95 protein-coding genes, 2 tRNA genes, 12 pseudogenes and 1 riboswitch (2 of these 110 only partly in view) are annotated in these 114,227 nt (G+C 71.0%); of the genes and pseudogenes, 68 read left to right on the forward strand and 41 right to left on the reverse strand.

Features of this window, described 5'->3' with window-relative positions:
- The 3 genes from Pflav_RS39900 to Pflav_RS39910 form a co-directional block, all read left to right on the forward strand.
- A protein-coding gene (locus tag Pflav_RS39900; RefSeq protein ID WP_173041717.1) for a lytic polysaccharide monooxygenase auxiliary activity family 9 protein crosses the window boundary here: on the forward strand, positions 1 to 846 show its 3' portion. The gene continues 264 nt to the left of window position 1, outside the view; the window shows 846 of its 1,110 coding nt (coding positions 265–1,110); the start codon falls outside the window, past its left edge; its stop codon occupies positions 844 to 846.
- A gap of 90 nt (positions 847 to 936) precedes the next feature.
- A complete protein-coding gene (locus Pflav_RS39905; protein WP_173041718.1) occupies positions 937 to 1,923 on the forward strand; it encodes an ATP-binding cassette domain-containing protein in 987 nt (328 codons plus the stop codon).
- Positions 1,920 to 2,723: an ABC transporter permease gene (locus tag Pflav_RS39910; RefSeq protein ID WP_173041719.1), complete on the forward strand. Its 804-nt coding sequence runs from the start codon at positions 1,920 to 1,922 to the stop codon at positions 2,721 to 2,723. The genes Pflav_RS39905 and Pflav_RS39910 overlap by 4 nt, the downstream gene beginning before the upstream one ends.
- On the opposite strand, the gene Pflav_RS39915 is transcribed toward Pflav_RS39910, so the two are convergent.
- The 4 genes from Pflav_RS39915 to Pflav_RS39930 are packed head-to-tail and all read right to left on the reverse strand — an operon-like array spanning position 2,707 to position 7,020.
- Positions 2,707 to 5,892: a BTAD domain-containing putative transcriptional regulator gene (locus tag Pflav_RS39915; protein ID WP_173041720.1), complete on the reverse strand. Its 3,186-nt coding sequence runs from the start codon at positions 5,890 to 5,892 to the stop codon at positions 2,707 to 2,709. The genes Pflav_RS39910 and Pflav_RS39915 overlap by 17 nt on opposite strands.
- A gap of 29 nt (positions 5,893 to 5,921) precedes the next feature.
- Complete coding sequence (locus tag Pflav_RS39920) at positions 5,922 to 6,326, reverse strand: PLD nuclease N-terminal domain-containing protein (protein ID WP_173041721.1); 405 nt, start codon at positions 6,324 to 6,326, stop codon at positions 5,922 to 5,924.
- 32 nt (positions 6,327 to 6,358) lie between these two features.
- Entirely contained in the window at positions 6,359 to 6,637 is a 279-nt protein-coding gene (locus tag Pflav_RS39925) for a DUF202 domain-containing protein (protein WP_173041722.1), read from the reverse strand.
- Positions 6,634 to 7,020, reverse strand: a complete 387-nt coding sequence (locus Pflav_RS39930) for a YidH family protein (RefSeq protein ID WP_173041723.1) — start codon at positions 7,018 to 7,020, stop codon at positions 6,634 to 6,636. The genes Pflav_RS39925 and Pflav_RS39930 overlap by 4 nt, the downstream gene beginning before the upstream one ends.
- A 42-nt stretch (positions 7,021 to 7,062) precedes the next feature.
- Here Pflav_RS39930 and Pflav_RS39935 point away from each other — a divergent pair, with 42 nt between their 5' ends.
- The 10 genes and pseudogenes from Pflav_RS39935 to Pflav_RS39980 all read left to right on the forward strand — a co-directional run bounded on the left by Pflav_RS39935 (position 7,063) and on the right by Pflav_RS39980 (position 19,852).
- A complete protein-coding gene (locus Pflav_RS39935) occupies positions 7,063 to 7,488 on the forward strand; it encodes a hypothetical protein (RefSeq protein WP_173041724.1) in 426 nt (141 codons plus the stop codon).
- Between the two features lie 63 nt (positions 7,489 to 7,551).
- Positions 7,552 to 8,331 carry an electron transfer flavoprotein subunit beta/FixA family protein gene (locus tag Pflav_RS39940; RefSeq protein WP_173041725.1) on the forward strand — a complete coding sequence of 260 codons (780 nt, stop codon included), beginning with the start codon at positions 7,552 to 7,554 and terminating at the stop codon, positions 8,329 to 8,331.
- 12 nt (positions 8,332 to 8,343) lie between these two features.
- Positions 8,344 to 9,300 carry an electron transfer flavoprotein subunit alpha/FixB family protein gene (locus Pflav_RS39945; RefSeq protein WP_173041726.1) on the forward strand — a complete coding sequence of 319 codons (957 nt, stop codon included), beginning with the start codon at positions 8,344 to 8,346 and terminating at the stop codon, positions 9,298 to 9,300.
- A 64-nt stretch (positions 9,301 to 9,364) separates the two neighbouring features.
- The gene (locus Pflav_RS39950; protein WP_173041727.1) at positions 9,365 to 10,528 is read left to right on the forward strand and encodes a cysteine desulfurase family protein; all 1,164 of its coding nucleotides are present in this window, start codon (positions 9,365 to 9,367) and stop codon (positions 10,526 to 10,528) included.
- 303 nt (positions 10,529 to 10,831) lie between these two features.
- The gene (locus Pflav_RS39955; RefSeq protein ID WP_173041728.1) at positions 10,832 to 12,142 is read left to right on the forward strand and encodes a peptidoglycan-binding protein; all 1,311 of its coding nucleotides are present in this window, start codon (positions 10,832 to 10,834) and stop codon (positions 12,140 to 12,142) included.
- Between the two features lie 5 nt (positions 12,143 to 12,147).
- A complete protein-coding gene (locus Pflav_RS39960) occupies positions 12,148 to 13,398 on the forward strand; it encodes an ABC transporter permease (RefSeq protein ID WP_173041729.1) in 1,251 nt (416 codons plus the stop codon).
- A 45-nt stretch (positions 13,399 to 13,443) separates the two neighbouring features.
- Positions 13,444 to 14,523 carry a tRNA 2-thiouridine(34) synthase MnmA gene (gene mnmA, locus Pflav_RS39965; RefSeq protein ID WP_180201302.1) on the forward strand — a complete coding sequence of 360 codons (1,080 nt, stop codon included), beginning with the start codon at positions 13,444 to 13,446 and terminating at the stop codon, positions 14,521 to 14,523.
- A pseudogene (locus Pflav_RS39970) lies at positions 14,516 to 15,486 on the forward strand (uroporphyrinogen decarboxylase/cobalamine-independent methonine synthase family protein). Before mnmA ends, Pflav_RS39970 begins: the two are co-directional and overlap by 8 nt.
- 39 nt (positions 15,487 to 15,525) lie before the next feature.
- On the forward strand, positions 15,526 to 17,652 hold the full coding sequence (ligA, locus tag Pflav_RS39975) for an NAD-dependent DNA ligase LigA (RefSeq protein ID WP_173041730.1): 2,127 nt from the start codon (positions 15,526 to 15,528) through the stop codon (positions 17,650 to 17,652).
- Between the two features lie 125 nt (positions 17,653 to 17,777).
- Positions 17,778 to 19,852 (forward strand): annotated as a pseudogene (locus tag Pflav_RS39980) (putative bifunctional diguanylate cyclase/phosphodiesterase).
- Between the two features lie 92 nt (positions 19,853 to 19,944).
- On the opposite strand, the gene Pflav_RS39985 reads toward Pflav_RS39980, so the two are convergent.
- From Pflav_RS39985 to Pflav_RS40000, 4 genes are all read right to left on the reverse strand, one after another.
- On the reverse strand, positions 19,945 to 20,742 hold the full coding sequence (locus tag Pflav_RS39985; protein WP_232072477.1) for an NlpC/P60 family protein: 798 nt from the start codon (positions 20,740 to 20,742) through the stop codon (positions 19,945 to 19,947).
- Between the two features lie 193 nt (positions 20,743 to 20,935).
- Positions 20,936 to 21,427, reverse strand: coding sequence for a poly-gamma-glutamate biosynthesis protein PgsC/CapC (locus Pflav_RS39990; protein WP_232072478.1), 492 nt, complete (start codon positions 21,425 to 21,427; stop codon positions 20,936 to 20,938).
- Positions 21,424 to 22,602, reverse strand: a complete 1,179-nt coding sequence (gene pgsB / locus Pflav_RS39995) for a poly-gamma-glutamate synthase PgsB (protein ID WP_173041732.1) — start codon at positions 22,600 to 22,602, stop codon at positions 21,424 to 21,426. The genes Pflav_RS39990 and pgsB overlap by 4 nt, the downstream gene beginning before the upstream one ends.
- 1 nt (position 22,603) lies before the next feature.
- Entirely contained in the window at positions 22,604 to 24,748 is a 2,145-nt protein-coding gene (locus Pflav_RS40000) for a HAMP domain-containing protein (RefSeq protein WP_173041733.1), read from the reverse strand.
- Positions 24,749 to 24,925: 177 nt separating this feature from the next.
- Here Pflav_RS40000 and gatC point away from each other — a divergent pair, with 177 nt between their 5' ends.
- From gatC to gatB, 3 genes and pseudogenes are all read left to right on the forward strand, one after another.
- On the forward strand, positions 24,926 to 25,225 hold the full coding sequence (gene gatC, locus Pflav_RS40005) for an Asp-tRNA(Asn)/Glu-tRNA(Gln) amidotransferase subunit GatC (protein ID WP_173041734.1): 300 nt from the start codon (positions 24,926 to 24,928) through the stop codon (positions 25,223 to 25,225).
- A 3-nt stretch (positions 25,226 to 25,228) separates the two neighbouring features.
- Positions 25,229 to 26,705, forward strand: a pseudogene (gatA, locus tag Pflav_RS40010) (Asp-tRNA(Asn)/Glu-tRNA(Gln) amidotransferase subunit GatA).
- Positions 26,702 to 28,192, forward strand: coding sequence for an Asp-tRNA(Asn)/Glu-tRNA(Gln) amidotransferase subunit GatB (gene gatB / locus Pflav_RS40015; protein ID WP_173041735.1), 1,491 nt, complete (start codon positions 26,702 to 26,704; stop codon positions 28,190 to 28,192). The pseudogene gatA and the gene gatB overlap by 4 nt, the downstream one beginning before the upstream one ends.
- A 737-nt stretch (positions 28,193 to 28,929) precedes the next feature.
- On the opposite strand, the gene Pflav_RS40020 is transcribed toward gatB, so the two are convergent.
- The 3 genes from Pflav_RS40020 to Pflav_RS40030 form a co-directional block, all read right to left on the reverse strand.
- The gene (locus Pflav_RS40020; protein ID WP_173042604.1) at positions 28,930 to 30,192 is read right to left on the reverse strand and encodes an IS4 family transposase; all 1,263 of its coding nucleotides are present in this window, start codon (positions 30,190 to 30,192) and stop codon (positions 28,930 to 28,932) included.
- A gap of 141 nt (positions 30,193 to 30,333) precedes the next feature.
- The gene (locus Pflav_RS40025; protein WP_173041736.1) at positions 30,334 to 31,905 is read right to left on the reverse strand and encodes a metallophosphoesterase family protein; all 1,572 of its coding nucleotides are present in this window, start codon (positions 31,903 to 31,905) and stop codon (positions 30,334 to 30,336) included.
- Between the two features lie 202 nt (positions 31,906 to 32,107).
- Complete coding sequence (locus tag Pflav_RS40030; protein ID WP_415624360.1) at positions 32,108 to 33,262, reverse strand: PQQ-dependent sugar dehydrogenase; 1,155 nt, start codon at positions 33,260 to 33,262, stop codon at positions 32,108 to 32,110.
- Between the two features lie 96 nt (positions 33,263 to 33,358).
- Between Pflav_RS40030 and Pflav_RS40035 the strand changes: the two genes are divergently transcribed.
- Positions 33,359 to 34,285 carry a 2-hydroxyacid dehydrogenase gene (locus tag Pflav_RS40035; RefSeq protein ID WP_173041737.1) on the forward strand — a complete coding sequence of 309 codons (927 nt, stop codon included), beginning with the start codon at positions 33,359 to 33,361 and terminating at the stop codon, positions 34,283 to 34,285.
- A gap of 7 nt (positions 34,286 to 34,292) precedes the next feature.
- On the opposite strand, the gene Pflav_RS40040 is transcribed toward Pflav_RS40035, so the two are convergent.
- Complete coding sequence (locus tag Pflav_RS40040; protein ID WP_173041738.1) at positions 34,293 to 34,673, reverse strand: PH domain-containing protein; 381 nt, start codon at positions 34,671 to 34,673, stop codon at positions 34,293 to 34,295.
- A gap of 277 nt (positions 34,674 to 34,950) precedes the next feature.
- Between Pflav_RS40040 and Pflav_RS40045 the strand changes: the two genes are divergently transcribed.
- A complete protein-coding gene (locus Pflav_RS40045; RefSeq protein ID WP_232072479.1) occupies positions 34,951 to 37,608 on the forward strand; it encodes a putative bifunctional diguanylate cyclase/phosphodiesterase in 2,658 nt (885 codons plus the stop codon).
- Positions 37,609 to 37,648: 40 nt separating this feature from the next.
- Positions 37,649 to 38,200 carry a hypothetical protein gene (locus Pflav_RS40050; RefSeq protein ID WP_173041739.1) on the forward strand — a complete coding sequence of 184 codons (552 nt, stop codon included), beginning with the start codon at positions 37,649 to 37,651 and terminating at the stop codon, positions 38,198 to 38,200.
- A gap of 45 nt (positions 38,201 to 38,245) precedes the next feature.
- On the opposite strand, the gene Pflav_RS40055 is transcribed toward Pflav_RS40050, so the two are convergent.
- The gene (locus Pflav_RS40055) at positions 38,246 to 39,511 is read right to left on the reverse strand and encodes a serine hydroxymethyltransferase (RefSeq protein WP_173041740.1); all 1,266 of its coding nucleotides are present in this window, start codon (positions 39,509 to 39,511) and stop codon (positions 38,246 to 38,248) included.
- 25 nt (positions 39,512 to 39,536) lie between these two features.
- A riboswitch (ZMP/ZTP riboswitch) is annotated at positions 39,537 to 39,622 on the reverse strand.
- Positions 39,623 to 39,646: 24 nt separating this feature from the next.
- Positions 39,647 to 40,666, reverse strand: coding sequence for a LacI family DNA-binding transcriptional regulator (locus Pflav_RS40060; protein WP_173041741.1), 1,020 nt, complete (start codon positions 40,664 to 40,666; stop codon positions 39,647 to 39,649).
- Between the two features lie 197 nt (positions 40,667 to 40,863).
- Here Pflav_RS40060 and Pflav_RS40065 point away from each other — a divergent pair, with 197 nt between their 5' ends.
- The 4 genes and pseudogenes from Pflav_RS40065 (at position 40,864) to Pflav_RS40080 (ending at position 46,441) form a co-directional block, all read left to right on the forward strand.
- Positions 40,864 to 42,126, forward strand: a complete 1,263-nt coding sequence (locus Pflav_RS40065; RefSeq protein WP_173041742.1) for an extracellular solute-binding protein — start codon at positions 40,864 to 40,866, stop codon at positions 42,124 to 42,126.
- A 5-nt stretch (positions 42,127 to 42,131) separates the two neighbouring features.
- On the forward strand, positions 42,132 to 43,106 hold the full coding sequence (locus Pflav_RS40070) for a carbohydrate ABC transporter permease (RefSeq protein ID WP_173041743.1): 975 nt from the start codon (positions 42,132 to 42,134) through the stop codon (positions 43,104 to 43,106).
- Positions 43,106 to 43,996 carry a carbohydrate ABC transporter permease gene (locus Pflav_RS40075; protein WP_173041744.1) on the forward strand — a complete coding sequence of 297 codons (891 nt, stop codon included), beginning with the start codon at positions 43,106 to 43,108 and terminating at the stop codon, positions 43,994 to 43,996. The genes Pflav_RS40070 and Pflav_RS40075 overlap by 1 nt, the downstream gene beginning before the upstream one ends.
- 4 nt (positions 43,997 to 44,000) lie before the next feature.
- Positions 44,001 to 46,441 (forward strand): annotated as a pseudogene (locus Pflav_RS40080) (glycoside hydrolase family 2 protein).
- On the opposite strand, the gene ilvD reads toward Pflav_RS40080, so the two are convergent.
- The gene (ilvD, locus tag Pflav_RS40085) at positions 46,423 to 48,267 is read right to left on the reverse strand and encodes a dihydroxy-acid dehydratase (protein ID WP_173041745.1); all 1,845 of its coding nucleotides are present in this window, start codon (positions 48,265 to 48,267) and stop codon (positions 46,423 to 46,425) included. The pseudogene Pflav_RS40080 and the gene ilvD sit on opposite strands and share 19 nt — an antisense overlap.
- A gap of 248 nt (positions 48,268 to 48,515) precedes the next feature.
- Between ilvD and Pflav_RS40090 the strand changes: the two genes are divergently transcribed.
- From Pflav_RS40090 to serA, 6 genes are all read left to right on the forward strand, one after another.
- The gene (locus Pflav_RS40090) at positions 48,516 to 50,765 is read left to right on the forward strand and encodes a putative bifunctional diguanylate cyclase/phosphodiesterase (RefSeq protein WP_173042910.1); all 2,250 of its coding nucleotides are present in this window, start codon (positions 48,516 to 48,518) and stop codon (positions 50,763 to 50,765) included.
- Positions 50,766 to 50,948: 183 nt separating this feature from the next.
- Positions 50,949 to 52,793: an acetolactate synthase large subunit gene (locus tag Pflav_RS40095; protein ID WP_173041746.1), complete on the forward strand. Its 1,845-nt coding sequence runs from the start codon at positions 50,949 to 50,951 to the stop codon at positions 52,791 to 52,793.
- Between the two features lie 13 nt (positions 52,794 to 52,806).
- Positions 52,807 to 53,322 (forward strand): acetolactate synthase small subunit, encoded by a 516-nt coding sequence (gene ilvN / locus Pflav_RS40100; protein WP_173041747.1) that lies wholly within the window; start codon positions 52,807 to 52,809, stop codon positions 53,320 to 53,322.
- Positions 53,323 to 53,334: 12 nt separating this feature from the next.
- The gene (gene ilvC, locus Pflav_RS40105) at positions 53,335 to 54,396 is read left to right on the forward strand and encodes a ketol-acid reductoisomerase (RefSeq protein ID WP_332107840.1); all 1,062 of its coding nucleotides are present in this window, start codon (positions 53,335 to 53,337) and stop codon (positions 54,394 to 54,396) included.
- 188 nt (positions 54,397 to 54,584) lie between these two features.
- Positions 54,585 to 55,814: a mannosyl-3-phosphoglycerate synthase gene (gene mpgS / locus Pflav_RS40110; RefSeq protein WP_173041749.1), complete on the forward strand. Its 1,230-nt coding sequence runs from the start codon at positions 54,585 to 54,587 to the stop codon at positions 55,812 to 55,814.
- 273 nt (positions 55,815 to 56,087) lie between these two features.
- The gene (gene serA / locus Pflav_RS40115; RefSeq protein WP_173041750.1) at positions 56,088 to 57,686 is read left to right on the forward strand and encodes a phosphoglycerate dehydrogenase; all 1,599 of its coding nucleotides are present in this window, start codon (positions 56,088 to 56,090) and stop codon (positions 57,684 to 57,686) included.
- Between the two features lie 47 nt (positions 57,687 to 57,733).
- Here the strand turns inward: serA and Pflav_RS40120 are convergent, their stop codons facing one another.
- Both Pflav_RS40120 and Pflav_RS40125 read right to left on the reverse strand, forming a co-directional pair.
- The gene (locus Pflav_RS40120; RefSeq protein ID WP_173041751.1) at positions 57,734 to 58,087 is read right to left on the reverse strand and encodes a hypothetical protein; all 354 of its coding nucleotides are present in this window, start codon (positions 58,085 to 58,087) and stop codon (positions 57,734 to 57,736) included.
- A 350-nt stretch (positions 58,088 to 58,437) separates the two neighbouring features.
- Complete coding sequence (locus tag Pflav_RS40125; RefSeq protein WP_173042911.1) at positions 58,438 to 59,289, reverse strand: FAD:protein FMN transferase; 852 nt, start codon at positions 59,287 to 59,289, stop codon at positions 58,438 to 58,440.
- Between the two features lie 166 nt (positions 59,290 to 59,455).
- Here Pflav_RS40125 and Pflav_RS40130 point away from each other — a divergent pair, with 166 nt between their 5' ends.
- Together Pflav_RS40130 and Pflav_RS40135 are read left to right on the forward strand one after the other, a co-directional pair.
- On the forward strand, positions 59,456 to 60,487 hold the full coding sequence (locus Pflav_RS40130) for a 3-isopropylmalate dehydrogenase (RefSeq protein WP_173041752.1): 1,032 nt from the start codon (positions 59,456 to 59,458) through the stop codon (positions 60,485 to 60,487).
- Positions 60,488 to 60,571: 84 nt separating this feature from the next.
- Positions 60,572 to 61,669 (forward strand): branched-chain amino acid aminotransferase, encoded by a 1,098-nt coding sequence (locus Pflav_RS40135; protein ID WP_173041753.1) that lies wholly within the window; start codon positions 60,572 to 60,574, stop codon positions 61,667 to 61,669.
- A 485-nt stretch (positions 61,670 to 62,154) separates the two neighbouring features.
- Here the strand turns inward: Pflav_RS40135 and Pflav_RS40140 are convergent, their stop codons facing one another.
- Positions 62,155 to 62,895: a tyrosine-protein phosphatase gene (locus Pflav_RS40140; protein ID WP_173041754.1), complete on the reverse strand. Its 741-nt coding sequence runs from the start codon at positions 62,893 to 62,895 to the stop codon at positions 62,155 to 62,157.
- A gap of 78 nt (positions 62,896 to 62,973) precedes the next feature.
- Positions 62,974 to 63,399 carry a PRC-barrel domain-containing protein gene (locus tag Pflav_RS40145; protein ID WP_377310104.1) on the reverse strand — a complete coding sequence of 142 codons (426 nt, stop codon included), beginning with the start codon at positions 63,397 to 63,399 and terminating at the stop codon, positions 62,974 to 62,976.
- 236 nt (positions 63,400 to 63,635) lie between these two features.
- On the opposite strand from Pflav_RS40145, the gene cimA reads away from it, so the two are divergent.
- Positions 63,636 to 65,228, forward strand: a complete 1,593-nt coding sequence (cimA, locus tag Pflav_RS40150; RefSeq protein ID WP_173041755.1) for a citramalate synthase — start codon at positions 63,636 to 63,638, stop codon at positions 65,226 to 65,228.
- Here the strand turns inward: cimA and Pflav_RS40155 are convergent.
- Positions 65,202 to 66,161 (reverse strand): endonuclease/exonuclease/phosphatase family protein, encoded by a 960-nt coding sequence (locus Pflav_RS40155; protein WP_173041756.1) that lies wholly within the window; start codon positions 66,159 to 66,161, stop codon positions 65,202 to 65,204. The two genes, cimA and Pflav_RS40155, sit on opposite strands and share 27 nt — an antisense overlap.
- Before the next feature lie 171 nt (positions 66,162 to 66,332).
- Here Pflav_RS40155 and Pflav_RS40160 point away from each other — a divergent pair, with 171 nt between their 5' ends.
- Positions 66,333 to 66,737: a TIGR03668 family PPOX class F420-dependent oxidoreductase gene (locus tag Pflav_RS40160; protein WP_173041757.1), complete on the forward strand. Its 405-nt coding sequence runs from the start codon at positions 66,333 to 66,335 to the stop codon at positions 66,735 to 66,737.
- A gap of 13 nt (positions 66,738 to 66,750) precedes the next feature.
- Here Pflav_RS40160 and Pflav_RS40165 read toward each other — a convergent pair whose 3' ends face one another.
- The gene (locus Pflav_RS40165) at positions 66,751 to 67,677 is read right to left on the reverse strand and encodes an NAD-dependent epimerase/dehydratase family protein (protein WP_173041758.1); all 927 of its coding nucleotides are present in this window, start codon (positions 67,675 to 67,677) and stop codon (positions 66,751 to 66,753) included.
- Positions 67,678 to 68,116: 439 nt separating this feature from the next.
- Here Pflav_RS40165 and Pflav_RS40170 point away from each other — a divergent pair, with 439 nt between their 5' ends.
- Entirely contained in the window at positions 68,117 to 69,145 is a 1,029-nt protein-coding gene (locus Pflav_RS40170; RefSeq protein WP_232072482.1) for a glycoside hydrolase family 11 protein, read from the forward strand.
- Between the two features lie 56 nt (positions 69,146 to 69,201).
- Here the strand turns inward: Pflav_RS40170 and Pflav_RS40175 are convergent, their stop codons facing one another.
- Positions 69,202 to 69,828 (reverse strand): MBL fold metallo-hydrolase, encoded by a 627-nt coding sequence (locus Pflav_RS40175; protein ID WP_173041759.1) that lies wholly within the window; start codon positions 69,826 to 69,828, stop codon positions 69,202 to 69,204.
- Positions 69,829 to 70,023: 195 nt separating this feature from the next.
- Here Pflav_RS40175 and Pflav_RS40180 point away from each other — a divergent pair, with 195 nt between their 5' ends.
- From Pflav_RS40180 to Pflav_RS40210, 7 genes are read left to right on the forward strand one after another with little or no spacing between them, the layout of a single operon-like run.
- Positions 70,024 to 70,245 (forward strand): hypothetical protein, encoded by a 222-nt coding sequence (locus Pflav_RS40180; protein WP_173041760.1) that lies wholly within the window; start codon positions 70,024 to 70,026, stop codon positions 70,243 to 70,245.
- Positions 70,242 to 71,264: an AAA family ATPase gene (locus tag Pflav_RS40185; protein WP_173041761.1), complete on the forward strand. Its 1,023-nt coding sequence runs from the start codon at positions 70,242 to 70,244 to the stop codon at positions 71,262 to 71,264. Before Pflav_RS40180 ends, Pflav_RS40185 begins: the two co-directional genes overlap by 4 nt.
- On the forward strand, positions 71,261 to 72,235 hold the full coding sequence (locus tag Pflav_RS40190) for a DUF58 domain-containing protein (RefSeq protein ID WP_415624361.1): 975 nt from the start codon (positions 71,261 to 71,263) through the stop codon (positions 72,233 to 72,235). The genes Pflav_RS40185 and Pflav_RS40190 overlap by 4 nt, the downstream gene beginning before the upstream one ends.
- Positions 72,232 to 73,191: a VWA domain-containing protein gene (locus Pflav_RS40195; RefSeq protein WP_173041763.1), complete on the forward strand. Its 960-nt coding sequence runs from the start codon at positions 72,232 to 72,234 to the stop codon at positions 73,189 to 73,191. Before Pflav_RS40190 ends, Pflav_RS40195 begins: the two co-directional genes overlap by 4 nt.
- Before the next feature lie 43 nt (positions 73,192 to 73,234).
- Entirely contained in the window at positions 73,235 to 74,119 is an 885-nt protein-coding gene (locus Pflav_RS40200) for a S1C family serine protease (RefSeq protein WP_173041764.1), read from the forward strand.
- Between the two features lie 9 nt (positions 74,120 to 74,128).
- Positions 74,129 to 74,809 (forward strand): response regulator transcription factor, encoded by a 681-nt coding sequence (locus Pflav_RS40205; RefSeq protein WP_173041765.1) that lies wholly within the window; start codon positions 74,129 to 74,131, stop codon positions 74,807 to 74,809.
- Positions 74,809 to 76,008: a sensor histidine kinase gene (locus Pflav_RS40210; RefSeq protein ID WP_173042914.1), complete on the forward strand. Its 1,200-nt coding sequence runs from the start codon at positions 74,809 to 74,811 to the stop codon at positions 76,006 to 76,008. The genes Pflav_RS40205 and Pflav_RS40210 overlap by 1 nt, the downstream gene beginning before the upstream one ends.
- Here Pflav_RS40210 and Pflav_RS40215 read toward each other — a convergent pair.
- Both Pflav_RS40215 and Pflav_RS40220 read right to left on the reverse strand, forming a co-directional pair.
- Positions 76,001 to 77,560: a pectate lyase family protein gene (locus tag Pflav_RS40215; protein WP_173041766.1), complete on the reverse strand. Its 1,560-nt coding sequence runs from the start codon at positions 77,558 to 77,560 to the stop codon at positions 76,001 to 76,003. The genes Pflav_RS40210 and Pflav_RS40215 overlap by 8 nt on opposite strands.
- Before the next feature lie 9 nt (positions 77,561 to 77,569).
- Positions 77,570 to 78,589 carry a pectate lyase family protein gene (locus tag Pflav_RS40220; RefSeq protein ID WP_173041767.1) on the reverse strand — a complete coding sequence of 340 codons (1,020 nt, stop codon included), beginning with the start codon at positions 78,587 to 78,589 and terminating at the stop codon, positions 77,570 to 77,572.
- Between the two features lie 203 nt (positions 78,590 to 78,792).
- Here Pflav_RS40220 and Pflav_RS40225 point away from each other — a divergent pair, with 203 nt between their 5' ends.
- Positions 78,793 to 79,377, forward strand: a complete 585-nt coding sequence (locus Pflav_RS40225) for a hypothetical protein (protein WP_232072483.1) — start codon at positions 78,793 to 78,795, stop codon at positions 79,375 to 79,377.
- A 19-nt stretch (positions 79,378 to 79,396) separates the two neighbouring features.
- Positions 79,397 to 79,825 carry an alternative ribosome rescue aminoacyl-tRNA hydrolase ArfB gene (gene arfB, locus Pflav_RS40230; RefSeq protein WP_173041768.1) on the forward strand — a complete coding sequence of 143 codons (429 nt, stop codon included), beginning with the start codon at positions 79,397 to 79,399 and terminating at the stop codon, positions 79,823 to 79,825.
- On the opposite strand, the pseudogene Pflav_RS40235 reads toward arfB, so the two are convergent.
- Positions 79,788 to 80,626: pseudogene (locus Pflav_RS40235) on the reverse strand (3-methyladenine DNA glycosylase). The gene arfB and the pseudogene Pflav_RS40235 sit on opposite strands and share 38 nt — an antisense overlap.
- 23 nt (positions 80,627 to 80,649) lie before the next feature.
- Here Pflav_RS40235 and Pflav_RS40240 point away from each other — a divergent pair.
- The 3 genes from Pflav_RS40240 (at position 80,650) to Pflav_RS40250 (ending at position 81,737) form a co-directional block, all read left to right on the forward strand.
- The gene (locus Pflav_RS40240; protein WP_173041769.1) at positions 80,650 to 81,426 is read left to right on the forward strand and encodes a fumarylacetoacetate hydrolase family protein; all 777 of its coding nucleotides are present in this window, start codon (positions 80,650 to 80,652) and stop codon (positions 81,424 to 81,426) included.
- Positions 81,427 to 81,503: 77 nt separating this feature from the next.
- Positions 81,504 to 81,575, forward strand: a tRNA-Gln gene (locus Pflav_RS40245).
- An 89-nt stretch (positions 81,576 to 81,664) separates the two neighbouring features.
- Positions 81,665 to 81,737, forward strand: a tRNA-Glu gene (locus Pflav_RS40250).
- Between the two features lie 244 nt (positions 81,738 to 81,981).
- On the opposite strand, the gene Pflav_RS40255 is transcribed toward Pflav_RS40250, so the two are convergent.
- Entirely contained in the window at positions 81,982 to 82,668 is a 687-nt protein-coding gene (locus Pflav_RS40255) for an IclR family transcriptional regulator (protein WP_173041770.1), read from the reverse strand.
- Positions 82,669 to 82,717: 49 nt separating this feature from the next.
- Between Pflav_RS40255 and leuC the strand changes: the two genes are divergently transcribed.
- The 3 genes and pseudogenes from leuC to Pflav_RS40270 all read left to right on the forward strand — a co-directional run bounded on the left by leuC (position 82,718) and on the right by Pflav_RS40270 (position 85,471).
- A complete protein-coding gene (gene leuC, locus Pflav_RS40260) occupies positions 82,718 to 84,166 on the forward strand; it encodes a 3-isopropylmalate dehydratase large subunit (protein WP_173041771.1) in 1,449 nt (482 codons plus the stop codon).
- 25 nt (positions 84,167 to 84,191) lie between these two features.
- Positions 84,192 to 84,778, forward strand: a pseudogene (leuD, locus tag Pflav_RS40265) (3-isopropylmalate dehydratase small subunit).
- Positions 84,779 to 84,874: 96 nt separating this feature from the next.
- Positions 84,875 to 85,471, forward strand: a complete 597-nt coding sequence (locus Pflav_RS40270; RefSeq protein ID WP_377310097.1) for an HU family DNA-binding protein — start codon at positions 84,875 to 84,877, stop codon at positions 85,469 to 85,471.
- Positions 85,472 to 85,536: 65 nt separating this feature from the next.
- Here the strand turns inward: Pflav_RS40270 and Pflav_RS40275 are convergent, their stop codons facing one another.
- The 9 genes and pseudogenes from Pflav_RS40275 to cofC all read right to left on the reverse strand — a co-directional run bounded on the left by Pflav_RS40275 (position 85,537) and on the right by cofC (position 95,367).
- On the reverse strand, positions 85,537 to 87,621 hold the full coding sequence (locus tag Pflav_RS40275; protein WP_173041773.1) for an MMPL family transporter: 2,085 nt from the start codon (positions 87,619 to 87,621) through the stop codon (positions 85,537 to 85,539).
- A gap of 114 nt (positions 87,622 to 87,735) precedes the next feature.
- Positions 87,736 to 88,416 carry a response regulator gene (locus tag Pflav_RS40280; RefSeq protein WP_173041774.1) on the reverse strand — a complete coding sequence of 227 codons (681 nt, stop codon included), beginning with the start codon at positions 88,414 to 88,416 and terminating at the stop codon, positions 87,736 to 87,738.
- Positions 88,409 to 89,629: a sensor histidine kinase gene (locus Pflav_RS40285; protein WP_173041775.1), complete on the reverse strand. Its 1,221-nt coding sequence runs from the start codon at positions 89,627 to 89,629 to the stop codon at positions 88,409 to 88,411. Before Pflav_RS40285 ends, Pflav_RS40280 begins: the two co-directional genes overlap by 8 nt.
- Before the next feature lie 90 nt (positions 89,630 to 89,719).
- Positions 89,720 to 90,642: pseudogene (locus Pflav_RS40290) on the reverse strand (NUDIX hydrolase).
- Positions 90,597 to 91,931, reverse strand: coding sequence for a CYTH and CHAD domain-containing protein (locus Pflav_RS40295; RefSeq protein ID WP_232072485.1), 1,335 nt, complete (start codon positions 91,929 to 91,931; stop codon positions 90,597 to 90,599). The pseudogene Pflav_RS40290 and the gene Pflav_RS40295 overlap by 46 nt, the downstream one beginning before the upstream one ends.
- Positions 91,932 to 91,942: 11 nt before the next feature.
- Positions 91,943 to 92,125 (reverse strand): annotated as a pseudogene (locus Pflav_RS46860) (CYTH and CHAD domain-containing protein); the annotation flags it as partial.
- 9 nt (positions 92,126 to 92,134) lie between these two features.
- Positions 92,135 to 94,414 carry an RNA degradosome polyphosphate kinase gene (locus Pflav_RS40300; protein ID WP_377310091.1) on the reverse strand — a complete coding sequence of 760 codons (2,280 nt, stop codon included), beginning with the start codon at positions 94,412 to 94,414 and terminating at the stop codon, positions 92,135 to 92,137.
- Between the two features lie 36 nt (positions 94,415 to 94,450).
- Positions 94,451 to 94,648, reverse strand: coding sequence for a cold-shock protein (locus Pflav_RS46865; protein ID WP_232072486.1), 198 nt, complete (start codon positions 94,646 to 94,648; stop codon positions 94,451 to 94,453).
- A 68-nt stretch (positions 94,649 to 94,716) separates the two neighbouring features.
- Positions 94,717 to 95,367: a 2-phospho-L-lactate guanylyltransferase gene (gene cofC / locus Pflav_RS46870; RefSeq protein WP_232072487.1), complete on the reverse strand. Its 651-nt coding sequence runs from the start codon at positions 95,365 to 95,367 to the stop codon at positions 94,717 to 94,719.
- 86 nt (positions 95,368 to 95,453) lie between these two features.
- Between cofC and Pflav_RS40310 the strand changes: the two genes are divergently transcribed.
- The 3 genes and pseudogenes from Pflav_RS40310 to Pflav_RS40320 all read left to right on the forward strand — a co-directional run bounded on the left by Pflav_RS40310 (position 95,454) and on the right by Pflav_RS40320 (position 98,312).
- Positions 95,454 to 96,212: a lysophospholipid acyltransferase family protein gene (locus tag Pflav_RS40310; protein ID WP_173041776.1), complete on the forward strand. Its 759-nt coding sequence runs from the start codon at positions 95,454 to 95,456 to the stop codon at positions 96,210 to 96,212.
- Positions 96,209 to 97,203 (forward strand): annotated as a pseudogene (locus Pflav_RS40315) (NAD(P)H-dependent glycerol-3-phosphate dehydrogenase). Before Pflav_RS40310 ends, Pflav_RS40315 begins: the two are co-directional and overlap by 4 nt.
- Positions 97,200 to 98,312: a cystathionine gamma-lyase gene (locus Pflav_RS40320; protein WP_232072488.1), complete on the forward strand. Its 1,113-nt coding sequence runs from the start codon at positions 97,200 to 97,202 to the stop codon at positions 98,310 to 98,312. The pseudogene Pflav_RS40315 and the gene Pflav_RS40320 overlap by 4 nt, the downstream one beginning before the upstream one ends.
- A 27-nt stretch (positions 98,313 to 98,339) precedes the next feature.
- Here Pflav_RS40320 and Pflav_RS40325 read toward each other — a convergent pair.
- A pseudogene (locus Pflav_RS40325) lies at positions 98,340 to 98,930 on the reverse strand (Clp protease N-terminal domain-containing protein); the annotation flags it as partial.
- Entirely contained in the window at positions 98,930 to 99,166 is a 237-nt protein-coding gene (locus tag Pflav_RS40330) for a helix-turn-helix domain-containing protein (protein ID WP_173041778.1), read from the reverse strand. The gene Pflav_RS40330 and the pseudogene Pflav_RS40325, both read right to left, overlap by 1 nt.
- 224 nt (positions 99,167 to 99,390) lie before the next feature.
- On the opposite strand from Pflav_RS40330, the gene Pflav_RS40335 reads away from it, so the two are divergent.
- A complete protein-coding gene (locus Pflav_RS40335; protein ID WP_173041779.1) occupies positions 99,391 to 99,651 on the forward strand; it encodes a hypothetical protein in 261 nt (86 codons plus the stop codon).
- On the opposite strand, the gene Pflav_RS40340 is transcribed toward Pflav_RS40335, so the two are convergent.
- On the reverse strand, positions 99,642 to 100,232 hold the full coding sequence (locus tag Pflav_RS40340) for a protein-tyrosine phosphatase family protein (protein ID WP_173041780.1): 591 nt from the start codon (positions 100,230 to 100,232) through the stop codon (positions 99,642 to 99,644). The genes Pflav_RS40335 and Pflav_RS40340 overlap by 10 nt on opposite strands.
- 54 nt (positions 100,233 to 100,286) lie before the next feature.
- Here Pflav_RS40340 and Pflav_RS40345 point away from each other — a divergent pair, with 54 nt between their 5' ends.
- Positions 100,287 to 101,387, forward strand: a complete 1,101-nt coding sequence (locus Pflav_RS40345) for a D-alanine--D-alanine ligase family protein (protein WP_173041781.1) — start codon at positions 100,287 to 100,289, stop codon at positions 101,385 to 101,387.
- Between the two features lie 223 nt (positions 101,388 to 101,610).
- Here the strand turns inward: Pflav_RS40345 and Pflav_RS40350 are convergent, their stop codons facing one another.
- Positions 101,611 to 102,174 carry a DUF3515 domain-containing protein gene (locus Pflav_RS40350; protein ID WP_173041782.1) on the reverse strand — a complete coding sequence of 188 codons (564 nt, stop codon included), beginning with the start codon at positions 102,172 to 102,174 and terminating at the stop codon, positions 101,611 to 101,613.
- Positions 102,175 to 102,407, reverse strand: a pseudogene (locus Pflav_RS40355) (Lrp/AsnC ligand binding domain-containing protein).
- 132 nt (positions 102,408 to 102,539) lie between these two features.
- Here Pflav_RS40355 and Pflav_RS40360 point away from each other — a divergent pair.
- The 8 genes from Pflav_RS40360 to recG all read left to right on the forward strand — a co-directional run bounded on the left by Pflav_RS40360 (position 102,540) and on the right by recG (position 109,361).
- Entirely contained in the window at positions 102,540 to 103,475 is a 936-nt protein-coding gene (locus tag Pflav_RS40360) for a thiamine-phosphate kinase (protein WP_173041783.1), read from the forward strand.
- A gap of 29 nt (positions 103,476 to 103,504) precedes the next feature.
- A complete protein-coding gene (locus tag Pflav_RS40365) occupies positions 103,505 to 103,924 on the forward strand; it encodes an RNA polymerase sigma factor (RefSeq protein WP_173041784.1) in 420 nt (139 codons plus the stop codon).
- Complete coding sequence (locus Pflav_RS40370; protein WP_173041785.1) at positions 103,867 to 104,061, forward strand: RNA polymerase sigma factor; 195 nt, start codon at positions 103,867 to 103,869, stop codon at positions 104,059 to 104,061. The genes Pflav_RS40365 and Pflav_RS40370 overlap by 58 nt, the downstream gene beginning before the upstream one ends.
- Positions 104,058 to 104,606: a hypothetical protein gene (locus tag Pflav_RS40375; RefSeq protein ID WP_173041786.1), complete on the forward strand. Its 549-nt coding sequence runs from the start codon at positions 104,058 to 104,060 to the stop codon at positions 104,604 to 104,606. Before Pflav_RS40370 ends, Pflav_RS40375 begins: the two co-directional genes overlap by 4 nt.
- Positions 104,582 to 105,148: a hypothetical protein gene (locus Pflav_RS40380; protein WP_173041787.1), complete on the forward strand. Its 567-nt coding sequence runs from the start codon at positions 104,582 to 104,584 to the stop codon at positions 105,146 to 105,148. Before Pflav_RS40375 ends, Pflav_RS40380 begins: the two co-directional genes overlap by 25 nt.
- Positions 105,149 to 105,262: 114 nt before the next feature.
- The gene (gene rpmB, locus Pflav_RS40385) at positions 105,263 to 105,454 is read left to right on the forward strand and encodes a 50S ribosomal protein L28 (protein WP_173041788.1); all 192 of its coding nucleotides are present in this window, start codon (positions 105,263 to 105,265) and stop codon (positions 105,452 to 105,454) included.
- A 146-nt stretch (positions 105,455 to 105,600) separates the two neighbouring features.
- Positions 105,601 to 107,175 carry a DAK2 domain-containing protein gene (locus tag Pflav_RS40390; RefSeq protein WP_173041789.1) on the forward strand — a complete coding sequence of 525 codons (1,575 nt, stop codon included), beginning with the start codon at positions 105,601 to 105,603 and terminating at the stop codon, positions 107,173 to 107,175.
- Positions 107,172 to 109,361, forward strand: coding sequence for an ATP-dependent DNA helicase RecG (gene recG / locus Pflav_RS40395; protein WP_173041790.1), 2,190 nt, complete (start codon positions 107,172 to 107,174; stop codon positions 109,359 to 109,361). The genes Pflav_RS40390 and recG overlap by 4 nt, the downstream gene beginning before the upstream one ends.
- Positions 109,362 to 109,452: 91 nt before the next feature.
- Here the strand turns inward: recG and Pflav_RS40400 are convergent, their stop codons facing one another.
- Complete coding sequence (locus tag Pflav_RS40400) at positions 109,453 to 110,391, reverse strand: LPXTG cell wall anchor domain-containing protein (protein ID WP_173041791.1); 939 nt, start codon at positions 110,389 to 110,391, stop codon at positions 109,453 to 109,455.
- A gap of 306 nt (positions 110,392 to 110,697) precedes the next feature.
- Here Pflav_RS40400 and rsmD point away from each other — a divergent pair, with 306 nt between their 5' ends.
- The 6 genes and pseudogenes from rsmD to Pflav_RS40430 all read left to right on the forward strand — a co-directional run.
- Positions 110,698 to 111,261, forward strand: coding sequence for a 16S rRNA (guanine(966)-N(2))-methyltransferase RsmD (gene rsmD / locus Pflav_RS40405; protein ID WP_173041792.1), 564 nt, complete (start codon positions 110,698 to 110,700; stop codon positions 111,259 to 111,261).
- Entirely contained in the window at positions 111,258 to 111,734 is a 477-nt protein-coding gene (gene coaD, locus Pflav_RS40410; protein WP_173041793.1) for a pantetheine-phosphate adenylyltransferase, read from the forward strand. The genes rsmD and coaD overlap by 4 nt, the downstream gene beginning before the upstream one ends.
- 186 nt (positions 111,735 to 111,920) lie before the next feature.
- Positions 111,921 to 112,418, forward strand: coding sequence for a hypothetical protein (locus Pflav_RS40415; RefSeq protein WP_173041794.1), 498 nt, complete (start codon positions 111,921 to 111,923; stop codon positions 112,416 to 112,418).
- A gap of 61 nt (positions 112,419 to 112,479) precedes the next feature.
- Positions 112,480 to 113,055 (forward strand): YceD family protein, encoded by a 576-nt coding sequence (locus Pflav_RS40420; protein WP_173041795.1) that lies wholly within the window; start codon positions 112,480 to 112,482, stop codon positions 113,053 to 113,055.
- A 12-nt stretch (positions 113,056 to 113,067) separates the two neighbouring features.
- Positions 113,068 to 113,241 (forward strand): 50S ribosomal protein L32, encoded by a 174-nt coding sequence (rpmF, locus tag Pflav_RS40425; protein WP_173041796.1) that lies wholly within the window; start codon positions 113,068 to 113,070, stop codon positions 113,239 to 113,241.
- A 96-nt stretch (positions 113,242 to 113,337) separates the two neighbouring features.
- Positions 113,338 to 114,227 (forward strand): annotated as a pseudogene (locus Pflav_RS40430) (phosphate acyltransferase PlsX) (it continues 38 nt past the right edge of the window).

Below are 114,227 nucleotides of genomic sequence, written 5' to 3' on the forward strand. Positions count from 1 at the left end.
AACGTCGGCGGTAACCACCAGGGGCAGGTGCCGGACGGCCAGCTGTGCAGCGGTGGGCAGACCGGCGGCACCCGGTACGCCGCGCTGGACAACCCCGGCAACTGGCGGGCCACCAACGTGGGCACCTCGTTCACGTGGCGGATGCACGACCAGGCCCTGCACGGTGCCGACTACATCCGGATCTATGTCACGCGCCAGGGCTTCAACCCGCTCACCCAGCGCCTGCGCTGGTCCGACCTCGAACTGCGCCACGACACCGGACGCATCCTGCCCGGCGTCGGCAGCCGGGAGACCGACCCGGTGCTCAACGGCGTCACCATCTCCGCCAACGTCACCGCGCCCGGCCGGAGCGGGCGGCACCTCGTGTACGCGATCTGGAAGGCCAGCCACGCCGACCAGAACTACTACTTCTGTAGCGACGTGAACTTCGGCGGCGTGCCGGACCCGACCACACCGCCGCCGACCACCGCGCCGCCCACCACGCCCCCGCCCACCACGCGGCCGCCCACGACCCCGCCGCCGACCACTCCGGGGCCGGGCACGGGGAGCTGCTCGGCGTCGTACTCGGTCGTCGGTCAGTGGAACGGCGGTTTCCAGGCCGACGTACGGGTGACCGCCGGCTCGGCGGCGATCCGCGGCTGGACGGTGCGGTGGACGTACGCGAACGGGCAGACCGTCGCCCAGTCGTGGGGTGCCACCATCGCCTCCAGCGGGTCGAGCGTCACCGCCACGAACGTCGCCTACAACGGCAGCCTCGGCGCCGCGGCGAGCACCACGTTCGGCCTGATCGGCTCGTGGACCGGCAGCAACGCCGTACCCGCGCTCACCTGCACCGCGACCACCTAACCCCCCTCTCGCGGGGGCGCTGTCAGCCATCTGTCAGCGCCCCCGCGCCACCGTCAGCCGGCCGTCAGCGCGGTCGCGCAGGGTGGTGGCATGAACGAACAGACCACACACGCGATCGTCGCCGAAGGGCTGATCAAGCGCTTCGGCGACACCACCGCGCTGGACGGGGTCGACCTCGCCGTGCGCCGTGGCACCGTGCTCGGCCTGCTCGGCCCGAACGGGGCGGGCAAGACCACCGCCGTCCGCATCCTGGCCACGCTGCTGAAGCCGGACGCCGGGCGGGCAAGCGTCGGCGGGTACGACGTCGTCCGTGACGCCCACCAGGTACGCCGGCTGATCGGCCTCACCGGGCAGTACGCCTCGGTCGACGAGACCCTGACCGGCATCGAGAACCTCATCCTCATCGGCCGCCTGCTCGGCCTCTCCCGCGCCGAGGCGCGCGGCCGGGGGCGGGAGCTGCTCGCCGAGTTCAGGCTGGACGACGCGGCGAACAAACCGGCCAAGGCCTACTCCGGTGGTATGCGCCGCCGGCTCGACCTGGCCGCGAGCCTTGTGGGCCGGCCGCAGGTGCTCTACCTGGACGAGCCGACGACCGGCCTCGACCCGCGCAGCCGCAACGAGATGTGGGACATCGTCCGCGACCTGGTCTCGGATGGCGTCACCGTGCTGCTCACCACGCAGTACCTGGAAGAGGCCGACCTGCTGGCCGAGGAGATCGTGGTGATCGACCACGGCCGGGTCATCGCCACCGGCACGCCGGACGAGCTGAAGAGCCGGGTCGGTGCGCAGACCCTCGCGGTACGCCCCAAGCACGCCGTCGACGCCCCGATCGTCCAGTCGATCGTGGCGCAGGTGGCCGGGCGGGCGCCCGAGGCGCAGGGCGGCCTGCTCACCGTCCCGGTGACCGACCCCGCGGTGCTGCCCGCCGTGGTGCGCCGGCTGGACGAGGCCGAGGTGCCGATCGGCGAGCTCGCGCTGCGCGGCTCCAGCCTCGACGAGGTGTTCCTCGCGCTCACCGGCCACCGGGCCGAGGACCGTACCGAAGACCAGAACGAGCCCGAGAGGATCCCCGCATGACCACCGCCGCCGCCACGGTCGCGCTGCCGCGCCGGGTCAACCCGGTCGAGGCGCTGCGGCACACGTTCACGCTCGCGTGGCGCAGCCTCGTGCAGCTCAAGCACAACCCGCTGGAACTGCTCGACCTCAGCATCCAGCCGATCATGTTCGTGGTGCTCTTCACGTACGTCTTCGGCGGGGCGATCTCGGGCAGCACCGGTGACTACCTGATGTTCGCGCTGCCCGGCATCATCGTGCAGAACGCGATCTTCGCCTCGGTCACGACCGGCGTGGGCCTCAACAGCGACCTGACCAAGGGCGTCTTCGACCGGCTGCGGTCGCTGCCGATCGCCCGTTCCGCGCCGCTGGCCGGCCGGATCCTCGCCGACACCGTCAAGCAGGTGTGGTCGATCGCGCTGATCCTCGGCCTCGGTGTGATCCTGGGCTTCCGGATCCACGGCGGCGTGCAGGGCGTACTCGGGGCGTTCGTGCTGCTGCTCGTCTTCAGCCTGGCCGTGTCCTGGATCGCGGTCCTGGTCGGGCTGCTCGCCAGCGAACCGGAGAAGGTGCAGATCTTCGCCTTCGTGGTGGTCTTCCCGCTCACCTTCACCAGCAACGCGTTCGTGCCGACCGATACGATGCCCGGCTGGCTCCAGAAGTGGGTGGACATCAACCCGGTGACGATTCTGGCGGACGCCGTGCGCGGGCTGCTCTCCGGCGGCGCGGCGGCGACCTACGTGGTCCAGTCGCTGCTGTGGGCCGTGGCGATCGCCGCCGTCTTCGCCCCGATCGCGGTACGGGCGTTCAAGCGGCGAGTATGACGCGGACGGCCTCGCGCACCGGGGAGGCCATCGCGGTCGCCCGGCCTCTCTCGAACGCCTCGGTGAAGCGCTCGTCGCCGAGGCGTTCGCGTGCGGTGGTCTCCAGCCGCCGGCCATCCACTGTGGACCTGTCGGGTCCGCCGCGGACCCCGTTCGCCGCGCCGATGAAGACAGCCGCCCGCTCCGACTCTCCACTGTGGAGGGCGAGGTCCGCGTACGACATCAGCACCAGCCCGACCACCGGCATGTCGCGCGAGCTGACGGCAAGCTCGAAGGCCGCGTCGACGCGGGTGCGGGCAGTGACGAGATCGCCCTCGGCGGCGTCGACCTGTCCGATCGCGGCACCGATCAGCGCGACCCACTGGGGTGCCGAGCTGTGCCCCATCGACACCGCCTCGGCCCGCGTCAGCTCCGCGCGGGCCCAAGCGTATTCACCCATCGCGCGGAGGATCTCGCCGTGGTGGTACGCCACGGCGGCCCGGCCCTCCTCGGTGCCGACCCGCTCGGCGGTGCGCCGCGCCTTGTCGAGCGTGGCGAACGCCTTCTCCGTCTCGCCGAGCATCCACAGCTCGTACGAGTACCGCGCCTGCATCTCCGGTATGTCCTCGGCGGCGCCGAGCGGGATCAGCTCCTCCAGCGCCTCCTCGAAGTACGCCGCCGCCCGCGCGTGGTCGCCGTCTGTGGAGGTCATGTGGGCCAGGTCGGCGAGCGTGGTGGCGATGCCCCACCTGTCGCCCAGCCCGCGGAACTCCGACAGCGCCGCCGCGAAGTGCGCTTCCGTGTCGCGGACTTTGTAGCCGAGGTTGGACTCGGAGTGCCCGTACATGACCCTGGCCACGCCGCGCACCCACGGGTCGGGGTGGCCGAAGAGCCCGGCCAGGCCGGCCATCGCCGTCTCGTTGGCCGGGGGGCTGGCGAGGAGGTCTGCCATCGGGCCGACCACGGCGAGGACCGGGTGCCGATCTTCGTAGCCGCGGGCCAAGTCGGCCGCCTCGCGGAGCAGCGACTGACCCCGTTCCAGCTGATAGAGGCCGGCCACGACGTTGAGTGAGGCGATGGCCTTGGCGGCGGCGCGGACCGACCGGGGCACGTTGCCCGGCAGCGCCAGCGCGTCCAGGGCGGCCTCGGCGCCCTCGACTCGGCGGCCGCTCATCCACCAGTACCAGCCGAGCGTGGCCGCGAACGCCACCGCCAGCCGGGCGTCGCCGGCGGCGATCGCCCACCGCGCGGCGGCGTGCAGGTTGTCGTGGTCGGCGTCGAGGCGGGCCAGCCACTCCAGCTGCTCGCGGCCGCGCAGCTCGCGGTCGGCCCGGCGGGCGAGGCGGAGGAAGTACCGCGCGTGCGCCGCGCGGGCGGCGTGGGTTTCGCCGGACTCGGCCAGCCGCTCCAGCCCGTACGCCTTGATCGTCTCCAGCATCCGGTAGCGGCCGTCCGGGTCGGCCACCACGAGGGACTTGTCGACCAGCGCGGCGAGCTGGTCGAGCGGGTCGGCCCCCGCCGCACTCACACCTGACTGCCGGCTTCCGCACACCTCCTCGATCGCCTCCAGCGTCGCGCCGCCGGAAAAGACAGCCAGCCGCCGCCACAGCGTGCGCTCGGCCTCGTCGAGCAGCTCCCAGCTCCAGTCGATGACCGCGCGGAGCGTCTGGTGCCGGGGGAGCGCGGTACGGCTGCCCGCGTTGAGCAGCCGGAAGCGGTCGGTGAGGCGGCCGGCGACCTGATCGGGCGCGAGCGCGCGCAGCCGGGCGGCGGCCAGCTCGATGGCGAGCGGCATGCCGTCGAGGGCGCGGCAGATGCGGACGGCCGCCTCGGTGACCGTGAAACCGGGGCGGACCGCGGCGGCCCGGTCGGCGAAGAGGCGCACGGCCGGGTAGGCGAGCGCGTCGTCAGCGCCCACCCCGTCCGGCGGCAGGGCGAGCGGCTCGACCGGGAAGAGCGCCTCGCCGGTGATGCCCAGCGGCTCGCGGCTTGTGGCGAGTACGCGCAGGTGCGGGCAGCGGACCAGCAGGCTCTCGGCCAGCGAGGCAGCCGCGCCGACAAGGTGCTCGCAGTTGTCCAGGATGAGCAGCGCCCGTCGGCTGCCCAGCGCGCCGTGCAGCCGGGTGAGGGGGTCGACGGTCTCCTGCGGCACTCGCCCGCGCGGCACCAGCGGGTACTCGCGGAGGCCGAGCGTGGCGAGCACCGTCGTGGCCAGCTCGGCGGCGTCGGTCACCGGCGCGAACTCCACCAGCCACACCCCGTCGGGCGCCTGCTCGAGCATCGCCCAGCCGGACTCCATGGCGAGCCGTGTCTTGCCCGCGCCGCCCGGGCCGATGAGCGTGGTGAGGCGGGACTCCGCGACCACCTTGGTGACCCTGGTCACGTCGTCGTCGCGGCCCACGAAGCTGGTCAGCGTGGCCGGCAGGTTGGTGGTGGGCAGCGCTTCGGCCGGCGGCGCGGCGGCGGTGTCCTTGAGCAGCGAGAGGTGCAGCGCGGCCAGCTCGGGCGAGGGGTCGGCGCCGAGCGAGTCGGCAAGCGCGGCCCGCAGCCGGTCGTACGCGGTCAGCGCCTCCGCCGGCCGCCCCGCGCCGCGCAGCACCCGGATCAGCTGCCCGGCCAGGCGCTCGCGCAGCGGGTGGGCGAGGACAAGGGACTCCAGCTCGGGTACGAGACCCGCGCCGTCACCGAGCGCGATCGCGGCGTCCACCCGGTCTTCGATCGCGGCGAGCCGAAGCTCGTTGAGCCGCGCGACGGGTGCCCGTGCGAAGTCGCTGCCGGTGACGTCGGCCAGGGCCGGCCCGCGCCACAGCGCCAGTGCGGCGGCAAGCACCTCGCCCGCGCCGGCCGGGTCGGCGGTCAGCCGGGACCGCCCCGCCGCCACGTCCCGCTCGAACCGGCACATGTCCACGGCCTCCGGCGGCACCGCCAGCCGGTAGCCGGCCGGGGTCGACTCCACCGAGCCCTCCGGCAGGGCCCGGCGCAGCCGGGAGACAAGAGCCTGCAACGCGTTGGCGGCACCTGTCGGCGGCTCGTCGTCCCACAGCGCGTCGATAAGTGCGCTGGTCGTGACCACCCGGCCGGGGTCGAGCGCGAGCCGGATCAGCAGCGTGCGCAGGCGCGCGCCGCCCAGCTCGACCCGCGCGCCGGAGCCGGCGCGCACCTCGAGCGGACCCAGCAGGGCGATCTGCACGACAACGATTCTCCCCGTGGTTCGCGCTGCTACGGGGTAGTCTCCTCGCCGCTCTCCCGGCGACGGATCTCGTCCTCCCGGCGGCGCAGGTCTTCCTCCCACTTTTCGAAGAGCTCCCGGTCCCGCTGCGACTGGTTGGCGTCCAGCGACTTGAGGAACTCCGGGTCGTCATCCGGCGCCGCCGGCCGCGACCGCCGGTGCTCGGGGAGGCTGCCGCCGGCAGTCCAGCCACTGCCAGAGGCCGCGGCCTCCTTCGGCCGGCCGGCCAGGAACCAGGCGATCGAGCCGATCAGCGGAAAGAACAGGATTATCAGCACCCAGGCGAACCGTGGCAGCGCACGGATCTCGTCTTCTTCGGCTGACAGGCAGCTGATCAGGGCGAGCGCGGCGAGGACGATCTGCACCAGGAAGAGGAGCACGTACAGGCGGGCCATTCCGCAATGATGGCCCCTGATGGCCACCCTGGCTAACGGTTCAGCACCAGCAGCGTGCCGAGCACCGCATACCCGACAGTGAACAGCGCGAACAGGGGGAGGGCCGGGCCAGGCTCGGCGCGTCGCGATCGGTACCTGCCAAACGCCACGACGAAGAGGGCGGTCCACCCGGCGAGCGCGGTCGCGACGAACAGCGGAGCGCCTTCGAGCGAGGCCATGCGTGCCGCGAGTATGGCCACGCCGGCCGCGACCAGGAGCGTGCGCCACCACGCGAGCCATGTCCGCTCGCGAGCGAGACCAGGGTCGGTCACTGGAACGCTTGGACGAGGACGGCTACGACAAGCAGTACCGAACCGATACCGACCGCGACCGCGAGTAGGGCGGGGAAGCGGGTGGCGGGCAGGTCGCGGCCGAGGCGCATCGCCCGCTCGGTGCGGGCCCAGCGGTCCACCGCCCGCACGGCCACCGCCCCGCCGAGCAGCAGCAGCGCGACCGCGATCACTTCGCGCAGGTGGGCGATCGGCAGCGGCGGCAGGAACTGCGCGGTGGCCAGACCGCCCGCGACAAGCGCCAGGCCGGTACGGATCCAGGCGAGGAAGGTGCGTTCGTTGGCCAGGGAGAAGCGGTAGTCGGGTGTGTTGCCGACCCGGCGTACCTCCTCGGGATCGAACCACTGCCTGATCGCACCCAGCACGCCTGCCATTATCCAGTCAGCCTCGCCCGTAACCTGTGAGGCGTGAGCGATCTGACTACCGAGGAGAAGGCCACTCTGAAGACCGCCGTGTTCGGCGCGGTCTACCTGGTCTCCGACGCCGACCCCGGCTTCTTTGCGATGCTCAGGGAGAGCTTCGCCGCCTCGGGTGTGCTGGCTGGCGCGACCGGGCTGGTCAAGGAGGTCCTGACCACCGGGCCGTTGCCGAGACTTCCGCGCGGGTCCGCGGCCGAGGTGGAGGCGCTGGTGCTGCCGGCGCTCGCCCAGTCGGTGGCGATCCTGCGCGAGAAGGCGCCGGCCGAGCTGGACAACTACCAGGCCGCGGTGGTGGCCGCGGTCGAGCAGGCGGCGGGCGCCAGCCACGGCGTGAACGCTCGCGAAGCAGACGCTTTGACCAAGGTCAAGACGGCGGTGGGCGTCGTTACAGATCCCACTATTACTAGCGAGTAACGTAGGCTGTGAGTAGCTTACCTTTAACGTGCGTTAAGCCAAGCAGGAGGTCCTGGAAGCGCGATGAACATCGTCGTACTCGTCAAGCAGGTGCCCGACTCCAGCGCGGAGCGTTCACTGCGTGCTGACGACAATACGGTCGACCGTGGGTCGGCGAGCAATGTCATCAATGAGATGGACGAGTACGCCATTGAGGAGGCGTTGCGGATCCAGGAGGCACACGGCGGCGAGGTCACGATCCTGACCATGGGGCCGGCGAGCGCGTCCGAGTCGATCCGCAAGGCGCTGTCGATGGGCCCGGACCGGGCTGTGCACGTTCTGGACGACGCGTTGCACGGCTCGTGCGCGCTGTCCACGTCGAAGGTGTTGGCGGCCGCGCTCGGCACGCTGAGCGCCGACCTGGTGCTCTGCGGTGCGGAGTCGACGGACGGCCGGGTGCAGGTGATGCCGCACATGCTGGCCGAGCGGATGGGTGTGGCCGCGCTGACCGGTGCGCGCAAGCTCACCGTCGAGGGGACCGCGCTGACGATCGAGCGGCAGACCGACGAGGGGTACGAGGTGGTCGCCGCCACGACGCCGGCGATCGTCTCGGTCTGGGACACGATCAACGAGCCGCGGTACCCGTCGTTCAAGGGGATCATGGCGGCGAAGAAGAAGCCGGTGCAGACGCTGTCGCTGGCCGACCTGGGCGTCGCGGCGAGCGAGGTGGGCGCCGAGGGTGCCAGCTCCGCCGTCGTGGAGCAGCACAAGCGGCCGCCGCGGGCCGGCGGGCAGAAGATCAACGACGAGGGCGACGGCGGCGCGAAGCTCGTCGAGTTCCTCGCGTCCGAGAAGTTCGTCTGAGGAGGCGCTCAAATGGCTGAGGTTCTGGTCGTCGTCGAGCACTCCGGCGGCGAGGTCAAGAAGGTCACCCTGGAGATGCTCACGCTCGCCCGCGAGCTGGGCACCCCGGCCGCGGTCGTGCTCGGCGGCCCCGGTGTCGCCGCCCCGCTGCTGGACCGGCTGGGCGAGTACGGCGCCGCGAAGGTGTACGCGGGCGAGAGTGCGGACCTGGATGGGTACCTTGTCGCGCCGAAGGCGGCCGTGCTGGCCGACCTGGTGCGGCAGGGGCAGCCGGCGGCGGTGCTGCTCGGCTCCACCCAGGAGGGCAAGGAGATCGCCGGCCGGCTGGCGGTGAAGCTGGACAACGGGCTGCTCGCCGACGTCTCCGCCCTGGATGGTCAGGGTGTGGCGACGCAGACCGTGTTCGCCGGCTCCACGATCGTGAAGTCCCAGGTGACCCGCGGGCTGCCGCTGGCCACCGTGCGTCCGAACTCGCTGTCTCCCGTACCGGCGCCGGCCACCGCCGAGGTGGTGCCGCTGGAGGTCGCGGTGGACGACACCGCGAAGCTGGCCCGCGTGGTCGAGCGCAAGGTAGAGCCGAAGGGGGCCCGGCCGGAGCTGACCGAGGCGTCGGTGGTCATCTCCGGCGGCCGAGGCGTGGGCAACGCGGACAACTTCAAGCTTGTCGAGGAGCTGGCTGACCTGCTCGGCGGCGCGGTGGGCGCGTCCCGGGCCGCGGTGGACTCCGGCTTCTACCCGCACCAGTTCCAGGTCGGGCAGACCGGCAAGACCGTGTCGCCGCAGCTGTACGTGGCGCTGGGCATCTCCGGCGCGATCCAGCACCGCGCCGGCATGCAGACCTCCAAGACGATCGTCGCGGTCAACAAGGACGCCGAGGCGCCGATCTTCGAGCTGGCGGACTTCGGCGTGGTCGGCGACCTGTTCAAGGTCGTCCCGCAGGCCGCCGAGGAGATCCGCAAGCGTAAATAAGGCGGGGAAGTGTCACATGCCGGGCCGGGGATGACCCCGGCCCGGCGCATTAGGCTGATACGCGATGGCCTACATGGATCACGCCGCGACCACGCCGATGCTCGGCGAGGCGATCGAGGCGTACGTCGCCGCCGCTCGCGAGGTCGGGAATGCCTCGTCGCTGCACGCGCCCGGCCGGCGAGCCCGCCGCACGGTCGAGGAGTCGCGGGAGCGGATCGCCGCCGCGCTCGGCGCCCGCCCGTCCGAGGTGATCTTCACGGGCAGCGGTACCGAGAGCGACAACCTCGCGGTCAAGGGCATCCACTGGGCGCGCCGAGACACGGCCGCCGGCCGTAACCGGGTCATCGCCAGCGCGGTCGAGCACCACGCCGTGCTCGACTCGGTGGGCTGGCTCGAGCAGCACGAGGGCGCCGAGGTCACCTGGCTCGAGGTGGACCCGCTCGGGCGGGTGCCGGTGGAGGCGCTGCGCTCCGCCTTGGCCGAGGCCGCCGACGAGATCACCGTCGTGACCGCGATGTGGGCCAACAACGAGGTGGGCACGCTCCAGCCGGTGGCCGCGCTGGCCGAGCTGGCCGCAGCGGCCGGTGTGCCCTTCCACACGGACGCGGTGCAGGCGGTCGGCCAGGTGCCGGTCGACTTCGCGGCCAGCGGGGCGGCGGCGCTCAGCATCAGCGGCCACAAGCTCGGCGGCCCCACCGGCGTGGGCGCGCTGCTGCTCGGCCGGGACGTCGCCTGCACCCCGCTGCTGCACGGCGGCGGCCAGGAGCGCGACGTACGGTCGGGCACGCTGGACGTACCGGCCATCGCGGCCTTCGCGGTCGCGGTCGAGACCGCGGTGAAGACCCAGCAGGAGACCGCGAGCCGGCTCAGCGCCCTCCGCGACGACCTTGTCTCCCGGGTACGGCACGCGGTGCCCGACGCCATCTACAACGGCGATCCGGCCGACCGGCTGCCCGGTAACGCGCACCTGTCGTTCCCCGGCTGCGAGGGCGACGCGCTGCTGCTCCTGCTCGACGCTCAGGGCATCGCCTGCTCCACGGGCTCGGCCTGCTCGGCGGGGGTTGCGCAGCCGTCGCACGTGCTGCTCGCGATGGGCGCTGACGACGACCGCGCGCGCTCGTCCCTCCGCTTCACGCTCGGCCACACCTCCACGCCGGCCGACGTCGACGCGCTTGTCGCTGCCCTCCCCGGTGCGGTCGAGCGGGCGAGGCGCGCCGCCGCCCGCTGACGCCCGTCGGGCCTCCCCGCGAAGATCGTCCGCGACAGGAATTGCCGAGTCATTACAAACAACTGCGGACACTGCAATGCGCTGCTAGCCTGACACTCGCGTAATCGATGGGAGCGGGTCGCAACTCGCCGTTCAGGTGGCGCAAATTGATATCGCGCGCGCCGACCCGCCAAATGTGAATGCGCAAACGGGAAATCGGGTGCTGTCTCTACGTGTACAGCCGCGCTGACCTGGGCTTCGTGGGTAGGGGAAACTGGATCGCCGCCGCGAAGATCGACGTCGTCTCTAGCAGGAGAACGCAGCATGGTTTTCCGTCGCCGCACCACTGAGGAGCGGGCCGAATCGTCACCATTGGCCCAGCGGAAGCGCAAGTTGATGGTGATTCTGGCGGTCGCGGTCCTGGTGTCGACCGGCGGGCTGATCGCGTCGACTCAAGTGAAGTCGCCGGCACAGCTGGCGGCGGAGACCGACGAGCCTGAGCCGAGCCTGCTGACCGCCGAGGTCGAGCACAAAGTGCTCGCCAGCACGCTCGTCGTGTCGGGCAGCTTCAGCGGGGGACGGCAGCTCAAGTTCACGCCCGCCGCGGTCGCCGCCACGGACAACGCGCCGGGCGCCAGCGCGCTTGTCCTCACCGCCGTACACACCAAGAGCGGCGCCCAGGTGACCGCCGGCAAGGTGCTCGTCGAGGTTTCCGAACGCCCGGTGTTCGCGCTACCGGGGCAGTTCCCCGCGTACCGCGACCTGGCGCCAGGGCTGACCGGCAAGGACGTGGCCCAGCTCCAGAGCGCGCTCGACGACCTCGGCTACGACAGCGGGGATCCGGACGGGCACTTCGGGGTCAGCACCACGAACGCGGTCAAACGGTTCTACCGCGACCTTGGATACCCGGTACCGGTCGCCGGTGAGGACGACGCTGCCGAGCCGATCGTCCCCATGTCGGAGGTGGTGTTCCTCCCGGCGCTCCCGGCGCGGGTGGCCGCCTTCTCCCTGCGGGTGGGTGACACCGTCGACGACCCGCTCATCACCTTCTCCACCGGTGGGCCGACGCTCGACGCACGGCTCGACCCGGCCGACCAAGCACTTGTGAAGGTCGGTATGAAGGCGACCGTCGACTCCGAGACCACCGGATTCACCGGCGCGGGCACCGTCGAGAGCATCGGAGCGAAGACCGACGCGGAGGACGGGGAGACCGCGTACATCCCGCTGCGGATCGCCCCCGCCAAGCCGTGGCCGCGCGACCTCGAGTCCCAGCAGGTACGGGTGACGATCACGACCGCGAGCACGGACGAACCGGTGCTCGCCGTGCCCGAGGCCGCCATCTCGTCGTCCGCGGACGGCCACACCACGGTCACCGTTGTCGAGCCGGACGGTGTCCAGCGGCCTGTCGAGGTCACGCCCGGTCTCTCCGCCGGCGGCATGGTGGAGGTCATGCCGGTCGGGGCCGATCTGAAGCCCGGCAGCGCCGTGGTGACCGGCGAGGAGCAGCCGCCCGCCGAAGCGGAGACAGAGCCCACTGACGAGGCGGAGCCCAGCGAGGAGCCCGACGAGCCCGAGGAGCCCGAGTCCAGCGAGGAGGCCGACGAGCCGGATCCCAGCGAAAGCGCGGGCGGGTGAGTCCGATGGCGTCAGACCGTACCCGTCGGTCCGTCCTGTACCTGCGCGGCCTCGCGGCCGAGGCCCTCGCGGGAATCGTGCGGCGCCCAGGCCGATCCGCGCTCGCCGCCCTCGGCACCGTGCTCGGCGTCGGCGCGTCCGTGGCCGTACTCGGGCTGACCTCGACCGCGAACGGCCAGATCAGCAAGACGTTCGACGAGCTGACGGCCACGACGGTCGTCGTGACCGACGCTGGCGACGGCAGGGCACACAACCAGGACAACCCGGCGCGGGTCAGCTTTCCGGCCGACGCCGACCACAAGATCGCCGGGCTGAACGGGGCCGTGGCGGGCGGCGTCTTCTGGACGGTGCCGCTCGCCCATCCGGTGATCGGCGCCTCGCCAGTGGTCGGTGCCACCTCCGCCGCCAACGCCAGCGACCTGCCGGTGTACGCCGCATCCGCCGGCCTCCTCACCGCGGCGGGCCCGTTGCTGCGAAGCGGCTCCCTCTTCAACGCCTTCCACGACGAGCGCGGCGAGCGGGTGGCGGTGCTCGGTGCGGATGCGGCCACGCGGCTGGGGATCAGCCAGGTCGTCAACCGGCCCGCCGTCTTCATCAACGGCACGGCGTTCACGGTGGTGGGCATCGTCGAGGACACGGCGCGCGTACCCGAACTGCTGCTCGGCGTCATCCTGCCGCGCGGCACGGCCGAGCGCCTGTACCCGGCGCCGGACCCGGCGGTCAGCCCGGCCCAGATGGTGATCGAGACTCAGATGGGCGCGGCCCAGCTCATCGCCCGCCAGACGCCGGTCGCCCTGCGTCCCGACAATCCGCAGTTTCTGCGGGCCGAGCCACCGCCGGATCCGCGCACCATGCGGGACAGCGTGAAGACCGACGGGTCCGCGCTGTTCCTCCTCCTCGCGGCCATCTGCCTCGTGATCGGCGCGGCCGGGATCGCCGGCACCACGCTCGTCGCGACCTGGGAGCGGGTCGGCGAGATCGGACTGCGCCGCGCCCTCGGTGCGCGGCGGCGGCATGTCACCGCCCAGTTCCTCACCGAGGCCGCCGCGCTTGGCGCGCTCGGCGGCGTGATCGGGACCGCGCTCGGCGTCGCCACCGTCGTACTCGTCGCGGTGGTGAACCAATGGACCGCCGTCCTCGACCCGATGACCGTTCTGCCCGCACCGCTCGTCGGCGCCGCCACCGGGCTGCTCGCCGGCTGCTACCCAGCCCTGCGAGCCGCCACCGTCAACCCCGTGGAGGCCCTACGCCGTTAGCGGGCGCCGCCTCCACTTGGTGGACGAGGAGGTTACGGTTGTCGGGTGAGAGTCCTGGCCGCGATGTCCGGCGGGGTCGACTCGGCGGTGGCGGCCGCGCGGGCGGTCGACGCCGGGCACGACGTCACCGGCGTGCACCTGGCGCTGGCGCGCAACCCGCAGACGTACCGTTCCGGCGCCCGCGGGTGCTGCACGCTCGAAGACGCCCGGGACGCCCGGCGGGCCGCCGACGTGATCGGCATCCCCTTCTACGTGTGGGACATGGCCGACCGCTTCCACGAGGACGTGGTCGACGACTTCGTCGCCGAGTACGCGGCGGGCCGTACCCCGAATCCCTGCCTGCGCTGCAACGAAAAGATCAAGTTTGCCGCGGTGCTCGACCGGGCCGTGGCCCTGGGGTTCGACGCGGTCGTGACCGGCCACCACGCGCGGCTCGGTGGCGACGGCCTGCTGCGGCGCAGCGTCGACCTGCCCAAGGACCAGTCGTACGTGCTTGCCGTGCTCCGCCGCGACCAGCTCGACCGCTCGCTCTTCCCCCTCGGCGACTCGACAAAGGCGCAGGTGCGCGCCGAGGCGGCCGAGCGCGGGCTGGCCGTGGCGGACAAGCCGGACTCGCATGACATCTGCTTCATCGCCGACGGTGACACCCGCCGCTTCCTCGCCGAGCGGCTGGGCGAGTCGCCCGGCGACATCGTGGACGCGCGGACCGGTGCGGTGTTGGGCGCGCACAGCGGGGCGTACGCGTACACGGTGGGCCAGCGCCGCGGCCTCGCCCTCCGCGAGCCGGCGCCGGACGGGCGGCCGCGCTATGTGCTGTCGATCACGCCGGTCACCAACACCGTGACCGTCGGCTCGGTCGACATGCTGGACGTCTCCGAGGTGGCCGCAGACCGTCCGGTGTGGACCGGCGGGCCGGCGCCGGACGGGCCGTTCGAGTGCGACGTGCAGCTGCGCGCGCACGGCGAGGTCGTGCCCGCGACGGTGGAGCTGGCCGGCGGGCGGATGCTCGCCTCGCTGCGCCGCCCCGCGCGGGGCGTGGCGGCCGGACAGGCGCTTGTGGCGTACCGGCCGGACCCCGCTGGCGACATCGTGCTCGGGTCCGCGACGATTGGCAGCCGTGACTGACTTTCCCTGGCCGCGCGGTTCGGCGACGGGCATCGGCTCGCTGCCCGGCACCGACATCGCCGAGGCGCAGAAGATCGTGCTCGGGGAGCTGCCCGACCTCCCGCACCTGCCCGAGCTGCCGGCTCGCGGCCCGGGCGCGGACATCATCGGGCGGGGTGCGGCGTTCCTGGTCGAGCTGCCCGTCGAGCTGTACGCGGCCCGCTGGCGGGTGGCCGCCCGCCCCGGCCGCGACCACCGCCGCGCGCTCGACCTGCTCGAACGCGACCTCGACCAGATGACCGAGCAGGCCGGGGAGTTCGGCGGGACGTTCAAGGTGCAGGCGGCTGGCCCGCTCACGCTCGCCGCCAGCATCGACCTGGCGCTCGGCGGCCGCATCCTGCGCGACCACGGGCGGTACGCGACCTGAGCGAGTCGCTCGCCGAGGGGCTGCGCGCGCACGTGGCCGACGTACGCCGCCGGCTGCCCGCCGCCACCGTGCTGCTCCAGCTGGACGAGCCGTCGCTGCCCTCCGCGCTCGCCGGGCGGATCGCGACGGACAGCGGGCTGTACACGTACCGCTCGATCGAGTCGTCCACCGCCAGCTCACTGCTGCGCACGGTCGTGGAAGCGGCCGGGGTGCCGGTCGTGCTGCATTGCTGCGCGCCGGACGTACCCCTCGACGTGGTGCGCGCGAGCGGAGCGGCCGCGGTCGCGCTCGACTTGTCGCTCCTGAAGCAGCTCGACCCACTCGGCGAGGCGATCGACGCCGGGCTGGGCCTCTTCGCCGGCTCCGGGCAGACCACCTCGACGGCCGTCGCCGACCAGGTGCGCGGCGTGTGGCGGCAGCTGGGCTTCCCGGACCAGCGGCTGCCCGACCAGGTGGTGGTGACGCCAGCCTGCGGCCTGGCCGGCTCCTCGCCCGCCGACGCCCGCCGAGTGCTGACCGCGATCCGCGAAGCCTCGCAACGCCTACAAGAGGTCTAGACACCAGTAGCCGTCGTACCCAGCGGTTACGGTGCATAGGTGTCTGAGGAAGTCATCGCGCAGCAGGTCACTCCCGAGCAGGTCGCGGCGGCTGGCAAAGAGCCGCCGGCCGATGTCCGCGAGCGCCACGCCGCGCTCGCCGCCGAGCTGTCCGACCATCAGTACCGGTACTACGTGCTCGACGCGCCCACGATCTCGGACGCGGAGTTCGACCGGCTGCTGCGCGAGCTCGAGGCGCTGGAGGAGGAGTTTCCCGCGCTTCGCACTCCCGACTCGCCGACCCAGCGGGTGGGCGGCACCTTTTCCACGCAGTTCACGGCGGTGGAGCACGCCGAGCGGATGATGTCGCTGGACAACGCGTTCGACGACGAGGAGCTCTCCGCGTGGGCCGAGCGGGTCGAGCGGGACGCCGGCGGTCCGGTGCCCTACCTGTGCGAGCTCAAGGTTGACGGGCTGGCGATCAACCTTACGTACGAGAAGGGTCGTCTCGTGCGCGCCGCCACCCGTGGCGACGGGCGCACCGGCGAAGACGTGACCCCCAACGTGCGCACCATCCGCGACGTGCCCGAGCGGCTCGCTGGCGACGAGGTGCCCGACTTCGTGGAGGTGCGCGGCGAGGTCTACTTTCCGGTTTCCGCGTTCGGCGACCTCAACGCGGGCCTTGTCGAGCAGGGCAAGGCGCCGTTCGCCAACCCGCGCAACGCCGCCGCCGGCAGCCTCCGCCAGAAGGACCCCCGGATCACCGCGTCCCGCGGCCTCCGCATGGTGGTGCACGGCATCGGCGCGCGGCGCGGCTTCCAGCCGCCGGCGCAGAGCGCGGCCTACGAGGTGATGAAGGGCTGGGGGCTGCCGGTCAGCGAGCGGTGGCAGGTCAAGCCCGACATGGATGGGGTCCGGGAGTACATCGGGTATTACCGGGAGCACCGTCACGACGTCGAGCACGAGATCGACGGGGTGGTGGTCAAGGTCGACCCGGTGAGCATCCAGGGCCGGCTCGGCTCGACGAGTAGGGCGCCACGCTGGGCGATCGCGTTCAAGTACCCGCCTGAGGAGGTCAACACCAAGCTGCTCGACATCCGCGTCAACGTGGGGCGCACCGGGCGGGTCACGCCGTTCGCGGTGCTGGAGCCGGTCCGGGTGGCCGGCTCGACGGTCGCGCTGGCCACGCTGCACAATGCCCGCGAGGTCGAGCGCAAGGGCGTGCTGATCGGCGACACCGTGGTGCTCCGCAAGGCCGGCGACGTGATCCCCGAGGTGCTGGGTCCGGTCATGGAGCTGCGGCCCGACGACGCTCGCCGGTTCGAGATGCCGGAGCGGTGCCCCGAGTGCGGTTCGCCGCTCGCGCCGGCCAAAGAGGGCGACATCGACATCCGCTGCCCCAACAACCGCTCGTGCCCCGCGCAGCTGCGGGAGCGGGTGTTCCACCTGGCTGGGCGGGGCGCGCTGGACATCGAGGTGCTGGGCTACAAGGCCGCGGTCGCGCTGCTGGAGTCCGGCATCATCCACGACGAGGGCGACCTGTTCAGGCTGACCGCCGACGACCTGCGCCGGTCAGACTTCTTCGTCAACAAGGACGGCTCGCTCGGCAGCAACGCCGCCAAGCTGCTGGAAAACCTCGACGAGGCGAAGGAGCGGCCGCTGTGGCGGGTGCTCGTCGCGCTCTCCGTCCGGCACGTCGGGCCCACCGCCGCGCAGGCGCTGGCCCGGCACTTCCGCTCGATGGACGCGATCGAGAAGGCGTCGCTGGAGGAGCTCTCCGGGGTCGAGGGCGTGGGGCCGACGATCGCCGAGAGCCTGCACGAGTGGTTCACCGTCGACTGGCATCGCGAGTTGGTGGACAAGTGGCGGCGGGCCGGCGTGCGGATGATGGAGGAGCAGGTCGACGAGGGTCCGCGGCCGCTTGAAGGGATCACGGTCGTGGTGACCGGCACGCTGGCGACGTACTCGCGCGACCAGGCCACTGAAGAGATCGCTACGCGCGGCGGCAAGGTGAGCGGTTCGGTATCAAAGAAGACCGGTTTTGTGGTCGTCGGCGATAATCCAGGTTCAAAATACGACAAGGCGGTATCGCTGAAGGTGCCGGTGCTCGACGAGGCCGGGTTCGACGTGCTGCTTGAGCAGGGGCCGGAGGCCGCGCGGGAGGTAGCACAGAGCGTCGATGAATAACGGCGCGACCCACTCGCGTATCTCAACTTAGTCACGACTGTCGGGGATTAGTCCTTGCTCGGCGTGCTACCCGACCTATCGTGGTGAGCGGTCCATGCGCAGGCGCGATGGCGGGGGAGGATTGTATGGAGGCCGCAGCCTCGCGGAACTCCGTTTCCCCCGAGCGGGCTCGCCCATTCTTCACATTCGTATTGGCGGTCATCACAGCGGCCGTCCTTGTGTCGACTCTCCCGCTGGCCCGGCTGCCAGGGCAGTTGCCCGACCTTCCGGCGGCGTTCTGGGTGATGGCCGGGCTGGCGACGCTTGTCGACGCGCGCCCGTTCACCCCGCCGGGGCGACGGCAGAGCTCGGCGGTCTTCCCGTCCACATGCTTCACATTTGCGATCATGCTGGGCTGGGGCTGGCGCCCGCGGTGGCCGTGCAGGCCGTGGCGGTGGTGGTCTCCTCGTGGCGCATGCGGCACGCCTGGTGGCGGGCCGCGTTCAACATCGCGCAGTACGCGCTCGCCCTCTCCGCCGCGTACGCGGTGAGCCGCCTCGCCGACCTCGACCGGATCGGCTGGTTCGACGTGGGGGTCGTGGCCGCCGCGGCGGCGGCCTGGTTCCTGGTCAAGTACGGCTCGGTCACGGTCGCGGTGCGCCTGCTCTTCGGCGGCCGGTGGTGGGTCATGTTCCGCCAGGGCCTGCCCTTCGAGCTGCTCTCGATCGGCGCGTTGCTGCTGCTCAGCCCGGTGATGCTGGCCGCCGCCCAGACGAGCGCGGCGCTGATCCCCCTGGCGTTGGTGCCGCTCTACGCCGTGTACCGGATGGCCCGCCTCTCCGCCGAGCAGGAGGAGCTCTCCCGCCTCGACCCGCTCACCGGCCTGGCCAACCGCAAGGGGCTGCTCGGCGATGTGGCCGACCAGCTGCCCGCGCACGCCCAGCGGCACGCCAAGGGCGCGGCCGACCGGCACCTGGCGCTGCTGGTGCTCGACCTCGACAGGTTCAAGCACGTCAACGACGCGCTCGGGCACGCGGTCGGCGACCGGCTGCTCGTCGAGGTGGGCGGCCGCCTCACCGGCGCGGTACGCCCCGGCGACGTTGTCGCGCGGCTCGGCGGTGACGAGTTCGCGATCCTGGCACCGCGCCTGACCAGCGTCGACGACGCCCGCGACCTTGCCTTGCGGGTGGTGGCGGCGCTGGCCGAGCCGGTCGCGCTGGACGGGCTGCCGCTCGACGTGTCCGGCTCGATGGGCATCGCCGTCTACCCCGCGCACGGCGAGGACTTCGCCACCCTGCTGCGGCACGCCGACGTGGCGATGTACGACGCCAAGCACCGCGGCGACACCATCACCGTCTACGCGCCCGAGTCCGACCACAACTCGCCAGAGCGGCTCAGCCTGCTCGCCGACCTGCGGCGCGCACTCGACGGTGGCTCGGTCTCGGAGTACCGCCAGATCAACATGTACTACCAGCCGCAGGTCGCGATCGAGACCGGCGAGGTGGTGGGCGTCGAGGCGCTGCTGCGGTGGAAGCACCCGCGGCACGGGATGGTCGACCCCGAGGAGCTGATCAAGGTGGCCGAGCAGAGCGCGGTGATGCGGCTGCTCACCCGGCGGGTCGTCGACGACGTGGTGGAGCAGGTCGCCAAGTGGAATGCGGCCGGCCTCAACCTGCGCGCCGCGCTCAACGTCAGCGTCCGCGACCTGCACGACGGCGAGATCGCCGACCAGATCGCGGACCGCCTCGCCCGGTATGCCCTGCCCGCCGACCGTCTCCAGCTGGAAATCACCGAGGGCGCGCTGATGGCCGACCCCCGCCGGGTGCTCGCCACCATCGCCCGCCTCGACAAGATCGGGGTGGCGATCGCGCTCGACGACTTCGGCACCGGCTACTCGTCCATGCAGCACCTGCGCCGCCTGCCGCTCGCCGAGGTCAAGGTCGACCGCTCGTTCGTCCTGGGCATGGCCACCGACGCCGACGACGCCGCCATCGTCCGCTCGGTGATCGAGCTGGCCGGCGCGCTCGGCCTCCGCGTGGTCGCCGAGGGCGTGGAGGACGAACGCACCTGGCGCCTCCTCCACGCGGCCGGCTGCCACGTGGCGCAGGGCTGGTTCTACGCCCGGCCCATGCCCGCCGACGAGCTTGTCACCTGGCTCTCCCGCTACCGCGCCGTCACTCCGCAACGGCCCGAGATCGGGCGCCACCACAGAGATTCCTGAGCTACCGCGACGTCCGCGGTGGTCCGGACCGCTGCTCCCGCGGCCTCACCCTGCGCGGTTCACAATCCCGGCCGGACGGCCGGGCGGCGGGGTCAGATGCGGCGGGCGGTGCGGAAGCGGACCCCGTAGTGGCCGGAGCCGTCCAGCAGGGAGTCGCCGCCGGTGTCGCCGAGGGTGGGACCGTCGGCCTTGGTGCGGCTGCTGATGAAGCGGTGCCGGCCGTCGCTGTCCACTCCCAGGTACATGCCCATGTGCTCGATGTGGTCGTTCAGGACCGGGCCGCCGTTGAAGAAGACCAGGTCACCGGCGTTGAGGCGTTCGTACTCGCGGGCCTGGGTGCCGCGGTTGGGCATCAGCTCGGCGCCCGGGCCGAACTTGGCGATCGCGTACGCGCGGCGAGGCAGTCCCGTCCCTGGGGTGTTGGTGCCGCGCAGGGGGTAGCCCATGCGGTAGCCGTACACCATGCGGAGGAAGCCGGAGCAGTCGAGGCTGCGTATGTGGTCGGGGTCGGGGCGTTCGTTCTTGCCGTCCGGAAACTCCCAGTCGATACCGAGGTAGTCGTAGAAGTCGGAACGTTCCGCACGGCCGTCCGGATCTGTGTTGGAGAGCGGGCCGAACGAGGCGTCGCGCTTGCCCCCCTCCACGTACTCCATCGCGATCGCCAGGGCGTCCGGGCTGCGGTCGGCCAGCGCCTCCTCCAGCCACGGGCGGACCCAGGTCTGGCCCTCCTCGCCCTTCTTCCAGGGGCGTGGCGCCAGGCGTATCCAGGCGTCTGTGGTGACCGTGGCGGCGGTGTGCGTCTCCTCGGCGAGCGTGCGGCTCGGGCCGGTGAGGCGTACCGTGCGGGCCTTGTCGGTGAAGACCGCCAGGGTCTTGCCCGCGCTGTCCACGACGAGCGTGCGCGGGGGTCGCTCACCCGCTCGAACTCGAGCTCTTCGACCGGGGGCGCGGAGACGAAGTCCTGCGCGGGAGCGGCCGCGGGCGCCGCCGGTCCCTCGCCTCTCTGGCACCCGGCGACACCCCCCGCGAGCAGCGCGATGACGACCACGCCGGTCAAACCCCGATGCATCGACACACTCCCTCCTACGTCACCGGCACGAGGCCGGTAAGGATGCCGCTGATCACCACGCCGTAGGTGGCCGCCGAGACGACCGTTGTCGCGAGGATTGTCGCGCCTTTGGGTTGGCGGATCAGCTGGTACGCGATGAGGCCCGGCGCCACGAAGCCGAGCGTCTGGTGAGCGAAGAGCAGCGGCACGTCGCGCTGGATGATGAGGAACGCGGTCACCTGGAGCAGCACGCTCAGCAGCACGACGGCGGCGAAGAGGCGCTTGCCGTACAGGATGACGATGCGCTGTAGCACCTTCATGAGCAGGAAGGTCACCACCGTCATCACGACCATCACGAAGGCCTGAAGGTGGTCCTCCACCATGGCGAGCGCCATCCAGCCCGGCGTGATCATGCCGCCGGGGGAGAGGTTGGTGGTGAGGTAGCAGATCAGCGCGAAGATCAGCCCCACGCCGAGGCACATTGTCGCGAGCTGCGGGCTCAGCTCGCCGCCGGGGAGGAACGTCACTGCACACCCCTCAGCCTGGCCAGCTCATCGAGCAGCACCTCGCCTTGCCCGTGGATGTTGCCGACCGCGACCACCGAGGCGGTGCCCCGCACCTGGCCCAGCAGGGCGTCGAGCATCGCGCCGGGGCGTTGGCGCCCGCCGAGGTCGAGTACGCGGCCCTGCCACCGTTCCGGGATCTTCGACAGCGCGCTGCGGGTCGGCTCGCCGATCAGCAGTACGCGGTCCGGGTCCAGCCGTGGCACAAGCGCTCCCATCTGCCCGTTGCGCTCGACCCGGTCCGGCCGGCAGTTGATGACCAGGTGCACCGGCCGCCGGATCAGCCCCTGCTGGGCGAGCTGGCGCACGTTGAGCAATGTGGACTCCGGGTCGTTGGCCGCGAAGACGTTGGCGAAGCGCAGCCGCCGCCCGTTCGCCTCGTACGTCTCCACGGTCAGCACACCCGGGTCGGGCGGCGCGTCCCACATGCCGACCAGCGCGGCCTGCCGGTCGATGCCCACGAGCCGGGCGACGGCGAGCGCGATCGCGACGTTCTCCTTGAACGTGATCCAGCCGAAGCCCCGCATCTCCTCGTCCGACACGGTCTCGGGGTCGACCGCGACGAGCCGGCACTTCCGCTTGGCCGCCTCCTCTTCGAGGATGTGGAGCCGGTCCCGCTCGGCCGTCACGCAGATACCGCCCACCGGCATCGAGCGGCTCAGCGAGCGGGCCACGTCGTCGAGCGTCGGCCCCATCTCGGCGAGGTGGTCCTCGCGTACGTTGCACAGCACGCCGATCGTCGACTTGATCAGCTTCTGCTGGTTGATCTCCTGGAGCGCCGGCATCACCGCCATGCACTCCATGACCAGCGCGTCCGGGTGGAACATAGCGGCGCGCCGCACGATGCCGATCTGCTCGACCACGTTCGCGATGCCGAACTTGCGGTAGATCGGCTCCTCGCTCCCATCGGTGAAGATGAAGCGCGCCGCCGTGCCAGTGGTCTTCGCGACGACCGTGAGCCCGCCGCCGCGCAGCGCGCCCGCGCAGAGGCGGGTGATCGAGCTCTTGCCGCGGATGCCGTTGACCAGGATGCGCGTCGGGATCTTGCGCAGGTTGGCGTCGTGGCCGCGCTGCTCGATGATGCCCGCGACCAGCAGCACGAGGCAGCAGGCGGCGAAGACGCCGTACAGGAAGAGCACCTCAGCGCCTCCCCGCGCGGCGGGCACCGGACTTGCGGCCGTCGGGACGGCGGCGGAGGACGACGGTGGGCGGCGCCGTGTTGCCGCGCAGCCGTTCGGCGCCGCCGAGGCGGGCCGGGCCGTCCACCCGTACCTGCCGGCAGATCTCCAGGCAGCTCGCGATCGCGCCGATCTCGTCGGGGCGGTGCGGGGTGATCACCGTCTTGATGTCGCCGTCGGCCATGCGGTCGGCCGCCGCGGCCAGCCGCCGCAGCGGCAGGATCAGTACGAAGTAGTGCCAGCCCAGCGCGACCACGGCGAGGAAGGCCGCCGCGCCGCCGAGGACCAGGCTCGCGCGGCGGAGGCTGTTGACCGGCAACTCAAGATCACCAACGCCCTGCTCGGCCACCACGGACCAGCGCAGCCCCTTGGTGGAGCCGGGCTCGGCGAGCGGGGTACCGGCGACGAGCGCGCGCCCCGCGACCTTCGCCCCGGTGCGCCCCTGGAGTGCGGAGGTCGCCGCCTCCCGCGCCTCGGCGCCGGCCAGCGGCTGGAACGCCCGGAAGCCCTCGGTGTCGAGGATCGTGCGCAGCTCGGTGTCGACCACGCGTACCCGCCCGTCGGCCCGGCGCAGCACGTCGGCGAGCTGGGGTACGTCGAACTCGACCACCACGCTGTGCCCGTCCGGCCGGAGTGCGTGCGCGTAGATGACCGGCAGCCGCCCGCCGGTGTTCGCCAGGCGCACGCCGCTCTCGCGGGGCAGCTTCTCCGGCTGGCGCAACGGGTCCCGCCCAGCGGTGGCCACGACCCGCCCTTCCGGGTCGGTGACGTAGGCGCCGCGGTACCTGTCGTCGCTCTGTACAAGCTGATCGAGCGCCGGCTTGAGCTGCGCCGGAGCCGTCTGCGCGCCCTGCGCGGCGGCGACCGTGACCTGCCGCAGCCCGCCGTCGAGCGCCTCGCCGAGCGCCACCGTCGCGGCGGTCACCTGGTTTTCGCTGTCCAGCACCACCTGCGCGGGTACCGGCACCGGGCCGTTGGCGAAGGCGTACCCGAGCGCCCCGGACCAGGCGAGGACGATCGCCGGGATGCCGAGCAGCAGCACGACCGCCGGAATCCCCCTGGGGCGGGCGCGGTCATCGAGGGCGGCACCGATGCGCCGTACCTCCGATGGGCCTTTGATCTTGGGTCGTGGACCTGGGTCGCCGCAGGCGTCCGCCTTCGCGCGGGCCAGCAGCCGGCGGACCGGGCGGATCAGCGCGCGGCGCGCCACCAGGTACGCGAGCAGCGCGGCCACGACAAGCCCGGCGGCGGGGAGCAGCCCCTTCCACGGCGAGCCGACGTCGAAGACCGGCGCGGAGACGGTCGAGGCCACCGCGATGCCGAGCGACCCGACCGGCGCGGCCACCACCAGCAGCGCGCTCCCGGGCGGCCCGGCGGTCGAGCGCACGGCCCGCCCCTCGCGGGTCTCGGCGAGCGTCCGCTTGATCACGTCGCCGGCCGGACCGCCCGCGGGTGGTGCGCCCTGCACCACAGTGCTCTCGCCGGTGGGCAGGCCCACGAGCACGGACTGGCCGGAGTTGGGGGCGAGCTTCAGCGGGCGTACGCGCAGCGAGGTCATGCCGGCGAGCAGCCGCCCGTCGGGCAGCGGCGCGACGATCAGCGCGCGCGGCTCTTTGCCCTGGATCAAGGGGGTGACGGTCGTGCGGGGTACGTCCTGCGGCACGTTCGCGACCGGGACCGGCTCGCCGCGCGCGGCGACCGGCCGCCGGCTGCCCGCGTCGAGCACCGCCGCGCCGGCCCAGGCGGTGGCGCCGGCCGCGGCCGTGGTGAGCACCGCGGCCGGGTCGCCGCCGGGCGGCACCTGCTTGGCCGCCGCCTCCATCTCCGCGACGCCGCTGCTCACGGTCGCGTTGAGGCCGCGGGCGAGGCTGGTCACCAGCCGGTCCTGCGAGTCGACCACCGCCTGCGGGATCACCCGTCCGTGGAACATGCCCAGGTAGACGGCGCTCACCACGGCGAGGACGAGCAGCGCGCACAGCAACGCCACGGAGGGTGCGCGCACGCCACTCGGAAACTTCGGTGCCGGCAGTTGCTTGTCCAGTGCGATCCGACGCCACGCGACGAGAGGATCGGCGGCAGGCAGGATCACCTCACGCCGTATGGCCATACCGACTTATACGGGCCGCAACGCCGAGGAGTTCGGTCTATGCGGTCGTTTCCCTGCCGGGGCCCGCTCTCCGCGCGGCGGAGGGTGGCTAACTAAACTCTCTGGGGTCATAAACTCGCTCGGTCACCGGGCGCGTGCCACGCTCGGTTAGCAGACAGACGTTTCGAAGGGGCACTCATGGCCGCCATCTCCCGCGAGGAGGTCGCGCACCTCGCGCGCCTGTCGCGGCTCGCCGTACCCGAGGAGGAGCTCGACCTCTTCGCCGGCCAGCTCGACGTGATCCTCCAGGCGGTCGCCCGGGTTGGCGAGGTCGTGGCCGAGGACATCCCGCCGACCTCACACTCCGTGCCGCTCACCAACGTGCTGCGCGACGACGTGGTGGTGCCCTGCCTCACCCCGGACGAAGCGCTGGCCGCCGCGCCCGACGTGGAAGAGGGCCGGTTCCGCGTACCCCGCATCCTGGAAGAGGAGGCCTGAGCCGTGAGCGACTTGACCAGGATGAGCGCGGCGCAGCTCGGGGCCGCGATCGCGAGCGGCGAGGCCTCCGCGACGGACGTCACCGAGGCCCACTTGGAGCGCATCGCGGCGGTCGACGACCGGGTGCACGCGTTCCTGCACGTCGACGCGGAGGGGCCAGGGCCGCCGCGCTCGACATCGACGAGCGCCGGTCGGCCGGCGAGCCGCTGGGGCCGCTGGCCGGCGTGCCGATCGGCGTCAAGGACATCGTGGTGACCCGTGGGGTGCCCACCACCGCCGGTTCCAAGATCCTCGAAGGTTGGCGCCCGCCGTACGACGCGACGGTCGTCGAGCGCATGCGCGCGGCCGGGCTCGTGATCCTCGGCAAGACAAACCTGGACGAGTTCGCGATGGGTTCGTCCACCGAGTACTCCGCGTACGGCCCCACCTACAACCCGTGGGACCTCACCCGCATCCCGGGCGGCTCAGGCGGCGGCAGCGCGGCGGCACTCGCCGCCTACGAGGCGCCGCTCACCGTGGGCACCGACACCGGCGGCTCCATCCGCCAGCCGGGAGCCGTCACGGGTACCGTCGGCGCGAAGCCCACCTACGGCGGCACGTCCCGCTACGGGCTCGTCGCGTTCTCCTCCTCCTTGGACACCCCGGGCCCTGCGCCCGTACCGTCGAGGACGCGGCCCTGCTCCACGCGGTGCTGGCCGGTCACGACCCGCGCGACGCCACCTCGATCCCGCAGCCGGTGCCCGACGTGGTCGGCGCCGCCCGGCAGGGAGCGACCGGCGATCTGACCGGCGTGCGGCTGGGGCTCGTGCGCGAGTTCGGCGGCGAGGGTGCCGAGCCGGGTGTCGCGGCCGCCTTCCGCGACGGGCTCGACGCGCTGACCAAGCTCGGCGCCGAGGTGGTCGAGGTCTCCTGCCCCCACTTCCAGTACGCGCTGCCCGCCTACTACCTGATCGCGCCCAGCGAGTGCTCCTCCAACCTGGCCCGCTACGACGGCGTGCGCTACGGCCTGCGGGTCGGCGACGACGGCTCGAAGGCGCTCGAGGAGGTCATGTCGCTCACCCGCGAGGCCGGCTTCGGGCCGGAGGTCAAGCGGCGGGTCATCATCGGTACGTACGCGCTCTCCAGCGGCTACTACGACGCCTACTACGGGCAGGCGCAGAAGGTACGCACGCTCATCACGCAGGACTTCACGTCCGCGTTCGAGCAGGTCGACGTGCTGGTGTCGCCGACGACGCCGTTCGTGGCTTTCCCGCTCGGCTCGCGCACGTCCGACCCGTACCAGATGTACCTGGCCGACCTCTACACGATCCCGGTCAACCTGTACGGCGGCCCGGCCATCTCCGTCCCCTGCGGACTGTCGGAGGGGCTGCCGGTCGGCTTCCAGATCATGGCCCCGACGCTCGCCGACGACCGGATGTACCGGGTGGCGGCGGCCCTGGAATCCGCCGTCGGCACGCTTACCCCGAGGGAGCTGTCATGACCGTCACCCTTCCGGCGTACGACGACGTCGTCGCCCGCTACGAGCCGGTGGTCGGGCTGGAGACGCACGTCGAGCTGGGCACGAATACGAAGATGTGGTGCGGCTGCCCGATCGAGTTCGGCGGCCAGCCCAACACCCGGATCTGCCCGGTGTGCCTCGGCCTGCCCGGGTCGCTGCCGGTGGCAAACAAGGCCGCGATCGAGGCCACGATCCGGATCGGCCTCGCGCTCAACTGCACGATCGCCACCTGGTCGCGCTTCGCCCGGAAAAACTACTTCTACCCGGACATGCCGAAGAACTACCAGATCAGCCAGTACGACGAGCCGCTGTGCGTCGACGGCTGGCTGGACGTCGAGGTCGAGGGCGAGATCGTGCGCATCGGCATCGAGCGCGTCCACCTGGAGGAAGACACCGGCAAGACGCAGCACGTCGGTGGCGCGACCGGCCGCATCCAGGGCGCGACCGAGTCGCTTGTCGACTACAACCGCGCCGGCATCCCGCTGGTCGAGATCGTCACCAAGCCTGTTCCCGGTACAGGCGCGCTGGCCCCGATCGTCGCCCGGGCGTACGTGACCGAGCTGCGCGACGTGATCCGCTCGCTGGGCGTCTCGGACGTGCGGATGGAGCAGGGCTCGCTGCGCTGCGACGTCAACACCTCCCTGAGCCTGCCGGGCGCGCCGTGGGGTACCCGCACCGAGACGAAGAACGTCAACTCGCTCCGCTCGGTCGAGCGGGCCGTGCGCTCCGAGATGCTCCGCCAGGCCGCCGTCCTCGACGGCGGCGGGAAGATCAAGCAGGAGACCCGCCACTTCCACGAGGACACCGGCGACACCACGTCCGGCCGGTCCAAGGAGACGGCGACCGACTACCGGTACTTCCCGGAGCCCGACCTCGTGCCGCTCGCGCCGGACCCCGCCTGGGTGGCCTCCCTGAAGGAGGCGCTGCCCGAGCTGCCGCGCGTGCACCGCAAGCGGCTCCAGACCGAGTGGGGCCTGTCCGACCAGGACATGCAGTCGGTGGTCAACGCCGGCGCGGTCGAGCTGATCGAGGAGACCGTGGCGGCGGGCGCATCGCCCGACGGTGCCCGCAAGTGGTGGCTGGGCGAGCTGGCCCGCCGCGCCAACGAGGCCGCCATCGAGCTGGTCGAGGTGGGTGCCACGCCCGCGCAGGTGGCCGAGCTTCAGCGCCTCGTCGACGAGGGCAAGCTCAACGACAAGCTGGCCCGCACGGTGCTGGAGGGCGTGATCGCGGGAGAGGGCTCGCCCACCGAGATCATGACCGCGCGCGGCCTGGAGGTCGTGTCCGACACGGGCGCCCTGACCGCCGCGGTCGACGAGGCCATCGCCGCCAACCCGGACGTGGCCGACAAGATCCGCGAAGGCAAGGTGGCGGCGGCCGGCGTGTTGGTCGGCGCGGTCATGAAGGCCACGCGCGGCCAGGCCGACGCCAAGACCGTCCGCGAGCTGATCATCTCCCGCCTGAGCTGAGGGCACTCGCACGTCGTTGTGGGGCAATGTTCCGACATTGCCCCACGCGGCCGTTCACCCTGGCGCGAATCATGCGGTTCCGAGATAGAGATTGGGCTACCGCGACGTCCGCGGTGGTCCGGACCGCTGCTCCCGCGGCCTCACCGATCATCGCTTTGATCTGCGCGATGAGATCCGAGCGCCCAGCGATCGTGGTACGCACCTGCCCCCAGAGAGCCTGTCGCAAAATTGCCCGACTACAGCGTGTGTCGAGAAAAACACGGCTGTGTCCGCCGCTGGCCGCCGAACGGCGGCCGGCGAGGGTCAACGAGACCCTCATTTCAAGCGAATCTGGCGATTCTGCGACAGGCTCCAGAGGGGCCGCTGGGTACCATGATCTGCCGAATGCGTCCGGTCGCAGCGCCAGATCAAGGAACAGGCGTTCGCGATTCGCCGGCTTCGTGCGTGCGGGACGGGCGGGCCGTGGCCGCGCCGCGCTGGTCAGGGGCTGGGGTTGTGAATCGCGGAGGGTGAGGCCGCGGGAGCAGCGGTCCGGACCCAATGCCACTCACCTTAGTTTGATCTTGGTGGTGGGTGGGTTGGTGTGGCGGGTGCCGGTGTCGTGGGGTTGTTTGACTCGGTAGCTGTTGTGGCGCATGCGTTTGACGACGCGGGGGTAGCTGCGGTGGCGGTGTTGGTTGAGGTGTCGGTGGTGGGTGATGTCGGCGCCGATGGCGGCGATGAGGTGGTGGCGGTGGTCAGGGGGAAAATGCCGTCGGGTCTTGGACCCGACGGCGCAGGATACGCACGGTGCGGTGGAATTTGACCTGGTCGGGATCGATGTCGGCTTCGGTGGCGGCCTGGCAGATCAGGGCGCTGATCGCGTAGTGGGTCAGCAGGTAGCCGTAGATTTCTTGGGTCACCATGGCCGGGCTTTTCGAGCGTAGGACCCGTCCGGGGCCGCGCAGGTGGGTTTTGAGTTGGCCGTTGCTGGTTTCGTGGTCCCACCGTTGGTGGTATGCCTCGGCCAGCACGGCGGCCGGGGCGTCGGCCGGGTCCAGGATGCTGGTGAGCAGGCTGATCGGTTCGTCGTTGTCCGCGCGGTCGGTGACCTGATAGGACACGACCCGGGCGATGCGGGCGCGGTGCGGGTCGATGTCGGCCCGGGTGGCCGGGTCACGGGCCAGCGCGAGGATCCGGTCACGTTCGCTTGGACGCGTCCGGGAGGCATACACCACGGTCAGATACGAGCCGTCGGGCAGATCTTGCACGACGGGTAGGGCGATCGCGCCGCCAGCGCCACCGGCCCGCCACAACACGTCCGCGCCGGTATCGGTAGCCGCACACCAGTCGCGCCAGCCGTAGAAGTTACGATCGGCCAACAGCAGCATGCCCGGCTCCAGCAACGGATACAACCCACGGGCCAGGCTCTGCTCCCCCTGCCCTTTACCCACGACCGGCCCGATCACCGCACCGATCGGCGCCCGCGAACCGGTCTCGACCAACGTGACCAACCTGGCCTTGGGAAACGCCGAACGTCTCGTAGCCCCGCCGGCATAGCCGAAGAACTCCGCGTTGGCCGGACTATCCGGCACATCAAGCTCACTTCCATCGACCGACACCAACCGCCGCCCAGCCAGCCACGCACCCCGGGTCAACACCCCACACACCGGCCGAGCCACCCGCTCGAACACCTCCCGCACCGGCTCGGCCCCCAACCGCTGCCGGGCCTGCGTAATCCCCGCCGAACCCGGCATCGACCAACTCGCATCCCAACACCCCCACGCCATCAACGGCTCAGCCAGCCGCGCGAGCACCCCCTCATAGTCATCCTCAGCGAACAACGCCAACGCCATCGCGAAGTACACCATCACATGCGCCGGCAACTTCCCATCCGACCGCTTCGACTCCCGGCCATACACCGCCACCGCCGCATCGACCACATCCCGCGGCACCGACCCGGCCAACACCCCCACCGAGACCCAGTCCGTCAACCGCCCACCAGCCCCAAACACAACCAGCGATCATCACCCACACCAACACCACCAACCCACACCGACACACCCACCCACCAAGATCAAACTAAGGTGAGTGGCATTGGGTCCGGACCACGACGGACATCGCGGTAGCTCAGGTCATGAACGAAGCTCTCAGGGTGACCGTCAGCGGGTCGGGGTCGGAGTTGGGGTGGGGCGTTGGCCCTCGGCGGGCCTCGCAAGTCCGTCCGTGACCACCTTGCGTTCCAGGGTGACCTGCGACTGGCCGGTGCCGCCCACCTTGATGTCGTCGTACGCCTGGAGCGCCCGCGTCTTGCTGTCGAAGTAGAGCACCGACATTGCCAGCGGAAGCGGCTCCTCGTGCTCCAGCCCGCGCAGGCCGGCGCCGCCCGTGGAGCCCTCGACCATCAGTCGCGTCTGCATCTTGCCGGGTACCTGGTCGAGCATGCGGACCTCGCGCTGGTGGGTGTGGCCGGCCAGGACGAGCGGGCAGGTACCGGAGAGCGCGCCGGCCGAGGCGGGGTCGTGTACCAGGGCGATGTCGACCGGGACGTTGGACCCGCGGACCGTCGAGGCCAGCCGCTCGCCGGCGCCGATCACCTGCTCGACGGTCTGCTTGGACGCGCCGGAGCCGGGCGGGGAGGTCTCCTTGTCCGGGGTGAACCGCGGGTCGCCGATGCCGGCCACGGTCAGGCCGGCCACGCTGGTGATCGAGTTGTCGAGCACGATCGCGTTGGACTGCTGGGCCACGGCGGCACCGGTGGCGGCCGAGTCGTGGTTACCGCGGATGAAGACGTACGGGACCTTGAGCAGGCGGATCGAGGCCACGTACGACGCCTCCGGCTCGCTGCCCCAGTCGGTGATGTCGCCCGTGTCGATCACCGCGTTGATGCCGAACTGCTCCACGATCGTGCGCATGATCGACCACGCCGTGGGGTTCAGGTGCAGGTCGGAGACGTGCAGGACGCGGGTCGTGCCCGCCTCCGGCTGGTACACCGGCAGCGTGGAGACCGTGGTGTAGATGCGGCTGACGTTCGCGACGAGCTGCTGGAGCTGCTCGGCGTACTTGCCGTAGTCGTCCGCGATCCGCCGCGCGTCGCCGACCACCGCGGGCGCGTTGACCAGCAGGCCCTCGTAGCGCGGCTCCTCGATCGAGTCAGGGTGCACCGTGGCGATCGCGCTGCCGAGGCTGGCACCCACGATGGCCAGCGCCAACCCACCCGACCAGGCGACCCGGCGCACGTTGCGGAAGACGAGCGCGGCCAGCACCATCGCGAAGAGGACGGAGACCGCGACGGTACGCATCCCGAGCTTGATCAGCCCCATCTTGACGTCGTCGACGGCCGTCTGGCTGGCCCGCGTGATGCCCGCCGGGTCGTTGATCAGCGCCTCGGTGCGGGTCTGATCGAGCGAGCCGAGGCTCACGTTGAGGTGGACGGGGCCGTCGTGGCTGTTCAGGTGCAGGGAGCCGAGCGGCGGGATGGCCACCTCGGTGTCCCCGATGAACGACGGGGCGATCGACATCTCGGCCTGGAACGGTCCCACGTCGGTCTCGGTGCGCGCGCCCACCAGGACGCCGACCACCACGCCAACCAGCGCGACGACGAAGACCAGCAGGCCGAGGCCGATCCGCCGGGAGGCGCGGGATCGAAGGAGGGACGGTACCTGCCGAAATATGCTGACAAAACGCCGCACCGCCGAAGCGATGCGCCGATCATTTTCTGCCTGTTTATCCATCACTGTGCTCTGTCGTGCCCGTGACCAGATCGGCCGAAACCGACACTAGGGTCTATCTGACGGATCTTTGTGGGGCTGCGGCGGACCCAGACGACGACCAGACGAAAGGCCACATACAACACCGGTATGCGACCTTCCGCCCGGCACCCCTGGACCGCCGTCTGGGCCTCGCCTCGCACCCACAAGATCCATCAGATAGACCCTAACTCTTCCCAGCTCCGCCACCGGAGAAGACGAGCCGGATGATCCGGTCGTCCTCCGGCTTCGGCTCGCCGCGACCATCGTGGTTCGACGTCGTCACCCAGAGTGCACCATCGGGCGCGGTGACCGCCGTACGCAGGCGGCCGAACTGCTCCGCGAGCAGGGCGCGGGGCCGCCCGAAGATGGTGCCGGTCTGCGTGAGCTCGACCGACCACAGCCGCTCGCCGCGCAGGCAGGCGGCGATCAGCAACCGCTCCACCGAGGCCAGCCCCGAGCAGGACGCCTCGCCCGGGGTCCACACGACCATCGGGTTGACGAACCGGGGGTCGTTGCCGCGCCCTTCCACCGTGGGCCAGCCGTAGTTCTTGCCCGGCTGAATCTGGTTGATCTCGTCCCAGGTGCTCTGGCCGAACTCCGCCGCGTACATCCGCTTGCTCTGATCCCAGGCGATGCCCTGCACGTTGCGGTGCCCATACGACCAGACCAGCGAGTTGGGGAACGGGTTGCCGGGCGCCGGCTTTCCGTCCGGCAGCATGCGCAGGATCTTGCCGCCGAGGCTGCGGGTGTCCTGGGCCAGGCCGCGCTGCGACGCGTCACCGGTCGTGGCGTAGAGGAAGCCGTCCGGCCCGAACGCCAACCGCCCGCCGTTGTGGATCCCGGAGAGCGGGATGCCGGTCACGATCGGCACCGGCTTCTGCCCCAGGACCAGCTTCGCGATGCGGTTGTCGGTGGCGGTCGAGTAGTACACGAAGACGGTCTTGTCGGTGTCGTACTTGGGCGAGACCGCGATGCCCATCAGCCCGCCCTCGCCCTCGGCGTTTACCTCGGCGAGCGTCTGGATCGCGGTGACCTTGAGCCCGTCGGTGCCGGACTCCGGTCCGACCTTGAGGATCTTGGCGGTATCCCGCTCGGTCACGAGCGCGCCCCGGTCCGGCAGGAACGCGACGCCCCACGGCACCCGCAGCTTCGTGGCCAGCACCGTCGCGACGACCTCCTGGTCGTTGCCATCGGGAGGGGTGGCGGTCACCGACGGAGTCGGAAAGGTGGGCGGCTCACCGGCCTCGTCGGGGTCGGGCGGGCCGAAGGTGCACCCGCCGACCGCCAGGGTCATGGCCAGGGCGGCGAGGGTCGCACGGTACGGGGGGCGGGCGTCCACCCGGCCAGGGTAGCCGCGCCCGCTGTGAGGCGAGGCGACCACGGGCCTTTGATCACTGAACAGCGGTGTGCAGTAGGTGGACTAGGGTCGTGATCCATGAAGGTGTGGATCCCGCATGACCAGGGCTTGCAGCTACTTGGTGACGTGCCGTCAGGCGTGACTGTCGAGCTGGCGGCCCGACCGGACGGGCTCCCGTCCGACCCGGCCGGTGTGCGCTTCTGGGTGCCGCCCTTCCTTGCCCAGGCCGAGTCGGCCAGCCTCGCGGCCAAGATGCCCGACCTTGAGGTCGTGCAGCTGCTTTCCGCCGGCGCGGACGCGTGGGTGGGCAAGCTGCCCGAGGGCATGCTGCTCTGTGACGCGCGTGGGGTACACGACTCGCCGACCGCCGAGTGGGTGATCACCGCCATCCTGGCGTATGTGCGGGCGTTTCCGGCGTTCGTGCGGGCGCAGGCGCGCGGCGAGTGGGCGTACGCGGACCACACCCCGACCGACGAGCTGGCCGGCAAGCGGGTGCTGATCGTTGGCGCCGGCTCGATCGGGGCGGCGCTGGCGGCCCGGCTCGCGCCGTTCGAGGTGTCGGTGACGAACGTGGCCCGCACCGCGCGGCCGGACCAGGGTGTGTACGGCGTCAACGAGCTGCCCACGCTGCTCCCGCACCACGACGTGGTCGTGCTCATCGTGCCGCTCACCGACCAGACGCGGGGCCTCGTCGACGCGCGCTTCCTCGCCGCGATGCCGGACGGCGCGCTCCTCGTGAACGGCGCCCGTGGCCCCGTAGTCGACACCGACGCGCTCGTCGCCGAGCTCGCCACCGGGCGGCTCGCGGCGGCCGCGGACGTCACCGAGCCCGAGCCGCTGCCCGCCGGTCATCCACTGTGGAGCATGCCCAACTTCCTGCTCACCCCGCACGTGGGCGGATCGGTGCGGGGGCTGCTGGCGCGCGGGTACAAGCTCGTGGGCGAGCAGCTGCGCCGCTTCACAGCCGGCGAGCCGCTGATCAACCAGGTGAAGGACGGCTACTGACCGGGAGTCAGTGGGTGTTACCGAGCTTGGCGAGGCGGGGCAGGTCGCGGTCGCGGACCGCAGTGAGCGGCACGACCTGGCCGTTGGTCAGCCGGGCCAGCACCCGCCCCCGCCGGTCGGCGCCCAGCTCGCTGACCTCCGACCATCCGATGCGGCGCGCACCGAGCAGGGCCCGCACGCGCAGGCCCTCCGGCCCCGCCTCGGTGCCGGCGCGCAGCGCCCACACCACGATCGCGAGCGGCACGAGCAGGATGGGCAGGTAGTACCACCCCGCGGTGGCCAGCGGGATCGCTCCGATCAAGGCGATGAGGGCCGCGATCGCGATCGCGCCGTGCGGCCGGAAGCGGATCCGGTTCGGCTGGTCGGTACTCGCCCGATCGGTACTCACCCGAACGATACTGTCACGAGCCGGGTTCGGCCGGCCCACGGGCTGCGCGAGGCACGTCGCGGGAGTCCCGGACGTCCCGGCAGCCCGACGAGCCGTAGTATCCCTCCGTGCCGTAGGTGAGGTGCGATTCCGCCCTTCGGCCGCCAAAGGCTGATCATCTCGACAAGTTCTGACCCGTAACCCGTGTGGCCGGCGTTTCGTTACCGGTCATAGGTGCGGTGTCGCCACAAGCGAAACCGCGCCGTCCCCTCACTCCCCTCGTGAAGAGGACCCGGCAGTGACAGTGCCGTACAACCCCGGCGCCCGCACCCGGTTAGGCGCCATCCCCACCGCCGACATCGCCGTGGCCGCTGCGGCCTTGGTGTGTTTCGCCGGCTCGCTCGCCGGCCTCACCCCTCCCGCGTTCGGCTACCTGGCCGGCGTGGGCGGGATCGCCGCGCTCGTGACGTACCGGCTGTGGCGCCTCGCCCTGCACATCCACGCCAAGCAGCACGGCTTCGGCCCGTGCCGCGGCGCCGGCTTCCTGGGCGTGGGCTCGCTGGCCGGCGGGCTCACCGCGCTCGCGGTCATCCAGGTCGACGCCTCGCACCAGGCCGCCGCGAGCGCGGTCGGGCTGGGCGCGGCCGTCACGACGTATGTCCTGGGCGTCCTGCTCCTGCCGGGCGCGGCCACCACCCTCGGCGCGCGCCTGCGCCGCGTCAGCGACGGGGTGAGCATCGGGGTCAGCCTCGCGTTCGCCGGCTGGCTGCTGCCGCCGCCCGGTGGCATGCCACCCGCCGCGCTGGCCGGGATGCTCTTCGCGGTCGGCGGCCTCTCGATCGTCACCGTGACGGCGCTGCGCGCCGCCCGCTACCGTCGCGCCGCCATGCTCTGCGGTGCCGGCGCCGGGGCCGCTGTGCTCGGCCTGGCGATCCAGACCATGATGATCGCGTACGGCGTGAGCGACGGCACCCTCCTCTACCCGGCCGCCCTGGTGCTGCTCGGTCCCGTGCTGGTGCTGCTCGGCGCCTACCGGGCGGACGCCGACGGCGACCTTGTGCCGCCCGCCGAGCCGGAGACGCGGCTCTCGGGGTACCCGCTGCTGACCGTGCCGGCACTGCTCGCCATGCTCGCCGCGCTGTACCACCTGATCACGGTGGGCGAGTTCGACCACACGGCGATCCTGATCGGCCTCATGGTGATCCCGACCGTCGTGGTCCGCGAGATCATGGCCGCCGCCGACGTACGCCGCTACGCCCGCCGCCTCGTCGAGCAGGAGGCCCACTTCCGCTCGCTGGTCGCCGGCGCCAACGACCTCATCATGATCGTGGGCGACGACCTCGTGGTGCGGTGGCAGTCGCCCGCCGCGGCCCGGCTCTTCGGCCTCTCCGACGCCGAGGTGGTTGGCCGGCCGTTCCCCGCGCTGATGCACCCCGACGACGCGCCCGAGGTGACCGCACTGCTCACGGCCGTGCTGTCCGAGCGCGAGGCGCCGGGGCGCCCGCCGCTTGTCGAGGCCCGCCTCCGCGACGGGTACGGCGCGTGGCGCGACACCGAGTCCACTGTGGGCGACCAGCGCGCCGTGCCGGCGGTGGCCGCGCTCGTCGTGCACGTACGCGACGTTGGCGAGCGCCGCCACCTGGAACGCACGCTCCACCAGCTCGCCTTCACGGACCAGCTGACCGGCCTCGCCAACCGTCGCGAGCTGATGCGCACGATCGTCAGCCAGCGCGAGGTGGTCGGGCACACCGGCGCGCTGCTGGTCATCGACCTGCACGGCATGGCCGACGTCAACGAGGTACGCGGCCGCGAGATCGGCGACGTCGTGCTCATGGAGGTCGGCCGCCGCCTGCGTACCGCCGTGGGCTCGGACGACCTACCGGCCCGGCTGGCCGGCGACGAGTTCGCGGTGGTGACCGTCGAGGGCCCGGTGCTCGCGTACGCGCTGGGCACCCGCCTGCTCACCGTGCTCACCGAGCCGTACCAGCTGCCCGGCGCCATCGTGCACCTCAAGGTCAGCATCGGTCTGGCCGAGCTGTCCGGCGGGGACAATGTGGACGATGTCCTCCGCCGCGCCGACCTGGCCCGCCGCCGCGCGCGCCAGCTGGGCCGCGACCGCATCGAGTGGTACGACGCCTATCTCGAAGAGCAGCTGGTCCGCCGCATGGATCTGGAGCGCGAGCTGCCCGGCGCCGCCGCTCGGGGCGAGTTCGACCTCGTGTACCAGCCGGTCCTGTCCCTCGCGGACCGCCAGCCGGTCGGCGTCGAGGCGCTGCTGCGCTGGCGCAACCCCACGCTGGGCACGGTCCTGCCCAGCGAGCTGCTGCCCGTGGCCGAAGACCTCGCGCTGCTGGACGAGATCGGCCAGTGGGTGCTGGCCACCGCCGTCAAGCAGTTGGCCGCCTGGACGGTACCGGGCCGCGAGCTGTGGATGTCCGTCAACGTCTCCCCACGCGAGCTGGCCGCCGCCGACTACGTCACGCGGGTGAAGAGCTTGCTGGCCGAGCGCGAGATATCACCCGAGCTGATCGTGGTCGAGGTCGCCGAATCCCGCCTCTCCGCCGACGTGGCCGCGGTCGTGCCCCAGCTCGCGGCCTTGCGGTCGCTCGGCGTCCGTACGGCCCTGGACGACTTCGGGGCTGGGCAGGCATCGCTGCAACAACTCCGCCGCCTGCCGGTCGACCTCCTGAAGATCGACGGCAGCATCATCTCCGCACCTTCCGACCAGCTCCCGGCCGACCTCAAGGGCCACAGCCGCCCACTCATCGACGTGGTCGCGGACCTCGGGCGCCGGCTCGGCGTGGAAATCATCGCCGAGGGCCTGGAGTCGGTGGCCCAGGTGCGGCAGGCCAAGGAGGCGGGGTGCCGGCTGGGGCAGGGGTTCGCGCTGGCCAGGCCCGCACCGGCCGAGCGCATCGAGGCGTTCCTGGAGGAACACCGCGCCCCGTCAGGCTGACGCCACCCGCCTCGTGCGTCGGACCGCTACAGTCACGCGCGTGTCCGAGCCCCTCACCACCGACGCTGCCATCCTCGCGCGGATCCGCAGCACGCCGACGATCGCGAAGCTGCTGACCGACTTCGACTTCGACATCGACCGGGTCGCCAATGGCCCGGTCGAGCCGGTCCATCTCGCCAGCGGCGAACCCCTTGAAATGATCGCCGGCGACGCGTCCGGCGGCGCCTTCATGCTCGTCGGGTCCGGCGACGAGCGCCCCGTCGTCTACGCGGGTTCCGAAGGCGAGGGCGGCCTCATCGCGACAAGCCTGCGCAACGCCCTCGCGCTCGTCGGGAGCGTCTCCAGCATCCACGACGCGACAGCCCGTCCCTTGGGCGACGACGGCGGCGCCGACCTGCATGCCTGGCTGGCCGAGGCCGACGACGAGATCAGGGAGGACTGGCCGGACCTCGACGCGGACCGTCAGCGGCTGCGCGAGGCCTTGGACCTGCCGGCCGCGGACGGGCTCCTCGAAGCGCTCCACCGCTTGGCGGCCGACGAGGCTTACCGCCCGATCAGCGAGGCTGGCGACCGGTACGACTCGATGCTGTGAAAAAGGGATGCCGCAGCCCCGAAAGGCTGCGGCATCCCGCAAAGATCAGGCCTTGTAGCCGGGCATCGGGTACGAGGCGAGCAGATCGTGGACCTCGCCCGCGATCCGGTCGAGCGTCCCGTCGTCTTCCTTGACCGCGGCCGTCACCGCTTCGTCCATCCACACGGCCACCTGCGGCATCTGCGCCTCGGTCAGACCCCGCGTGGTCAGCGCCGGCGTGCCCAGCCGGATGCCGGACGGGTCGAACGGCTTGCGCGTGTCGTACGGCACGGTGTTGTAGTTGAGCTCGATGCCCGCGCGGTCCAGGGCCTTGGCCGCGGGCTTGCCGCCGATGCCCTTGCTGGTCAGGTCGGCGAGGATCAGGTGGTTGTCGGTGCCGCCCGAGATGAGGTCGAAGCCCCGCTCGACGAGGGCCGCCGCGAGCGCCTTCGCGTTCGCGACCACCTGGGCGGCGTAGTCGCGGAAGTCAGGCTGCGCTGCCTCGCGGAGCGCGACCGCGATGCCAGCCGTCGTGTGGTTGTGCGGGCCGCCCTGGAGGCCGGGGAAGACCGCACGGTCGATGGCCTTGGCGTGCTCCTCGGTCGACAGGATCATGGCGCCGCGCGGGCCGCGCAGGGTCTTGTGGGTCGTGGTGGTGATGACGTCCGCGTGGCCGACCGGGGTCGGGTGGGCGCCGCCGGCGATGAGGCCGGCGATGTGTGCGATGTCGGCGGCCAGCACCGCGCCGACCTCGTGGGCGATCTCGGCGAACGCGGCGAAGTCGATCGTGCGCGGGATGGCCGTACCGCCGGCGAAGATGACCTTCGGGCGCTCGCGGCGGGCCAGGTCGCGGACCTCGTCGAAGTCGATCAGGCCGGTCTCGCGGGAGACCCCGTACGAGACGGAGTTGAACCACTTGCCGGTCGCGGAGACGGACCAGCCGTGGGTCAGGTGGCCGCCCATCGGCAGGGACATGCCCAGCACCGTGTCACCCGGGTTGAGGAACGCCAGGTAGACGGCGAGGTTGGCCGGGGAGCCGGAGTACGGCTGGACGTTGGCGTGGTCGACGCCGAAGAGCGACTTGGCCCGCTCGATCGCGAGCGTCTCGATCTGGTCGACGAACTGCTGGCCCTCGTAGTAACGCTTGGCCGCGTAACCCTCGGAGTACTTGTTCGTCAGGACCGTGCCACTCGCTTCGAGCACGGCTTCGGAGACGTAGTTTTCCGAGGCGATCATGCGCAGCTTGTCGTGCTGGCGCTGGGCCTCACCCTCGACGAGGCGGGCCAGCTCCGGATCGGCAGCGGTCAGGTGTGGAATCGGCGGTACGTGCACAGCGACCTCCTGGCATGTCAACGCTGATCGGCACCCAGGCGCGCGGTGCCGCGATCGTGGTCGCTCCCCGGTGGTCTCTTCCACCTCAATGCGCCAGTCGCGAGTACCCGACGAGCTTACCGAACACCCTTCCGATCAGACGGGACGGGGAGCGGCGGTGCTGCCCCTCGGGGTGAGGTGAGCGGTCTCGTCCTGGTACGCGCCGATCGGCTTGCCCTCGATCGCGGCGAGCAGCTGGCGGGCGGCGTGCGCGCCGTACGCCGGGATGTCCCGGCCCAGCGCGGTCAGCGGCGGGTGGGTCAGCTGGCACAGCGCCGAGTCGTCCCACGCGACGATCGACAGGTCTCCCGGTACCGCCAGCCCCATCTCCTGGGCCACCGCCAGGCCCGCGATCGCCATCACGTCGTTGTCGTAGATGATCGCGGTTGGGCGGCCGGACGAGCTGAGGAAGCGGCGGGTGGCGCGGGCGCCCTCCTCGCCGGTGTAGTCGGACGGCACGGTCACCGACTGCTCCAGCCCCAGCCGCTGGCCCGCGTCGACGAACGCCTGCCTGCGGATCTCCGTGTGCAGCAGTCCGGGCAGCCCGCCGACCCGCGCGATGCGGCGGTGGCCGAGCGCGAACAGGTACTCCATCGTCTCCACCAGCGCCGCCGCGTCGTCCGCCCACACGCTGGCGAGGCTGCCGGTGTGGCCGGGGCCGCCGATGACGACCGCGGGGAGCTGTAGCTCCTCCAGCACGGGCACGCGCCGGTCGTCGACCCGCAGGTCGCAGACGAAGACGCCGTCCACCCGCCGCTCGCCCCACCAGCGCCGGTACACCGCGATCTCGGCCTCCTGGTCGGCCACGACCTGGAGGGTCAGCGCGTACGAGCGGGCCGACAGCTCCGCCTCGACGCCGCTGATCAGCTCCATGAAGAACGGCTCGATGCCGAGGATGCGGGCCGGGCGGCAGAGGGCGAGCCCGACCGCGTTGGCGGTGGCGCCGGAGAGCGCGCGGGCGGCGCTGTTCGGGTTGAACCCGATCTCCTGAGCGATCGCGATGATGCGCTGCCGGGTCGCCTCGGAGACGCCGGGCTGCCCGTTGAGGGCATACGACACGGCGCCTTTGGAGACTCCGGCACGCCGCGCGATGTCCGCGATGGTGGGTCGCTTCACGAGGGCGCTCCTTCGTAACAAGCGGTCTTACGCTACCCCGCGCCCGCCCGAAGCGTGCCGCCAGCCGAATGCTTGTCCGGTTAAGTCCTGCGTCCGGGCCTCATTGACACCCCTGGATGCTGGCCGTACGGTGTGCCTACTCAACCGGTTCAGTCGAAATCTATCGATGATGTGGCGCTAGTCATAGGGAGGCACACATGCGCACGCGATTGGCGGTAGCCGCGGCCGCGATAACCGCTCTCGTGGCCGGCTGTACCACCTCCGGCGGAGGCGACGAGCCGGCCCAAGAGGCCGAGGGACCGGCGAGCCTCACGTTCTGGAACACCGGATCTGACGAGCACGCCGCGGCGCTCCAGGTCGTGGCGGACATCTACAAGCAGTCCCACCCCGACGTGACGATCAAGGTGCAGGCGCTGAGCTGGGACGACGGCCACGCCAAGGTGCTCACCGCCGCCACCTCCAGGACCGGGCCGGACATCATCTCCGGCGGTATGTCGTGGGGCATCGAGTTCGGCGAGCTGGGCGGCATGATCGACCTCAACGCGCAGGACATCGGCAGCATCAAGTCGCAGACCCGGCCCGAGGTGCTCAAGGCGATCACGTCGCCGAGCGGCGCGGTGTACGGCGTCTCCTTCGACAACGCCTTCTACCTGCTCTTCTACCGGCCCGACCTGCTACAGAAGGCCGGCCTGAGCGGCCCGCCGAAGACCTGGGAGGAGCTCACCGCCGCGATCACCAAGCTCAAGGCGGCCGGGGTGAAGACTCCGCTGGTCGAAAACTGGAACACCTTCGAGTGGCTGCCCTGGTTCAACTGGCTCAAGCAGGCCGGCGGCTCCCTGTACGCCGACGACTGCTCGAAGGCCACGATCGACAGTGACCCAGCCGTGCTGGCCACGGCCACCTGGGCCAAGCAGTTCCGTGAGCACGGCGTGCCGAAGGCGGCCACCGACTCCGCCGCGGGCCTGGCCAACGGTGAGGTCGCGATGGCCATCGACGGCTCGTGGGTGGCCAACGCGATCGACACCACCCACCCGCAGCTCAAGGGGAAGTGGCAGGTTGCCGCGCTGCCGACCGGCCCGGCCGGCCCCGGCACCTTCGTGGGCGGCCGGATCGTCGGCGTGATGGCGTACACGAAGTACCCGAAGGCGGCCACCGAGTTCATCAAGTGGCTCTACACCGACGAGGCCATCCAGCTCCTCCAGAAGGAGGTCTACAACAAGTCGGGTGAGCTGTGGCTCTCGCCGCGGGCGGACCAGATCGACACGCTCACCACGACCGACAACGTCAAGCAGACGCTGAAGACCACGATGGAGACCGTGAGCGGCCCGCCCAACTGCAAGGGCTGGGAGGTCAGCCAGGCCGAGGTCACCAAGAAGCTCCAGTCGGTCGTCAACGACAACGTCGATCCGAAGCAGGCGCTCGGCGAGGCCGCGACCATCATGAACAACAACCTCAAATAGAACCCATGGCGTCGACCACGACCTCGCCGCCCGCGGGGGTCCAGGTTTCCCATCCGGTACGCCGGGCGAAGCGCGCGCCCGCACTGCGGCGCATGCGGCTGCGGCGGGCGCTTCCCGGGTACCTGATGCTGCTCCCCTTCGCCGCGCTGTTCGCCGGGTTCCTCGTGTGGCCCCTGCTCAACTCGCTGTACTTCGCCTTCACCAACTACAACGGCGTAAAGCCGCCGACGCTCGTGGGCTTCGACAACTTCCAGCGGCTGTGGTTCGAGGACGAGCGGTTCCGTACGGCGCTCGTCAACTCGTTCGCCTACGTTGCCGCCACGGTCACGCTCACGACCGTCCTCGCACTCGCCCTCGCGGTCGCCTTCCACGGCACGAGCTGGCGCGACCGCATCATGCGTACCCTCTTCTTCCTACCCGCGGTCACCTCCACGATCGCGGTCGCGCTGATCTGGCGGTGGATCTTCACGGTCGAGGACTTCGGGCTCGCCAACACGGTCATCGGGTGGGTCGGCGTAGAGCCCGTGCAGTGGCTCGCCACGCCGAGCCTCACGATCCCGATCCTCGTGGTGATGGCGGTCTGGGGCGGCTGCGGGTACGGCATGGTGATCTTCGTGGCCGGGCTCAACGCGATCCCGGAGGAGCACTACGAGTCGGCGCGGCTGGACGGCGCGAACGCCTGGCAGCAGTTCTGGTACATCACGCTGCCCCAGCTCAAGCCGGTCACCACCTACGTGGTGATCACCAGCCTCATCTCCGCGTTCCAGGTCTTCGAGGCGGTCTACATCGTCTTCCGGGGCGTCAGCAGCGTGGGCGGCGTACAGGACAGCGGCCTGATGCTCGTGCCGTACCTCTACGACATGGGCTTCACGAAGTTCCAGCTCGGCTACGCCTCGGCGATCGCCTGGTCGCTCTTCATCGTCATCTTCGTCGTGAGCATGATCCAGCTCCGGGTCACCCGCGCGCTGAGGGAGCTGTGATGCGACCCAACCTGTGGCCCACGCTCGGCCGCATCCCGCTGTACCTCTTCGGCCTCACCATGCTGGTGCCCTTCTATTGGATGCTCACCGCGGCCTTCAAGCCGGTGCCGGAGCTGACGAAGAACCCGCCGAGCTTCGTGCCGCACGACCCGACGCTGGACGCCTTCTACGACCCCACCTACACCCCGGAGCAGCGCGGCGAGCAAGTGGTGGCCGGGCTCTTCCAGCGCTTCAGCGACGTGCCGGGCGGCTTCGGGCGGTTCATGTTCAACAGCCTTCTCGTCGCCACCACGATCACCGTGCTGTCGCTGCTGCTCGCCTCGCTCGCCGCGTACGCACTGACCAAGATGGACCTGCCCGGAAAACGGCCCATCTTCGTGGTCATCGTGGCCTCGATGATGGTGCCGTGGCAGGTCAGCCTCGTCCCCAACTACCTCATCGTGCGCAACCTCGGCTGGCTCGACAGCTACCAGGGGTACATCGTCCCGGCGCTCGCGAAGGCGTTCGTCGTCTTCTTCCTGGTGCAGTACATGCGCTCGATCCCGGACGACCTCGTGCACGCCGCGCGGGTCGACGGCGCGAGCGAGTGGCGGATCTGGTGGCGGGTCGTGATGCCGCTGATGCGGCCGGCGCTCGCCGCGATGGCCATCTTCGTGGTGCTCGCCGAGTGGAACAATTTCCTTTGGCCGCTCATCATCGTGCAGAGCGACAGCATGGCCAACCTGCCGGTCGCGCTGTCCCGGCTGAACGCGTCGAATGCGTACAACCCGCAGCACTTCGCGGTCATCATGGCCGCCTCCCTGCTCACCTCCCTACCCACCGTCGTCGTTTTCTTGGTCTTCCAAAAGCACTTCACCAGGGGCATCGCGCTGTCCGGCATTAAGGGGTAGAGACATGGGTTCGTACCGACTGCTGCACGACGGTTGGACCGTGGCATCGGCTGACTCGTCGGTCGGTCCGGTGCCGGCGGCCGTTCCCGGCTGCGTCCACACCGATCTGCTGGCCGCCGGCCGCATAACCGACCCGCATCTGGACGACAACGAGACAGCGCTGCGCTGGATCGGGCACACCGACTGGGTGTACGAGGCGGTGTTCCACTGGGACGGCCCGAGCGACCCGCGGGTGGACCTCGCCTGCGCCGGCCTCGACACCGTCGCCACCGTCAGCCTCAACGGCGTCGAGCTTGGCAGCACCGCCAACATGCACAGGTCCTACCGCTTCGACGTCCGCCCGCACCTGCGGCCCGGCGACAACCGCCTAAGAGTCCACTTCGGATCGGCGTACCGCTACGCGGAGGAAATGCGGGAGCGGCTGGGCGCGCGGCCTAACGCGTACCCCGAGCCGTTCAACTTCGTCCGCAAGATGGCCTGCAACTTCGGCTGGGACTGGGGACCCACGGTGGTCACCGCGGGCATCTGGCAGGAGATCGGGCTGCACAGCTGGGGTACCGCCCGTCTGGCCACGGTCCGTCCACTCACGACGGTCGAGGGTGGGGTCGGGCGGGTCGAGGTACACGTCGAGGTCGAGCGGGCCAGCGACGGGCCGCTCGCGGTCAGCGCGGCGGTGGCCGGCGTCCGGGCCGAAACCACCATCGGGCCGGGGGAGCGCACGGCCGTGGTGACGCTCGAGGTCCGTGACCCCGAGCTGTGGTGGCCGAGGGGGTACGGGGAGCAGGCTCGCCACCTCCTCGACGTCGCCCTTCGCGCGGCGGACGGGGAAGTTGTCGACACGTGGCAGCGGCGGATCGGCTTCCGCTCGGTACGCCTCGACACGACACCGGACGCGCACGGTACCCCGTTCACTCTGGTGGTCAACGGTGTCCCGGTCTTCGCCAAGGGCGTCAACTGGATCCCCGACGACACGTTCGTCACCCGCATGACCCGTGAGCGGTACGCGGAGCGCCTCGCCCAGGCCTGCGACGCCAACGTCAACCTCCTGCGCGTCTGGGGCGGCGGCCGCTACGAGTCCGAGGAGTTCTACGACCTGGCCGACGAGCTCGGCTTCCTCGTCGTCCAGGACTTCCTCTTCGCCTGCGCGGCGTACCCCGAGGAGGAGCCGATCGCGAGCGAGGTGGTGGCCGAGGCCCGCGAACAGGTAACCCGCCTCGCCAGCCACCCCAGCCTTGTCGCCTGGTTCGGCAACAACGAGAACATCTGGGGCTTTCACGACTGGGGCTGGCCGGAGCGGCTGGACGGGCGCAGCTGGGGCGAGGGCTACTACCTCCAGGTGCTGCCGGCCATCGTCGCCGAGCTCGACCCCACCCGCCCGTACTGGCCGAGTAGCCCGTACTCCGGCCCCTCCCGGCACCCCAACGAGCCGGCGCACGGCAGCATGCACATCTGGGACGTGTGGAACCAGAAGGACTACACCCACTACCGCGACTACCGTCCGCGGTTCGTCGCCGAGTTCGGCTACCAGGGCCCGCCCGCGTACGCCACGCTGCGCCGCTCGATCGTCGACGAGCCGCTGGCGCACGACTCGCCCGGCATGCTCCACCACCAGAAGGCGACCGACGGCGACGCCAAGCTCCAACGTGGACTCGACGCGCACCTGCCGGCGCCCCGCGACTTCGACGACTGGCACTACCTCACGCAGGTAAACCAGGCGCGGGCGGTCGCGCTCGGCATCGAGCACTTCCGGTCGCTCCGTCCACTGTGCATGGGCACCGTCATGTGGCAGCTCAACGACTGCTGGCCGGTCACCTCGTGGGCGGCGGTCGACGGCGACGGCCGGCGCAAGCCGCTCTGGTATGCGTTGCGCCGCGCGTACGCCGACCGCCTGCTCACCCTCCAGCCGCGCGACGGCGACCTGGTGCTCGTGGCGGTCAACGACGGCGCCGAGCCGTGGCAGGCCCCGGCCAGCCTCACCCGCCTGGCCATCTCCGGCGAGCCGCGGGCCAAGACCGCCGTCGAGCTGAACGTACCCCCGCGCTCGGCCGTGACGCTGCCGCTGCCCGGCGACCTGACCGGCAGCGAGGACCCGCGCCGCGAGCTCCTGCTGGCCGAGAGCGACGGTCAGCGGGCGTGGTGGTTCTTCGCGGAGGACAAGGACATCGCCTACCCCGCGCCGGAGTACGAAGCCACCGCCGAGCCGGTGCCGGACGGCTGGCGGGTCACCGTGCACGCCGGCACGATCCTGCGCGACCTGGCCCTCTTTCCGGACCGCCTGGACCCGTCCGCCTCGGTGGACGAGCTGTTGGTCACGCTGCTACCGGGGAGTCCGCCACGTTCGCCGTCACCGGAGCGTCCACTCTGGACGGGCCGGCCCTCACGAGCCGCCCCGTCCTCCGCTGCGTCAACGACGTGAGCGCACCCGGTCAGGGCACCAGCCGGTAGGCTCCGTCGCTCGCCGAGGTGGCCATGGAGGCGTACGCGCGCAGTGCGGCGGACACCGGGCGGTCGCGGTCGACCGGGGTGTACGGCTTGTCGCGCTTTTCCTGGGCCACCCGGCGGCCGTCGAGCACGTCGGCCGGCACGTTCAGCTCCAGCGACCGTCCCGGGATGTCGATGACGATCTCGTCGCCGTCCTCGACCAGGGCGATCAGGCCACCGCCGGCCGCCTCCGGGGAGACGTGGCCGATGGAGAGGCCCGAGGTGCCGCCGGAGAAGCGGCCGTCGGTGATCAGCGCGCAGGCGCGGCCCAGGCCCCGGCCCTTGAGGAACGAGGTCGGGTAAAGCATCTCCTGCATGCCCGGCCCGCCCTTCGGGCCCTCGTACCGGATGACGACCACGTCGCCGGCCTTGACGTCCTTGTTGAGGATGCCGCTGACCGCGTCCTCCTGCGACTCGAACACCCGGGCCGGGCCGCTGAACCGCCAGACCTCCTCGGGCACGCCCGCGGTCTTGACCACGCAGCCGTCCGGCGCGAGGTTGCCGTGCAGGATCGCGAGGCCGCCATCCGCCGTGTACGCGTGGGCCTTGTCGCGGATGCAGCCCTCGGCCGCGTCGACGTCGAGGCGGTCCCAGCGGTTTTCCGTCGAGAACGGCTCGGTCGTGCGCACCCCGCCCGGCGCCGCGTGGAAGAGCTCGATCGCCTCCGGCGTCGCCGAACCGCCCCGGACATCCCAGTCCGCGAGCCAGGACGACAGGTCGGAGGCGTGCACCGACCGCACGTCGCGGCTGAGCAGGCCGGCCCGGTCGAGCTCGCCGAGGATGGCCGGGATGCCGCCGGCGCGGTGCACGTCCTCCATGTGGTACTTCGGCGAGTTCGGCGCGACCTTGGACAGGCAGGGCACGCGGCGGGAGATGGCGTCGATGTCCGCGACGCCGAAGTCGAGCTCCGCCTCGCGGGCCGCGGCCAGCAGGTGCAGCACCGTGTTTGTCGAGCCGCCCATCGCCACGTCCAGGGCGACCGCGTTTTCGAACGCGCTCCGCGACGCGATCGAACGGGGCAGGACCGAGGCGTCGTCGTTCTCGTACCACTGCTTGGCGATGTCGACGACGAGCCGGCCGGCCCGCTCGAAGAGCGCGCGGCGCGCGGCGTGGGTGGCCAGGGTCGAGCCGTTGCCCGGGAGGGCGAGGCCGATCGCCTCGGTGAGGCAGTTCATCGAGTTGGCCGTGAACATGCCGGAGCAGGAGCCGCAGGTCGGGCAGGCGGAGCGCTCGATGCCGTCGAGCTGCTCGTCGGTGACCGCGTCGTTGGACGAGGCGATCATCGCGTCGATGAGGTCGATCTTGTCGTGGACGATGCCCTCGATCGCGATGGTCTTGCCGGCCTCCATGGGACCGCCGGAGACGAAGACCGTGGGGATGTTGAGCCGCAGCGCGGCGATCAGCATGCCCGGCGTGATCTTGTCGCAGTTGGAGATGCAGACGAGCGCGTCGGCGCAGTGCGCGTTCACCATGTACTCGACGGCGTCGGCGATCAGCTCGCGGCTCGGCAGCGAGTAGAGCATGCCGCCGTGGCCCATCGCGATGCCGTCGTCGACCGCGATCGTGTTGAACTCGCGCCCGACGCCGCCGGCCTCGGCCACCGCGTCGGCGACAAGGCCGCCGAGGTCCTTGAGATGCACATGCCCGGGTACGAACTGGGTGAAGCTGTTGGCAATGGCGACGATCGGCTTGCCGAAATCGTCGTCAGTCATGCCGGTGGCGCGCCACAGGGCGCGGGCGCCGGCCATGGTGCGACCATGCGTGGAGGTCCTCGACCGCAGCTCAGGCATGAAACCAGTCTGTCACGTTTCAATATTCGGGATCCGATAAGGGTCCTAGCCCGCCGTGGCCACGTAAAGATCCACCAGGTGGGCCCTTCGTACCGTCCGTTTAGGCGCTCCGTGCCAATAAGTTGCGAGTCGCACATGCCGTCCCCCACGGCCCCGCCGATATCCGGCAGCATGGTTTCGTGCCCCTCCCCTCGGTGGTGGCCGCCGTCGCGACGGCCGGTGTGGTGTTCGCGGTGGTCTGTGTCGTGATGCTGACCGCGTCGGCTCGAGCTCACGCCGGTGCGTGCCGCCGTGCCTATTGGCTGCTCGCCGCCGGGGCTGCCGTGGCCGCCCTGACGTGCGTCGGCGGCATCGCGGCCAGCATCGCCATGCAAGAGCATGTGGTGCACAGCCAGCCCGACCGGACGTTGCTGGGCAGCCTTCTCGCGCTCGGCATCGCGGTGAGCAGTGGCCTGCTGCTGGCCGGCCTGCTCATGCTCCCCGGCGCGGCGCCCACGCCGCCCGGCATGCTCCGCCACCTGCTCGACGCCCTGGTGATCGCGGCGGCGGTGTGGTTCGTCTGCTGGGTGGCTGTCTCCGAGCCGACGCACCTGCTCGGCGACCGTACGCCGTCTGGGTGCCGCCCCCTGCTCATCCCGGCCGCGATCGCCGCGCTCGCGCTCGGCGTTAGCGTGATCACGGCGATGCGCGCGCCGCAGCCGCGCGGGCCGGTCGTGCGGGTGGGCGCCGGTGTGACGCTCGCGGCGGTCGCCGGCATCGGCCTGGCCAGCGGGGTGTGCCAGGGCAGGACCCTGCTTGTCGACGTCAGCGCGGTGCTCCTGCCGGCCGCGCTCGGCATCGTCGCGTTCGCCGCCCGCCACGCCGACCGGATGCCCGTCCCGCCAACGGACCCGGGTGAGGGCTTGGCGATCGAGGGCGAGCTGAGCCGCCGCGGCAGTGCGTATGCGTTCTTGCCGATGGCCGCGATGGCCACTTCGGCGCTCTACCACCTGCTGCGTGGCGGCGAGTTCGACCTGATCGGCATCGTGACCGGCAGCCTGGAGGGTTTCGCGCTTGTCGCCCGGCAGTTCCTGGCCCTGCGCGACGTCCGGGCGTATGCGGAGCGCCTGCGTGACCGCGAGGCGTATTTCCGCGAGCTTGCCCACACCGACCCGCTCACCGGCCTGGCCAACCGGCGCGGCCTGCTCAGCGCGCTGGAGGACGAGCGGGTGGCCGGCGCGGAGGCGGCGCTGCTCTCGCTCGACCTCGACGGCTTCAAGAATGTCAACGACATGCGCGGCCACGACGTGGGCGACGCGGTGCTCGTCGAGGTCGGGCAGCGCCTCCGCATGGCCCTGCGCCCGGGTGACGTGGCCGCGCGGCTCGGCGGCGACGAGTTCGCGGTGCTGATGTGGGCCCGTCCAGGCGAGGCCAAGCGGGCCGCGTCCCGGCTGCTCGGCGTGCTCGGCGGGCCGTACGAGCAGGAGGCCGGCACCGTGTTCCTCTCGGTCAGCATCGGGCTGGCCGGCTGCGCGACCGTCCCCGACGTGGCCACCCTCCTGCGCAACGCCGACATCGCGCTGCGCTGGGCCAAGTCACACGGGAAGAACAGGGTCGAGCTGTACGACATCGAGTACGACGTGAAGCTGCGCCGCCTCACCGAGCTGGAGCACGAGCTGCGCGGCGCGATCGACCGGGACGAGCTGCACCTCCAGTACCAGCCGGTCGTGATGCTGCCCGACGTGCGGCCGGTCGGCGCTGAGGCGCTGCTGCGGTGGCAGCATCCGCGGCTGGGCAAGGTCGGCCCGGACGAGTTCATCCCGGTCGCCGAGGAGTGCGGGATGATCAACCGGCTCGGTGCCTGGGTGCTCCACCAGGCCTGCCACCAGCTGTCCCGCTGGCTCGCCGAGGGGCACGACGTGTGGGTGTCGGTCAACGTCTCGCCGCGGGAGCTGCACGCGCCCGGATACGTCGACCAGGTGAAGGACGCGCTACGGGCGCACCGAGTGCCACCACAGCGGCTGGTGCTTGAGGTGACCGAGCACGCCGTCTCCAGCGACGTCGAGGAGCTGATCCGGCGGCTGCGCGACCTGCGCGAGACCGGGGTTCGGATCGCACTGGACGACTTCGGCGCCGGCTACTCGTCGCTCGGCCAGCTCCGCCGGCTCCCGGTCGACATCCTGAAGATCGACCACTCGCTGGTGGTCAAGGAGATGGTCCGGGTGGTGGTCGAGCTCGGTCACCAGTTCGGGCTGGAGGTCATCGCCGAGGGCATCGGCGAGCAGCGACAGATGACGATGGTGGTCGAGGCGGGGTGCAAGCTCGGCCAGGGTTACCTGTCCGGGTGGCCGGTCCCGGCCGAGCACTTCGAGGCTCGCTTGGAGTCCGCTACGTCACCCGCTCGCGTCGTGCCGGTGCCGGAGCAAAAGCGCGACAGAGACCAAAATGCAGGGCCAACGTCCCGTCGTGCTCAGAATGTGAGATCAGTTGACTCATCGCATGAGATGCGTCAGGCTTAGCCGCATGCCGACTTGGTCGTCTCGAGTACTTACCTGAGCGCACTCTCCCCTCGGAGAGTGCGCTGGCCCCGTGCGTTCGCACGCGGGCCTTTTTCATGTCTGGAGGCACGATTGTGCCGAGCAGACGTAGACCCAGCCATGTGATCCCGAGACCACCGACCACGAGCCAGAAGGCTGAACGCCATGACGAGACCAACACCAGAGACACTCGCCCACCGCGCACCGTCGCCGGCGATGCTCGCCGCTGCGGCCAACGCCGCCACTCCGGCGGCTCCGCCCGCCCCCGCCAAGGTCTCCGGCGCGGTAAGCCTCGTCAAGTCGCTCGAGGCGCTCGGCGTCGACGTCATGTTCGGCATCCCCGGCGGCACGATCCTGCCGGCGTACGACCCGATCTACGACTCCAGCGTCCGGCACATCCTGGTCCGCCACGAGCAGGGCGCGGGACACGCCGCCACCGGGTACGCGCAGGCGACCGGGAAGGTCGGCGTCTGCATCGCCACCTCGGGGCCGGGCGCGACAAACCTGGTCACCGCGATCGCGGACGCGTATATGGACTCCGTCCCGATCGTCGCGATCACCGGCCAGGTGTCTCGGCCCGCGATCGGCACGGACGCCTTCCAGGAGGCGGACATCCAGGGCATCACCCTGCCGATCACCAAGCACAACTACCTGGTCACCACGGCGGACGAGATCCCGCGGGTGCTGGCCGAGGCGTTCCACCTCGCCTCGACCGGGCGCCCTGGGCCGGTGCTCGTCGACATCCCGAAGGACGTGCAGCAGGAGCTGACCACGTTCAACTGGCCGCCCACCATGGAGCTGCCCGGCTACCGGCCCACGCTGCACCCGCACGGCAAGCAGATCCGTGAGGCCGCGCGGCTGATGACCTCGGCCCGCCGCCCCGTGCTGTACGTCGGCGGCGGCGTCCTCAAGGCCCATGCCACCGACAGCCTGCGCAAGCTGGCCGAGCTGACCGGCATCCCGGTCGTGACCACGCTGATGGCGCGCGGGGCGTTCCCCGACTCGCACCCCCAGCACGTGGGCATGCCCGGCATGCACGGCACCGTCGCGGCGGTGTACGCGCTACAGAAGGCCGACCTGCTTGTCGCTCTCGGCGCCCGCTTCGACGACCGGGTGACCGGCAAGCTCGACTCGTTCGCGCCGGACGCGGCGATCGTGCACGCCGACATCGACCCGGCCGAGATCGGCAAGAACCGCACCGCCGACGTGCCGATCGTGGGCGACGCCCGGCACGTCATCGACGAGCTGATCCAGGCCGTCTCGGCCGAGCGCGCGGCCGGCCGCACCGGCGACCGTACGGACTGGTGGGCTCAGCTGGACGACCTGCGCGAGCGGTACCCGCTGGGCTGGGACGACCCGACCGACGGCACGCTCGCCCCGCAGTACGTCATCAAGCGGCTGGGCGAGATCGCCGGGCCGGACGCGATCTACGTCGCCGGCGTCGGGCAGCACCAGATGTGGGCCTCCCAGTTCATCTCGTACGAGAAGCCGCACACCTGGCTCAACTCCGGTGGCGCCGGCACGATGGGGTACGCGGTCCCGGCCGCGATGGGCGCCAAGGTCGGCAAGCCCGACACCACCGTGTGGGCGGTCGACGGCGACGGCTGCTTCCAGATGACCAACCAGGAGCTGGCCACCTGCGCGCTGGAGGGCATCCCGATCAAGGTCGCCATCATCAACAACGGCAACCTCGGCATGGTGCGGCAGTGGCAGACGCTGTTCTACGGCGAGCGCTACTCCAACACTGATCTGGGCACCCACAAGCACCGCATCCCGGACTTCGTCAAGCTGGCCGAGGCGCTCGGCTGCGTCGGCCTGCGCTGCGAGAGCGCGGACGACGTCGACAAGACCATCAAGGCGGCCATGGAGATCAACGACGCGCCCGTCGTGATCGACTTCGTCGTCGGCAAGGACGCGATGGTCTGGCCGATGGTGGCCGCCGGCACCAGCAACGACGAGATCATGTTCGCCCGCGGCATGCGCCCGAGCTTCGACGAAGACGACCTGTGAGGTTGAGCGATAGATGACCAAGCACACGCTCTCCGTTCTCGTGGAGAACAAGCCGGGCATACTGGCCCGGGTCGCCGGGCTGTTCGCCCGCCGCGGGTTCAACATCGACTCGCTCGCCGTCGGGGAGACCGAGCACCCCGAGGTCTCCCGGATGACCATCGTGGTCAACGCCGAGGAGTCCCCGCTCGAGCAGGTCACCAAGCAGCTCAACAAGCTGGTGCACGTTCTCAAGATCGTCGAGCTGGACCCGACCGTGGCCGTCCAGCGGGAGCTGCTCCTCGTGAAGGTCCGGGCCGACCGCCCGGTCCGCTCGCAGGTACTCGAGACGGTCAACCTCTTCCGCGCGCGCGTCGTCGACGTCGCGCCGGACACGCTCACGATCGAGGCCACCGGCACGGCCGACAAGCTGGACGCGTTGCTGCGCGACCTCGAGCCGTACGGAATCAAGGAAATGGTCCAATCCGGCATGGTGGCGATCGGCCGCGGGTCGCGCTCGATCACAACAGGGCCGGCGCTGCGCGCCGCCTGACACTGGCCGGCGGTGCGCGGGAGACCGCGACCGCCGGGAACGAACCAAGGAAGGAAAGAAATGGCCGCTGAGGTCTTCTACGACGACGACGCGGACCTTGGGATCATCCAAGGCAAGAAGGTCGCCGTCATCGGGTACGGCAGCCAGGGCCACGCCCACGCACTCTCCCTCCGGGACTCCGGCGTCGAGGTGCGGATCGGCCTGCCCGAAGGCTCGAAGAGCCGGCCGAAGGCGCAGGAGCAGGGCCTGACGGTCGGCACGCCGGCCGAGGTGAGCGAGTGGGCCGACGTCATCATGCTGCTCGCGCCCGACACCGCGCAGCGGAAGATCTACGCGGAGTCCATCGCGCCCAACCTCGCCGCGGGCAAGGCGCTCTTCTTCGGGCACGGGCTCAACATCCGGTACGGGCTGATCGAGCCCCCGGCCGACATCGACGTGGCGATGGTCGCGCCGAAGGGACCGGGTCACCTCGTCCGCCGGCAGTACGTGGACGGCAAGGGCGTACCGTGCCTGGTCGCCGTCGAGCAGGACGCCAGCGGCGACGCTCTCGCGCTGGCCCTCTCGTACGCGAAGGGGATCGGCGGCTCCCGGGCGGGCGTCATCAAGACGACGTTCAAGGAGGAGACCGAGACCGACCTCTTCGGCGAGCAGGCGGTGCTCTGCGGCGGCGCGTCCGCGCTGGTGCAGACCGGGTTCGAGGTGCTCACCGAGGCCGGGTACGCGCCCGAGGTGGCCTACTTCGAGTGCCTGCACGAGCTCAAGCTGATCGTCGACCTCATGTACGAGGGCGGCATCGCCCGCATGCGGTACAGCGTCTCGGACACCGCCGAGTACGGCGACTACACCCGTGGTCCGCGCGTCATCGACGAGCGGGCCAAGGAGGAGATGCGCCGGATCCTGGGCGAGATCCAGGACGGCAGCTTCGCCCGCGAGCTCATCGCCGAGGACGACGCCGGACGCCCCAACTTCAACAAGTACCGCGAGCAGGGCGCCGCCCACCCGATCGAGGAGACCGGCAAGAAGCTCCGGGCGATGATGAGCTGGGTGGACCGCCCGATTACCGAAACCGCTTGAGTTCCTTCACCTGAGCACCACCGTCAAGGCGCCCTCCGACGACCGGGGGGCGCCTTGATCACGGTACGGGCGAGACTGCGTTACCAGCAGATTGCGCGCGTGGAACTATTACGAACGAGACCCCCACCTTCCCCCCAATCTGTCTTCGCTTACGCGCACTTAATCGAACCCTCAGGTACCGTCGATTCATGCGTCTGGAGCAACCGCACCGAACAGAGCGCTTCGGCGCCGTACGGATCCATGAGCTTCAGCGCGTCATCGAGCTGGACTCGGGCGCGCAACGCGGCGCTGACCAGGCCGGATCCCATAGTCAGCTGGTGCCGCCCGACGCGATGCGAGCGGTCGAGGAGGAATTGGTCGTCGTTATTCCGTGCATGAATGAGACACGCAGAGTAATTGAGGGTGTGCTCTCTGGAATTCCGCACGACTGTCTCATCATTCTCGTGAGTAACAGTGCTCGCCAGCCCGTCGATCGGTACGAGATTGAGGTGCAGAGCCTGGAGCAGTTCTGCCGCTCGGCGGAGCGGCCTGCTTTGGCGATTCACCAGCGCGACCCCGGCTTGGCCGCCGCGATGAAGGCGGCCGGCATGCCGGAGCTGATTGACGACGAGGGACTGGTCCGCACCGGCAAGGGCGAGGCAATGCTGATCGGCATGGCGCTGGCCGCCGTGACCGGCCGCCGCTACCTGGGCTACGTCGACGCCGACAACTACGTGCCCGGCGCGGTCAACGAGTACTGCAAGGCGTATGCGGCCGGCCTGCACCTGGCCTCGGCCGACAGCCCGTACTCGATGGTCCGCATCTCCTGGCACTCCAAGCCGAAGCTGCGCGACGGCCGCCTCTTCTTCAGCCGCCGCGGCCGCAGCTCGGAAGTCACCAACATGTTCCTCAACCGGCTCGTCGCCGAGTACTCCGGCTTCGGCACGGAGGTGATCGCGACCGGCAACGCCGGCGAGCATGCGCTCAGCCTCGAGCTCGGCCTGCGGATGCGGCTGGCCGGCGGGTTCGCGGTGGAGCCGTTCGAGTACGTCGAGCTGTTCGAGCAGTTCGGCGGCGTACTCCCGGTCGTCTCCTCGCAGGTGCTGCCGCACTCCGTGCCAGTGCTTCAGATCGAAACGCGCAACCCGCACTTCCACGACAACAAGGGCGAGGACCACGTCAAGGGGATGCGGACGCAGGCCCTCAACGTGCTGTACCACTCGCCCGTCGCGCTGCCGGCCGTGCGCGAGGCGATCCTGGAGTTCATGGTCTCGGAGGGCGCGCTGGCACCGGGGGAGGAGCCGCCGCGGGAGCGGATCTACCCGCCGGTCGGTGCGCTGGCCTTCGACACCTTCCTGGACGCGCTCAGCTCGGAGGCGACGTCGTTCCGGCAGGTGGGCCGCGAGCTGGCTCGTGTCGATCGTCACTCGGTGGCCTGACCGCCGGTTACGTCGCATTTGTAAAGGGTTGTGAGGGCGCTCACGCCAAGGCGGGAGCGACTGAGCGTCCTCGTGCGCCTACGATCGCGGAATAGGGCACGCACGCTCTCCCCGCGCCAATCGTCGCGCCCAGACGGGCGGCGTGACGGAGGGCGAAGACCGCGAGAGCCGTCCGCTCGCGGGGAGGCGCAGGGCGCAGAGCGGCGCGCTGTACGGCCACACACTCAAGGTCGACGCGCTGCCGATAACCCGCCCACAACCCCACGAGGACAGATGACTTCCGTCGTACTGATCGCTGAAGAGCTCGCTCCCGCCGCTATCGACGTGCTCGCGCATGACTTCGACGTCCGTCATGTCGATGGCACCGACCGGCCGGCTCTACTCGCCGCGCTGGCGGAGGCCGACGCCGTGATCGTCCGTTCCGCCACCCAGGTCGACGCCGAGGCGATCGCCGCCGCCCCGCGCCTCAAGGTCGTCGCCCGGGCCGGGGTCGGTCTCGACAACGTCGAGGTGCCCGCCGCCACCGCCCGCGGCGTGATGGTCGTCAACGCGCCCACCTCCAACATCGTCTCCGCCGCCGAGCAGGCCCTCGCGCTGCTGCTCGCGGTCGCGCGCAACACCGCCAGTGCCAGCGCCGCGCTCAAGGCCGGCGAGTGGAAGCGTTCCAAGTACACCGGCGTGGAGATCCAGGGCAAGACCGTCGGCGTGGTCGGTCTGGGGCGTATCGGCGTGCTCTTCGCCCAGCGGATCGCCGCCTTCGGCACCCGCCTGATCGCGTACGACCCCTATGTGCAGCCGGCCCGTGCGGCCCAGCTCGGCGTCCGCCTTGTCGGGCTCGACGAGCTGCTGCGGGAGAGCGACTTCATCTCGATCCACCTGCCCAAGACGCCGGAGACTGTGGGGCTCATCGGCGAAAAGGAGCTGGCGATCGTCAAGCCGGGCGTGCGGATCGTCAACGCCGCTCGTGGCGGGCTGATCGACGAGCAGGCGCTCGCCGACGCGATCGCCGAGGGCCGGGTGGGCGGCGCCGGCATCGACGTGTACGCGAAGGAGCCTTGCACCGCGTCGCCGCTGTTCGCGTTCGACAACGTGGTGGCCACCCCGCACCTCGGCGCGTCCACCGCCGAGGCGCAGGACAAGGCGGGCCTCGCGGTCGCCAAGAGCGTCAAGCTTGCGCTACAGGGCGAGTTCGTGCCGGACGCGGTCAACGTGCAGGCCGGTGGCGTGGTCGCGGAGGACGTGCGGCCGCTGCTCCCGCTCGCCGAGAAGCTCGGCAGGGTCTTCACCGCGGTGGCCGGTGGGGTGGCCGCCAGCGTGACCGTCGAGGTGCGCGGCGAGGCGGTCGCCAACGAGGTGGCGGTGCTCAAGCTCGCTACCACCAAGGGCCTTTTCGCCGCGGTGGTCGACGAGCAGGTCACGTACGTCAACGCGCCGCTCTTCGCGGCCGACCGGGGTGTCGAGGTCGACCTGGCCACGTTCGCCGACTCGGCCGACGAGCCGACGCTCGTCACCGTGCGAGGCGCGCTGCCCGACGGCCGTACGGTCAGCGTCTCCGGCACGGTGGTCGTCAGTGGCACCAAGGAGACGATCAAGCTCACCGAGGTCGACGGCTTCGACATCGAGCTGACCGCCGACGGCATCCTGCTCTTCTTCCGGTACGCGGACCGGCCCGGCGTCGTCGGCGCGATCGGCTCGATCCTCGGCGAGTCGGGCGTCAACATCGCGGCGATGCAGGTGGCCCGGCGCGAGGCCGGCGGCGAGGCGCTGATGACGCTCACCGTCGACTCCTCGGTCGGCGCCGAGCTGCTCACCCAGGCCGCCGACGTGATCGGCGCGACCGCGGCGAGCGCGGCCGACCTGCGCGAGGAGTAGGCCAAACTACGCGAAAAGGGCTCCTCGCCGCCGCGGGGAGCCCTTTCTCATCTGACCCGGGTCGGCGGTGGATAGACCGTGCCGTCCTGGAGGTCGAGCAGCATGAGGTCGTTTTCGCCGGCGAAGTACTCGATCGCCTCCAGCACGGCGTCGGCGCACGACTCGCTGAGGCACATCAGGACGTGGTCGGTCGCGACATGCAGTGGCGCGGCGGCCCACGGGCTGTCGGCGACCGGCAGCCGATCCGGCCACCGGGCGGTCAGCTCGGCGTAGAACCTGCCGATGCGGCGGTCGACTGCGCCTGCCGCGTGCTCACCTTCGCGGCACAGCTCGTACGCCGCCCGTACGTCCGCTGGCGTGGCGCCAGCGTCGAGGGCCCACACGACGAGGTCAAAACTCACGGGCACAGATATTGCCACCCAGTGAACGCCCAAAGGCGCCCACCCCACGCGACACGCGGCGGGCGTGCCTGTCTTGCGCCGGGTCGGGGCCAATCGATAGCGTATTTACACGGTTACGCACCGCGTGGGCGGGTCTTCGGGTGACTCGGCGGCGAGGTGTGTCGCCGCACCTCCCGTGTGCGCGAGCCACGCGTGCCCGAACTTGACGATCAGCCTCCGCGGTCACTTGCCGAGACCGCGGAGGCTGATCTTCCTTACCCCCTGGAGCTGGACCCTTCAATCTGGACCCGTACGGCCCGTGCGCCCCCACGGCGACCGCACCTGGGAGATTGGCAGGTCCATTGAATGCCTCAGGACGGACGGCAGTCGGCGAAGAGCATCCGATAACCGTCCACTGTGGGAAACCAGCCCAGCCCGGCCGGCCCGGCGGCGAACAGGGCAGTGGCGTAGGCGTCGGCGATGGCCAGGTCGGGACCGGTCACGACGGCCGCGCCCACGTGGCGGACCATCTCGCCGGTGTGCGGGTCGACCACGTGACCCCGGTGGCCGGTGACGCCGGAGGTGCCGACCGCGCCCTCGCTCATCTCCAGCATCATCGCCACCCGGCGTGGCTCGCGCGGGTCGTGGATCGCGACCCGCCACGGCCCACCGTGCGGCGCGTTGCCCCGCACCGCCAGGTCGGCCTCGCTGACCACCGCGTAGTCGCTGATGCCGGCGGCGCGCAGCCGGGCCGCGGCCCGCTCCACCGCCCACCCCTTGAGCAGGCCGCCCGGGTCGAAGCCGCCGGGCACCGCCCAGGCGTCGAACCACCCGTCGGTGGCCGCGCGCATCGCGTCGCAGCGGGCGACGATGTCGGCGAGCGGCGGATACGCCTCGGGGGTGACCTCACCGCGGCGCAGCAGCGACACAAGGCTGCCGCGGCGTAGCGGGCTGTAGGTCACGTCGATCGCGCGGAGCTCGGCGACCGCGTCGGCGATGGCCAGGCTGACCGTGCGGCGGGTCATCCACTCCGGTGCGACGAGCATCAGCGAGAAGTCGGCGGCCGAGGTGTGCACCGCGTGGCGGGCGACAAGGCGGCCCGTGACGGCGGCGGTGGCGGCACCGAACGGCCTGTTGGCCGGGCCCTGGTAGCCGAGCCAGAGGTCGGCGCGCCCCCGCCCCTCTCTCGGCCGCCCCGCCCGCGCGACGCTTCTGCTCGGCATCGGGGCCTGCTGGATCGCCATGATGGAGAAGGTAGGCCCTCAAGTTGACCGGATCATGGGGATTACCTGAGAAAGACCTGTGTACCGGATGGTGGGACTCGGCGCCCGAGAATCGGGACGGGGGATTAACGTTTCTTCAGCAGTGGTCTGACGAAGGGGTTTTGCTGTGGCTCGCATCGCGGTGGTCGCCGGTGACGGTATCGGGACCGAGGTGGTCGCGCAGGCCCGCAAGGTCATCGACGCCGTGCTCCCCGGTGTGACCGCGACGGAGTACGACTTGGGCGCCGCGCGCTACCACCGCACCGGCGAGGTGCTGCCCGACTCCGTGCTCGCCGAGCTGGCCCAGCACGACGCGATCCTGCTCGGTGCCGTCGGTGACCCGAGCGTGCCGCCGGGCGTGCTGGAGCGCGGCCTGCTGCTCAAGCTCCGCTTCGCCTTCGACCAGTACGTCAACCTTCGTCCCGCCCGCCTCTGGCCGGGCACCACCGGCCCGCTCGCCACGGTCAAGCCGGGCGAGATCGACTTCGTCGTGGTGCGCGAGGGCACCGAGGGGCTGTACGCGGGGGCTGGTGGCACGCTGCACCGCGACACGCCCGCCGAGGTCGCGACCGAGGAGAGCCTCAACACGCGGCACGGCGTCGAGCGGGTCATCCGCGACGCGTTCGAGCGGGCCCAGCGCCGCGAGCGGCGCAAGGTGACGCTGGTCCACAAGACAAACGTCCTCACCCACGCGGGTTCGCTGTGGTCGCGCGCCTTCGCCGCGGTCAAGGCCGACTTCCCGGACGTGGAGACGGAGTACCAGCACGTCGACGCGGCCGCCATGTACCTGGTGACCCAGCCGCAGCGCTACGACGTGGTGGTCACCGACAACCTCTTCGGTGACATCCTCACCGACATCGCCGCCGCCGTTACGGGCGGTATCGGGCTCGCCGCGAGCGGCTGCATCAACCCGTCGCGCGAGTTTCCATCGATGTTCGAGCCGGTCCACGGGTCGGCCCCGGACATCGCCGGCAAGGGCCTGGCCGACCCGGTCGCGGCCGTACTGTCGGCGTCCCTCCTGCTCGAACACCTCGGCCACGCGGACGCGTCTCGTCGAGTATTCGAGGCGGTCGCGGCCGAGCTGGCGTCCCGTACCCCGGGCACCCCGCTGCGCACCGCCGAGGTCGGCGACCGGCTCGCCACCGCTGCCGCGGCGTAGCCGTCCCTCTTCCCCTTTCACCCCGCGCCATTTAACGAGCGTTCGGGGTATCCTGCATTCCCATACCTATGGAGGTCCAGCGCGATGAGCGGTGGTGACAAGCTCGACTTCGAGATCCGTCCGAATCCTCAGCCGGTATCGGCGGCCGAGCGCGCCGCGCTGCTGGCCAACCCGGGTTTCGGTCGCATCTCCACCGACCACATGGTCACGATCAGGTATGCCGAAGGCAAAGGGTGGTACGACGCCCGTGTCGAGGCACGCGGCCCGATCTCGATGGATCCCGCCGCGGCGGTGCTGCACTACGCGCAGGAGATCTTCGAAGGGCTGAAGGCGTACCACGCGGCCGACGGCGGTGTGACGATGTTCCGCCCGGACGCCAACGCACAGCGGTTCAACATCTCGGCTGAGCGCATGTCCATGCCACACCTGCCCGAGCAGGTCTTCCTCGACTCGCTGCACCACATCATCGAGATCGACCGCGAGTGGATCCCGGCGAGCGAGGACGGGAGCCTCTACCTGCGCCCGTTCATGTACGCGAGCGAGGTCTTCCTGGGCGTGCGACCCGCGCTCGAGTACCTGTACGTGGTGATCGCCTCCCCCGTGGGTGCGTACTTCTCGGGTGGCGTCAAGCCGCTCGCGGTCTGGGTCTCCCAGGAGTACACGCGGGCGGCGCCCGGCGGCACCGGCGCGGCCAAGTGCGGGGGCAACTACGCCGCCTCGCTGGCCGCCCAGGCCGAGGCCATCGAGCACGGCTGCGACCAGGTGGTGTTCCTGGACGCGGTCGAGCGTAAGTACGTGGACGAGCTCGGCGGCATGAATGTCTTCTTCGTGTACGACGACGGCAGCATGGCAACTCCGCCGCTGACCGGCACGATCCTGCCCGGTATCACCCGCGACTCGCTGCTGGCGCTGGCCGCCCGCGAGGGTCGCCGGGTCGATGAGCGCCCGGTCAGCTTCGACGACTGGCGCGCCGACGCGGCCAGCGGCCGCATCCGCGAGGCCTTCGCCTGTGGCACGGCCGCGGTGATCACCCCGATCGGGGTCGTCCGCACGCCCGACGGCGAGTTCAAGATGGGCGACGGCGGCCCGGGCGAGGTGACGATGGCACTGCGCGAGCAGCTGGTCGCCATCCAGCGCGGCCGCGCCGACGACCCGTACGGCTGGGTCCACCGCGTCCTCTAGAGATCCATTTCAAACTGAGCTACCGCGATGTCCGCGGTGGTCCGGACCGTCGCTCCCGCGGCCTCACCCTGCGCGCTTCACAACCCGCCGCCGGCCGCAAGGCCGGCGGCGCGGGCAGACCCGGACGAACTCTGGATCTAGGGCCTGTTTTGTGTACGCGAGAGATCGTGGTATCGATCCGCCCCTCCACGGGCAACTACGTACCACGATCTGCCAGACCGCGGACCCGGCAGCGAAGGTCGTGGTCGGCCGACCACGACCCCCGGCGTGAGCTTGCCAACCGCGAAGGGTGAGGCCGCGGGAGCGACGGTCCGGACCACGACGGGCATCGCGGTAGCTCGACTTCCTTGATTTTGGATCTTTATCCGCGACAAGACACCGAGGCCACCCCAACTCCAAAGGTCTCTGTCGGGATCGTCCTCCCAGCGCGGCGCCCACCCGATGGCGAACGCCTCGCGGAGCCACCCCCGGCGCGGCGCCGTCAATCAGCGAGCGGTCGGGTCGGCCAGCAGGTGGACGCGGAGGGAGTCGAGCTGGGCGGGCGTGATGCCGGCGGCCAGCAGGTAGCCCTCGGCGGAGCCGTGGCGCTCGCGGAGCTCCTTCAGGAAGATGAGCATCGCCTCGGCGGGGGAGGAGAAGTACGGGCGCGGTACGTCCGCCACCACGATCTTTCGGGTGGCCAGGAACGCGCTGAAGCGGGCGGACGCCGCCGTGCTCAGGGCGTAGTCCGTGGCGATGTCCTCGTCGCTCACGCCGAGCACGGAGAGCGTCAGCGCGCAGACCACGCCGGTGCGGTCCTTGCCGGCCACGCAGTGCACCACCACCGGGGAGGCCGCCTCGTCCGCGATCACGCCGACCGCGGCGGAGATCCCGGCCACACCCTGCTCGGCCAGGTCGTGGTACCGGTTGGCGAGGTACCGGGCGACGCCCAGCTTCTCCTCGTACGGGATCTCGTCCCAGTCCTGGTGCTCGGGGTGGATGTGGCGGTACCCGAGTCCCACGTACTCCGGGACGCGGCCGTCGCGGGTGACCTCGCGGGGGCGGCGCAGGTCGATCACCGTGCGGACGCCCAGCGCGGCGAACGCATCGGTGTCCCCGCTTTCCAGGCGGTGCAGGGAGTCCGAGCGGAAGAGGCGGCGCCAGACGACCGTGCGGCCCTCGTGGCCGGTGTAACCGCCGACGTCGCGGAAGTTGAAGGTGGTCGTGAAGGGAAGCGTGCGATCCACTCGATCACGTTAACGCAGACAACAACCGGGGCGCCCCCGTGAGGGAGCGCCCCGGTCCTTTAGAGGGAGGGAATCCGGTCAGAACTTTCCGCCGTAGTACGAGCCGAGCTTGTCCCGGTACAGGGGGTCGGTGTACGTGTCCTCGTTGAACTCGGGGGCCGACTTGATCTCGTCCTTCGAGCGGTCCACGTACACCTTGCGCTCCTCGTGGTCCGCGCTGTTCACGACGCCTGCCGGCAGCATGACCTTCTTACCGAAGATCCACGGCCCGGTGTCGACCACCAGGTAGCTGGCGCTGACCTCGTAGCTGCACCGGTCGATCTTGCCGATGCTGCCGTCGGTCGCCTCCACCTTGTAGCCGACCAGGTCCGTGCCGGTCACGCCGGAGTCGTCGCGATACGTCCACGCGTCGAACGCCCGTCCCGGCACGGCACCCGGCATCGTGCCACCGACCACGTTCGGGTTCGGCGGCTGGTACGGGGTTTGGGGATCGTGCCTGTTCACGGCTATCACTCCTTCCGAGCACCGAGGTACCCACATCGAGAGGTACCTAACCCAGCGATCTGGTCCCGGGATGTGGACCTTGCTTCCCATACGTGCCCGCGCGGTGGCAGAGTGTCTTGGCGTGACCCACCGTGCCCTCATTATTGGCACCTAGCGCGCCGGCACCCCTCACGCCGAGCGCGCAGACCTCCCGCGACCGCGGGGGGTCTTTTTGTTGGACCAGGAAAGGAAGAGCCATGACGTTCCAGGTGTACGACACCACGCTCCGTGACGGTGCTCAGCGTGAGGGGATCAGCTACTCCGTCGTGGACAAGCTGGCCGTGGCGCGGCTCCTAGACGAGTTCGGCGTCGGCTTCATCGAGGGCGGCTGGCCGGGAGCAATGCCCAAGGACACCGAGTTCTTCGCTAGAGCCCGCAGCGAGCTACCCCTCAAACATGCCGTGCTTGTCGCGTTCGGCGCGACTCGCAAGGCCGGCATCGCGGTCGCCGACGACCGCCAGGTGCGCGCCCTGCTCGACGCCGAGACGCCCGCCGTCTGTCTCGTCGCCAAGTCGGACATCCGCCACGTGGAGCGAGCGCTGCGCACCAGCGGCGCGGAAAACCTCGCGATGGTCCACGACACCGTGGCCCACTTCGTCGCCGAGGGGCGGCGGGTGTTCCTCGACTGCGAGCACTTCTTCGACGGCTACCGCCACGACCCCGCGTACACCGCCTCGGTCGTCTCCACCGCCATCGAGGCCGGCGCCGAGGTCGTCGTGATGTGCGACACCAACGGTGGCATGCTGCCGTCGCGGGTTACCGCCGCGATCGGTGAGCTCGTCGAGCGCGTCGGCGTCGGGCCGGAGCGGCTCGGCATCCACTGCCAGAACGACACCTCCTGCGCCGTCGCCAACACCGTCGCCGCCGTCGAGGCGGGGGTGAAGCACTTCCAGTGCACCGCCAACGGGTACGGCGAGCGCCCCGGCAACGCCGACCTCTTCGCCGTCGTCGCCAACCTCCAGCTCAAGCTCGGGCTGCCCGTCCTACCGGACGGCTGCCTGGAACAGATGGTGCGCGTCTCGCACGCCATCGCCGAGATCGCCAACATCGCCCCCGACACCCACCAGGCTTACGTCGGGGCCGCGGCATTCGCCCACAAGGCGGGGCTGCACGCGAGCGCGATCAAAGTGGACCCGGTGCTGTACAACCACATTGAACCGTCCATTGTGGGCAACGACATGCGGATCCTGGTTACCGAGATGGCCGGCCGGGCCAGCATCGAGCTCAAGAGCCGCGAGCTCGGGCTCGACCTGGCCGGCCATCCGGAGGCCCTGTCCGAGGTCACGCGCCGGGTGAAGGACATGGAGGCGCACGGGTGGTCGTTCGAGGCCGCGGACGCCTCCTTCGAGCTGCTCGTCCGCTCCGAGCTGCCCGGCGAGAGCACCGCGAGGCCGTTCGCGCTGGAGTCCTACCGGGTCCAGGTCGAGCACCGCGAGGACGGCGCGGTCGTCTCCGAGGCCACCGTCAAGGTCCGGGTACGGGGTGAGCGCGTCATCGCCACCGCCGAGGGGAACGGCCCGGTCAACGCCCTCGACGAGGCACTGCGGGTGGCGCTCCGCCGGCACTACCCGGCGCTGGCCCACTTCGAGCTCGCCGACTACAAGGTGCGGATCCTCGAAGGGAGCCACGGCAGCGGCGCCATCACGCGGGTGCTCGTGGAGACGGTCGACGGCAGCGGCCGTGACTGGACAACGGTGGGCGTACACGAGAACGTGGTGGAGGCGAGCTGGCACGCGCTCGTCGACGCGCTCACGTACGGGCTGTCACCCGCCCAGATCGCCGCGCGGTAGCGCCAGCTCCGCGTAGACCGGGCGGTGGTCACTGCCCGGCAGGTGCAGCACAGAGACGTCGCGTACGCCGACGCGGCGGTCCACCAGCACGTGATCGATGGTGACCGGCGGGATCCGGTCGCCGTCGTACGGCCCCCACGTCCCGGTGAGCCCCGCGCCGGCCGCGTCGGCGGCGTCGCGGTAGCCGGAGGCGATCAGCCGGCGCAGCGGCGCGTGGTCCAGCGTGGCGTTGAAGTCGCCGGCCAGGATGCGCACCGGTCCGGTAGGCGTGGCGCGCTGCTGTCCGTCGAGGTCGCGCTCCCAGTCCCGGAGCTTCCCCATCGCGTGCGGCGACATCGGGTGCACGGACTCCACAATGGTCGGTGTGGCACCGGGCGCGCTGACAGTCCCGTACGCCTGCGTGAAGCCGCCCTGGTTCTGCCGTACACCCGTGTCGGTGAGCGGAAAGCGAGAGTACAGCCCGGACCCCTCGGTGCCGACGATCGGGTTGAGCCGCCGGTGCGGCATCAGCTCGGCCAGCCCGTACGCGTCGAGGCGCGCGGCCGCCTCGGGTGTGAACTCCTGCACCGCGAGCACGTCAACCTCCCGCTCGCGCACCAGCCGCACGAGCGTCTCCGCATCGCCCACGCCGGCGAGCAGGTTCGCGGTCAGTACGCGGAGCCTGGGACCCTCGCCGCCTGCGGTGCCGCCGATCGCGCGCGGCGCCACGACGGCGATCAGCACCACCGCGGCCGCTACCGCGACGGCCGCCGGCCACCAGCGCCGCAGGCCGAGCGAGAGCGCGACGGGGACGAGGCTCCAGCAGGCCACGTACGGCGTGAAGGCGAGCAGCTGCACGAGCGGTCCGCGCTCCACGCCCAGCAGCCGCACGGTCGCCCACAGCAGTCCTGGCACGGCCACCGCCCAGCAGAGCACCGTCAGCCATCTCACCATGCCTCGACGGTAGCCACGGTGATCGACAGCGAGGTGGCGAAGCTGGGTAATTGGGTTGTAGAGCCTGTGTGGGTTTTGTGCACGACCTCACCACCCCCGCGTGAGGGGTAGCGTCGGGGCTGTGGACATCGCGATAGGGCTGCCGAACACGCTGCGCATCGATGGTCCGCTGTGACGCCGCACCGTGTCCGTTTCGCGACCGCCCGCGTCGCCACACTGGCTACAGTGGACGGTTCGGGTGCGCCGCACGCGGTGCCGGTGGCGTTCGCGGTCGACGGCGACACGGTGTGGTCCGCCGTCGACGCCAAGCCCAAGCGCCGTACCGCGTTGCGGCGGCTGGACAACATCCGGGCCGAGCCGCGGGTGAGCCTGCTGGCGCAGCACTGGGACGAGGACTGGTCGGCGCTGTGGTGGGTACGCGTGGACGGCCTCGCCGTGGTGACCGACGAACCGTCCGCAGTGGACCGTGCGGTCGCCCTGCTGAAGGCGAAGTACGAGCAGTACCGCACCGTCGACGTGCACGGCCCGGTCATCCAGGTGGCCGTGCACGCCTGGCGCGGGTGGAGCGCCGCCTAGGAGCGGCAGCGTCTCAGCCGCCGACCCAGGCCCGGAAGCCTTCCCGCCAGCTCGCGTACCGAGGCTCCCAGCCGAGTTCCTTCCTCGCCTTCTCGTTCGAGATACCGCGCGCCTCGGTCATCTGGGTCACGACGAACTCCCCGGCGAGCAGCCGCCCGAGCCAGGCCGGCATGTGCAGCGGTGGCTTCGCGCCCGCGACCTCGGCCAGGTACGGCAGCCACTCGGCGACCGGTGCCGGATCGCTGTCCCCGACGTTGTAGACGCCCGGCGCCCCGCGTTCGACGGCGGCGGCCGTGGCGGCCGCGGCGTCGGTGATCTCGACGAACGACCACACCCCGGTCCCGCCCCCGATCACCGGCATCTGCCGCTTGCGCACCATCTCCAGCATGGGCTCCGAGGCACCCGGCCCGTAGAAGGTGCCGTAGCGCAGCACGACTCCTTCCGGCGCCGAGCGCGGCACGGTCTCGTCCACGTACCTGATCGCCGCCATCGACCGCGCCGCGGACGGGACGGGGCGCGGGTCGCGCGGATCGTCCTCGGTCTTGACCGGGCCGCCGGAGCGCTCGTACACGAAGTTGTGGCCCTGGGCGACGAACCGGCGGGTACGGGCCCGCGTCGCGGCGGCCAGCAGGTTGTCGGTGCCCCGGGTCCGCAGCACGTTGGTGGTGGCGAACACCTTGTCGACGTTCCGCAGGCTCCGCATGTCCGACAGCGCGGTCATCTCGTGCACGATTACGTCTGGCGCGGCGGCTTCCACCGCTACCAGCACCGCCTTGCTGTCCAGCCCATCGACGACCACCGGTTCCGCGCCCATCTCGCGCACCGCGGCGATCTTGCCGGGGCTTCTCGTAGTGGCGGTGACCTCGTGACCGGCCGCGACAAGCCTCGGAACGAGGTGCCGTCCCAGTGCCCCGGTCGCTCCCGTGACGAAGACTCGCATGATCTCTCCCTTCCGCGTGGCCCTCTCCTGGGGGCTCCACGTGCTCTTTCCCCTTCTTGACGAGTCACCATCCGAAGGTGTGACGACCGATAGCCGATGTCCGGAAAGAGGCTGGAAGTTTCGGTGGTCCTGACTCGGAGACGATCTTTAGTGATGGGGCCTCGCCGATCAGGATCTGGCCAGCAACGAGGAAACCAGGCCGACGCAGGTTTCGCAATCGTTTCGGGAACTGTTGACAACGTGTGTCGGCCGACACAATACTGTGCCATCGACAGGCATCAAGTGCTGTCGATCCAGGTCACCCACGTGACCTGGTCCTCTGCTCGTCGACCGGCCATCCGCCGCGTCGTACGGCGCCGTCACGCGGCCGGCACCGGCCACCGGCGCGTATCACGCTGCCTGGCCGTCCTGCCAGCGCTCACGAGGAGGAAGCACGAACATGAACGACGCCCCCGTCCAAACTGGCAGCCGCAGGCGCGGCCGCACCAGGATGCTCATCGGCGCCGCCTGCGCCGCGGTGCTGGCCGTCGCCGGCACAGCCGTGGCCACCACCAGCGCGTATGCCGAGGCCGACCGGCAAGTCTGCTCGAACACCACCGGCTCGCACAACGGGTTCTACTTCTCGTTCTGGAAAGACAGCGGCGACGCCTGCATGGTGCTGCGCGAGAACGGCCGGTACTCCAGCTCTTGGAGCAGAAGCACCAACAACTGGGTCGGCGGCAAGGGTTGGGCAACCGGTAGCCGACGGACGGTCAGCTACTCGGGCACCTACAACCCGGGCAACAACAACACCTACCTCGCCCTGTACGGGTGGACGCGGAACCCGCTCATCGAGTACTACGTCGTGGAGAACTTCGGCAGCTACAACCCGAGCAGCGGCGCCCAGCGGCTGGGCACCGTCACCACCGACGGTGGCACCTACGACATCCTCCGCAGCCAGCGGGTGAACCAGCCGTCGATCGACGGTACCGCCACGTTCTACCAGTACTGGAGCGTCCGCCAGTCGAAGCGGAGCAGTGGCACCATCACCACCGCCAACCACTTCGACGCGTGGGCCCGCGCCGGCTTGAACCTCGGCAGTAGCTGGGCCTACCAGGTCATGGCCACAGAGGGCTACCAGAGCCAGGGAAGCTCTGACATCACGGTCCGGGAGGGCGGCGGCAGCAACCCGACGACCAACCCGACCACGGGCAACCCGGGTGGCGGCAGCTGCTCGGTCAGCGTCAGCCGTGGCCAGGAGTGGACCGACAGGTTCAACGTGAACCTCTCGGCCAGCGGCGCCAGCAACTGGGTCGTCACCATCCGGACGAACGGCGGCCAGAGCCTCCAGAACAGCTGGAACGCGTCGGTCAGCGGCACCAGCGGCACGCTCACCGCGCGGCCGAACGGCAACGGCAACAACTTCGGCATCACGCTCTACAAGAACGGCAACAACACCACGCCCACCGCGAGCTGCGCGACAGGCTGAGTGTCGTACACCTGACGTGGCGCGGCGGCCGACCCGGCCGCCGCGCCCGTGTGGCTTCAGAGGTCGACGGACTCGCCGACGGGGATCCGCGAGTACGCGGTGTTGCCCTTCCAGTCCAGCCAGTTGTCGATGATTTGCTCGCCGTTGTGGCTGAGCATGGCGTCGTGGATGGAGTGCGCCCGCGCCGGCGCCACCGCCCGCATGAAGTCGAGCCCCTCGGAGAGCTTGAGCCACGGCGCGCTGGTCGGCACCAGAAGGGTCGTCACCGGTACGTCCGGCACGAAGAGCGAGTCGCCGGGGTGGTAGACGCCCTCCACCACGAACCCGATGTTGGCGCAGTCGGGCAGCCCCTCGTAGGTCAGCGCGTGCACGCCACCAACGACCCGTACCGCGAAGCCACCCGCCTCGAACTCGTCGCCACTCGCCACCGTGACCACCGCGTCGCCGAGCTTTTCCAGCTTGGGGACCACGGCGGCGTGGGCGTACACCTTGAGGGCGGCGTTGGCGAGCTGGGCGGCGGCGAGCTTGTCGACGTCGACGTGGTCGCCGTGCTCGTGGGTGATGAGCACGTGCGAGACGCCTTCCAGTGCGGCGCCCTCACTCCAGATGCCAGGGTCGATGACCAGCTGGCGGTCACCGTCCTGGAGGCGCACGCACGCGTGCGTGTACTTGGTTAAACGCATGATCAGACCCTAGTGGCGCATGGGACCTGTTGGGTTCCTGAGGAGATCTTCCGCCGTCTTCGGCTGTTTTTCGGCCCCTCCTGGTGGCATAAGCCTATGCGGGCGCCCGTGGTGCTGCCCCCCAGCTGACGGAACGCGGGCGCCCGTCCTGGTAGCGCCGACATGATGGCGGGTTCGACGGAGGGAACGGGATCAATGCGGATCAAGACAATCGTGGGCCTGAGCTTTGCCGGTGCGGCCGCCGCGGTCGCGGTGGCCGGTGGTGTCGCGTACGCCGCCGACGACAGTGGGAGCGCGGGCACGACGGTCAAGATCGTGGAAGACGGCGGTGGGGTCGGCGGCTCGGCCGTGGACGAGAACTGCCCGGAGAAGAACGGCGGCGGCGACGGTAGCGCGCCGGCCCAGGAGAACCTATGAGCGAGAACACGCTCACCCTCGCCGACCTCGAGGCGTCACCGCCACATGTGCAGCTCGAACAGGCATTGTTCGAGGTCAAGCGGGTGATCGTCGGACAGGATCGGCTGGTCGAGCGGCTGCTCACCGCGCTGCTGGCGGACGGCCACTGCCTGCTCGAGGGCGTGCCCGGCGTGGCGAAGACGCTCGCCGCGCAGACGCTGGCCATCGCGGTGGGCGGGAGCTTCAGCCGGATCCAGTTCACGCCGGACCTGGTGCCTTCGGACATCGTCGGGACCAGGATCTACCGGTCGTCGAAGGAGACCTTCGACGTGGAGCTGGGCCCGGTGATGGCCAACCTGGTACTCGCCGACGAGATCAACCGAGCGCCCGCCAAGGTGCAGTCCGCGCTGCTGGAGGCCATGGCCGAGCGCCAGGTCTCCATCGGCGGGAAGAGCTACCCGGTACCCGATCCGTTCCTGGTCCTCGCGACCCAGAACCCGATCGAGTCCGAGGGCGTGTACCAGCTGCCGGAGGCGCAGCGGGACAGGTTCCTCATGAAGGTCGTGGTGGACTACCCGACCGACGAGGAGGAGCTCGGCATCCTCTACCGGATGGGCACGAGGCGGCCGGAACCGCGCACAGTGCTCGACCCGGCGCGACTCCGGGCGCTACAGGAGATGGCGCGGGGCGTGTTCGTGCATCACGCGCTCGCCGAGTACATCGTCCGGCTCGTCGTCTCCACGCGGCAGCCGGAGCGGTTCGGCGCCGGGGACGTGAAGTCGCGGCTGGCCTACGGCGCGAGCCCGCGGGCCACGCTGGGCCTGGTGTCCGCCGCGCGGGCACTGGCGGTGCTGCGCGGTCGCGACTACGTGCTCCCGGCCGACATCACCGACCTGGCGGTCGACGTGCTGTCGCACCGGCTCGTGCTGTCGTTCGACGCGGTCGCCGACGGCGTGGGCGCGGACGCCGTCGTGCGCCGGCTTGTCGAGGCGGTGCCACCACCGCGCATCGCACCCCATCAGGCCGAAAGAGCCGCATGATGCACGAGGGGTACGCGTCCATCCACGAGCTGGCACCGGAACGGCGGCTGCGGCGGCTGGAGCTCACGATCACCCGGCGGCTCGACGGGCTGCTGCACGGCCAGTACCTCGGCCTGCTCCCCGGAGCGGGCAGTGAGCTGGCCGGCAGCCGGGAGTACCGGCCGGGTGAGGACGAGGTGCGCCGCATGGACTGGGCGGTCACCGCGCGTACCGCCGTGCCCCACGTCCGCGAGGTCGAGGCGGACCGCGAGCTGACCACCTGGCTGCTCGCGGACGCCACGCCGAGCATGGACTTCGGCACGGCGGAGATCGAGAAGCGGGAGCTGGCCGTGGCGGCGACCGCCGCGGTCGGTTTCCTGACCGCGGGATCGGGCAATCGCCTCGGTGCACACGTGCTCGGCGTGGAGTCGATAAGGCGCTTCCCGGCCCGTACCGGCCGGACGCACCTGCTCGGCCTGCTGCGGATGCTGCTCGCCGTACCCCGTGCGGGTTCGGGAGCCCAGCCACCCGGGCTGACCGAGGCGATCGCGGGCGTGCGGCGGTCGGCGCTGCGGCGAGGCCTGGTGGTCGTGGTCTCGGACTTCCTCGACGGCCTGCCGGAGTCGGACGACCCCGAGGCGCGGCCGGAGTGGGAGGAGGAACTGCGGCGCGTGGCGGTACGGCACCAGGTGCTGGCCGTCGAGGTGGCCGACCCGCGCGAGCTGGAGCTGCCCGACGTGGGACTGATCACGCTTGTCGACCCGGAGAGCGGGCGGCGGCGTGAGGTGTCCACGGGCGACCGGCGACTGCGGGAGCGGTACGCCGCGGCCGCCGCCGCCCAACGGGACACGGTGCGGCAGGCGCTGCGCCGGGCCGGGGCGGCGCACCTTCCACTTCGGACAGACCGGGACTGGGTGGCCGACATCGTGCGGCACGTGTACGCCCAGCGCCGCCTCGCGATGGCGGCGAAACCGACACAGGGGAAAGCATGAGCTTCGAAAGCCCGTTGCGGCTCTGGCTGCTCGTCGGCGTAGTAGCCATAGCCGTTCTGTACCTGGTGCTGCAGCGTCGCCGCAGCAGGTACGCGGTGCGCTTCACCAACCTGCGCCTGCTCGACCGGGTGGCGCCAAAGCGCCCGGCGTGGCGGCGGCACCTGCCGGCGAGCCTGTTCCTGGTGATGATGGCGCTGCTGGTGCTCGGCTTCGCCCGGCCCAGCGACGACGTACGGGTGCAGCGCGAGCGGGCCACGGTGATAGTGGCGGTGGACGTGTCACTGTCCATGTTGGCCACTGACGTGCCGCCGGACCGGTTGACGGCGGCCAAGTCTGCGGCGCGCGACTTCGTCGAAGGGCTGCCCAAGGAGTTCAACGTCGGGCTGGTCGGCTTCGCCGGCAACGCGTCGGTGTTCGTGGCGCCGGATACCAACCGGGAGGCCATGTACGGCGGCATCGACCGGCTGGCCGAGGGGAGCGCGGGCGAGCAGGGTACGGCGATCGGCGAGGCGATCTACGCGGCGCTGGGCTCGATCCAGTCGCTCGACGCGGAAGCTGCCTCGGAGCCGCCACCGGCCCGGGTGGTCGTGCTCTCCGACGGCGCCAATACGGCCGGGCGTGACCCTGACGAGGCGTCGGCGGAGGCGACCTCGGCCGGGATACCGGTGGACACGATCGCGTTCGGTACGGCGTCAGGTGCGATCGAGGGTGCGGGCCGCCGGATGAGCGTGCCGGTCGACGGCGACACGCTCGAGGCGGTGGCGCGGCAGACCGGCGGCACGTACCACGAGGCGGGCTCCTCCGACGAGCTGCGTGCGGTGTACGAGGACATCGGCAGCTCGGTCGGGTACATCACCGAGCGGCAGGACGTCTCGGCACGGTTCATCGGCATCGGGCTGTTGTTCGCGCTGGCGGCGGCGGCCGGGTCGATGCTCTGGTTCGCCCGCATCCCTTAGCCGCTCTGTCCTTAACGGCTCTGTCCATAGTGGAGGCTACAAGATGACGGACCTTCGAGGGCTCGGGGAGCCGCGCGGTCCGGGGTTCGTCTCACCCGAGCTGGACCCGTGGGGCGCGCCGCGGCCCGCCGTACCCGGTGCCGAGGTCGCGAAGCGCGACCCGTCGCGGTGGCCGCGCCTGCTGCTCACCGGCCTCGCGGTCGTGGCCATCTCCGCGACGTCGGGTGCGATCGCCGGCGGCGTCGTGGCGGACGGCGACGCGGCGCCGGCCACGGCGAGGCCGACCACTCCAGCGCCGGTCACCCCACCGCCGCCGCCCGCCGGTGGTAACTCGACCGACATGGTTCGCGCGGCGGCGATCGCGCTGCCGGGGGTCGTGCAGGTGCGGGTGGGAAGATCGGGCGGCTCGGGGTTCGCGGTGGACAACGAGGGCCACATCATCACCAACAACCACGTGGTGTCGAGCGGCGGCTCGGTGACCGTGGTCGGCCAGGACGGGCGGCGGCTGCCGGCCGAGGTGGTCGGCCGCGACCCGGGCAGCGACATCGCGGTGCTGCGGGTGGATCCGACGTCCGGGCTGCGCCCTCTCGCGCTGGCGCAGCCCGGCACCACCCGGGTCGGCGAGCCGGTGCTTGCCGTCGGCTCGCCGCTCGGGCTCTCCGGCACGGTTACCGCGGGGATCGTGAGCGCGCTCGATCGCCAGGTGCGGCTCGGCAGCTCGGGCGTACGGCGCAGCGCGATCCAGACCGACGCATCGATCAACCCGGGCAACTCCGGAGGGCCGCTGGTGAACGCCCGCGGCGAGGTGGTCGGCGTGAACACCGCGATCGCCACGCTGGAGGGCAGCGGCAACATCGGTATCGGCTTCGCGATCCCGATCGACCAGGCTCAGCAAGCGGCTGAGCGAATTATCAGCGGCGGCGGATAGCGTTCAGCCATGCGCCTGCTCGTTGTGGAAGACGAAGAAGACCTGGCCGAGGCCGTGCGCCTCGGCTTGGTCCGCGCCGGCTACGCGGTGGACGTGGCCGGCGACGCGGCTCAGGCGTATGACCGGTTGGCGGTCAACGCGTACGACCTGATGCTGCTCGACATCAACCTGCCCGACGGCGACGGATTCGACGTGTGTCACGCCATCCGGCGCGGCGAGGTGCCCGTGGAGGGTGGGAGCGACCTGCGGGTGCTGATGCTGACCGCGCGGGGCGCGCTGCACGATCGGGTGCGCGGGCTGGACGAGGGGGCCGACGACTACCTGGTGAAGCCGTTCGCCCTCGCCGAGCTGCTGGCCCGGGTGCGGGCGCTGCTGCGCCGCGACACCGGGGGCGGCACGGTCGTGCTGACGGTGGGCGACGTCCGGCTCGACGTGGCCCGGCACGAGGCGAGCGTGAGCGGGGACGCGCTGCACCTGACGCCGAAGGAGTTCGGCGTGCTGGAGTACCTGATGACGCGCCCTGGGCACGTCGTCTCGGCGGAGGAGCTGCTCGAACATGTGTGGGATGAGAACGCCGACCCGTTCACCCAGACGGTGCGGGTAACGGTGGGCACGCTGCGGCGCAAGCTCGGCGGCGACTCGATCGAGACCGTGGTGGGGCGCGGGTATCGGCTCAGGGAGGAGGCGTGATGCGCTTCGTCCGCACCATCCGGTTCCGCCTCACGGTGCTCTACTCGACGCTGCTCTTCGCGCTCGCCGGGGCCGGGCTTTTCGTCACATACCTCGCTGTGGAGCGCACCACCGATCCCAAGCCGATCACGAAGTCGTACGAGGCGGGCGTCTACAAGTACGGCGTGCGCACCGGCACGATGACCGTGGCCGAAGTGGACGAGATCGAGTCGGCGGTCAACTTCAGCACGCTCCAGACGATGCGCAACTACTCGCTGATCGCGCTCGGCGGACTCTTCGTCGCCAGCCTCGGCATCGGGTGGGTGCTCTCCGGGCGGGCGCTGCGGCCGGTGGGCGCGATCGCCCGTACCGCGCGGGAGATCCAGGCCACCGACCTGTCCCGGCGGATCCGGCTGAATGGGCCACGGGACGAGCTGCGCGACCTCGGCGAAACGATCGACTCGATGCTCGACCGGCTGGACGAGGCGTTCCGCGCCCAGCGGCAGCTGATCGACGACGCCTCGCACGAGCTGCGCAGTCCGCTCGCGGTGATCCGGGCCAACCTCGACGCCTCTCTCATGGACGCGCCGGACGCCACCGAGCCGGAGCGGGAGCGGGCGATCGTGGTCATCGACCGCGCCACCACGCGCATGTCGCGGCTCGTCGAGGACCTGCTGGCCACCGCGCGGCGCAACGCGGTCGCGCTCGCCGACACCGATGTGGACCTCGCCACCGTCGCGCGTGAGGCGGGTGAGGAGTTCGCGGCCATCGCCGCGGACCGCAACGTCCAGCTTCGGTACGAGGTGCGGGGCGACCTGATGCTCATCGGCGACCACGACGCGCTGCGCCGGGCCGCGGGCAACCTGCTGTCGAACGCGGTACGCCTGTCGCCCGAGGGCGGCGCCGTGGCCGTGGCGACCGGGCAGGAGGGCGGGTGGCTGTGGCTCGCGATCGCCGACGAGGGGCCGGGCATCTCCGACGACGACCAGCCCCGCGTCTTCGACCGCTTCTGGCGCGGCGCCCACCCGTCCCGTGACCGCCGTACGGGTCTCGGTCTCGCCATCGTGCGGCAGATCACCGAGTCGCACGGCGGTCACGTGTCGGTCTTCTCGACGCTGGGGGCCGGCAGCACGTTCGTGCTGTGGCTGCCGGCCCGGGACCGCACCGACGACGCGCCCGCGCCGTCGTTGTCCCCCTGCGGTCAACCCCAGATCAGCTGATCTTCCCGTAACCCGCGCCGGCCCGGACCGTCGACGGCACGCTCGCCGCACTGTCCAACGTGTACCCGTAGTAGGTGCGCGGCTCCACAACGGATCCGGCCGCCTCGCACGTGCCCGAGTTGACGAACGTGTTGCCCCGGTGCACGAGCCGGCCCGGACCGCTGTCCGCGTACCCGCTGGCGGAGAAGCACGGGAACGGGACGTTCTCGAAGTAGTTGTTCTCCACGACGGCGCCGGCCTGCTGCACCGAGGCGACACCGTAGAGCTCGTTGTTCAGGAAGTAGTTGTTGAACACGTGTACCGGCTCGCCGAAGCGGATCCGCGGGTGGCGCTGCCGGCTGTTGTCGAAGAAGTTGTGGTGGATGGTCACCTTCAGGTGCCCGATGTCGGTGGAGGCCGCCCCGTCCGAGTGGCTGATCAGCATGCTCTTGTCGGAGTGGTCGAAGTGGTTCCACGACACGGTCACGTAGTCGGCGCCGCGCACGATGTCGATCGAGCCGTCGACCGCGCCGGAGAAGGAGTTGTGGTCGATCCAGATGTGGTGCGACTCCTGGCCGACGTTGACCGCGTCGTCCTCCGCGTTGGTAAAGCGGAGGTTCCGCACGATCACGTTGTACGAGCGGTAGAAGTCCAGCCCACCGCCGTTGATGTGGCCCGAGGTGCCCACGCCGATGATCGTCTTGTTCGGCCGTACACCTTGCTTGCTGGTGATGTTGATCTGGCCGGCCACCCGGATGATCAGCGTCTCGGTGCTGTCGATGTAGTCCAGGAACTCGGTCGCGTTCGTCGCGGTGACCGTACGCCCGCCGGCCCCGCCGGTCACCCCGTTCTGCCCGAGGGCGTTGAGCGAGGCGAAGCCGATCGGACCATCCGTCGGGACCGGTGGGTTGGTGGTCGGTGGCGGCGTCGTCGGTACCGCCGTGGTCGGCGGCGGGGTTGTCGGCGCGGTTGCCGTTTCCACCGAGACGTCGTCGAAGCTCGCCGCCGTGTAGAAGGTGGCGACCCCCACCCCGCCCGCGGTGAACGCGGTGTCCGTGGCGGTCAGCGCCGCGCCACCGTTCACTGTGGAGCGCAGTGTCGAGCCGGCCACTTGGAGGCTTACCGTGTACGTGGTGCCGGCCGACACCGCCAGCGAGGTCGAGGCGAGCGTGGTGGCCGCGCCGTTGACGAGCCGTTTGAGCTCGACGGTGTTGTTGGAGCGCAGCGCCACGTAGTAGTAACTGGTTGCCGACTGGGCGCGGGCGAGCACGGCGGCGAAGCGGTTGCTGCCGCTGAACGCGGTGGGCTTCACCTTCGCCGTGACCGTGTAGTCGGTCCACGACGCCGAGCCGGCCCGCGCGCGGGCGTCGCTGCTCGTACCCGACTGGCGCAGCACCTGTGAGCCGTCGGCGGCGACCGCCCAGGTGCCGCCGCTCGTGGTCCAGCCGGCGCTGTTGCCGTCTTCGAAGTTGTCACTGAAGAGCGTGGCCGCCTGCGCGTTGCCGGAGAACGCCACCACAGTGGCGACGAGGGTGGCGGCCGAGGTGGCTACCGCAAGCAAACGGAGCTTCATGGCCGCACCTCAGATCTTTCCGACGCCGGCGCCGGCCGGGACGACAGTCGGGACGCTGGAGGCGGGACCAGCGGTGTACGAGTAGTAGGTGCGCGGGTCGGGGACGCTGCCGCGTACCTCGATGGCGTGGTTGCAGGCGACGAGGATGTTGTCCCGCTGCACCATGCGGCCGAGGTCACCGCTGAAGTCCACGCGGCCGGGGTTGTTGACGCTGTAGAAGTAGTTGCCCTCGGCCCAGACGCCGGAGTCCATTGTCGACGCGATGCCGTAGCTGTTGTCGTCGTAGTAGTTGTTGTAGACGTGCACCAGCGGGGAGAAGCGCACCCGCGGGTTGCGCTGGTCCGAGCCGTCGAAGAAGTTGTGGTGGTACGTCACCCGCAGCCGGCCCGTGTCCTGCGCGGCGTTGTCGTCGTCATGGCCGAGCAGCAGCGTCTTGTCGTGGTCGTAGAAGTGGTTCCAGGAGACCGTGACGTAGTCCGAGCCGCGCTTGATGTCGACCGCGCCGTCGTCCCCGTTCGAGAAGTCGTTGTGGTCGATCCACACGTGGTGGGTGAACATCTGCACGTTGATCAGGTCGTCGGTCGCACCGGTGATGTGCAGGTTGCGGATGATGACGTTGTGGACCGCGTTCGCCGGCGGGCTGGTCATGTCGTCGTCGACCGGTACGCCGATGTTGAGGCCGCCGCCGACGAGCCGGGCGTTCGCGCCGATGCCGATGATGGTCTTGTCCGAGGCCACGTTGTGCATGCCGTCGCTGTTGCCGGTCGGCAGCGTGATCGTGCCGGAGACCTGGACGACGTACGGGCCGGGGCGGGAGATGTAGTCGAGGAACTGGGCCGTCGTGGTGGCCGTGACGGTGGGGCCGCCGGCGCCGCCGGTGGTGCCGTTCTGGCCGAGGGCGTTGACGGCCGCGAAGCCGATCGGGGCGGTGTCCGCGGCCTGGGCGGGCGCCGCGGGAGTCACGGCGGTGAGGCCGGCTGCGACGAGCGCGGCGGCGAGGGCGGGCCGGAGCACGGTGGCTCTGGGCATGGGGGTCTGCCTTTCGTGGAGGAGACGAGGTGGCAGACCCTCGACGTGGAAAGCGCTTTCCAAGCACGATATGAAGCCGTAACAGCGTTGTCAATCGGTCATCGCGTACACAATGGACGCGTGAGTGATCAGCCCCTGCCTGGAAGCGCCCCCACGAGGGTGAACACCGCTGGCCGGTCGCGGCCGCGATCACCTTCGCGATCGTGCTCCAGTTCCTCACGCCGCAGGATCTGGCCTTCCATCCGCGCTGGGTCCTGCCCGGTGTCGAGGCCACGATCCTGTTGGGGCTGATCATCGTGAACCCGTTCCGGATCGACCGCGAGTCCACCGTGCTGCGGACGCTGAACATGCTGCTTGTCGCGGTGGCGACGCTCGCAGTGGTCTGGTCGACCGGCCGGCTGGTGGTCGTCCTGGTGCGTGGCGGTGGGCCGGGCGACGCGGCCGACGTGCTGCTCAGCGGCGGCATCATCTGGGCCACCAACACAATCGTCTTCGCCGTCTGGTACTGGCTACTCGACCGCGGTGGCCCCGCCGCCCGGGCCAACGCCCGCCGCGTCCTTCCGGACTTCCTCTTTCCGCAGATGTCGACCCCGGAGCTCACCCACAACGAGTGGCGGCCACTGTTCGTCGACTACCTGTACCTGGCGTTCACCAACTCCACCGCCTTCAGCCCGACGGACACGATGCCGCTGGCCCGCTGGGCGAAGATGGCGATGCTTGTGCAGTCAGCCGTGTCTTTCCTCATCGTGATCCTGGTCGTCGCCCGGGCCGTCAACGCGCTCAGCTAGCAGGCGCTTTACTTATGTAATGGACGATCTCCGCGTGACCGACCGCCTGGTGATTCCGGGCGGCGAGCTCCGCGAGCGCTTCTCCCGCTCCTCAGGCCCGGGTGGGCAGGGTGTCAACACGGCGGACAGTCGGGTGGAGCTCTCGTTCGACGTGGCCGGCTCGCCGACCATCCCGCCCGACCTGCGCGCCCGCGCCGTGACCTGGCTGGCCGGGCGGCTCATCGACGGGGTGCTCACGATCGCGGCGAGCGAGCACCGCGCTCAGCTCGCCAACCGGGAGGCCGCGCGGGAGCGCCTTGTCGCGCTGCTACGCGCGGCAGTCGCGCCGCCACCGCCGCCGCGCCGGCCCACCAAGCCGAGCCGCGCGGCAAAGCAGCGGCGTCTCGACGAGAAGCGCCGCCGCTCCGACCTCAAGAAGAGCCGTCGAGGCGACCGAGGGCAGCAATGAGGCCGGCGCGCAGCGGCGCGGCCCGTTCCGCGAAGGCGCGCTGGGCCGCCGCGTACTGCTTCCTGCCCTCGGGTGTCTCGACTCTGACCGGCTCGTAGCCGAGGTCGGCCAGGTCGTATGGGCTGGCCCGCATGTCGAGCGTCCGGATGTCGCGGGCCAGCGCGAAGGCGTCCGCGACAAGCTCGCTCGCCACGAGCGGCGACAGCTTGTACGCCCACTTGTAGAGGTCCATGTTCGCGTGCAGGCAGCCCGGCTGCTCGTTGTCGTGCTGGGCCTCGCGGGTGGGCTGGAGGAGGTTGAGTGGGCGAGCGGCCGGGGTGAAGAAGCGGAACGCGTCGAAGTGGCTGCACCGCACCCTGTTCTCGTCCACCACGCGCGCGGTTTCGGCGGCGGAGAGGCGGAGTGGCACCTGCTCGTGCCGTACGCCCTCGGCCCGGTAGACCATCGCCCACTCGTGCATGCCGAAGCACCCGAAGTGCGCCGGTCTGGCCGCGGTGCTTTCGAGCAGTCCTCTGATCCACTCCGTGGACTTGCGTTTCTCGGTCGAGGGATCGAGCATCACGCCACCCGCGGTCTCGACGTAGTCCCTGTCCGGCTCGCCGCCCGCGAGGACCACGCCCGCGCCCGGATGCCAGCGGCGCAGCTGGGCGGGCGGTACGAGTAGTACGTGAAGAGGAAGTCCTCCACCGGATGCTTCTCGCCGGCCTGGCGGCGGGCCAGGTGCGGGGCCAGCCACGCGTCCACGCGCGCCTCGTGGGCCACACGGCGCGCGTGCCACTCGGCGGCGGGAAGAACCGGCATTGGTCCAGGGTAGGTTGGCGGTTGTGCGTATCGCTCGTTTCGTTCATGCCGGTGGGATGTCGTTCGGTGTCGTGGAGGGCGACCCGGACGGGCTGACGGTCGCCGAGATCGAGGGCCACCCGTTCGGGCAGATTTCCTTCACCACCCAGCGCTGGGCGCTCGCCGACGTGCGGCTGCTCTCGCCGATCCTGCCCAGCAAGATTGTGTGTGTCGGGCGTAACTACGCCGAACACGCCGCCGAGCTGGGCAACGAGGTGCCGAAGGAGCCACTGCTCTTCCTCAAGCCCTCCACCTCGGTCATCGGGCCGCGTGACGCGATCCGGCTGCCACCCCAGTCCAAGCAGGTGGAGCACGAGGCCGAGCTCGCGGTGGTCATCGGACCGCCGGGTGCGCGGCGGGCGGACCGAGCTGCCGCGGAGCGCGCCATCTTCGGGTACACCTGCGCCAACGACGTCACCGCCCGCGACCTGCAGAGGGCGGACGTGCAGTTCACGCGCGCGAAGAGCTTCGACTCGTTCTGCCCGATCGGCCCCTGGATCGCGACCGGCCTGGACGTGAGCGACCTCGAGATCCGCTGCGAGGTCAACGAGGAGGTCCGCCAGCTCGGCCGCACCAAGGACCTTGTCTTCGACGTGCCCACCCTGGTCTCGTACGTGTCGCACGTCATGACGCTCCTGCCCGGCGACGTGATCCTGACCGGCACCCCGGCCGGCGTGAGCCCAATCACGGCCGGCGATACCGTGATGGTGCGGGTGGAGGGCATCGGTGACCTGGCCAACCCCGTCGTGGCACTCGACTGACGCACCGGGTCGATTTGGGTGCCGCCCGCCGGTCGGGTAGAGTTGCCTCTCGGTGCGGTCCTATGGGCACGTGCCAATGGGGTATGGGGTAATTGGCAGCCCAACTGATTCTGGTTCAGTTAGTCTAGGTTCGAGTCCTGGTACCCCAGCAGCCGATGTCCGCAAGGGCGCCGGTGCTGGACCTCTGGTAGAGTTCAGCACCGTTGTCCGGAAGGGCAGCGGAAGCAAGGAAAGTCCTGGCCCCGTCGTCTAGCGGCCTAGGACGCCGCCCTCTCAAGGCGGTAGCGCCGGTTCGAATCCGGTCGGGGCTACATCTGGCAAGGTCCGCACCTCGGTGCGGGCCTTGTTTGTTTTGAACGGCTCCTCGCGGTCGCAGTGAAGCAAGGGCGTGTGGCGTGACCGCAGGACGGATCTGAGGCGGTGCAGGGCATCCAGCCGCGGATGCGGGTCGCATGTGCGGCTGTGGGCGGGATCGGGCTATGCGGCGGTCGTCGACCGCTTGCGTGGCAGCCTTTCGCGGGGCGCCGGCGAGCGCGACTGCTGTAACGGAAAGCCCTAGAGGCCGCTCAGGCGCTGCCCGGCGCGGACCACCGCCATCGCGTGGCGGTCGCCGGGGCGGCGGCCGAGGCGCTCTATCGGGCCGGAGATGCTGATAGCGGCGATGACCCGGCCGGTGCGGTCGCGGATCGGCGCGGAAACGCTTGCCACACCGGCCTCGCGCTCGGCCACGCTCTGCGACCACCCGCGCCGGCGCACCTCGGCCAGCGTGCGGCCGGTGAACTTGCACCGTGGCAACAAAGGCATCACAGCCTCGGGCGGCTCCCAAGCCAGCAGCACCTGCGCGGCAGAGCCGGCGGTCATCGGGAGCACAGCGCCCACCGGGACGGTGTCGCGGAGGCCGCTGGCGCGCTCGGCCGCGCCCACGCAGATCCGCTCGTCGGCGCGGCGCAGGTACAGCTGTGCGCTCTCGCCGGTGGCGTCGCGCAGTGCGGCGAGAAGGGGCTCGGCGGCGGTCAGCAGGACGTCAGGCGCGGCGTTGGCGAGCTCGCCCAGGCGCGGCCCCGGGCGCCAACGACCCTGGGTGTCGCGCACCAGCATCCGGTGGATTTCCAGGGCCTGTGCCAGCCGGTGCGCGGTGGCCCGGGGCAGCTTGGTGCGCTCGACGAGCTCGGCCAAGCTGGCGCCGTCTACGCAGGCCGCGAGGATGACGACCGCCTTGTCGAGAACGCCGACACCGCTCATACTGTGTCCCACAAGCCGAAACATACCTCCCAGAATTTAGGATGTCCAGATGGTGGGAGACACGCAGAAACCAAGGACCCTCGCCGAGAAGGTGTGGGACGCCCACGTGGTGCGATCCGCCGAGGGTGAGCCGGATCTGCTGTTCATCGACCTTCATTTGCTCCACGAAGTGACCAGCCCACAGGCGTTCGACGGCCTGCGGACGGCCGGGCGGCGAGTCCGGCGCACGGATCTCACCCTCGCGACGGAGGACCACAACACCCCGACCGGGTACGAGGATCCGTCCTTCAACAGCCGCCGCGGCGACCTGCTCACCATCGCCGACCCCACGTCGCGCACGCAGATCGAGACGCTGCGCCGCAACTGCACCGAGTTCGGCGTGAAGCTGCACCCGCTGGGCGACGCGCAGCAGGGCATCGTGCACGTGATCGGCCCGCAGCTCGGTCTCACCCAGCCCGGTCTCACGATCGTCTGCGGCGACTCGCATACCGCGACGCACGGCGCCTTCGGCGCGCTCGCGTTCGGCATCGGTACGAGCGAGGTCGAGCACGTGCTCGCCACACAGACGCTGCCGCAGTCGCGGCCGAAGACGATGGCGGTGACCATCGAGGGCGCGCTGCGGCCCGGTGTCACGGCCAAGGATCTGGTGCTGGCGCTCATCGCCAAGGTGGGCACCGGTGGCGGGCGCGGTCACGTGGTGGAGTACCGCGGTGAGGCCATCCGCGCGCTCTCCATGGAAGGGCGCATGACGATTTGCAACATGTCGATCGAGTGGGGCGCCAAGGCCGGGATGATCGCGCCTGACGAGACCACCTTCGCGTACCTGAAGGGGCGGCCGAGCGCGCCGCAGGGCGAGGAGTGGGACGCGGCCGTCGAGCACTGGCACAGCCTCACGACCGACGAGGGCGCCACGTTCGACACGGAGGTGGTGCTGGACGCCTCGCAGATCAGCCCGTTCGTCACGTGGGGCACCAATCCTGGGCAGGGGACCCCGCTCGACGGCGCGGTGCCGGACCCGGAGGAGTTCCTCGAGGAGGTCGAGCGCTCGGCTGCCCGTCGCGCGTTGGAGTACATGGCGTTGGCGCCCGGCACGCCGCTGCGCGACATCTCGGTAGACGTGGTCTTCGTCGGCTCGTGCACCAACGGCCGGCTGGAGGACCTGCGTGCCGCCGCCGACGTGCTGCGCGGCCACAAGGTCGCCGACGGCGTACGGATGCTGGTGGTGCCCGGTTCCGCCGCTGTGCGCGAGGCGGCCGAGCACGAGGGGCTGGACAAGGTGTTCCGGGACGCGGGTGCGGAGTGGCGCTTCGCCGGCTGCTCCATGTGCCTCGGCATGAACCCGGACACGCTCAAGCCCGGCGAGCGCTCGGCGTCCACCTCCAACCGAAACTTCGAGGGCCGGCAGGGCCGCGGCGGGCGTACCCACCTCGTCTCGCCCCAGGTCGCTGCCGCAACCGCTGTCGTGGGCCGCCTCGCCGCGCCCGCCGATCTGAACTAGGCGTCAGGCCGAGGAGAGGTACCTCATGGACAAGTTCACCGTGCACACCGGCACCGCCATCCCGCTGCGCCGGTCCAACGTGGATACCGACCAGATCATCCCCGCGGTGTACCTGAAGCGGGTGACCCGTACCGGCTTCGCGGACGGGCTGTTCAGCGCGTGGCGCGAGGATCCGGGCTTCGTGCTCAACAACCCCGTCTACGCGGGCGCCTCGATCCTCGTGGCCGGACCCGAGTTCGGCACTGGGTCGTCGCGGGAGCACGCGGTGTGGGCGTTGCGGGACTTCGGTTTCCGGGCGGTCATCTCGCCGCGCTTCGGGGACATCTTCCGGGGCAACGCCTTGAAGGAAGGATTGTTGCCGGTGGAGCTCGAACTCAAGGCTGTGGAAGCCCTGTGGGATCTGGTGGAGAGCGACCCGAGCGCGCCGGTGACGGTAGACCTGACGGCGCGGGAAGTACGGGCCGAGGACAGCACCTGGTCCTTTCCCCTCGACGATTTCAGCCGCTGGCGGCTGATGGAGGGTTGGACGACATTGGACTGACGCTGCGCCACGAGGACACCATCACGGCCTACGAAGAGCGTCGACTGCCCTTCCTGCCAGTGGTTTCCTAGCCTCGCGGCGCACTGTGCCTGGCCGTTTTCGCCCCTGTCGGATCATCCGACAGGGGCGAATCCGTTACGACACAACGACTTTTTTCGGCCGGATGTTTGCCCAGACTGGGCAAAGGGCATACGGTGCGCGCAGAATGGGCTCGAGTTGAGTCCGTAGTTAAGTTCGGGAGGGAAAACGTGAACAAGGCCGAGCTCATCGAGGCGCTCGCCGCCCGCTTGGGGGACAAGAAGGCGGCGACGGCGGCGCTCGACGCGGTGCTGACGGAGGTCCAGCAGGCCGTCACCAAGGGCGACAAGGTCGCGATCACCGGTTTCGGTGTCTTCGAAAAGCGGGTCCGCGGCGCGCGAACAGCGCGCAATCCGCGTACCGGCGAGGCGGTGAAGGTGAAGAAGACCTCGGTACCGGCTTTCCGCGCCGGTGCCGGCTTCAAGGAGATGGTCGCGAGCGGTCGGGTGCCGAAGGTGGCCGCCGCCAAGAAGACCACCGCCACGAAGACGACCACCACCGCCAAGGCCGCCCCGGCCACCAAGAAGGCCGCTGCCGCTGCCCCCGCCAAGGCTACGGCGACCAAGAAGGCCGCTGCCGCCCCCGCCAAGAAGGCCGCGACCAAGACCACCGCCCGCGCCACCGCGGCGGCCAAGAAGGCCCCCGCCAAGAAGGCCCCGGCTCGCAAGGCCGCGCCGAAGCGCTGAGCAAACGCCGAAGGAGGGCACCCGAAGAATGGGGTGCCCTCCTTCTCTGTGTCCGGATGTCCGGGTCAGACGAGCGCGGGCTCCTTCCGCGGCGGCGCCTCTTCCGTCACCTCGATCCGCTTGTGCAGCCGGCGGAGCGGGCCGGGCGCCCAGAAGTTGTACCGGCCGAGGATCGTCATCGTGGCCGGCACCAACAACATCCGTACCACTGTCGCGTCGAGCGCGACGGCGAGCACGAGGCCGAGCCCGATTCCCTTGATGGGCACGAAGCCGCCGACCAGGAAACCGGCGAACACCACCACGAGCAGCAATGCGGCCGAGGTGATGATCCGCCCGGTGCGCTGGATCCCCTCCGCCACCGCGCGATCCGCGGGTACGCCGGACAGCCACCGCTCGCGGATCCGGGAAAGCAGGAATACCTCGTAGTCCACCGACAGCCCGAACGCGATCGCGGCGACGAGTACAGGCACTGTCAGGTTGAGGTATCCCAGCCCGGTGGTACCGAAGATGCCGGCCAGGTTGCCGTTCTGGAACACCCATACCACCGCGCCGAGCGCGGCGCCGATGCTGAGCACGTTGGTGAGTACGGCCTTGATCGGCAGCAGCACCGAACCGGTGAAGGCGAACAGCAACAGGAGCGTGCCGAGCACCACCACGCCGATCGCCCAAGGTGCCCGGTCCACCAACATCGACTGGTAGTCCACGAGGTGCGCGGCATCGCCGGTCACCAACACCTCGAATGGTGCGGGCAGGTCCCGGATCGTGCTCACCGCGTCCTTCGTACGGTCCGAGGCCGTGATGTCCACCGGGTACGCGTTAAGCACGGTCAGGTCGGGGGCGACGGGTACTGCCTCGACCCGCGCGATGCCGTCCACACCAGCGATCCGCTCGCGTAGCGGGGCGATGCCGGGATCGGTGGAGGGAACGGTGGCGACGGCCTCGATCGGATCAGGTGCGTTTCCCTCGGGATAGTGCGTCGCCAGCGCGTCGTAGAGCTGGCGCGTGCCCGCGTCGGCGGGCAGCATACGCGGGTCGCCGAGGCCGAGCCGGAGGTCGAGTGCGGGCAGCGCGACGAAGAGCAGCGCGGCCGTGGTCACGAGCATCGTCCCGAGCGGGCGCCGCTGCACGCCGCGCGCGACGCGGGCGAAGAAGCCCCCGGCCGCCTGCGGTTTCGCCGGCTTGATGCGGCGCCCCAGCAGCACCAGCAGTGCGGGCAGGAGCGTGAGTGCGGCGAGCATGTCGACAAGCACGACGGCCATGCCGGCGAAGCCCATCGAGCGCAGGAACGGGTCGGAGAAGACCACCAGTCCGGCGAGCGCGAGCGCGACGGTGAGACCGGCGAAGAACACGGTACGGCCGGCGCTCGCGGCGGTGCGGGTGGCCGCGGCACGCACGTCCGGGTCGATCGCGCGTTCCTCGCGGAAGCGGTTCACCATCAGCAGCGCGTAGTCCACGCCCAGGCCGACCGCCAGCATCGTGGTGACCTGGATGGCGTACACGGAGACGTCGGTTACCTCTGAGAAGGCGTAGAGGATGCCGAACGTGCCGCCCACGCCGGCGATCGCGATGAGCAGCGGCAGACCGGCCGCGATCAGCCCGCCGAAGATGAGCAGCAGCAGGACGAGCACGACCGGCGTGGTCAGCATCTCCGCACGTTGCACGTCCTCTTGGGCTTGTGTGCCGAACTCCGCCTCGGTGAGCGGACCGCCGGACACGGCGACCTCCGCCGCGGAGATCTCGTGCAGCCGCTCGGCCACAGCGTCCGCGGCCTCGGTCTCGTCTTCGGATCTCAGCGAGACGCTCACGATCAGCGCCTCGCCGGTGCGCGCCGAAGGCTGCGGTGGGCTCACCTCGACCACGCCGGGGATCGCGCGCACGTCCGTGAGCGCCGCGTCGACCTCTGATAGCACGGCCGGGTCGTCGGCCGGCTTTCCGTGCACCACCGCGGTGATGGCCGGCTGCTCGGGACCGGTGCTCTCGATGCGGTCCTGCCCGCGCGCCGACTCCGTGCCGGAACCAGAGCTGATTTCGCCGGTGAGACGCCCGAAGACGCCGATGCCGATGCCGAAGCCGGCGACCAATGCGAGAATCCAGGCCACCACGACGATGCGCGGCCGCCGGATCGCGAATCCTGTGACTGACGTAAGCATGGTGCTGATGCTCGTCCGGGACCCGTGCTCGGCGGATCGCCGCCAAGAGTGGAGTCGCGGCTCAGTCCTGGGACGGATCTCCGCCAGCTGTGTCGCTCAGGCCTCGCTGCCCGCTCAACCCGAAGCCGCGCCGGGCACGACAAGCCCCGACTCATACGCGAGGACGACCGCCTGCACGCGGTCGCGCAGCCCGAGCTTGGTGAGCAGGTTGCTGACGTGAGTCTTGACGGTGTGCTCGGTCACGAACATCTCAGCCGCGATCTCCGCGTTGGACAGGCCGCGGGCCACCAGGCGCAGCGTGTCGGTCTCCCGCGCGGTCAGCGCTGCCAAGCGCCCCTCTGGCCGCCACCCAACGGGCGCGGAACGGCCGCGGTCCACCATCTCGGCGATCAGGCGCCGGGTGACGGTCGGCGCGAGGAGCGCCTCGCCACCCGCGATCGTGCGCACCGCCGCGACGAGCTCGTCACGGCGCATGTCCTTGAGCAGGAAGCCGCTTGCGCCGGCATGCAGCGCGTCGTACACGTACTCGTCGACGTCGAACGTGGTCAGCACCAGCACCCGCGCGTCGGTCTCGGCGCAGATGCGCGCGGTCGCGCCGATCCCGTCGAGCCGGGGCATGCGGACGTCCATCAGGACCACGTCCGGCCGCAGCTCCAGCGCCGCGCTCACGGCCTCTTCGCCGTCGCCGGCCTCCCCAACCACTGTGATGTCCGGCTGGGCCTCCAGGATCACGCTGAAGCCGTCGCGCACCAGGGCCTGGTCGTCGACGACGAGGACCCGGAGCTGGTCAGCCATTGCTCGGTGCCTCCTGGCTCGCACGCTCGCGCGGCGCTGAAGGGGCGTCGGGGCGGCTCAGCCCAGACGCCGTCGGGCCGACTCGCTCGCTCACCGGCAGGGTGGCCGTGACCTGGAAGCCGGTGCCGCCCGGGCCGGGCCCGGTGCGCAGCGCGCCACCCACCGCGCCAACCCGCTCGCGCATGCCCATGATGCCGTGGCCACCCCCGTCGCCATTGCCGCCGGACGGCCCTCGCCCGTCGTCCCGCACCTCTACCCCCAGCTGGTCGGGAGTCCAGTCGAGCCGGATCCACACGCGCTTGGCGCCGGCGTGCCGCACCACGTTGGTCAGGGACTCCTGGACCACACGGTATGCGGCCAGCCCAAGCTCGGGCGGCAGCGGTCGCCGGTCGCCACGCTCCTCGAGCGCCACCGCGAGGCCGGCCTCGCGGGCCCGCTCGGCGAGCGCGGCGAGGCCGTCGAGGTCAGGCTGTGGCGCCCGGCTGCCCGCCTCTCCACGCAGCATCCCGAGGGTGCGACGCAGCTGGGTCAGCGTCTCCCGGGCGGTCTCCCCGATCGTGTCGAAGACCCGCTCGGCACGCGCCGGGTCGGACCGCACGAGCACCGGCCCGGCCTCGGCCTGCACGGCGATGAGACTGATCGAGTGGGCCAGGATGTCGTGCATGTCGCGGGCGATCCGCTCGCGCTCCCGGGCCGCGGCCGCCTCCCGCTCCTCGGCATGGCGCCGGGTGCGCTCCTCGAGCAGGGCGATGCGGTCGTGGCGGGCGCGGGCGCCGGTGCCCAGCGCATACGCCCCGATGAAGAGCAGCCCGACGATCGGCAGCTGCACGAGCTTGTCCTGGTGGTCGACGAACGCGAGGGTGATACCGACGGCCGTGCCGGCGGAGCCGATCAGCCGGGACAGCGGGCCACTCCGCGCGGCCAGCGTGTAGGTCGCGACGAGCTGGCTGTATGGCGGGTCGTCCAGCCCGTAGAGCATGGTGAGCAGGACCGTGGAGACACCGCACACCGCGGTCACCGGCAACGGCCAGCGGCGCCGCCAGATGAGCGGCAGCGTCGCCGCGGCGGCCAGCAGCAGCGCCAGCGGGTGGGCCTCGCTGTGGCCGGTGGCCGAGATCGCCAGCAGCACGTAGCAGAGCAGCGCGATCGCGACGTCGACCACGTGCGGGGGCACCGCCGCGGTGCGCTCGCGTAGCGTCGTCAGCCAGGTCACGCTCGCAGTATCACCCGCTCGGGCGATACTCCGCCTCCCTCGTGGGAGCGAGGTACCCGTACCACCGGAACGATCGATCGAGGGACAAGGTCAGTCGGTGAGGCGGTCCGCGCCGGCGAGATGCCGGCCGGCGAAGGCGAGCAGCCAACCCGTGCCCTTCGGGTGACCCAGGCCTTCGCCGAGCCCAGGCCGGAGAGGCGGGCGAGGGCCGGCGGGATCACCTTGCCCTGGCTGGACACGACCACCGCCTCGCACTCGATGGCCAGCTCGGCCAGGCGGGTCGCCGCGCTGATGGCGACGTCGGCCGGATCCTGGCCCGGCTTCGGCTCGTCGAACGCGGAGTCGATCTCGATCGGCAGGTCGAGGCGCGCGGCCAGCGGCTCGACGGTCTGGGTGCACCGGCGGGCGCTGGCGGACCGGATCAGCTCCGGCCGCACCTGGGCCAGGACCGGGGCGAGCGACCGTGCCTGGGCGCGACCGGCCTGGTCGAGCGGGCGGGCGTCGTCCGGCCCGGTCCACGTGCCGCGCTTTCCGGCCAGCGCGTGCCGCACCACGGCGATCACCGCGGTGACGTGGGGGAGGCCCGTGAAATGGCGTAGTACCCGGGCGTCGTGCGGGTACGTCACCACGCGTGCGGCCGTCTCCGGCGAGACCCACCGGATCCGGTCCACCTCCGAGTTGGCGGTGAAGCGCACTGTCGACAGGGCGCGCATCGACCAGAAGTCGACAACCTTCGGCTGACCCTCCCGCCGGTACCGGACCGAGGGCAGGCGAAGCTGCGGCCGCGCGTGTACCCCCGTCTCCTCCTGGACCTCCCGCACCGCGGCGGCCAGCGGATGCTCGCGGGCGTCGAGCTTGCCCTTGGGCAGTGACCAGTCGTCGTAGCGCGGACGGTGCACCAGGCACACCTCGACACCGCCGCGTGCGCCGGGCCGCCAGACGACACCGCCCGCGGCCCGGATGGGGCCTACGGGAGCCAATCTGTCATCCGGGGCTTCGCCGCTCTGCGCCAGGCTTCCGGGAACTCGGCGCGGACCGTGCGGATAGAGGTGCGCTCGCGCTCGAAGAGCCGGCCCGCGGTCACCGCGAGGGCGTGGTCGTCGGGGTCGGACATCGCGATGTCGAGCCACGTCTCGGCGGCGGTCGCGGCATCCTGGTGCTCGCCCAGCAGGTCCTGCACCCCGGCGAGGGCCTTGGCCAGCTCCGGGGCCGCGCCGCCGAGCACGCCAGCGACCGCCTCCACCGCGTACCGGGCGCGCTTGCCGTTGATGCGTACCGCGTGCCACTGCTCGTCCGGCGCGTAGGGGTCGAGGTCGGCAGCGCCGTCGACCCCCTTGGCGCCGAGCGCGAACGTCCGCCACGGCCGGGACACCAGCTTCGGCAGCACGTCGACCGCCCGCTCGTGGGCCAGCGGGGTGAGGTGCGGCTCGCGGGCCGCCGCGACGAGGTTTTCGACGAGCTTGGCGTACCGGTCCGAGCGGAGCCCTACGTCGAGCGCGACGAGGGCCTCTTCGTGCCGGGCCGCGAGGTCCGCGTCGATCCGCGCGACGGACGCCTCCTCGGGCGGGCTGAGCGGGTCGACGGAGGCGGTACGGCGCAGCCGGGCCCGTAGCACCTCGGCATCGCGGGCGCCACCGAGCAGCCCGGCCAACCAGCCCAGCTCGTCGCGGAGCGGCTTGGCCCAACCGCTGTCGACAAGCGGGCCGAACGTCTTGAGGTCGCTGCGCAGCCGCCGGCAGCCGACTCGCATCTGGTGTACGGCGGTGTCGTTGTCGCCGACCGGGGCCCGCAGCCGCACCAGCGGGTCGTGGGTGAGGACCCGCTCGATGCCCTTGCGGATGGCCGCGGTGACCACCTCGCCGGCCCGTGGCTTGCGCGGCAGCTCGCCGGCCCGTACCAGGTCGGGCGGACCGGTGGCGGCGTCGCCGAGCGCGCGTACAAGCTTGGGGGTGAACCCACCGGCCACCGCACCCGCCTCGTGCAACGCCTCCTCGACCCGGTCGAGCAGCTTGCGGCCGCCGCCCTTGCGCTCCACCTCGATCTCGCGGAACTTCGACTGGACCTTGCGATCCTCGAGCACCGAGACCGCGTCGTCGGCGATCTCGACGAGCAGCCGGTCGTCGGCGTCGCGCAGCTCATACGCCCGGCGGACCGTGCGCACCACGGCGGCCGGCTCCAGCTCGGCACCCCGCGAGAACGCGGTGACGAGCGCGAGCAGGTCGGCCGGTGGCGTGCCGGGACCGCCGCCCGGGAGATCTCGTGGCGGACGCCCGGGCTGTCGGACGGCAGCTTGACCGTCCACGGCTCGGCATCGCCCTTGCGGTACCGCAGGGACACCCCGGCCCGCGCCATGCGCAGGTCCGGGGCGTCGTAGTAGGTGGCGGTGAGGGTGACCGACGGCCGCTCCTCGACCCGGCCGCCGGAGGGCAGGCACGGGGTCAGATCGGGCAGCGTGAAGCGCGGCTCCACCTCGTACTTGCGTTCCTCCTCCAGCATCTGATCAGCCTACTCAGTGCGAGTCTTCGATGTCCCCTGCACGCGGCGCAGGAGAGCCTCCTGGAGATGGATCTCGCCCTGCCGGCGGATCCAGGTGCCGTCCGGCCGCAGCTCGAACGCCTCGCACTCGTCGCTCATCGAGAGCTGGATGACGTGGTCGAGCTCGGCGCGGGCGATCGGGTCGGTGACCTGCACCAGCGCCTCGACCCGGCGGTCGAGGTTGCGGTGCATGAGGTCGGCCGAGCCGATCCAGAACTCGGTGGAACCGTTGTTGCCGAACCGGAAGATCCGCGAGTGCTCGAGGAAGCGGCCGAGGATCGAGCGGACCCGGATGTTTTCCGACAGGCCGGGTACGCCGGGGCGCAGCATGCACATGCCGCGGACGATCAGATCCACCTGTACGCCGGCCCGCGAGGCCCGGTACAGCGCGTCCACGACCTCCTCGTCGACCAGCGAGTTCACCTTGATCTGGACGAGGCCGTGGCCGCCGAGGCGGGCGTGCTCGATCTCCCGCTCGATGCGGCCGATGATGCCGGCGCGCACCCCGTGCGGCGCGACAAGCAGCCGCCGGTACGCGGTCTGGCGGCTGTAGCCGGTCAGCACGTTGAACAGGTCGGTGACGTCCGCGCCCACCTCCGGGTCGGCGGTGAGCATGCCGAAGTCCTCGTACAGCCGGGCCGTCTTCGGGTGGTAGTTGCCCGTGCCGATGTGGCAGTACCGGCGGATCTGGTTGCCCTCCTGCCGTACGACGAGCGAGGTCTTGCAGTGCGTCTTGAGCCCCACCAGCCCGTACACCACGTGGCAGCCGGCCCGCTCCAGCGTGCGCGCCCAGCCGATGTTGGCCTGCTCGTCGAAGCGCGCCTTGATCTCGACAAGCACCACCACCTGCTTGCCCGCGGCGGCCGCCTCGACAAGCGCGTCGACGATCGGGGAGTCGCCGCTGGTGCGGTACAGCGTCTGCTTGATGGCCAGCACGTTGGGGTCGGCCGCGGCCTGCTCGATGAAGCGCTGCACGCTCGTCGAGAAGGAGTGGTACGGGTGGTGCACCAGCACGTCGCCGTCGCGCAGCGTGGCGAAGACGCTCCGCGGCACCTCGCCCTCGGCGAAGCGCGGGTGCGTCGCCGGCACGAACGGGCGATCCTTGAGCGAGGGCCGGTCGACCGCGTCGTACATCTGCCAGAGCGAGGAGAGGTCGAGCAGCCCCGGCACCTTGATCACGTCGTGGCTGTCCATGTCCAGCTCGTGCACGAGCGTGTCGAGCATCTGCTCGGACATCGTCGAGGCGACCTCCAGTCGCACCGGCGGGCCGAAGCGGCGCTGCGCGAGCTCCCGTTCCAGCGCTTGGAGCAGATCTTCGTCGCGGTCCTCGTCGACCTCCAGGTCGGCGTTGCGGGTGACCCGGAAGAGGTGGCACTCGACCACCTGCATGCCGGAGAAGAGGTGGCCGAGCTGGGTGGAGATGAGCTCCTCCAGCGGGAGGAAGCGGGCGGCGCGGCCAGTGTTCTCCACCACCACGAAGCGCGGCACGTTGTTGGGCACCTTGACCCGGGCGAACAGCTCGGGCCCGCCGTCCGGGTCGCGCACGGTGACGGCCAGGTTGAGCGAGCGGCTGGAGATGTACGGGAAGGGGTGCGCCACGTCGACCGCGAGTGGGGTCAGGACCGGAAAGACCACCTCCCGGAAGTACGTGCGGAGCCGGTCCCGCTCCTCGCCGTCGAGCTCGGACCAGCCGACCAGCTGGATGCCCTCGGCGGCGAGCTTGGGCTGCACCTCCTCGGCGAAGCAGCGCGCGTGCCGGGCGATCAGCTCGCTTGTCTTCTCCGCGATGAGCTCCAGCTGGGTGCGGAGCGGGATCTGGTCGCCGCCGCGCACCGGCAGGCCCGCCTGGAGGCGGCGCTTCAGGCCGGCGACCCGCACCATGTAGAACTCGTCCAGGTTGCTCGCGAAGATCGCCAGGAACTTGGCCCGCTCCAGCAGCCGCGTGTCCGGGTCCTCGGCAAGGGCGAGCACCCGTGCGTTGAAGTCCAACCAGGAGAGCTCCCGGTTGAGGAACCGGTCTTCGGGCAGCGGGTCGGGCAGTGCCACGGGCTCGTCGCCGGGAGGCGGCCGGTCGGCGCCGTCGGTGCGCGCTTCTGGCGGCTCCGGGGGATTGGTCACCTCCGGTGACGCCTTCGCGAACCGGCCGTCGGAGCCGCGCAGCGGGATGGTCGCGAGCACGGCGCCGGGGGCTCGGCGCTGCTGTGGGGGCTTGGCGGAAGGCGTGTCACTCACGGAAACATCATCACCCAAAACGGTTAACCTGAGGTGAATTTGCCCGGTGTTTGATCATTGGAAAGTCGGCAACGTAAGCCGTGTCACCTGGCCGGACTCGTCACGGTCGATACGTACGCGCTGGCCAAGGCGGAGCAGCCGCAGACCCGACGCGGCGAACGCCTCCGAGGGGTAGACGATCTCCGTGCCGTCATCCAGCAAGAGGGTGCCGGAGCGGGTCTCCGGGTCGTACGTAGCGACGGTGCCTTGCATGAGATCAGCCTATCCGGGGCTGGGGCCTATCTGGTGATCTTGCGTCGCCCCAGCCCGCCAGATAGGTCCTAGGAGGGAGAGCAGCTCGTCGAACCGACGTGGCGGCTCGGGGCCTGCGCCACCTCGGCCGAGTGCGGTCCGAGCCCCAGCCGGATCGCCGCGTCGAGGTCGGCGGCCGTGTCCACGTCGCGGCGCAGGCTCGGCCAGTCGCCGTCCAGCGGAACCGCGCCCGAGCGGCGGTGGGCGGCCGCCGAGCCGGGCCCGAAGCGCGGGTCGAGCCGCACGCCGGCCGGCGCGGTGAGCAGGACCGTACCGGTGCCGGGGGCGTCCGCGACGAAGTGCCGGTCGGGGCCGGACGCCTTGCGCAGCGCCTCGGAGAGGTCGGCCGGGCACAGGGCCGGGAGGTCGGCGGCGAGGGCGGCGACCGGGCGGTGGGCGATCAGCCCCGCGCCGTACTCGAACGCCGCGTTCAGCCCGCTGCCAGGCGCGTCCGGCACCACCCGAGCGCCGAGGGCGGCCAGCGCCCGACCCACCACCGGGTCGTCGGTCACGGCCAGCACCTCGGCGACCTCGGCGCTCGCCAGCACCGCGGCGGTGGTGTCCTGGGCCAGCGCCAGCGCCAGGCGCTCGTGCGGCACGCCGGTGAGCGCTCCCCGCAACCGGCTCTTGGCCGCGGTGAGGCGCTTGACCGGCAGCACCACCCCCCATGTCGTCTCCACGCGACAATCCTGCCAGCGCCCACCCCGGATCGCCGGGACTGGGTGTGGCGGGCCCGTCCCGCTGGCCGTACCCAGCTTCAGCAGGCATGATTTCGCTGCGGGTGTCCGCTGGGGGCGCCGCGAGTGAACCCGGAGGTACTGTGAAACGGCTGGGGCCATTGCGTCGGTTCGTGGTGATCCTGGTCAAGTCGGTCCTCGTACCGATGACCAAGCGGACATGGACCGGGCAGGAGTACATCCCGCGCACCGGCGGGGTGATCCTGGCGCCCAACCACCTCTCCCACGCCGACCCGCTGGTGATGGCGCACTTCGTCTACGACGCCCACCGGTGGCCGCGCTTCCTGGGCAAGGCCAGCGTCTTCAAGGTGCCGGTGATCGGCAAGCTGATCCTGCGGGTGCAGCAGATCCCGGTCGAGCGGGGCACCGTCGACGCGGCGAAGTCGTTGGACGCGCTCACCGCCGCGATCAAGGACGGCGGCGCCGTGATCATCTACGCGGAGGGTACGACCACCCGCGAGCCGGACCTGTGGCCGATGCGGGGCAAGACCGGCGCGGCCCGGCTCGCGCTCACCACCGGCGCCCCGGTGATCCCGATCGCGCAGTGGGGTGCCCAGCAGTTCTACGACACCCGTACCAAGAAGGTCCGGGTCCGCCCGCGCACGCCGATCACGATCGCCGCGGGGCCGCCGGTCGACCTCTCCCGCTGGGCCGGCTCGGAGCCCACCCGCGCCACGCTCGACGAGATGACCGACGAGATCATGCTCCGCGTCCGCGACCTGCTCGCCGACATCCGCGGCGAGACGCCGCCGCCGCTGTGGGCGCCGGCAAAGGGGGAGAAGGCATGACGGCCGCCGCCGTGCTGGGCGCGGGTTCATGGGGTACGGCGTTCGCGAAGGTCCTCGCCGACGCCGGCAACGACGTCACGATCTGGGCCCGCCGGGAGGCCGTGGCAGCCGCCATCAGGGAGTACGGCGCCAACCCCGACTACCTGCCCGCCGTGCGGCTGCCCGAGCGGGTCACCGCCACCTCCGACGCGGGCAAGGCGATCGGCGGTGCCGACCTCGTGGTGCTCGCCGTGCCGTCGCAGACGCTGCGCGGCAACCTGGCCGAGTGGGCGGCGTTCGTAGAGCCCGGTGCGACGCTGATCTCGCTGATGAAGGGCATCGAGCTCGGCACCACCAAGCGGATGAGCGAGGTGATCGTGGAGACCGCCGGCGTCCCCGCCGACCGGGTCGCCGTGATCTCCGGGCCCAACCTGGCCGCCGAGATCGCCGCCGAGCAGCCCGCCGCCACCGTGGTCGCCTGTACCGACCCGGGCCGGGCGGCGCTGGTGCAGCGCGCGGTGACGACGCCGTACTTCCGGCCGTACACGAACGAGGACGTGGTCGGCTGCGAGCTCGGCGGCGCGGTCAAGAACGTGATCGCTCTGGCGTACGGCATCGCCACCGCCATGCGCCTCGGCGACAACACCAAGGCCACGCTCATCACCCGAGGCTGGCCGAGACCGCACGCCTGGGCGTGGCGCTGGGGGCCGACCCGCTGACGTTCGCCGGGCTGGCCGGGCTCGGCGACCTTGTCGCCACCTGCTCGTCGCCGCTGTCCCGCAACCGCACCTTCGGCGAGCACCTGGGCCGGGGCGAGACGCTGGAGCAGGCGCAGGCCGCGACCCGCCAGACCGCCGAGGGCGTGAAGAGCTGCCTGGCGATCCGCGACCTCGCCCATACGCATAATGTGGACATGCCCATCACCGAGCAGGTCGAGCTCGTCTGCCACGAGGGCGTCAACCCGCGCAGCGCGCTCATCGCGCTGATGAGCCGGGAGACGAAGCCCGAATGACCTCCGAAATGAGCTACGGGGACGGCACCCGGTCCGTCCACGCTGGACTGCCGGAGCCAGAGCCGGGGCAGCCGTTCCTGCCCGGCCCGGTCTTCGCCGCGCCGTACCATGTGGACCCCGACACCGGCCCCACAAAGGACGGCTACGGTCGCCCGGACAACCCCACCCGCCGCCGGTTGGAGGACGCGATCGGCGAGCTGGAAGGCGGCCAGGCACGGGTCTTCGCGAGCGGGCAGGCGGCCATCACGGCGGTACTGATGACCGTGCTGCGCCCCGGCGACACGGTGCTGTTGCCCTCCGACGGGTACTACACGGTGCGCTCGTTCGCCGCCGCCACGCTGGAGAGCCTTGGCGTGCGCGTGTCCTATGTGCCCACCGCCGGCCCGTACCCGTCCCTCGACGGCGTACGGCTGGTGCTGCTGGAGACCCCGTCCAACCCGGGACTCGACATCTGCGACGTGGCCGAGGTCTCGGCGGCGGCGAAGGCGGCGGGCGCACTCGTGGCCGTGGACAACACGGCCGCCACCCCGCTCGGCCAGCGCCCGCTGGACCTGGGCGCCGACATCTCGGTCGCCTCCGGCACCAAGGCGCTGACCGGCCACTCGGACCTGCTGCTCGGGTACACCGCCACCCGCGACGCCGGCCTGGTGGAGCGGATCACCACCTGGCGTTCGCAGACCGGCGCGATCCCGGGCGCGTTCGACGCGTGGCTGGCGCACCGCTCGCTGGCCACATTGGACCTCCGCCTGGCCCGCCAGTCGGCAAACGCGGCGGCGGTCGCGACCGCGCTCGCCGCCCGGTCCGATGTGGAGCGCGTACGCTGGCCCGGCCTGCCGGACGACCCGTCCTATGTGGTCGCCGAGCGCCAGATGCGCCGCATCCCCGGGCTCGTCTCCGTCGACCTCGGCTCCGCCGAGCGGGTGGCCGCCTTCCTCAAGGCCGCGCAGCTGGTCTTCGCCGCCACGTCCTTCGGCGGCCTGCACACGAGCGCCGACCGCCGCGCCCAGTGGGGTGACGACACGACGCCGGGCTTCCTGCGCATCTCGTGCGGCATCGAGGACACAGTGGACCTGGTGGCCGATATCACCGCCGCCCTCGACGCCACCTGACCACCAGATCAGTCAGGCGGCGCGGTCCATCGCGTCCAGCACGTGCCGGCGCAGGTCTTCAAGGCGCAGTCCGGCGTTGGTGAGCACCATCGCGGCCAGCCCGTCGCCCTCGCGGATCAGGCCGAGCAGGATGTGCTCGGTGCCGATGTGCTTGTGCTTGAGGTGCAAGGCCTCGCGCAGCGACAGCTCCAGGACCTTCTTCGCCCGCGGGCTGAAGGGGATGTGCCCGGGGCTCGGCGTCACTGGCGGCCGCACGCGGCGGAACAGTCCGCGCCGCAGCGGCGGAAAGGCCGGTGGCGGCTCCAGCGCGCCCTCGCCGAACGTTTTCTCGACCTCTTCCCGCACCGCGTCGAGGTCGATGCCGATCGACCGCAGCGCCTCCGCGTCGGCCGCGCCGAGCGGGTCGCGCCGGCTGCCGATGGCGGCCCGCACGTCGGCGCCGACCTGCTCGGGGAGGACGCCGGCGTCGCGCAGGACGGTCGCGGCCAGGCCGCCGCTCTCGCCGAGCAGCGCCAGCAGGATGTGCTCCGTCCCGATGTACCGATGGTGCAGCTCGCGTGCCTCGACCTGGGCGCCCTTGACCACGTCCCGGGCCCGATCGGTGAACCGCTCGAACATCACGCCTCCCGCCGTGCGCCCACCGGCGGCCGGCCGGCGTGCTTCTTGTGGACTGCCTGCTTGGTCACGTCGAGCGCGTCCGCGATCTCCTGCCAGGACCAGCCCTGCCGCCGCGCGTTGTCGACCTGTAGGACCTCGAGGGTCTCCAGCAGCCGGCGGAGGGCCAATACCGCGCGGAGGCCGACCCGCGGGTCGGTGCTGCCCGCCGCCGCGGCGAGCTCGGTAGCCTCGCTCACGGCCGTCCTCGCTTCGCTGCGGGCGGCCGCGAGGCTCGAAACACGCGGCGCCTTCCGATTCGCTCGCTTCGCTCACTCATGGCGTCAACCTACGTTGACAACTCCGCGTCTGTCAACCTTGGTTGACGCAAGGTTGGCTGGTCCGCAGCAAACTCACAGCTCACCCACAGGTCGGCCTAGCGCGGACTCCCTACCCTTGGCACATGAGGCGCCACCTGAAAGGCATGTTCTTTTCTATGCTCGCGGCCAAGCTCGGCCGCATCCTCCACCGCCGCGGCCACTCCACCGCTGCCCGCTACCTGGAGCAGGAGCTGCACCGCCGGGGCGGCCACGGCCATGGCCAGGGGCACGGCTACGGGCACGGCTACGGCGCGGGATCCGGCCACTACGGCTATCACGGGCATTATCGCCCAAAGGGTGGACACGGGCACTACGGATACCACGGTCACTACCGCCCGAAGCGGAAGGGACGCCGCTACTGGTGACCCGCCCGGCTGACGGTGGCGCTTTCGATGCCGGGCATCCTCGGGCGAGGCGCCACCAGCCGGCCAGGCCAGGCGTGCTCCCGGTAGCACGCGTGCGCCGCCGCGAAGTCGAACAGCCACTCCCGCTGGGCGGCGGTGTCGGGCACCTGTACACCGCGAGCGTTCGCGATCAGATAGAGGGCGTGGGCCGGCCGGGCGCCCAGCGTGACGAGCGTCGCAGCGGCGAGTAGCGTCGCCCGCCCGATTCCAGCGAAGCAGTGGGTAACCACGAAGCGCCCGGCGCGCACGTGCGCCGCCAGCCGGATGGCGAGGTCGATAGCCGCGGGACCGGGCTCGGGCACGCCCCGGTCGGGGATCGGGAAGGGGATGAAGATGATGCCAGCGGCCTTGGCCGCCTCCCGCTCCTGGGTGAGGGCGAGACGGTCGGACTCTTCCGAGGTCAGTGCGGAGACCAGCACGTCGACGTCGGCGTGCACCAGAGCGGACATTTCGTCCTCCAGCCAGTCGCCACCGCGGGGGTGCGACATCGTCGCCAGCCGCCCTGGTCCGTGCCATTCGATTACGTGGAGTGTCGGTCTCATGGACTCCTCGCTCCTTGAGCGCGAAAGCCGCCCACTCAGAGTAGGGTCACCCGCGTGAGCAGCCCAGGTAAGACCCGCGTAGCCCTTATCTTCGGCGGACGCAGCACTGAGCACGCCATCTCGTGCGTGAGCGCGGGCAGCATTATGGCCGCCCTGGACCCCGGCGAGTTCGAGGTCATCCCTGTTGGGATCACCCGAGCCGGTCAGTGGGTGCTCACTGCCGGTGACCCCGCACAGCTGGCCATCGCCGACCGCCGGCTCCCGGAGATCACGCCGGAGACCGGACGAGCGGTCGTGCTACCCGCCGATCCTACGGCCAATGGTCTCATGGTGCTCGATGCGACTGCCGGCCCCCAGGCACTTGCTGGCGTCGATGTCGTGTTTCCGGTACTACACGGGGCGTATGGGGAGGACGGCACGATCCAGGGCATGCTGGAGATGGCCGGCATTCCGTACGTCGGGGCGAACGTCTTCGCCTCCGCCGCCGCCATGGACAAGGAGTTCACCAAGAAGCTCGCGGCCGCCGAGGGCATCCCGGTCGGGCCGTACGTGGTGCTCCGCGCCGGCGACTCGCTCTCCGAGGCGGACAAGGAGCGGCTGGGGCTCCCGGTCTTCGTCAAGCCCTCCCGCGCCGGCTCGTCGTACGGCATCTCCAAGGTCAACAGCTGGTCAGAGCTGGAGGCGGCCGTGACCGAGGCTCGCCAGATCGACCCCAAGGTGCTTGTCGAGGCGGCGATCGTGGGCCGCGAGATCGAGTGCGGCGTGCTCGAGGCGGAGACCGGCGGCGCGCCCGAGGCATCGCTCCTCGCCGAGGTACGGGTCGTCTCGGGCCACGAGTTCTACGACTTCGAGGCGAAGTACCTCGACGACTCCTGCGAGTACGACATCCCGGCCGGCCTGCCCCCGGAGGTGACGCGCCAGGTCCAGGACTACGCGTGCCGCACCTTCACCGCGCTCGACTGCGCCGGCCTGGGGCGGGTCGACTTCTTTGTCACGCCCGAGTTCGACATCTACCTCAACGAGATCAACACGATGCCGGGCTTCACGCCGACCTCGATGTTCCCGCGCATGTGGGCCGAGACCGGCCTGGAGTACCCGAAGCTTGTGAGCCGCCTCATCCGCACCGCCCTCAACCGCGGCACCGGCCTCCACTAGAGAGCTGGGGTGGCCTCGGCGTCTTGGTCGCGGATAAATATCCAAAATCAAGGAAGTCGAGCTGCCGCGATGTCCGCGGTGGTCCAGACCGTCGCTCCCGCGGCCTCACCCTTCGCGGTCCACAGGCCAAACCCCGGCGAGCGCGAAGACAGGGGCGGTAGTGCTTTGGGGAAATCTGTTGCTGCCATAGCGACCACAAGTCTCCCCAAAGGGTGCCCAGCGGTCAGGGGCCGCAGCCGGTTGGGATTTGCTTGAGTGACGGGACCGCGGCGATCACCGGGTCGGAGAAGGCGATCGTCCACTGGCCGGGCTGGTCGTACTGCTTGGGCACCGTGACCCGCACCGGCACCTCGCGGTCCACTGTGGTCCACTCCGTGGCGCCCTGTCGGTCGGCGGAGTGCCAGCAGACGCGGCTGAGCGGGTACACGAGGTCGGTGGGCGGGATGGCCGGCATCGTCACCCCGCAGGAGACGGTGATCGCCGGGTCGCCGTAGGCGGCGTTCTGCTCAGGGCCCTCGGTGACCGGCCGCTGGTGCAGGTCGCGGATCGAGGCGGGCAGCCGGGACAGCAGCGCGCGGCAGACCGTCGCCGCCCGTGTGGAAAGCTCCGGCGCGGGCATCGCGACCGGCGTGGTGGACTGCGGTCGGGGCGCGGTGGGGCTCGGCTCGGCGGCAGGGGCGCTGTCGCCGGGTCGGATGGTGAGGAGGACGAGCAGCGCGACGATTAGCGTCAGCGGCACCGCGACAACCGTCGCCCACAGCGCCGCCTGGCGGGTGGTGCGGTCCATTTATAAGCGCACCACCGAGCAGGTGAGCGTGCGTGTGATGCCGGGCACCATCTGCACCTTGCTGACGATCATCTTGCCGAGCTCGTCGACGGTGTGGGCTTCGGTGAGCACCACCACGTCGTACGGACCCGTGACGGCGTCGACCCGCACAACCCGGAGACATCCTTGATCGCCGCGGCCACGTCACGCGCCCTTCCGACCTCGGTCTGGATGAGGATGTACGCCTGGACCACGATCTGCCCCCTCTCCGCCGCAGCCAGCGGCTCGACCGTGAAGCCGCAGCCAGCGGCCCGACCGTGAAACTACCGTACGGAGCGGAAGTGGGATCGTCCGATGGTGTACAGGCGAGCGAACTAGGGGGCACGGTGAGTGTGGCGAAAGCCGGTGAGTTCGGACTGATCGCCCGGATCACCGCGCGCCTACCGGCTGGCCAGAGCACCCTGCTCGGCCCCGGCGACGACGCGGCGGTGGTCAGGGCGGCCGACGGGCGGGTCGTCGCATCCACCGACGTGCTGGTGGAGGGGCGGCACTTCCGGCGCGACTGGTGTACGGCGCAGGACGTGGGGCACCGCGCCGCCGCCGCCAACCTCGCCGACATCGCCGCGATGGGCGCCACCCCGACCGCGCTGCTGGTCGGGCTCTGCGTCCCGACCAACCTCGACGCCCGCTGGGCCGAGGAGCTGTCCGACGGGCTCGGCGCGGAGGCCGCGCTCGTGGGGGCCGCGGTCGTGGGCGGCGACATGTCCGGCAGCCCCACGCTCACCATCGCGGTGACCGCGCTCGGCGACCTCGGAGGGCTGGCGCCCGTCGTGCGTACGGGGGCACGGCCGGGAGACGTGGTCGCCATGTGCGGGCGGCTCGGGTACGCGGCAGCGGGCTACACCGTGCTGTCCCGCGGCTTCCGCACGCCCAAGGTGCTCGTGGACGCGTACCGGCGTCCGGAGGTGCCCTACTCCGCCGGCCCGGAGGCGGCCGGGCTCGGCGCCACCGCCATGATCGACGTGTCGGACGGACTGCTGGCCGACATCGGACACGTGGCCAAGGGCAGCGGTGTCGCGGTCGACCTGCGGCGGGACGCGTTCGAGGTGCCGCGGCAGATGCGTGATGCGGCACACGCGCTGGGCGTCGACCCCTACACGTGGGTGCTGGCCGGTGGTGAGGATCACGCGCTGGTGGCCACGTTTCCGCCAGGGTTGGCGCTGCCGCCGCGCTGGCGGGTGGTGGGCGTGGTGCGCGAGGGGTCAGGTGTGACCGTGGACGGCAGGCCGTTCCGGGGCCCGACCGGCTGGCAACATTTTTAGGCGCCTTTGGGGAACACGGGGTGCGCGGCGTGGCAAGTACGGGCATGACGACGCCGACGTCCCCCGTGGCGATCGATCCAGCTGATCTCGCGGGGGTGTTCGACCGGTACGCCAGGGACCTGCTGCGCTACTGCACACGACGAGTGGGTGAACAGGTCGCCGAGGACGTGGTGGCCGAGACCTTCCTCGTCGCGTACGAGCAGCGCGACCGCTACGACGCCAGCCGGGGCGAGGTGTTGCCGTGGCTGTACGGCATCGCCACCAACCTGCTGCGTCGCCACCGCCGTACCGAGATCCGCGCGCTCCGGGCACTCGCCCACGTCGACGGGGATCGCGGGTGGCGGAGGGACCAGCACAGCGCGCCACCGAGCGGGTGGACGCCGAGCGGGCGGTGGAACGGCTCTCCGCCGTACTCGCGAAACTGCCAAGGCGGCAGCGCGATGTGCTGATGCTCTACGCGGTGGCCGAGTTGGAGTACGCCGAGATCGCCGCGGCCCTGCAGATACCCCTCGGATCGGTCCAGTCGGCACTGCACCGCGCCCGCACCAAGGTACGGGCCGCCCTCGCCGAAGGAGACGCGCGATGAACCGCGACGATTCAGACATCCTCGCCGTGCGGGACCTCCCGCCCGGCCTACCCGAGCCGACCGACGAGTCGGTCAGTCGCACCTGGTACCGGATCACCGCCGCGGGCCGCCCGGCGCGGACCCGTACCCCCTCCCGGATCCTCGTCCCAGCGATGGCGGCGACCCTTGTCGCGGGCCTGGTGGTGGGCGGCGCCCTGCTGTTCCGTCCCGGAGCCGGGCCGATGGGCTTCGGGGCGCCGTCCGGAGAAACGCCGTCCGAGGAGAAGACCTCGGAGCCCAACCTGACGCCCGCGTCGCCCGAGACGGTCGCCGTCCTGCAGAAGCTGGCCGAGGCCGCCGCGAGCAGTCCGGCCGCCGCCAAGGTGCGGCCCGGGCAGTACATCTTCGTGCGGCACGACGGGTGGGCCGCGTCCTTCCGGGCGAACGCCGGCGGTGGTGCCAAGTCCGACGGCAGCGGCACCGAGGCGACGCCCCAGGAGGCGACCTTGGGGAGGGCACGCTCGAGCCGCAGATACGGGAGATGTGGTTCGACCCGCAGGGCATGATCGCCGAGTCCATCACCGACGGGAGCGACGAGATGGGCGTCGATCCGGACCGCACGCGGGCGATGTTCGAGCAGGACGGCCCCAGCTTCAGGCAGCCGACACCGGAGTGGGTCGCCGGGTTGCCCACCGATCCCGAGCAGCTCCTCGCCGAGCTGCGCGACTTCGTCGGCGAGGGTGGCGCCTGGTCCACCGACCACGCGGTGTGGAGCACGATGCAGGAGTTCTACCTGAACACGGACCTGCTGCTGGGGCCCGAGCTGCGGGCGGCGCTGCTCCGGTCGTTCGCCGGCCTGCGGGGCATCACGTTCAGCGATGTCAGCATCGACGGCCGGCAGCTGGTGGCCGTACGGCACACCGAGCGGGGCAACGGCGACGAGATCCTATTCGACCTCGCGACGGGGGTCGCGGTGGGCCGCCGTTCGGTGGCGGCGGGCTCCGGCGTGACGATCTCCGCACCGCCGGAGGCCCCGAAGCTGGACCCGGGCGTGGGTTACCAGGCCACGTGGACCCAGAAGGTGGTCGACGCGGTCGGCGACCGCTGAGCCGGACCCCGCAGGGCCCGATTGGCTCGTCACGCGGGGGATCGGCTACCCTGGTCAGGTTGCCCGGATAGCATCCGCTGGCGACATCGTGATCGACAATCCCAGGAGTGTTCCGTGGCTAGCGTGTGCGACGTCTGCGGCAAGGGGCCGGGCTTCGGCCACAACGTGCCGTGGTCCAAGAAGAAGACCAAGCGGCGCTGGGACCCCAACATCCAGACCGTGCGCACGCCGGCAGGCGGCGGCACCACCCGCAAGATGCAGGTCTGCACCTCCTGCATCAAGGCGGGCAAGGTCGTCCGCGCCTGAGGCGCGGCCCTTACCAAGGCTCTTCCGTAGCCGCCGGATCGATCCGATCCGGCGGCTACGTCTGTGCCCGCCGCAGCCCGCAAAGACCCACCAGATAGGCCCGAGAGTTCGCGGCGGGTGTCGGTCGGCGACAGTAGGCTCATCGCGTGCTGGAGACGTTCGACGCGGAGGCGGTACGCCGGTGGTGCGCCGCTGGGCTCGAGTCGTTGCGCCGGCACCAGCACGAGATCGACCAGCTCAACGTCTACCCGGTGCCCGACGGCGACACAGGCACCAACCTTGTGCTCACCTTCGCGTCGGCGCAGCAGGCCATCGCCAATGACGCGGCGGGCGGCGGTGAGGTCAGCGCCGCTGTGCTGCGGCTCATGTCGCGCGGTGCGCTGCTCGGCGCGCGGGGCAACTCGGGTGTGATCGTCTCGCAGCTGTTGCGCGGGATGGCCGACGCGCTCGACGGCGAGACCAAGATTCGCGGGCGGGCCCTCGCCGGGGCGCTTGTCGAGGCCGCTCTGACGGCACGGGCGGCGGTGGCCAAGCCGGTCGAGGGGACGATCCTGACCGTGGCCTCGGCCGCCGCGGAGGGGGCCACGGCGACCGGGTCCGACGATCTCGACGCGGTGGCACGTTCGGCGGCCGGAGCTGCCGCTCGCGCGCTGGACCGCACCCCCGAGCAGCTGCCCGCGCTGGCCCGCGCCGGCGTCGTCGACGCCGGTGGGCGGGGCCTCTGCGTGCTGCTCGACGCGCTGCTCGCGGTGGTCACCGGCGAGGAGGTGACGTCCGCGCCGGTCGCCGTCCGCCGCCCGGTCACCGCCGCGCGCGAGACAGGATCTTCTGAGTACGGGTATGAGGTGCAGTACCTCCTCGACGCCGACTCGGCCGCCGTGGATCGGTTGCGGGCGAGCCTGGCCGGCCTGGGCGACTCGCTCGTCGTGGTCGGCGAGGAGCCAATGTGGAATGTCCACGTCCACGTCAACGACGTCGGCGCCGCCATCGAGGCCGGGGTGGAGGCGGGGCGGCCGTACCGGATCACGGTGACCCGGTTCGAGGACCAGACCGGGCCACCCATCGACCCCGACGGGCGGGGTGCGGTCGTGGTCGCGGCCGGGCCGGGGCTTGTCGAGCTCTTCGGCGGTGAGGGGGCGCGGGTCGTCGGGGCCAACCCCTCGACGGCCGAGATCCTCGACGCCGTGTTCGCCACCCGGGCCGGGCGCGTGGTGGTGCTGCCGGATGACCCCGACACCCAGGCGGTGGCCGGTGCGGCCGCGCGGGAGGCGCAGGCGCGGGGCGTGCGGGTGAGCGTGGTGCCCACCCGCTCGCCGGTACAGGCGCTGGCCGCCCTCGCCGTCCGAAACGCCGGCCGGGGCTTCGAAGACGACGTGATCGCGATGGCCGAGGCGGCGGGCGCCTGCCGGTACGCGGAGGTCTGCTACGCCAGCCGCGAGGCGCTCACCGTGGCCGGCCGCTGCCGCCCCGGCGACGTGCTCGCGCTTGTCGAGGACGAGGTGCACATCATCGGTACCGACCTCGCCCAGACCTGCCGTGACCTGCTCGACCGCATGCTGGGCGGGGGCGGCGAGCTGGCCACGCTGCTGCTCGGCGCCGACGCGCCAGCCGGCCTCGGCGACGATCTGAGCGACCACCTCGGGCGGCAGTGGCCGTTCGTGGAGGTGCAGGTCTACGACGGCGGCCAGCCCACCTACCCGCTCCTTGTAGGAATTGAATGACCGACCTCGACACGCCACTGACCAAGGTGCTCGGTGCGAATACGGCCAAGGCCCTCGCCGCCCACCTCGACCTGCACACGGCGGGCGACCTGCTCTACCACTTCCCCCGGCGGTACGACGAGCGCGGCGACCACACCGACATCCGCTCGCTGGAGGTCGGCGAGGACGTCACCGTGATGGCCCAGGTACGGGTCACGAACCGCCGCCGCATCCGGGGTGGCGCCGACGAGATGCTCGAGGTGACGGTCGGCGACGGGGCGGGCGGCCAGCTGATGCTGACGTACTTCGGGCGCCGCCAGGTGTGGCGGGAGAAGGAGCTGCGCCCGGGGCGGTGGGGACTGTTCGCCGGGAAGGTGACCGAGTTTCGGGGCAAGCGACAGCTCAACAGCGCGCAGTACGTGCTCCTGTCCGACGAGGGTGAGGCGTCCGAGGAGATCGAGGAGTTCGCCGGCGCGCTGATCCCGGTGTACCCCGCGGCCGCCAAGGTTCCAACGTGGACGATCGCGCAGTCCGTGGGCGTCCTGCTGGAGGTCGTGACCCCGCCGGAGGATCCACTGCCCGGCGGCGTGCGCGCGCAGGGAAACCTCGTCGGCATCGCCACGGCGCTCCGGGAGATCCACCGGCCGTCGTCCAGGGAGGAGCTCTACAAGGCGCGGCGGCGGCTCAAGTGGGACGAGGCATTCGCCGTGCAGCTCACACTCGTACAGCGCAAGCACCGGGCCGCCTCCTGGCCGGCGCGGCCCAGACCGCGGCAGGAGGATGGGCTGCTCGCCGCGTTCGACGCCGAGCTGCCGTACGAGCTGACCGACGGGCAGCACACCGTCGGCGAGGAGATCGCCCGCGACCTCTCCACCGCCCATCCGATGCACCGGCTGCTACAGGGCGAGGTGGGGTCGGGCAAGACGCTCGTCGCCCTGCGCGCGATGCTCCAGGTTGTCGACGCCGGCGGCCAGGCCGCGATGCTGGCGCCCACCGAGGTGCTCGCCGCCCAGCACTACCGCGGCATCGCGGAGCTGCTCGGCCCGCTCGGCCGGTCCGGCGAGCTCGACTCGGCCGAGCGCGCCACCCGGGTCACGCTCGTCACCGGCTCGCAGGGCGCGGCGGTACGGCGGCGGGCGCTGGAGGAGATCGCGAGCGGCCAGGCGGGGATCGTGGTGGGTACGCACGCGCTGCTGTACGAGGGCGTCGACTTCGCCGACCTCGGCCTGGCCGTGGTCGACGAGCAGCACCGGTTCGGCGTGGAGCAGCGCGACGCCTTGCGCACCAAGGGCGAGCAGCCGCCGCACGTGCTGGTGATGACCGCGACGCCGATCCCGCGCACGGTGGCCATGACGGTGTACGGAGATCTGGAAGTGTCCACACTGTCCCAGCTGCCGCGGGGCCGCTCGCCGATCGCGTCGCACGTGGTGCCGGCCGCGGAGAAGCCGGCGTTTCTGGAGCGCGCCTGGAAGCGGATCCGCGAGGAGGTGGCGGCCGGCCACCAGGCGTACGTGGTGTGCCCGCGCATCGGCGACGCCTCGTCCGGCTCGTCCGATGAGGACGCTCCAGTAGAGACGGACGATGACGGGCGGCGGCCACCTGTCGCGGTGCTCGACGTGGCGCCGCTGCTGTCCGAGGGCCCGCTGCACGGGCTGCGGATCGGTGTGCTGCACGGCAAGCTGCCCGCTGACGAGAAGGACATTGTGATGCGGGCGTTCGCCGGCGGCCAGATCGACGTGCTGGTGGCGACGACGGTGGTCGAGGTCGGCGTCAACGTACCCAACGCGACGGTCATGGTGGTCCTCGACGCCGAGCGGTTCGGCGTCTCCCAGCTGCACCAGCTCCGCGGCCGGGTCGGCCGTGGCTCCGCGCCCGGCCTGTGCCTGCTCGTGACCGAGGCACCCGAGGGCACCCCCGCCCGCGAGCGCCTTGACGCCGTCGCCTCCACCACCGACGGCTTCCGGCTCGCGGAGATCGACCTGGAGCAGCGGCGCGAGGGCGACGTGCTGGGCGCGACCCAGTCCGGCCGCCGCTCACACCTGCGGCTGCTGTCGCTGCTGCACGACACCAAGCTCATCAACGAAGCCCGGATCGAGGCGATCTCCCTCGTGGGGGACGACCCGGAGCTGGAGCGCCACCCCGCACTGGCCGCCTCGGTGGCGGCGCTGGTGGACGAGGAGCGCGCGGAGTACCTGGAAAAGGGCTGATCCCCGGAGCGACCGCCCCCGCAAACGGGGCGGCCCGCGACGACCGGGGGTGTCGTCGCGGGCCGCGGAGGGGTGGAACGCGGTACTGAGATCAGGCGCTGAAGGTCATCCGTCGCCGGCGAGCGATGTAGAAGAGGGCCACGCCAGCGGCCAGCAGCACCAGGGCGCCACCGGCGATGCCGCCGACCGCGACGCCCGTCTTGGGCAGCGAACCGCCGCCGCCACCGGGCGCGCACTCCTCGGGCTGCTCCCAGGCGACCGGGTCGAACTCCTCGCCCTCAGCGGACGGGGTGACGGTCAGGCCCTCGGAGGCCGGGAACTTCGCCGACTTGGTCTCGCCTGGCTCCACGACGAGCGTCTGCGGCTCGCCCGTGCTCGGCGTGAACGTGATGGTCACCGTCTCGCCGTTCTCCGGATTGATGACCGTGAAGATGAACTCGTCGCAGGTCGCGACGATCTCGCCCTCTGGCTCACCCGGGACCGAGGCCGACGGCGTCGGGGTGGGCGTCGTAGCGGGGGGCGTCGTTGCCGGCGGCTCGGTCGTCGGGGGCTGAGTCGCGGGCGGCTCGGTGACCGGCGGAGCGGTCGTGGGCGGCACAGACGGGCCGCACTCGCCCTCGAGCTCCACGGTCTTCGTGGTGGGCTTCCACTGCTTGTACCCGTTGTTCCACGCGGCGCGGACGGTGAGCGAGGCCGAGGTGGCGTCCGCGGGCAGCTTCTGCTCGCCGACCACCACGTCGCCCACCGCGTACGGGTACGCCGGGTCGGCGTCCTCGGCGGTCACCGCGATGCCCTCGACCGCGGCCGGGGTGGCGTCGGCCTGGATCAGCTTGAAGTGCGTCGCCTTCGGCGGCGTGTCCTCGCTGCGCACCTTCCAGGTGACGATCCACTCGCCGCTGGGGCAGGCGAACTCCGCCTCGATCGCCGTGTGGTGGGCGCTGGCGGGAGAAGACAGGGCGATGCTCGCGGCGAGGCCGGCAACGGCCGCTCCGATCACGGCGATCGGTCGCCGCAGCTTGCTACGGTTCACGCGTACTCCTGAACGATGGGGGCTTCTCAGGGCGCGGCCCGGGACTAAAGGCATGGCACAGCCGGCCGCGGCGAGAATCCAGCCGCGGCCCTTCCGACGCCTCCCCAGGTCGTCGTGCCGGCATAGACGCTGCCGGCACAGCGCCCGACCTTAGCGGTTCCTGAAGTGGCGCAGAGGAATTGATGCCGAACTAAGCATCCCGTTGTGAACTTGTGATCTTCGATTGCCGCAGTGAGACAGGATAGTGCCTGTGTGTAGTGGAGTGACTGGTGTGACTCGGGTGCCGGGTAGCGTAGCGTCACTCCCATGACCCGCATCGTGGCCGGCGCGCTCGGCGGCCGCCGGATCGTGGCGCCGGCCGGTGACCGCACCCGACCCACGTCCGACCGGGTCCGGGAGGCGCTCTTCAGTGCGCTGGAGTCGATGGTCGAGCTGGACGGGACGCGGTTCGCGGATCTGTATGCGGGCTCGGGCGCGGTCGGCCTCGAGGCGCTCTCCCGGGGCGCCTCGCACGTGCTGCTGGTGGAGTCCGACCCCCGGGTCGCCCGCGTCGTCCGGCAGAACATCGCGGCGCTCGGCGTCGGCGGCGCCGCCCAGCTCGCCACCGCGAAGGTGAGCGGTGTGCTGGCCGCCGGGCCGCAGGACGGCGGTTACGACGTGATCTTCGCCGACCCGCCGTATGCGGTACCCGAGGAGGAGGTCACCGCCGTGCAGGTCGCGCTCGTCGACGGCGGCTGGCTGGCCGCGGACGCCGTGGTCGTTATCGAGCGCGCCACCCGCTCCGGGACGTTGACCTGGGTGAAAGGAATCACCGGCGAGCACAGCCGACGATATGGGGAGACGACGCTTTGGTACGGTCGCCGATCGTGAGACGTGCGGTGTGTCCCGGCTCCTTCGACCCGGTCACCAATGGGCACCTGGACATCGTCGGCCGGGCCAGCCGGCTCTTCGACGAGGTCATCATCGGCGTGTTGATCAATCAGGCGAAGACCGGCCTCTTCACCGAGGACGAGCGCATCGAGATGCTGCGCGAGGTCACCAAGGGGTACGACAACGTGCGGGTCCTGGCGTTCCGGGGGCTGCTTGTCGACTTCTGCCGAGCGAACGACGCCGCCGTGGTGGTCAAGGGCCTGCGCGCGGTGAGCGACTTCGACTACGAGCTCCAGATGGCGCAGATGAACATCGGGCTCGCCGGCGTGGAGACACTCTTCATGCCGACCAACCCGCTCTACTCGTTCCTCTCGTCGAGCCTCGTCAAGGAGGTCGCGAAGTGGGGTGGCGACGTGTCGGCCCACGTGCCGGACATGGTGGCGGCCCGCCTGGCCGAGCGCCTGGCGACCTGACCGCGGGCGCTGCCGTTAGCGCCCGCCGTCCTCGTCGCCGCGCTCCTCTTCTCGGCGGTCACCGCCATGGGGGCGACGCGCCCGGCGGACAAGCAGTGGGCGTACCTTTCGTCCCAGGGCCGCATCATGGGGTGTACACCCTCATCATGTGGGGGTCGTCTGTGGAACGACAGGAGTGAGGCGCCAGTGGACCCGCTCGACCGCATCGACGAGATCATCGCCATCGTAGAAGCCGCCCGATCGGTCCCCATGTCGCGCACCAACTGCATGGTCGACCGCGGCGAGATGATCAACGCCCTCGACCAGCTCCGCGCCGAGCTCCCCAGCGAGCTGCGGCGGGCCACAGCACTGCTGGACGAGCGCGACAAGATCATTGACGCCGGCCGCCGCGAGGCTGACCGGATCATCAGCGAGGGTGAGGCCGAGCACGCCCGTCTCGTCTCGGTGAACGAGATCACCGTCTCCTCCGAGCACGAGGGCGCCCGGATCGTCGGCGAGGCCCGCGCCGAGGCCCAGCGGCTGCGCGAGGAGGTCGACGACTATGTCGACACCGCGCTGGCCAACTTCGAGCAGTTCCTCACCCGCGCGCTCGCCTCGATCGAGCGGGGCCGGGACAAGATGCACGCCCTCCGCGAGATCGGCACCTTCACCGGCGAGGAAACCGAGCGACCACTGCCCTTTTGATACTGGGAGCGGTCGTCGGGTACCGTAGACCGTCGGCCTCCTACCAGGCCGGAGTCTCATGATGCCCAATCACTCGCCGACCCACCTCGATCCCAGGTCGCCGCTGGTCCTCGACACGAGGGAGCTGCCGCGCCGGCCTGGTGCGATGCGTACGGTCAGTCGGGTCGTGCCGGCACCGGCGGACCTCGGACTGGAGCTGATCGGGGTGCCCGAAGGCGCCGATCTCACCCTCGACCTGAGGATGGAGTCGGTCTCCGAGGGCGTGCTGGTCTCCGGCACCGCGTCCGCCTCAGTGGCGGGCGAGTGCAGCCGGTGCCTGCGCCCGGTCAGTGACTCGGTGGTCGTCACGATCCAGGAGCTGTATGCCTATGAGCACAGCGCCACGGTCGAGACGACCGACGAAGACGAGGTCGGCCGGCTTCAGGGTGACCTGGTCGACCTGGAGCCGGCGCTGCGGGACGCGGTGGTGCTCGCACTGCCCGCCAACCCGCTGTGCCGAGAAGACTGTCCAGGGCTGTGCCCCGAGTGCGGGGTGCCCTGGGACGAGCTGCCCGCTGGCCACAGCCACGAGCAGGTCGACCCGCGGTGGGCAGCCCTGTCGCAATTGAAGCCGAGTAACAAATTGAATGGCAAGTAGGGAGTAGGAACCGTGGCCGTTCCCAAGCGGAAGATGTCGCGCAGCAACACCCGGTCGCGCCGGGCGCAGTGGAAGGCCACGGTGGTGGCGACGGTGGCGTGCCCCCAGTGCCGCTCGCCGAAGCTCCCGCACGCGGCGTGCTCTGTCTGCGGCACGTACAACGGCCGCCAGGTCATCGAGGTCTGACCCGAGCCGCGCGTGGAACACCCGACCTCGGGTCGGGAAGCTCCGGTTCCAGCCGCCGGCCGGCATCGCCCGGCCGGCGTTGGCGTAAAACCGGGCATCGCGCGGATCGCCGTTGACCTCCTCGGCGGGGACGGGGCACCCGCCGTCGTGGTTGACGGCGCTCTGCGGGCATGCAGCGCCGATCCCGACCTCCACCTGTTGCTCGTCGGCCCACCTGAAGTGGCCGACGAGGTGCTTGGTGCGCTCCCACCTGAGGACCGCACCCGCGTCGCGGTGCGCCCGGTGCGGGCCGTCGTCGGCATGGCCGACGCGCCCACCAGCGCCAAGCGCCCCGACACCACCGTGCGCGCGGCGGTCGCGGCCGTCGCGGAGGGCGGTGCCGACGCGCTTGTCTCGGCCGGGGCCAGCGGCGCGACAGTCACCGCCGCCGTGCTCGGGCTGGGCCGCTGGACGGGGGTACGCCGCCCCGCGCTCGTCGTCACCCTCCCGGCCGAGGCCGGTCCCGTGGTGCTGCTCGACGTGGGTGCCTCGGTCGAGGCGCGCCCGGGCACGCTGGCCCGCCACGCCGCGCTGGGCGCCGCGTACGCGGCCACCGTCAACAACGTGGAGCATCCCCGGGTCGGCCTGCTGTCGATCGGCACCGAGCCGGGCAAGGGGACCGGGCGCGGCGTGCCGCCGACCCGGTGATCGCGGCGCAACCCCTCCCGTCCGAGGCCCGCTACGTCGGGCTCGTCGAGGGCTATGAAGTGTCGCTGGGTGAGCGCGCCGACGTGATCGTCGCCGACGGGTTCACCGGAAACGTGCTGCTCAAGGGCATCGAAGGCACGTACATCCGATGCCGCCGGGACCAGGTCGAGACGCCGCCGCGGGCAGCGGCGCTCGTCGGGGTCGGGGCGTCGTCATCGTCTGCCATGGCGCCGCGACCGGGGCGGACGTCGCCTCGGGCATCGCTCTCGCCGCACATCTGCATCGCCGCGCCGCGGCCA

The organism is Phytohabitans flavus (assembly GCF_011764545.1).
In the GTDB taxonomy this organism is placed as follows: Bacteria; Actinomycetota; Actinomycetes; order Mycobacteriales; family Micromonosporaceae; genus Phytohabitans; species Phytohabitans flavus.

What these genes read in the sequence shown, in the direction of transcription:
- Pflav_RS39905 (WP_173041718.1), top strand. Translation starts at nt 937, where the DNA reads ATGAACGAACAGACCACACACGCGATCGTCGCCGAAGGGCTGATCAAG.
- Pflav_RS39910 (WP_173041719.1), top strand. Translation starts at nt 1,920, where the DNA reads ATGACCACCGCCGCCGCCACGGTCGCGCTGCCGCGCCGGGTCAACCCG.
- Pflav_RS39920 (WP_173041721.1), bottom strand. Translation starts at nt 6,326, where the DNA reads ATGGCCCGCCTGTACGTGCTCCTCTTCCTGGTGCAGATCGTCCTCGCC.
- Pflav_RS39940 (WP_173041725.1), top strand. Translation starts at nt 7,552, where the DNA reads ATGAACATCGTCGTACTCGTCAAGCAGGTGCCCGACTCCAGCGCGGAG.
- Pflav_RS39945 (WP_173041726.1), top strand. Translation starts at nt 8,344, where the DNA reads ATGGCTGAGGTTCTGGTCGTCGTCGAGCACTCCGGCGGCGAGGTCAAG.
- Pflav_RS39950 (WP_173041727.1), top strand. Translation starts at nt 9,365, where the DNA reads ATGGCCTACATGGATCACGCCGCGACCACGCCGATGCTCGGCGAGGCG.
- Pflav_RS39955 (WP_173041728.1), top strand. Translation starts at nt 10,832, where the DNA reads ATGGTTTTCCGTCGCCGCACCACTGAGGAGCGGGCCGAATCGTCACCA.
- Pflav_RS39960 (WP_173041729.1), top strand. Translation starts at nt 12,148, where the DNA reads ATGGCGTCAGACCGTACCCGTCGGTCCGTCCTGTACCTGCGCGGCCTC.
- Pflav_RS40000 (WP_173041733.1), bottom strand. Translation starts at nt 24,748, where the DNA reads ATGGCCATACGGCGTGAGGTGATCCTGCCTGCCGCCGATCCTCTCGTC.
- gatC (WP_173041734.1), top strand. Translation starts at nt 24,926, where the DNA reads ATGGCCGCCATCTCCCGCGAGGAGGTCGCGCACCTCGCGCGCCTGTCG.
- gatB (WP_173041735.1), top strand. Translation starts at nt 26,702, where the DNA reads ATGACCGTCACCCTTCCGGCGTACGACGACGTCGTCGCCCGCTACGAG.
- Pflav_RS40025 (WP_173041736.1), bottom strand. Translation starts at nt 31,905, where the DNA reads ATGGATAAACAGGCAGAAAATGATCGGCGCATCGCTTCGGCGGTGCGG.
- Pflav_RS40035 (WP_173041737.1), top strand. Translation starts at nt 33,359, where the DNA reads ATGAAGGTGTGGATCCCGCATGACCAGGGCTTGCAGCTACTTGGTGAC.
- Pflav_RS40065 (WP_173041742.1), top strand. Translation starts at nt 40,864, where the DNA reads ATGCGCACGCGATTGGCGGTAGCCGCGGCCGCGATAACCGCTCTCGTG.
- Pflav_RS40070 (WP_173041743.1), top strand. Translation starts at nt 42,132, where the DNA reads ATGGCGTCGACCACGACCTCGCCGCCCGCGGGGGTCCAGGTTTCCCAT.
- Pflav_RS40075 (WP_173041744.1), top strand. Translation starts at nt 43,106, where the DNA reads ATGCGACCCAACCTGTGGCCCACGCTCGGCCGCATCCCGCTGTACCTC.
- ilvD (WP_173041745.1), bottom strand. Translation starts at nt 48,267, where the DNA reads ATGCCTGAGCTGCGGTCGAGGACCTCCACGCATGGTCGCACCATGGCC.
- Pflav_RS40090 (WP_173042910.1), top strand. Translation starts at nt 48,516, where the DNA reads ATGCTGACCGCGTCGGCTCGAGCTCACGCCGGTGCGTGCCGCCGTGCC.
- Pflav_RS40095 (WP_173041746.1), top strand. Translation starts at nt 50,949, where the DNA reads ATGACGAGACCAACACCAGAGACACTCGCCCACCGCGCACCGTCGCCG.
- ilvN (WP_173041747.1), top strand. Translation starts at nt 52,807, where the DNA reads ATGACCAAGCACACGCTCTCCGTTCTCGTGGAGAACAAGCCGGGCATA.
- mpgS (WP_173041749.1), top strand. Translation starts at nt 54,585, where the DNA reads ATGCGTCTGGAGCAACCGCACCGAACAGAGCGCTTCGGCGCCGTACGG.
- serA (WP_173041750.1), top strand. Translation starts at nt 56,088, where the DNA reads ATGACTTCCGTCGTACTGATCGCTGAAGAGCTCGCTCCCGCCGCTATC.
- Pflav_RS40125 (WP_173042911.1), bottom strand. Translation starts at nt 59,289, where the DNA reads ATGCCGAGCAGAAGCGTCGCGCGGGCGGGGCGGCCGAGAGAGGGGCGG.
- Pflav_RS40135 (WP_173041753.1), top strand. Translation starts at nt 60,572, where the DNA reads ATGAGCGGTGGTGACAAGCTCGACTTCGAGATCCGTCCGAATCCTCAG.
- cimA (WP_173041755.1), top strand. Translation starts at nt 63,636, where the DNA reads ATGACGTTCCAGGTGTACGACACCACGCTCCGTGACGGTGCTCAGCGT.
- Pflav_RS40155 (WP_173041756.1), bottom strand. Translation starts at nt 66,161, where the DNA reads ATGGTGAGATGGCTGACGGTGCTCTGCTGGGCGGTGGCCGTGCCAGGA.
- Pflav_RS40165 (WP_173041758.1), bottom strand. Translation starts at nt 67,677, where the DNA reads ATGCGAGTCTTCGTCACGGGAGCGACCGGGGCACTGGGACGGCACCTC.
- Pflav_RS40170 (WP_232072482.1), top strand. Translation starts at nt 68,117, where the DNA reads ATGAACGACGCCCCCGTCCAAACTGGCAGCCGCAGGCGCGGCCGCACC.
- Pflav_RS40175 (WP_173041759.1), bottom strand. Translation starts at nt 69,828, where the DNA reads ATGCGTTTAACCAAGTACACGCACGCGTGCGTGCGCCTCCAGGACGGT.
- Pflav_RS40180 (WP_173041760.1), top strand. Translation starts at nt 70,024, where the DNA reads ATGCGGATCAAGACAATCGTGGGCCTGAGCTTTGCCGGTGCGGCCGCC.
- Pflav_RS40185 (WP_173041761.1), top strand. Translation starts at nt 70,242, where the DNA reads ATGAGCGAGAACACGCTCACCCTCGCCGACCTCGAGGCGTCACCGCCA.
- Pflav_RS40190 (WP_415624361.1), top strand. Translation starts at nt 71,261, where the DNA reads ATGATGCACGAGGGGTACGCGTCCATCCACGAGCTGGCACCGGAACGG.
- Pflav_RS40195 (WP_173041763.1), top strand. Translation starts at nt 72,232, where the DNA reads ATGAGCTTCGAAAGCCCGTTGCGGCTCTGGCTGCTCGTCGGCGTAGTA.
- Pflav_RS40200 (WP_173041764.1), top strand. Translation starts at nt 73,235, where the DNA reads ATGACGGACCTTCGAGGGCTCGGGGAGCCGCGCGGTCCGGGGTTCGTC.
- Pflav_RS40205 (WP_173041765.1), top strand. Translation starts at nt 74,129, where the DNA reads ATGCGCCTGCTCGTTGTGGAAGACGAAGAAGACCTGGCCGAGGCCGTG.
- Pflav_RS40210 (WP_173042914.1), top strand. Translation starts at nt 74,809, where the DNA reads ATGCGCTTCGTCCGCACCATCCGGTTCCGCCTCACGGTGCTCTACTCG.
- Pflav_RS40215 (WP_173041766.1), bottom strand. Translation starts at nt 77,560, where the DNA reads ATGAAGCTCCGTTTGCTTGCGGTAGCCACCTCGGCCGCCACCCTCGTC.
- Pflav_RS40220 (WP_173041767.1), bottom strand. Translation starts at nt 78,589, where the DNA reads ATGCCCAGAGCCACCGTGCTCCGGCCCGCCCTCGCCGCCGCGCTCGTC.
- arfB (WP_173041768.1), top strand. Translation starts at nt 79,397, where the DNA reads ATGGACGATCTCCGCGTGACCGACCGCCTGGTGATTCCGGGCGGCGAG.
- Pflav_RS40255 (WP_173041770.1), bottom strand. Translation starts at nt 82,668, where the DNA reads ATGAGCGGTGTCGGCGTTCTCGACAAGGCGGTCGTCATCCTCGCGGCC.
- leuC (WP_173041771.1), top strand. Translation starts at nt 82,718, where the DNA reads ATGGTGGGAGACACGCAGAAACCAAGGACCCTCGCCGAGAAGGTGTGG.
- Pflav_RS40275 (WP_173041773.1), bottom strand. Translation starts at nt 87,621, where the DNA reads ATGCTTACGTCAGTCACAGGATTCGCGATCCGGCGGCCGCGCATCGTC.
- Pflav_RS40280 (WP_173041774.1), bottom strand. Translation starts at nt 88,416, where the DNA reads ATGGCTGACCAGCTCCGGGTCCTCGTCGTCGACGACCAGGCCCTGGTG.
- Pflav_RS46865 (WP_232072486.1), bottom strand. Translation starts at nt 94,648, where the DNA reads ATGCAAGGCACCGTCGCTACGTACGACCCGGAGACCCGCTCCGGCACC.
- Pflav_RS40310 (WP_173041776.1), top strand. Translation starts at nt 95,454, where the DNA reads ATGATTTCGCTGCGGGTGTCCGCTGGGGGCGCCGCGAGTGAACCCGGA.
- Pflav_RS40320 (WP_232072488.1), top strand. Translation starts at nt 97,200, where the DNA reads ATGACCTCCGAAATGAGCTACGGGGACGGCACCCGGTCCGTCCACGCT.
- Pflav_RS40335 (WP_173041779.1), top strand. Translation starts at nt 99,391, where the DNA reads ATGTTCTTTTCTATGCTCGCGGCCAAGCTCGGCCGCATCCTCCACCGC.
- Pflav_RS40340 (WP_173041780.1), bottom strand. Translation starts at nt 100,232, where the DNA reads ATGAGACCGACACTCCACGTAATCGAATGGCACGGACCAGGGCGGCTG.
- Pflav_RS40350 (WP_173041782.1), bottom strand. Translation starts at nt 102,174, where the DNA reads ATGGACCGCACCACCCGCCAGGCGGCGCTGTGGGCGACGGTTGTCGCG.
- Pflav_RS40375 (WP_173041786.1), top strand. Translation starts at nt 104,058, where the DNA reads ATGAACCGCGACGATTCAGACATCCTCGCCGTGCGGGACCTCCCGCCC.
- Pflav_RS40380 (WP_173041787.1), top strand. Translation starts at nt 104,582, where the DNA reads ATGTGGTTCGACCCGCAGGGCATGATCGCCGAGTCCATCACCGACGGG.
- recG (WP_173041790.1), top strand. Translation starts at nt 107,172, where the DNA reads ATGACCGACCTCGACACGCCACTGACCAAGGTGCTCGGTGCGAATACG.
- rsmD (WP_173041792.1), top strand. Translation starts at nt 110,698, where the DNA reads ATGACCCGCATCGTGGCCGGCGCGCTCGGCGGCCGCCGGATCGTGGCG.
- Pflav_RS40420 (WP_173041795.1), top strand. Translation starts at nt 112,480, where the DNA reads ATGCCCAATCACTCGCCGACCCACCTCGATCCCAGGTCGCCGCTGGTC.